At 64.9% G+C, this 113106-nt stretch carries 113 protein-coding genes and 1 pseudogene (2 of these 114 running past the window's edge); 52 read left to right on the forward strand and 62 right to left on the reverse strand.

The genetic code is table 11. The annotated features are described in order from the left end of the window. Positions 1-474: the 3' portion of a trimeric intracellular cation channel family protein gene (locus tag ACLFA2_RS00545; RefSeq protein WP_021198582.1), read on the forward strand. It extends 225 nt beyond the left edge of the window; only the last 474 of its 699 coding nucleotides appear in the window; its start codon lies beyond the left edge, outside the window; it ends in the stop codon at positions 472-474. A 19-nt stretch (positions 475-493) separates the two neighbouring features. Here ACLFA2_RS00545 and ACLFA2_RS00550 read toward each other — a convergent pair whose 3' ends face one another. Then, a complete protein-coding gene (locus ACLFA2_RS00550; RefSeq protein ID WP_347125700.1) occupies positions 494-1228 on the reverse strand; it encodes a TetR/AcrR family transcriptional regulator C-terminal domain-containing protein in 735 nt (244 codons plus the stop codon). Positions 1229-1295: 67 nt separating this feature from the next. Between ACLFA2_RS00550 and ACLFA2_RS00555 the strand changes: the two genes are divergently transcribed. Then, positions 1296-1676 (forward strand): VOC family protein, encoded by a 381-nt coding sequence (locus ACLFA2_RS00555; RefSeq protein WP_021198580.1) that lies wholly within the window; start codon positions 1296-1298, stop codon positions 1674-1676. 82 nt (positions 1677-1758) lie between these two features. On the opposite strand, the gene leuA is transcribed toward ACLFA2_RS00555, so the two are convergent. Further along, positions 1759-3513, reverse strand: coding sequence for a 2-isopropylmalate synthase (leuA, locus tag ACLFA2_RS00560; protein WP_029260222.1), 1755 nt, complete (start codon positions 3511-3513; stop codon positions 1759-1761). 193 nt (positions 3514-3706) lie between these two features. On the opposite strand from leuA, the gene ACLFA2_RS00565 reads away from it, so the two are divergent. Together ACLFA2_RS00565 and ACLFA2_RS00570 are read left to right on the forward strand one after the other, a co-directional pair. Next, positions 3707-4354 carry a hypothetical protein gene (locus tag ACLFA2_RS00565; protein ID WP_426621840.1) on the forward strand — a complete coding sequence of 216 codons (648 nt, stop codon included), beginning with the start codon at positions 3707-3709 and terminating at the stop codon, positions 4352-4354. Positions 4355-4410: 56 nt separating this feature from the next. After that, on the forward strand, positions 4411-4911 hold the full coding sequence (locus tag ACLFA2_RS00570) for a hypothetical protein (RefSeq protein WP_021198577.1): 501 nt from the start codon (positions 4411-4413) through the stop codon (positions 4909-4911). Between the two features lie 52 nt (positions 4912-4963). Here the strand turns inward: ACLFA2_RS00570 and ACLFA2_RS00575 are convergent, their stop codons facing one another. From ACLFA2_RS00575 to hrcA, 12 genes are all read right to left on the reverse strand, one after another. Beyond that, a complete protein-coding gene (locus ACLFA2_RS00575; protein ID WP_426621841.1) occupies positions 4964-5920 on the reverse strand; it encodes a quinone oxidoreductase family protein in 957 nt (318 codons plus the stop codon). Between the two features lie 15 nt (positions 5921-5935). Next, positions 5936-6409 (reverse strand): hypothetical protein, encoded by a 474-nt coding sequence (locus tag ACLFA2_RS00580; protein WP_426621842.1) that lies wholly within the window; start codon positions 6407-6409, stop codon positions 5936-5938. Then, the gene (locus ACLFA2_RS00585; protein WP_426621843.1) at positions 6406-7386 is read right to left on the reverse strand and encodes a hypothetical protein; all 981 of its coding nucleotides are present in this window, start codon (positions 7384-7386) and stop codon (positions 6406-6408) included. The genes ACLFA2_RS00580 and ACLFA2_RS00585 overlap by 4 nt, the downstream gene beginning before the upstream one ends. After that, the gene (locus ACLFA2_RS00590; protein ID WP_021198573.1) at positions 7379-7906 is read right to left on the reverse strand and encodes an RNA polymerase sigma factor; all 528 of its coding nucleotides are present in this window, start codon (positions 7904-7906) and stop codon (positions 7379-7381) included. The genes ACLFA2_RS00585 and ACLFA2_RS00590 overlap by 8 nt, the downstream gene beginning before the upstream one ends. 54 nt (positions 7907-7960) lie before the next feature. Next, positions 7961-8857: a GTPase Era gene (era, locus tag ACLFA2_RS00595; RefSeq protein WP_029260215.1), complete on the reverse strand. Its 897-nt coding sequence runs from the start codon at positions 8855-8857 to the stop codon at positions 7961-7963. Then, positions 8850-10145 (reverse strand): hemolysin family protein, encoded by a 1296-nt coding sequence (locus ACLFA2_RS00600; RefSeq protein WP_021198571.1) that lies wholly within the window; start codon positions 10143-10145, stop codon positions 8850-8852. Before ACLFA2_RS00600 ends, era begins: the two co-directional genes overlap by 8 nt. After that, positions 10142-10600, reverse strand: coding sequence for an rRNA maturation RNase YbeY (gene ybeY, locus ACLFA2_RS00605; protein ID WP_021198570.1), 459 nt, complete (start codon positions 10598-10600; stop codon positions 10142-10144). Before ybeY ends, ACLFA2_RS00600 begins: the two co-directional genes overlap by 4 nt. Beyond that, positions 10597-11622 (reverse strand): PhoH family protein, encoded by a 1026-nt coding sequence (locus ACLFA2_RS00610; protein ID WP_208323627.1) that lies wholly within the window; start codon positions 11620-11622, stop codon positions 10597-10599. Before ACLFA2_RS00610 ends, ybeY begins: the two co-directional genes overlap by 4 nt. A 79-nt stretch (positions 11623-11701) precedes the next feature. Beyond that, a complete protein-coding gene (locus ACLFA2_RS00615) occupies positions 11702-12052 on the reverse strand; it encodes a histidine triad nucleotide-binding protein (RefSeq protein ID WP_021198568.1) in 351 nt (116 codons plus the stop codon). A 67-nt stretch (positions 12053-12119) separates the two neighbouring features. After that, entirely contained in the window at positions 12120-12848 is a 729-nt protein-coding gene (locus ACLFA2_RS00620) for a 16S rRNA (uracil(1498)-N(3))-methyltransferase (protein WP_167253957.1), read from the reverse strand. A 2-nt stretch (positions 12849-12850) separates the two neighbouring features. Then, complete coding sequence (gene dnaJ / locus ACLFA2_RS00625; protein ID WP_029260212.1) at positions 12851-13966, reverse strand: molecular chaperone DnaJ; 1116 nt, start codon at positions 13964-13966, stop codon at positions 12851-12853. 37 nt (positions 13967-14003) lie between these two features. Beyond that, positions 14004-15035, reverse strand: coding sequence for a heat-inducible transcriptional repressor HrcA (hrcA, locus tag ACLFA2_RS00630; protein WP_029260211.1), 1032 nt, complete (start codon positions 15033-15035; stop codon positions 14004-14006). Positions 15036-15138: 103 nt separating this feature from the next. Here hrcA and ACLFA2_RS00635 point away from each other — a divergent pair, with 103 nt between their 5' ends. Continuing rightward, entirely contained in the window at positions 15139-16557 is a 1419-nt protein-coding gene (locus tag ACLFA2_RS00635) for a carboxylesterase/lipase family protein (RefSeq protein ID WP_040569600.1), read from the forward strand. 13 nt (positions 16558-16570) lie between these two features. Here the strand turns inward: ACLFA2_RS00635 and hemW are convergent, their stop codons facing one another. The 3 genes from hemW to lepA form a co-directional block, all read right to left on the reverse strand. After that, a complete protein-coding gene (gene hemW / locus ACLFA2_RS00640) occupies positions 16571-17788 on the reverse strand; it encodes a radical SAM family heme chaperone HemW (RefSeq protein ID WP_021198563.1) in 1218 nt (405 codons plus the stop codon). Beyond that, on the reverse strand, positions 17788-18441 hold the full coding sequence (locus ACLFA2_RS00645) for a DUF1990 family protein (protein WP_017830360.1): 654 nt from the start codon (positions 18439-18441) through the stop codon (positions 17788-17790). Before ACLFA2_RS00645 ends, hemW begins: the two co-directional genes overlap by 1 nt. An 84-nt stretch (positions 18442-18525) precedes the next feature. Next, positions 18526-20379, reverse strand: a complete 1854-nt coding sequence (lepA, locus tag ACLFA2_RS00650) for a translation elongation factor 4 (RefSeq protein ID WP_021198562.1) — start codon at positions 20377-20379, stop codon at positions 18526-18528. A 241-nt stretch (positions 20380-20620) separates the two neighbouring features. On the opposite strand from lepA, the gene ACLFA2_RS00655 reads away from it, so the two are divergent. The 5 genes from ACLFA2_RS00655 (at position 20621) to ACLFA2_RS00675 (ending at position 27119) form a co-directional block, all read left to right on the forward strand. Continuing rightward, positions 20621-21604, forward strand: a complete 984-nt coding sequence (locus ACLFA2_RS00655) for an ABC transporter permease (RefSeq protein WP_021198561.1) — start codon at positions 20621-20623, stop codon at positions 21602-21604. A 2-nt stretch (positions 21605-21606) separates the two neighbouring features. After that, positions 21607-22536: an ABC transporter permease gene (locus ACLFA2_RS00660; protein ID WP_031206745.1), complete on the forward strand. Its 930-nt coding sequence runs from the start codon at positions 21607-21609 to the stop codon at positions 22534-22536. Then, positions 22533-24461, forward strand: coding sequence for an ABC transporter ATP-binding protein (locus tag ACLFA2_RS00665; RefSeq protein WP_021198559.1), 1929 nt, complete (start codon positions 22533-22535; stop codon positions 24459-24461). The genes ACLFA2_RS00660 and ACLFA2_RS00665 overlap by 4 nt, the downstream gene beginning before the upstream one ends. 117 nt (positions 24462-24578) lie before the next feature. Next, complete coding sequence (locus tag ACLFA2_RS00670; protein WP_021198558.1) at positions 24579-26288, forward strand: ABC transporter family substrate-binding protein; 1710 nt, start codon at positions 24579-24581, stop codon at positions 26286-26288. A gap of 75 nt (positions 26289-26363) precedes the next feature. Further along, positions 26364-27119, forward strand: coding sequence for an alpha/beta fold hydrolase (locus ACLFA2_RS00675; protein ID WP_426621844.1), 756 nt, complete (start codon positions 26364-26366; stop codon positions 27117-27119). Here the strand turns inward: ACLFA2_RS00675 and ACLFA2_RS00680 are convergent. Continuing rightward, positions 27114-28352 (reverse strand): MFS transporter, encoded by a 1239-nt coding sequence (locus tag ACLFA2_RS00680; RefSeq protein WP_426621845.1) that lies wholly within the window; start codon positions 28350-28352, stop codon positions 27114-27116. The genes ACLFA2_RS00675 and ACLFA2_RS00680 overlap by 6 nt on opposite strands. Continuing rightward, positions 28349-29728, reverse strand: a complete 1380-nt coding sequence (locus ACLFA2_RS00685) for a glycoside hydrolase family 1 protein (protein ID WP_426621846.1) — start codon at positions 29726-29728, stop codon at positions 28349-28351. The genes ACLFA2_RS00680 and ACLFA2_RS00685 overlap by 4 nt, the downstream gene beginning before the upstream one ends. 222 nt (positions 29729-29950) lie before the next feature. Here ACLFA2_RS00685 and rpsT point away from each other — a divergent pair, with 222 nt between their 5' ends. Continuing rightward, positions 29951-30211, forward strand: coding sequence for a 30S ribosomal protein S20 (gene rpsT, locus ACLFA2_RS00690; protein WP_017830351.1), 261 nt, complete (start codon positions 29951-29953; stop codon positions 30209-30211). 101 nt (positions 30212-30312) lie between these two features. Here rpsT and holA read toward each other — a convergent pair whose 3' ends face one another. The 4 genes from holA to ACLFA2_RS00710 form a co-directional block, all read right to left on the reverse strand. Then, positions 30313-31350 (reverse strand): DNA polymerase III subunit delta, encoded by a 1038-nt coding sequence (gene holA, locus ACLFA2_RS00695; RefSeq protein ID WP_426621847.1) that lies wholly within the window; start codon positions 31348-31350, stop codon positions 30313-30315. Positions 31351-31411: 61 nt separating this feature from the next. Beyond that, the gene (locus tag ACLFA2_RS00700; RefSeq protein WP_426621848.1) at positions 31412-32995 is read right to left on the reverse strand and encodes a ComEC/Rec2 family competence protein; all 1584 of its coding nucleotides are present in this window, start codon (positions 32993-32995) and stop codon (positions 31412-31414) included. A gap of 116 nt (positions 32996-33111) precedes the next feature. Further along, positions 33112-35859, reverse strand: a complete 2748-nt coding sequence (locus ACLFA2_RS00705) for a TrlF family AAA-like ATPase (protein WP_366236764.1) — start codon at positions 35857-35859, stop codon at positions 33112-33114. Positions 35860-36198: 339 nt separating this feature from the next. Beyond that, positions 36199-37349 (reverse strand): IS3 family transposase gene (locus ACLFA2_RS00710; protein WP_426621584.1). Its coding sequence is split into 2 segments (ribosomal slippage): positions 36199-37079 and positions 37079-37349, totalling 1152 coding nucleotides; the frame shifts between segments, so codons are not numbered across the junction. A 262-nt stretch (positions 37350-37611) separates the two neighbouring features. On the opposite strand from ACLFA2_RS00710, the gene ACLFA2_RS00715 reads away from it, so the two are divergent. Beyond that, on the forward strand, positions 37612-39162 hold the full coding sequence (locus tag ACLFA2_RS00715; RefSeq protein ID WP_426621849.1) for a recombinase family protein: 1551 nt from the start codon (positions 37612-37614) through the stop codon (positions 39160-39162). 24 nt (positions 39163-39186) lie between these two features. Here ACLFA2_RS00715 and ACLFA2_RS00720 read toward each other — a convergent pair whose 3' ends face one another. Continuing rightward, a complete protein-coding gene (locus ACLFA2_RS00720; protein ID WP_426621850.1) occupies positions 39187-39747 on the reverse strand; it encodes a hypothetical protein in 561 nt (186 codons plus the stop codon). A 543-nt stretch (positions 39748-40290) separates the two neighbouring features. Here ACLFA2_RS00720 and ACLFA2_RS00725 point away from each other — a divergent pair. Together ACLFA2_RS00725 and ACLFA2_RS00730 are read left to right on the forward strand one after the other, a co-directional pair. Continuing rightward, a complete protein-coding gene (locus ACLFA2_RS00725) occupies positions 40291-42063 on the forward strand; it encodes a DNA primase family protein (protein ID WP_426621851.1) in 1773 nt (590 codons plus the stop codon). Between the two features lie 420 nt (positions 42064-42483). Further along, entirely contained in the window at positions 42484-43638 is a 1155-nt protein-coding gene (locus ACLFA2_RS00730) for a plasmid recombination protein (protein ID WP_426621852.1), read from the forward strand. A gap of 342 nt (positions 43639-43980) precedes the next feature. Here ACLFA2_RS00730 and ACLFA2_RS00735 read toward each other — a convergent pair whose 3' ends face one another. Beyond that, positions 43981-44433, reverse strand: coding sequence for a hypothetical protein (locus tag ACLFA2_RS00735; RefSeq protein WP_426621853.1), 453 nt, complete (start codon positions 44431-44433; stop codon positions 43981-43983). A gap of 382 nt (positions 44434-44815) precedes the next feature. Between ACLFA2_RS00735 and ACLFA2_RS00740 the strand changes: the two genes are divergently transcribed. Next, on the forward strand, positions 44816-45898 hold the full coding sequence (locus ACLFA2_RS00740) for a hypothetical protein (protein ID WP_426621854.1): 1083 nt from the start codon (positions 44816-44818) through the stop codon (positions 45896-45898). A gap of 607 nt (positions 45899-46505) precedes the next feature. Here ACLFA2_RS00740 and ACLFA2_RS00745 read toward each other — a convergent pair. Continuing rightward, positions 46506-46853, reverse strand: a complete 348-nt coding sequence (locus tag ACLFA2_RS00745) for a hypothetical protein (RefSeq protein WP_426621855.1) — start codon at positions 46851-46853, stop codon at positions 46506-46508. Between the two features lie 433 nt (positions 46854-47286). On the opposite strand from ACLFA2_RS00745, the gene ACLFA2_RS00750 reads away from it, so the two are divergent. The 3 genes from ACLFA2_RS00750 (at position 47287) to ACLFA2_RS00760 (ending at position 50208) form a co-directional block, all read left to right on the forward strand. Continuing rightward, the gene (locus tag ACLFA2_RS00750) at positions 47287-48432 is read left to right on the forward strand and encodes a tyrosine-type recombinase/integrase (protein ID WP_426621856.1); all 1146 of its coding nucleotides are present in this window, start codon (positions 47287-47289) and stop codon (positions 48430-48432) included. Between the two features lie 52 nt (positions 48433-48484). Next, positions 48485-48769 (forward strand): helix-turn-helix domain-containing protein, encoded by a 285-nt coding sequence (locus ACLFA2_RS00755; RefSeq protein WP_426621857.1) that lies wholly within the window; start codon positions 48485-48487, stop codon positions 48767-48769. Positions 48770-49176: 407 nt separating this feature from the next. After that, a complete protein-coding gene (locus ACLFA2_RS00760; protein WP_426621858.1) occupies positions 49177-50208 on the forward strand; it encodes a hypothetical protein in 1032 nt (343 codons plus the stop codon). A gap of 67 nt (positions 50209-50275) precedes the next feature. Here the strand turns inward: ACLFA2_RS00760 and ACLFA2_RS00765 are convergent, their stop codons facing one another. From ACLFA2_RS00765 to ACLFA2_RS00780, 4 genes are all read right to left on the reverse strand, one after another. Further along, positions 50276-50785: a DUF305 domain-containing protein gene (locus ACLFA2_RS00765; protein WP_426621859.1), complete on the reverse strand. Its 510-nt coding sequence runs from the start codon at positions 50783-50785 to the stop codon at positions 50276-50278. A 144-nt stretch (positions 50786-50929) separates the two neighbouring features. Beyond that, the gene (locus tag ACLFA2_RS00770) at positions 50930-51331 is read right to left on the reverse strand and encodes a four-helix bundle copper-binding protein (RefSeq protein ID WP_426621860.1); all 402 of its coding nucleotides are present in this window, start codon (positions 51329-51331) and stop codon (positions 50930-50932) included. Between the two features lie 118 nt (positions 51332-51449). After that, positions 51450-51647 (reverse strand): hypothetical protein, encoded by a 198-nt coding sequence (locus ACLFA2_RS00775; protein ID WP_426621861.1) that lies wholly within the window; start codon positions 51645-51647, stop codon positions 51450-51452. A gap of 191 nt (positions 51648-51838) precedes the next feature. Continuing rightward, the gene (locus ACLFA2_RS00780) at positions 51839-51964 is read right to left on the reverse strand and encodes a hypothetical protein (RefSeq protein WP_426621862.1); all 126 of its coding nucleotides are present in this window, start codon (positions 51962-51964) and stop codon (positions 51839-51841) included. A gap of 328 nt (positions 51965-52292) precedes the next feature. Here ACLFA2_RS00780 and ACLFA2_RS00785 point away from each other — a divergent pair, with 328 nt between their 5' ends. Together ACLFA2_RS00785 and ACLFA2_RS00790 are read left to right on the forward strand one after the other, a co-directional pair. After that, complete coding sequence (locus ACLFA2_RS00785) at positions 52293-52982, forward strand: DedA family protein (protein WP_363494965.1); 690 nt, start codon at positions 52293-52295, stop codon at positions 52980-52982. Beyond that, on the forward strand, positions 52966-53643 hold the full coding sequence (locus ACLFA2_RS00790; RefSeq protein ID WP_363494963.1) for a phosphatase PAP2 family protein: 678 nt from the start codon (positions 52966-52968) through the stop codon (positions 53641-53643). The genes ACLFA2_RS00785 and ACLFA2_RS00790 overlap by 17 nt, the downstream gene beginning before the upstream one ends. 115 nt (positions 53644-53758) lie before the next feature. Here ACLFA2_RS00790 and ACLFA2_RS00795 read toward each other — a convergent pair whose 3' ends face one another. The 3 genes from ACLFA2_RS00795 to ACLFA2_RS00805 all read right to left on the reverse strand — a co-directional run bounded on the left by ACLFA2_RS00795 (position 53759) and on the right by ACLFA2_RS00805 (position 56227). Continuing rightward, positions 53759-54478 (reverse strand): alkaline phosphatase family protein, encoded by a 720-nt coding sequence (locus ACLFA2_RS00795; RefSeq protein ID WP_426621863.1) that lies wholly within the window; start codon positions 54476-54478, stop codon positions 53759-53761. After that, positions 54475-55625 (reverse strand): IS3 family transposase gene (locus tag ACLFA2_RS00800; protein WP_426621584.1). Its coding sequence is split into 2 segments (ribosomal slippage): positions 54475-55355 and positions 55355-55625, totalling 1152 coding nucleotides; the frame shifts between segments, so codons are not numbered across the junction. Before ACLFA2_RS00800 ends, ACLFA2_RS00795 begins: the two co-directional genes overlap by 4 nt. A 62-nt stretch (positions 55626-55687) precedes the next feature. Next, entirely contained in the window at positions 55688-56227 is a 540-nt protein-coding gene (locus ACLFA2_RS00805; protein WP_426621864.1) for an alkaline phosphatase family protein, read from the reverse strand. A gap of 109 nt (positions 56228-56336) precedes the next feature. Between ACLFA2_RS00805 and ACLFA2_RS00810 the strand changes: the two genes are divergently transcribed. Beyond that, entirely contained in the window at positions 56337-56654 is a 318-nt protein-coding gene (locus tag ACLFA2_RS00810; protein WP_195692783.1) for a helix-turn-helix domain-containing protein, read from the forward strand. Next, entirely contained in the window at positions 56651-57601 is a 951-nt protein-coding gene (locus ACLFA2_RS00815; RefSeq protein ID WP_195692784.1) for an integrase core domain-containing protein, read from the forward strand. The genes ACLFA2_RS00810 and ACLFA2_RS00815 overlap by 4 nt, the downstream gene beginning before the upstream one ends. On the opposite strand, the gene ACLFA2_RS00820 is transcribed toward ACLFA2_RS00815, so the two are convergent. Further along, positions 57499-58119 (reverse strand): alkaline phosphatase family protein, encoded by a 621-nt coding sequence (locus ACLFA2_RS00820; protein ID WP_426621865.1) that lies wholly within the window; start codon positions 58117-58119, stop codon positions 57499-57501. The two genes, ACLFA2_RS00815 and ACLFA2_RS00820, sit on opposite strands and share 103 nt — an antisense overlap. A gap of 106 nt (positions 58120-58225) precedes the next feature. On the opposite strand from ACLFA2_RS00820, the gene ACLFA2_RS00825 reads away from it, so the two are divergent. The 10 genes and pseudogenes from ACLFA2_RS00825 (at position 58226) to ACLFA2_RS00870 (ending at position 68189) form a co-directional block, all read left to right on the forward strand. Next, positions 58226-58963 (forward strand): ABC transporter ATP-binding protein, encoded by a 738-nt coding sequence (locus ACLFA2_RS00825; protein ID WP_363498363.1) that lies wholly within the window; start codon positions 58226-58228, stop codon positions 58961-58963. Then, positions 58960-59859, forward strand: a complete 900-nt coding sequence (locus tag ACLFA2_RS00830) for an ABC transporter permease (protein ID WP_363498366.1) — start codon at positions 58960-58962, stop codon at positions 59857-59859. The genes ACLFA2_RS00825 and ACLFA2_RS00830 overlap by 4 nt, the downstream gene beginning before the upstream one ends. Further along, positions 59852-60823: an ABC transporter permease gene (locus tag ACLFA2_RS00835; RefSeq protein WP_363498369.1), complete on the forward strand. Its 972-nt coding sequence runs from the start codon at positions 59852-59854 to the stop codon at positions 60821-60823. Before ACLFA2_RS00830 ends, ACLFA2_RS00835 begins: the two co-directional genes overlap by 8 nt. Further along, entirely contained in the window at positions 60820-61395 is a 576-nt protein-coding gene (locus ACLFA2_RS00840; RefSeq protein ID WP_363498372.1) for a hypothetical protein, read from the forward strand. The genes ACLFA2_RS00835 and ACLFA2_RS00840 overlap by 4 nt, the downstream gene beginning before the upstream one ends. A 33-nt stretch (positions 61396-61428) precedes the next feature. Beyond that, a complete protein-coding gene (locus ACLFA2_RS00845) occupies positions 61429-62109 on the forward strand; it encodes a response regulator transcription factor (protein ID WP_363498375.1) in 681 nt (226 codons plus the stop codon). Then, positions 62106-63065: a sensor histidine kinase gene (locus ACLFA2_RS00850; protein ID WP_426621866.1), complete on the forward strand. Its 960-nt coding sequence runs from the start codon at positions 62106-62108 to the stop codon at positions 63063-63065. The genes ACLFA2_RS00845 and ACLFA2_RS00850 overlap by 4 nt, the downstream gene beginning before the upstream one ends. Positions 63066-63210: 145 nt before the next feature. Then, the gene (locus ACLFA2_RS00855; RefSeq protein ID WP_363498381.1) at positions 63211-63369 is read left to right on the forward strand and encodes a hypothetical protein; all 159 of its coding nucleotides are present in this window, start codon (positions 63211-63213) and stop codon (positions 63367-63369) included. A 61-nt stretch (positions 63370-63430) separates the two neighbouring features. After that, positions 63431-65944 carry a CDP-glycerol glycerophosphotransferase family protein gene (locus tag ACLFA2_RS00860; protein ID WP_426621867.1) on the forward strand — a complete coding sequence of 838 codons (2514 nt, stop codon included), beginning with the start codon at positions 63431-63433 and terminating at the stop codon, positions 65942-65944. A gap of 160 nt (positions 65945-66104) precedes the next feature. Next, the gene (locus ACLFA2_RS00865) at positions 66105-66614 is read left to right on the forward strand and encodes a PepSY domain-containing protein (protein ID WP_363498390.1); all 510 of its coding nucleotides are present in this window, start codon (positions 66105-66107) and stop codon (positions 66612-66614) included. Between the two features lie 395 nt (positions 66615-67009). Further along, positions 67010-68189, forward strand: a pseudogene (locus ACLFA2_RS00870) (IS3 family transposase). 235 nt (positions 68190-68424) lie between these two features. On the opposite strand, the gene ACLFA2_RS00875 reads toward ACLFA2_RS00870, so the two are convergent. From ACLFA2_RS00875 to ACLFA2_RS00890, 4 genes are all read right to left on the reverse strand, one after another. Continuing rightward, the gene (locus ACLFA2_RS00875; protein WP_363498399.1) at positions 68425-68616 is read right to left on the reverse strand and encodes a hypothetical protein; all 192 of its coding nucleotides are present in this window, start codon (positions 68614-68616) and stop codon (positions 68425-68427) included. A gap of 100 nt (positions 68617-68716) precedes the next feature. After that, positions 68717-69082 (reverse strand): hypothetical protein, encoded by a 366-nt coding sequence (locus tag ACLFA2_RS00880; RefSeq protein WP_426621868.1) that lies wholly within the window; start codon positions 69080-69082, stop codon positions 68717-68719. 57 nt (positions 69083-69139) lie between these two features. After that, entirely contained in the window at positions 69140-70420 is a 1281-nt protein-coding gene (locus ACLFA2_RS00885; RefSeq protein WP_363498405.1) for an MFS transporter, read from the reverse strand. Further along, positions 70420-70791, reverse strand: coding sequence for an ArsR/SmtB family transcription factor (locus ACLFA2_RS00890; protein ID WP_363498408.1), 372 nt, complete (start codon positions 70789-70791; stop codon positions 70420-70422). The genes ACLFA2_RS00885 and ACLFA2_RS00890 overlap by 1 nt, the downstream gene beginning before the upstream one ends. Before the next feature lie 161 nt (positions 70792-70952). Here ACLFA2_RS00890 and lgt (ACLFA2_RS00895) point away from each other — a divergent pair, with 161 nt between their 5' ends. From lgt (ACLFA2_RS00895) to ACLFA2_RS00915, 5 genes are all read left to right on the forward strand, one after another. After that, positions 70953-71855 carry a prolipoprotein diacylglyceryl transferase gene (gene lgt, locus ACLFA2_RS00895; protein ID WP_426621869.1) on the forward strand — a complete coding sequence of 301 codons (903 nt, stop codon included), beginning with the start codon at positions 70953-70955 and terminating at the stop codon, positions 71853-71855. Then, on the forward strand, positions 71852-72220 hold the full coding sequence (locus ACLFA2_RS00900) for a hypothetical protein (protein ID WP_426621870.1): 369 nt from the start codon (positions 71852-71854) through the stop codon (positions 72218-72220). Before lgt (ACLFA2_RS00895) ends, ACLFA2_RS00900 begins: the two co-directional genes overlap by 4 nt. Positions 72221-72259: 39 nt before the next feature. Beyond that, positions 72260-73387 (forward strand): tyrosine-type recombinase/integrase, encoded by a 1128-nt coding sequence (locus tag ACLFA2_RS00905; RefSeq protein ID WP_363447550.1) that lies wholly within the window; start codon positions 72260-72262, stop codon positions 73385-73387. A 98-nt stretch (positions 73388-73485) separates the two neighbouring features. Continuing rightward, on the forward strand, positions 73486-75288 hold the full coding sequence (locus ACLFA2_RS00910) for a tyrosine-type recombinase/integrase (RefSeq protein ID WP_426621871.1): 1803 nt from the start codon (positions 73486-73488) through the stop codon (positions 75286-75288). Positions 75289-75441: 153 nt separating this feature from the next. Continuing rightward, positions 75442-75660: a hypothetical protein gene (locus ACLFA2_RS00915; protein WP_146008274.1), complete on the forward strand. Its 219-nt coding sequence runs from the start codon at positions 75442-75444 to the stop codon at positions 75658-75660. A gap of 79 nt (positions 75661-75739) precedes the next feature. On the opposite strand, the gene ACLFA2_RS00920 is transcribed toward ACLFA2_RS00915, so the two are convergent. Further along, a complete protein-coding gene (locus ACLFA2_RS00920; protein WP_426621872.1) occupies positions 75740-76270 on the reverse strand; it encodes a hypothetical protein in 531 nt (176 codons plus the stop codon). A gap of 78 nt (positions 76271-76348) precedes the next feature. Between ACLFA2_RS00920 and ctaD the strand changes: the two genes are divergently transcribed. After that, entirely contained in the window at positions 76349-78070 is a 1722-nt protein-coding gene (gene ctaD / locus ACLFA2_RS00925; RefSeq protein ID WP_426621873.1) for a cytochrome c oxidase subunit I, read from the forward strand. Positions 78071-78134: 64 nt separating this feature from the next. Here the strand turns inward: ctaD and lgt (ACLFA2_RS00930) are convergent, their stop codons facing one another. Then, entirely contained in the window at positions 78135-79028 is an 894-nt protein-coding gene (gene lgt / locus ACLFA2_RS00930) for a prolipoprotein diacylglyceryl transferase (RefSeq protein WP_426621874.1), read from the reverse strand. 158 nt (positions 79029-79186) lie between these two features. Here lgt (ACLFA2_RS00930) and ACLFA2_RS00935 point away from each other — a divergent pair, with 158 nt between their 5' ends. Then, positions 79187-79462 carry a metal-sensitive transcriptional regulator gene (locus ACLFA2_RS00935; protein WP_426622453.1) on the forward strand — a complete coding sequence of 92 codons (276 nt, stop codon included), beginning with the start codon at positions 79187-79189 and terminating at the stop codon, positions 79460-79462. A gap of 192 nt (positions 79463-79654) precedes the next feature. Here ACLFA2_RS00935 and ACLFA2_RS00940 read toward each other — a convergent pair whose 3' ends face one another. Further along, positions 79655-79957: a metal-sensitive transcriptional regulator gene (locus ACLFA2_RS00940; RefSeq protein ID WP_426621875.1), complete on the reverse strand. Its 303-nt coding sequence runs from the start codon at positions 79955-79957 to the stop codon at positions 79655-79657. Continuing rightward, entirely contained in the window at positions 79954-80328 is a 375-nt protein-coding gene (gene trxA, locus ACLFA2_RS00945; RefSeq protein WP_426621876.1) for a thioredoxin, read from the reverse strand. Before trxA ends, ACLFA2_RS00940 begins: the two co-directional genes overlap by 4 nt. A gap of 218 nt (positions 80329-80546) precedes the next feature. Here trxA and ACLFA2_RS00950 point away from each other — a divergent pair, with 218 nt between their 5' ends. Next, positions 80547-81095 carry a DUF4395 family protein gene (locus ACLFA2_RS00950; protein ID WP_426621877.1) on the forward strand — a complete coding sequence of 183 codons (549 nt, stop codon included), beginning with the start codon at positions 80547-80549 and terminating at the stop codon, positions 81093-81095. A gap of 6 nt (positions 81096-81101) precedes the next feature. Here ACLFA2_RS00950 and ACLFA2_RS00955 read toward each other — a convergent pair whose 3' ends face one another. From ACLFA2_RS00955 to ACLFA2_RS00995, 9 genes are all read right to left on the reverse strand, one after another. Continuing rightward, entirely contained in the window at positions 81102-81854 is a 753-nt protein-coding gene (locus ACLFA2_RS00955; RefSeq protein ID WP_426621878.1) for a sulfite exporter TauE/SafE family protein, read from the reverse strand. A gap of 1 nt (position 81855) precedes the next feature. Continuing rightward, entirely contained in the window at positions 81856-82200 is a 345-nt protein-coding gene (locus ACLFA2_RS00960; protein ID WP_426621879.1) for a hypothetical protein, read from the reverse strand. Continuing rightward, positions 82197-82493: a rhodanese-like domain-containing protein gene (locus tag ACLFA2_RS00965; RefSeq protein WP_426621880.1), complete on the reverse strand. Its 297-nt coding sequence runs from the start codon at positions 82491-82493 to the stop codon at positions 82197-82199. The genes ACLFA2_RS00960 and ACLFA2_RS00965 overlap by 4 nt, the downstream gene beginning before the upstream one ends. A 30-nt stretch (positions 82494-82523) precedes the next feature. Next, positions 82524-83933 (reverse strand): MBL fold metallo-hydrolase, encoded by a 1410-nt coding sequence (locus ACLFA2_RS00970; RefSeq protein WP_426621881.1) that lies wholly within the window; start codon positions 83931-83933, stop codon positions 82524-82526. A 50-nt stretch (positions 83934-83983) separates the two neighbouring features. Then, positions 83984-84898, reverse strand: coding sequence for a hypothetical protein (locus ACLFA2_RS00975; RefSeq protein ID WP_426621882.1), 915 nt, complete (start codon positions 84896-84898; stop codon positions 83984-83986). A 590-nt stretch (positions 84899-85488) separates the two neighbouring features. Then, positions 85489-86130 (reverse strand): class I SAM-dependent methyltransferase, encoded by a 642-nt coding sequence (locus ACLFA2_RS00980; RefSeq protein WP_426621883.1) that lies wholly within the window; start codon positions 86128-86130, stop codon positions 85489-85491. A 58-nt stretch (positions 86131-86188) separates the two neighbouring features. Then, positions 86189-86545, reverse strand: coding sequence for a hypothetical protein (locus ACLFA2_RS00985; protein ID WP_426621884.1), 357 nt, complete (start codon positions 86543-86545; stop codon positions 86189-86191). Beyond that, positions 86542-87318, reverse strand: coding sequence for a cytochrome c biogenesis CcdA family protein (locus tag ACLFA2_RS00990; protein WP_426621885.1), 777 nt, complete (start codon positions 87316-87318; stop codon positions 86542-86544). Before ACLFA2_RS00990 ends, ACLFA2_RS00985 begins: the two co-directional genes overlap by 4 nt. A 79-nt stretch (positions 87319-87397) precedes the next feature. Continuing rightward, complete coding sequence (locus tag ACLFA2_RS00995; protein WP_426621886.1) at positions 87398-87883, reverse strand: DsbA family protein; 486 nt, start codon at positions 87881-87883, stop codon at positions 87398-87400. Between the two features lie 325 nt (positions 87884-88208). On the opposite strand from ACLFA2_RS00995, the gene ACLFA2_RS01000 reads away from it, so the two are divergent. From ACLFA2_RS01000 to ACLFA2_RS01010, 3 genes are read left to right on the forward strand one after another with little or no spacing between them, the layout of a single operon-like run. Beyond that, positions 88209-88775 (forward strand): hypothetical protein, encoded by a 567-nt coding sequence (locus ACLFA2_RS01000; protein WP_426621887.1) that lies wholly within the window; start codon positions 88209-88211, stop codon positions 88773-88775. Further along, positions 88772-89161, forward strand: coding sequence for a BlaI/MecI/CopY family transcriptional regulator (locus ACLFA2_RS01005; protein ID WP_426621888.1), 390 nt, complete (start codon positions 88772-88774; stop codon positions 89159-89161). The genes ACLFA2_RS01000 and ACLFA2_RS01005 overlap by 4 nt, the downstream gene beginning before the upstream one ends. Further along, complete coding sequence (locus tag ACLFA2_RS01010; RefSeq protein WP_426622454.1) at positions 89161-90135, forward strand: M56 family metallopeptidase; 975 nt, start codon at positions 89161-89163, stop codon at positions 90133-90135. The genes ACLFA2_RS01005 and ACLFA2_RS01010 overlap by 1 nt, the downstream gene beginning before the upstream one ends. A 276-nt stretch (positions 90136-90411) precedes the next feature. On the opposite strand, the gene ACLFA2_RS01015 is transcribed toward ACLFA2_RS01010, so the two are convergent. After that, entirely contained in the window at positions 90412-91215 is an 804-nt protein-coding gene (locus ACLFA2_RS01015; RefSeq protein ID WP_025104933.1) for a MerR family transcriptional regulator, read from the reverse strand. A gap of 282 nt (positions 91216-91497) precedes the next feature. Beyond that, positions 91498-92991: an ATP-binding protein gene (locus ACLFA2_RS01020; RefSeq protein WP_426621889.1), complete on the reverse strand. Its 1494-nt coding sequence runs from the start codon at positions 92989-92991 to the stop codon at positions 91498-91500. Between ACLFA2_RS01020 and ACLFA2_RS01025 the strand changes: the two genes are divergently transcribed. Together ACLFA2_RS01025 and ACLFA2_RS01030 are read left to right on the forward strand one after the other, a co-directional pair. Continuing rightward, positions 92990-93346 (forward strand): DUF2188 domain-containing protein, encoded by a 357-nt coding sequence (locus tag ACLFA2_RS01025; RefSeq protein ID WP_426621890.1) that lies wholly within the window; start codon positions 92990-92992, stop codon positions 93344-93346. The genes ACLFA2_RS01020 and ACLFA2_RS01025 overlap by 2 nt on opposite strands. 3 nt (positions 93347-93349) lie before the next feature. Next, a complete protein-coding gene (locus tag ACLFA2_RS01030; RefSeq protein ID WP_426621891.1) occupies positions 93350-94345 on the forward strand; it encodes an ATP-dependent DNA ligase in 996 nt (331 codons plus the stop codon). 146 nt (positions 94346-94491) lie between these two features. Here the strand turns inward: ACLFA2_RS01030 and ACLFA2_RS01035 are convergent, their stop codons facing one another. The 7 genes from ACLFA2_RS01035 to ACLFA2_RS01065 all read right to left on the reverse strand — a co-directional run bounded on the left by ACLFA2_RS01035 (position 94492) and on the right by ACLFA2_RS01065 (position 101158). Then, a complete protein-coding gene (locus tag ACLFA2_RS01035) occupies positions 94492-94683 on the reverse strand; it encodes a DUF192 domain-containing protein (protein WP_426621892.1) in 192 nt (63 codons plus the stop codon). A 45-nt stretch (positions 94684-94728) separates the two neighbouring features. After that, a protein-coding gene (locus ACLFA2_RS01040; RefSeq protein WP_426621893.1) for an IS3 family transposase occupies positions 94729-95981 on the reverse strand; the annotation gives its coding sequence in 2 pieces (ribosomal slippage) (positions 94729-95699 and positions 95699-95981; 1254 coding nt in all). Positions 95982-96144: 163 nt separating this feature from the next. Next, positions 96145-96477, reverse strand: a complete 333-nt coding sequence (locus ACLFA2_RS01045; protein ID WP_058631432.1) for a cupin domain-containing protein — start codon at positions 96475-96477, stop codon at positions 96145-96147. A 505-nt stretch (positions 96478-96982) separates the two neighbouring features. Then, positions 96983-97462, reverse strand: coding sequence for a cupin domain-containing protein (locus ACLFA2_RS01050; protein ID WP_025104937.1), 480 nt, complete (start codon positions 97460-97462; stop codon positions 96983-96985). Positions 97463-97504: 42 nt separating this feature from the next. Then, a complete protein-coding gene (locus ACLFA2_RS01055) occupies positions 97505-98056 on the reverse strand; it encodes a hypothetical protein (protein ID WP_156366483.1) in 552 nt (183 codons plus the stop codon). Between the two features lie 377 nt (positions 98057-98433). After that, positions 98434-99219, reverse strand: coding sequence for an acetoin reductase (locus ACLFA2_RS01060; RefSeq protein WP_025104939.1), 786 nt, complete (start codon positions 99217-99219; stop codon positions 98434-98436). A 157-nt stretch (positions 99220-99376) separates the two neighbouring features. Next, entirely contained in the window at positions 99377-101158 is a 1782-nt protein-coding gene (locus ACLFA2_RS01065) for a multicopper oxidase family protein (protein WP_025104940.1), read from the reverse strand. A gap of 137 nt (positions 101159-101295) precedes the next feature. On the opposite strand from ACLFA2_RS01065, the gene ACLFA2_RS01070 reads away from it, so the two are divergent. The 3 genes from ACLFA2_RS01070 (at position 101296) to ACLFA2_RS01080 (ending at position 104030) form a co-directional block, all read left to right on the forward strand. Continuing rightward, positions 101296-102630: an MFS transporter gene (locus tag ACLFA2_RS01070; RefSeq protein ID WP_426621894.1), complete on the forward strand. Its 1335-nt coding sequence runs from the start codon at positions 101296-101298 to the stop codon at positions 102628-102630. A gap of 10 nt (positions 102631-102640) precedes the next feature. Continuing rightward, entirely contained in the window at positions 102641-103258 is a 618-nt protein-coding gene (locus ACLFA2_RS01075; protein ID WP_193762657.1) for a nitroreductase family protein, read from the forward strand. A 190-nt stretch (positions 103259-103448) separates the two neighbouring features. Continuing rightward, positions 103449-104030, forward strand: a complete 582-nt coding sequence (locus tag ACLFA2_RS01080) for a recombinase family protein (RefSeq protein WP_036280117.1) — start codon at positions 103449-103451, stop codon at positions 104028-104030. 375 nt (positions 104031-104405) lie between these two features. Here ACLFA2_RS01080 and ACLFA2_RS01085 read toward each other — a convergent pair whose 3' ends face one another. Next, positions 104406-105008, reverse strand: coding sequence for a hypothetical protein (locus ACLFA2_RS01085; protein ID WP_029989822.1), 603 nt, complete (start codon positions 105006-105008; stop codon positions 104406-104408). Positions 105009-105987: 979 nt separating this feature from the next. On the opposite strand from ACLFA2_RS01085, the gene ACLFA2_RS01090 reads away from it, so the two are divergent. Both ACLFA2_RS01090 and ACLFA2_RS01095 read left to right on the forward strand, forming a co-directional pair. Further along, positions 105988-107253, forward strand: coding sequence for a DUF2510 domain-containing protein (locus ACLFA2_RS01090; RefSeq protein ID WP_162817580.1), 1266 nt, complete (start codon positions 105988-105990; stop codon positions 107251-107253). Between the two features lie 961 nt (positions 107254-108214). Beyond that, a complete protein-coding gene (locus ACLFA2_RS01095) occupies positions 108215-108640 on the forward strand; it encodes a hypothetical protein (RefSeq protein ID WP_426621895.1) in 426 nt (141 codons plus the stop codon). Between the two features lie 181 nt (positions 108641-108821). Here ACLFA2_RS01095 and ACLFA2_RS01100 read toward each other — a convergent pair whose 3' ends face one another. Further along, positions 108822-110750, reverse strand: a complete 1929-nt coding sequence (locus tag ACLFA2_RS01100; protein ID WP_426621896.1) for an Eco57I restriction-modification methylase domain-containing protein — start codon at positions 110748-110750, stop codon at positions 108822-108824. Positions 110751-110900: 150 nt separating this feature from the next. Between ACLFA2_RS01100 and ACLFA2_RS01105 the strand changes: the two genes are divergently transcribed. Together ACLFA2_RS01105 and ACLFA2_RS01110 are read left to right on the forward strand one after the other, a co-directional pair. Continuing rightward, positions 110901-111083 carry a helix-turn-helix domain-containing protein gene (locus ACLFA2_RS01105; protein WP_366236797.1) on the forward strand — a complete coding sequence of 61 codons (183 nt, stop codon included), beginning with the start codon at positions 110901-110903 and terminating at the stop codon, positions 111081-111083. 72 nt (positions 111084-111155) lie between these two features. Beyond that, positions 111156-113106: the 5' portion of a helicase-related protein gene (locus tag ACLFA2_RS01110; RefSeq protein ID WP_366236798.1), read on the forward strand. Its footprint extends 1631 nt past the window's final position; only the first 1951 of its 3582 coding nucleotides appear in the window; the start codon lies at positions 111156-111158; the stop codon falls past the right edge of the window.

Genomic DNA, 113106 nt, shown 5'->3' on the forward strand with positions numbered 1-113106 from the left:
ACCGCCGGCGGGGCGGCCCTGCTCGGCATGCTGCTCGCGGGCCTCTTCACCCGGCTGAACACCGTGATCGTGGTCCTCGATGCCGTGGTGATCGGCATGTTCGGCGCCTTCGGGACGAGCAAGGCCCTCGCATTCGGGATCCCCGAAGTCCCGGCGGTCTTCATCGGCGTCTGCGCCGCGGTCGGTGGCAGCGTGCTCCGCGACATGCTCATGGGGCTTCCGACCGCGATCATGCACGTCGGTTCGCTCTACGCGGTCGCCGCGGGGGCAGGATGCACCTTCATCGTGATCGCCGTCGCCCTCGGAATGCCGATCACTCTCGCGGCGGTCATCGGCATCGCCGTCACAGCCGTCATCCGGGTCCTCGCCGTCACGTTCGACGTCTCCCTGCCCGAGCAGCGGCGCATCTACCGCCGCAAGGTGGCCGCAGAGACCGGCGCGATCGCGATCGTCAAGCCCAGCGCCGACCTCTGAGGACCAGCACGACACGCTCTCAGCGCGGCGAGGAATCCGAGACGATGCCGGCGAGCCCGTCGATCACCCGTGCCACACCGAAGTCCCATGCGACGTCGGCGTCGTAGGGGCCGTCCATCGCTTCGCCGGCTGCTTGACCGACCGCCTGAGCAAGGGGGAAGTCCGCCCCGAGATATCCCGTCACGCGCGGCGCGGCCTCGGCCCAGAACGGTCCGAAGCGCTCCCGCGCTGCACTCCCGCGCATTCTCGCCGCCGTCGCCCTCACGAAGTCGAGGACGAAGGACAACGCCGCGTCACGCTCGACATCAGACAGTCCGGCGTCGTCGAATGCCCGCAACTCGCGGTCGTATTTCGCTATCGTTCCCGGACCCACGACGACTCGAGCATCATCGATGTCCAGCAACCATGCATGGGCGCGGAACAGGGCGAGATTCTCATCGGCCACGCGACGCACGCGGGCTCGCCACCCCGCTCTGTCCGTCGGCGACGTCACCATCCTCGCGTGCGCCTCGTCGACCATCAGGACGAGCAGCTCCGCCCGACTGTTGACGTGCGTGTAGACGGACATCGCCGTGAGGTCGAGCGACTGCGCCAGCGCACGGATCGTCATCGCCTCGGTCCCACCGGCGTCCGCGAGTTCGATCGCCCCGGACACCACGGCGTCGACGGATACGCGAGAACGCGGCCCGCGACGGCCGTCCGCTCGCTCGGACGCGTCCTTGCGCCAGAGCAGGTCCACGAGATTCTTGGCCATTTCGGAATATCCTCCCGCGTCGACGACTTAACTCTGTACGTTGTACGTAGTTTATGACAGGAGAACTGTGAACATCACTCAGACCGCCATCTCGCTCAACGTTCCCGACGTCGCCGCCTCGGCGTCCTTCGCCAAGACCCACTTCGGCTTCGAGGAGGCGATGTCCGCCGAGGGCTTCGTCTCCCTGCAGCACCCGGACTCTCCACCGAGCATCATCTTCCTCGAGACCGGGCTGAGCACGTTCCGCCCGCAGGAGATCGCCGGCTCCGCAGGGGAAGGCACCCTGGTCGTTTTCGTCGTCGACGACATCGACCGGGAATTCGCGCGCATCTCCGACGCCGGAGCGCGGGTCATCACTCCCCCGGAGACCGAGCCCTGGGGTGAGCGCTACTGCCAGTTCGCCGATCCGAACGGGCTCGTCTGGCAGCTGGTGCAATGGGTCGCATAGTCCCCTGACCAGAGGTGCACACACAGACGACGGCGGCCGGGGTCCTCGGGGGATTCCGGCCGCCGTCGTCGAGACGCGTCGATCAGACCGCCGCGAGCTCCTGCTGACGCGTGCGGATCGAACGGTTCACACCCGACACGATCGCCTTGAGGGACGCGGTCGAGATGTCGCCGTCGATGCCGACGCCCCACAGACGCTGATCGCCGACCTGCAGCTCGACGTAGGCTGCCGCCTGCGCGTCGCCACCGGCGCTGAGCGCATGCTCGACGTAGTCGTACACCGTGATGTCGAAGCCCTGCCCACGCAGCACCTCGACGAAAGCGGCGACAGGCCCGTTGCCGTTGCCGGTGACGGACACCTGCTGATCGTCGTCACGCAGGACCACGTCGAGGGCGACGTCGCCGGACATGTCGCTGCGGGTCTGCGTGGCGAGGAGCTCGAAGCGTCCCCACTTCGCCGCCGTGTCGACCGCCGGAAGGTACTCGTCGTTGAAGATCGACCAGATCTGCTCGCTCGTGACCTCTCCACCCTCGGCATCCGTCTTCGCCTGCACGACGCCCGAGAACTCGATCTGGAGCTTGCGGGGCAGATCGATCGCGTGGTCGGCCTTCAGCAGGTAGGCGACACCGCCCTTGCCGGACTGCGAATTCACGCGGATGACGGCCTCGTAGGAGCGACCGAGGTCCTTCGGGTCGACGGGCAGGTACGGTACGGCCCACTCGATGTCGTCGACCGTCACGCCCTCGGCCTCGGCACGCACGGCCATGGCTTCGAAGCCCTTCTTGATCGCGTCCTGATGCGATCCGCTGAAAGCGGTGAAGACGAGGTCGCCCGCCCACGGGCTGCGCTCCGGCACCGGCAGCTGGTTGCAGTACTCGACCGTGCGCTTGACCTGGTCGATGTCGCTGAAGTCGATCTGCGGGTCGATACCCTGCGTGAAGAGGTTGATGCCCAGCGCGACGATATCGACGTTGCCCGTGCGCTCGCCGTTGCCGAACAGGCATCCCTCGATGCGATCGGCGCCGGCCATGTAGCCGAGCTCAGCCGCTGCGATCGCGGTACCGCGGTCGTTGTGCGGGTGCAGCGACAGGATCACGTTCTCGCGGTGCGCGAGGTGACGGCTCATCCACTCGATCGAATCGGCGTAGACATTGGGCGAGGCCATCTCGACCGTGGCGGGCAGGTTGATGATCACCTTGCGGTCGGGAGTGGGCTCGAAGACCTCGATCACCTGGTTGCAGATGTCGACGGCGAACTCGAGCTCCGTGCCGGTGTAGCTCTCGGGCGAGTACTCGTAGTAGACCTTCGTGTCGGGGATGGTCTTCTCGAACTGCCGGCACAGGCGCGCCCCCTCGAGCGCGATGTCGATGATGCCCTGTTTGTCGGTGCGGAAGACGACCTCGCGCTGCAGCACGCTCGTCGAGTTGTACAGGTGAACGATGGCCTGCTTGGCGCCGGCGATCGACTCATAGGTGCGCGCGATGAGGTGCTCACGCGCCTGCGTCAGCACCTGGATGGTGACGTCGTCCGGGATCAGGTCCTCTTCGATGAGCTGACGGACGAAGTCGAAGTCGGTCTGGCTCGCCGAGGGGAAGCCGACCTCGATCTCCTTGTACCCCATGCTGACGAGCAGCTCGAACATCACGCGCTTGCGCTCGGGCGACATCGGGTCGATCAGGGCCTGGTTGCCGTCACGGAGGTCGACCGCGCACCAACGGGGCGCCTTGGTGATGCGGGCGTCGGGCCAGGTGCGGTCAGGCAGGTGGACGTTGATCTGCTCGTGGAACGGCCGGTACTTGTGGATCGGCATAGCGGACGGGCGCTGAGTGTTCTGCATGATGGGGCTTCTTCTCTTCGTCAAGATGAACGGGCCAACACAAGCGCCGCGACGAGGAAGGCCCTAGCTTTAGGACTCGTCGCGGCAGCTAAGAAGAAGCAGACCGCCGAAAGGCATGAGGTCATGCTAGCAGGGATGCGATCGCGGTACCGACGTGTCTGAGACGATCCGGATCTCACCGACACTCGTCGGTATGAGCACATCGCAGCGTCGCCTGTCCATCGCCGCCGCCTCAGGCGTCGGCCTCCTGTTCCTGAGCGCATGCACGACGGGCCCCGGCACCTCGCCGGCTCCGACAAGCACGACGGCGTCGTCCGAGCAGCGCATCGAGGACGCCCGGCCCGATCTCCCCGAAGGGCGCGTGATCGGGGTGGGTACGGTGCTGGACGTGGGTGGCGACGTGCAGCTGTGCATGGGAGCGATCATGGAGTCGTCTCCTCCGCAATGCGACGGCGTCCCCGTCGACGGCTGGTCCTGGGACGACGTGGAGGGTCGCGAGTCCAGTGGGGAGACGACGTGGGGTGCATACGCCGTGTATGCCACCTACGACGGCGAGCGACTCACGAACACCGATCCGCCAATCATGCTCGCACTCTTCGACCCGATCGCCCCGGAGGATCCCACGGACGGTGTCGACGGCACGACGCCGCCCGGAGAACTCAGCCGCATCCAGGACGACATCTCGGCCCGCCTCGACGATGAGGCGGTCACCCTCCGCACCGATCGCGGTTACGTGTGGCTCGATGTCGTCTGGGATGACGGGACGATCCAGGATGCCGCGGACGCGGAGTACGGAGACGGTGTCGTGATCGTGACGTCCACGCTCCGGGAGATCGACTGAGCGCCCGCCGTCGTGTGCGATCATTTCCACGTGCATAGACCTCCGGTCGCGATGCGATGAGAATCGAGTTGCTCATCGGCGGGTTCGCCATCCTCATCGGCATCCTCGCGTCGATCCTGTCCCGGCAGACCACCGAGCTCATCGTCGCGGGGAACTACGTGATCGGATCACATCGCGGATCCGTGGCGAATGCCACGCAACGACCATGGATGACACGACTGATCGGCATCGTTTTCGTGATCGTCGGAGCAGTCCTGGTGGTGTACGGCGTCGATGACGCGCCTGGTCCCCGCCCCGCTCCTGCTGAGCAGTGGGAGCTCATCCTGCCGCTCGTGTCCTCGGGTGTTCTGGGAGCCTTCGGGCTCGGCGTCCTCGCCTCACGACGCCGCCTCACCGTCCTTGCCGCCGAACGGTTGAAGGTGAATGGTGCTGAGATCTATGAGGGCGATCAAGCGGAGAGGAGCGCCCGCATGATCGTGTTGACGTTCGCTATCTGGATCTTCGTCGTCTCCGCATTGATTTCTGCGGCCGGGGTCATCTTCTACCTGCGGGCCTGAGCCGGAGGACGCTGAAGCAGCGGACACACATCGGACAGACAACGCCCCTGCACTAGGGGATCAGAGCGATCTTGCCGCCGGGATGGCCGGTGGCGAGAAGCCGATGCGCCGCCGGTGCGTCGGCCAGGGGGAAGGTGCGGGCCAGAGGGACCACGAGATCGCCGTTCTGCGCCAGCGCGACCAACTCTCCCCGCACCTCGTCGCGGAAGCGGGCGCTCTGAGGCATCGACCCGGCGATGAAGCGGATGCCGTCACCCTCCGCGCGACCCGCGGCGGCAATCGTGACGATCCGTCGACGGTCGGTGATGAGTTCGAGGGACGCGTCCACGGCTTCCCGCGTTCCCGCCGTGTCCAAAGCCGCAGCGATCGGAACATCCGCAAGGTCGCGGACTCGGCCGGAGAGCCCGGGGCCGTACTCCACAGGGACGCCCCCGAACCTTCGGACTTCGCCGAAGCGGGCTGAGCTCGCCGTTCCGATGACGCGGATGCCGCGGAGCCGCGCCTGCTGCAGCACGCTCACACCGACGGCGCCGGAAGCGCCGTGGAGAAGGATCGTCTCCCCTGGTGCCGCAGCGGTGACGGCGAGCATCTCTGCGGCCGTGGTGCCGACGAGCAGCAGATTCGCGGCCTCTGGGTGCGTGAGCGTCGACGGCTTGGCGAACACCTTCTCGGCGGGCACGATGATCTCGCTCGCGTAGCCACCGCGCACGCGGAAGGCGATGACCTCGTCGCCGATGTCGACGCCCCCCGAGCCGGTCCGGCTGTCCGCGCCGATGGCCGAGATCTCCCCCGAGACCTCATACCCGATCGGGACGGGCAGCTCGATGCCCGTGCGGGGAGCCGCGACATGCTTCGCGTCTGCGGGGTTCACCCCCGCGGCGCGGACACGGATCGTGACCTCGCCGGGTTCGGGAGTGCGCAGCTCATGCTCGACGAACGCCCAGGTCTCGGGCGGGCCCCACACCGGCGCGGTCCACTGCCACGCGCGGAACGGATCAGTCGAGGCCACGGTGCGCGATGCTTCTCAGAGGACGCAACGCAGGTTCGTGACGGTGCCCGATACGTTGGACCAGTTGCCCGCGTAGATGGTGGCGAGCACCGATGATCCGTTTCGCGCCTGCATGTAGCCGGAGGTCCGTGCATTCGCCGCTGACCTGGTCACGAAGCTCGCTGGCACGGCGTTGACGGTGCACGAACTGAAGCTCAGAATGCTCCCGCCGAGTGACGCGAGATTGAATGCGCAGGTCTTGCCGGTCGCGCAGCCGCCGACTGTGCGCGCGGAGATGCTGGACGCGCCGCGGATCTGCAGCTCCATGCCGAGGTCGGGCCACACCGCTCGCGTCGCATCGATGACGATGCCGCCCGGCACCTCTTCGAGCATCGCGGTGACGGCAGGATCGACCTCACGATCGCTCGGGTCTGCGGCCATCGCCGGAGTCGCTCCGAAGGCGACGAGCAGCCCGAGGACGATCGCCGCGAGAGCAGTCGAGCGCTTCATCGGAACACATCCTCCTCCACGTCCCACATCTGATACGAGATGATCGAGCCCGCAGCGAAGAGCTCGTCGGCGATCAGCACGGTGCGCTCCACTCCGACGATCCTTCCCGTGTCGCGGGACACCAGCACCACGTCGCTCACCGCCCCATCGGGCGACTGCACACGGATGCCGTCGACGGGTCGCCCCAGCCGATCCGTCGACGTTCCGAGCGCCTGACCGCCGCCGGCCTCCTCGAGGAGGAGCAGCAGCTCGCGGTGCTGCGCATTCGTCAACGTCCATTGGCCGAGGACGGAGGTGAATGCGGTCTCCACGTCGAATGCCGTCGGGTCGTCCGGCATGCCGAACGCACGGAGCATCGCCACCATGTCGTCGTGCGTCTCGCCGGGCACAGCGGTCCAGGGAGTGGTGAAGTCCCCCGGTGCCATCACCAGATCGTTGACCACTCTTCCGCTGCTGGTGACCTCTGCAGCATTGCTTGCCGCCGCGTCCGAGGGGTCGTACGGAACACCGTCGATGGTGGTCGCACGTCCGGACCCGTCCGGTTCCCACGTGAGCGTCGAAAGCTGGGGAACGACGGTCGTGGTCTTCGAATCGACCTCGACGTTGAACCCCCAGGAGGCGGTCCTGACCGATCGCACCGGCTCACCGGGACCGGGGCTCTCGGCGAGGCTCGCTTCGGCCCCGTCGACGACCTGAGCGACAGTGACCGAGCCGTCGAACTCGAGCGGTGACGGCATCCCGGCCACCGCCGCCCCCTGCGGGGAGAGCACGGCGAAGGCCAGAGCCGTCGAGGCTGCGACCGCGGTCAGACCGGAAGCCCAGCCGAGTGCACGCCGACGGCGACGCCTCGGTGCGGTGCTCGTGCGGAGGATGCGGTCGCGAGTCGCGAGGGCCCGCGCGTCGGGCGCAGCGTCACGTGGAGTCGGTGCGGGATCGGCATCGCTCAGCATCCGTTCGAGCACGGCGTTGTCAGTCATCACCCGTCGTCCGCCCCTCCAGGCCCAGCTCCGCACACAGGCGATCCTGCGCGCGTCCCAGCGTCTTCCGCACTCGCAACTCGGAAGCGCGCAACAACTCCGCGATCTCCCCCACCGTGAGTCCGTCCCAGTACGTGAGCATGATGATACGCCTCTGACCTGGAGTGAGGACAGCCAAAGCCCGCAGGACCGCGAGGCGACTGTGCTGATCCGGTCCGCCCTCTTCGCCGGAGAGCCCCAGATGCACAGCGTCGAGCGCACCGTAGGGCGTCGACGCCCGGCCGGAACGAGCCCGCAGCCGCCGATCCGTCGCCCGCAACAGCCAGACACGGCTCGGCGGTCGTGCAGGTCTGAGCTTGGTCCAGGCGAGCAGGAACACCTCGGAGACGATCTCGGTGACCTCGTCCTCCGCGCCGACGACGCCCTCGATGTGATGCCGCACTGCTGCCCAGTGCTCATCGAACACTCGGGTGAAGACCTCGTTGCGCAGCGGATTCGGGTCTTCGCTGCGACCACTCATGTCGCCGGGGTCGGCGGCCTGCCCGCCGCCATCGACGTGATACCGGATGTCATCTCAGAATCCGAGCCTGCCGAGCTGCTTCGGATCGCGCTGCCATTCCTTCGCGACCTTCACATGCAGCCCCAGGAAGACGCGCGTGCCGAGCAGCTCCTCGATGCCGACGCGCGCTCGTGCCCCCACCTCGCTGAGTCGCTTTCCCTTATGCCCGATGATGATCGCCTTCTGACTGTCGCGCTCGACCACGATCGAGGCGTGCACGTCGGTGAGGTCCGTGCCCTCACGGGGCGCGATGTCGTCGATGACGACGGCGATCGAGTGCGGGAGCTCGTCACGCACCCCCTCCAGGGCGGCCTCTCGGATCATCTCGGCGATCCGATCCTCCTGCGACTCGTCCGTCGTGATGCCCTCCGGATAGAGTGCCGGCCCCTTGGGCATCAGCGTCAGGATCTCGTCCGAGAGCACGTCGAGTTGCTCGCGCGTCAGGGCGGACAGCGGGATGACAGCGGCCCAGTCCTCACGCAGCGAATCGACCTCCAGGAGCCGCTCGGTGACCTCATCACGAGCGGCAGCGTCCATCTTCGTCACGATCGCGATCTTCTTCGCACGCGGGTAGCCATCGAGCGAGGCGGCGATCCGTCGATCCCCCGGACCGACCTTCTCGTTCGCGGGCACGCAGAAGCCGATGACGTCGACGTCGCCCAGCACCTGCTCGACGAGATCGTTCAGCCGCTCGCCGAGCAGCGTGCGCGGCTTGTGGATTCCAGGGGTGTCCACGATGACGAGCTGACCCTCGGGACGGTTCACGATGCCGCGGATCGCCCGACGCGTGGTCTGCGGCTTCTCGCTGGTGATGGCGATCTTCTCGCCGACGAGGGCGTTCGTCAGCGTCGACTTCCCGACGTTGGGGCGGCCGACGAATGTCACGAACCCGCTTCGAGTGTCGTCAGTCATCGTCTCGATCTCCTTCATCCTGCGAAGCGTCGGGTTCCCCCGCCGCACGTTCCACGAACACCGTCGCGATACCTCTGCCACGGCCGCGCGATGCGCCACCCGTGAGAACCAAACCTTCCACGGTGGCCGTTGCACCGGGCTGCGGAACCTGTCCCAGCGCTTTGCCGAGCAGCCCACCGATCGAGTCGACATCCTCGTCCTCGAGCTCGAGACCGAAGAGATCGCCGACGTCCTCGAGCGAGAGACGGGAGCTCACGCGGTATCGTCCGTGACCGAGATCGACGAACTCCGCCGACACCTGATCGTACTCGTCGGAGATCTCGCCGACGAGTTCCTCGATCAAGTCCTCCAGCGTCACCAAGCCCGAGATACCGCCGTGCTCGTCGATCACCAGACACACATGCACGGCGTCGCGCTTCATCTGCTGGAGGAGGGTCTCGGCGCGCATCGACTCGGGGACGAAGGTCGCCGGGCGCGCGATCGGCCGGATCGAGGCCGCGCGCCACGCGCTGTCGTCACGATAGGCGAACTGCACGAGGTCCTTGAGATAGAGCACGCCGACGACGTCGTCCGCATCGTCATCGACGACGGGCATGCGCGACACACCCCGGTTCAGGAACAGCGACATGGCCTCATCCGTCGTCGCCGTGGCATCGACGGTCACCATCTCGGTGCGGGGCACCATCACGGCGCGGACGAACTGATCGGTGAAGTCGAATACCGAGTGGATGAGATCGCGGTCGTCCTCCTCGATGAGGTCGTTCGACGCCGCCTCGTCGACCATGCTGAGCAGCTGGTCCTCACTGGTGAAGGAGCTGCGGCCGGTACCCGGCGTGACGCGGTTGCCGAGCACGACGAGTCCCTGGGCGAGGGGGCCCAGGAAGATACGGAGTCCACGCACGACCGAGGCCGTGCCGCGGATCATGCCCTCAGCGTGCTGGCGCCCGAACGAGCGCGGGCTCGCCCCCACGAGAACGAAGGTGATCGCGGTCATCAACAGGGCGGCGGCGAGCATCGCCCACCAGTTGTTCTCGATCAGGATGGTGAACGCCACCGTCACGAGCACGGCGGCCGTGACCTCTGCCAGCACGCGGATGAACGCCACGGCGTTCACGTGCGCATCGAGGTCCGCGGCGATGCGACCCAGAGCCTTGGCCCTGCGCCCTTCCGTCGCCATGTCGGCCAGACCCGCCCGTGACGTGACACCGTATGCCGCATCGATCGCGGACATGAGACCGCCGAAGGCCACCAGCAGCACGGCGGCGATCAGCAGGAGAGCCGCGGTCATCGCCGGCGTTCAGCTGCGGCGAAGCCCTGGATCAGTTCCTTCTGCAGCCCGAACATCTCACGCTCCTCGTCAGGTTCGGCATGATCGAATCCGAGAAGGTGAAGCAACCCGTGCGTGGTCAGCAGGATCAGCTCGTCCATCAGAGTGTGTCCTGCGGCCTGCGCCTGCGCTTCCGCGACCTGCGGGCAGAGGACGATGTCGCCGAGCAGACCGGGAGCGGTCGGGCGATCCTCGGTACCGGGGCGCAGCTCGTCCATCGGGAAGCTCAGCACGTCCGTGGGACCGGGCTCATCCATCCACTGCACGTGAAGAGCCTCCATGGCGCCCTCGTCGACGAGAACGATCGCCACCTCGGCGTCCGGGCTCACGTGGAGCTGTGCGAGGTTGAAGTCGGTCAGTCGCTGCAGCACGGTCTCATCGACGTCGATGGCCGACTCGTTGTTGATCTCGATCATGAGAGTCCTCGTTTCGGGGCGCGATCACGCGGTCCTGGTCGTTGCGCTCCTCGGCGCTCGGCACGATTGGCGAACTCGGCCGCCTGTTCGCGCTCGAACCGCTGCGCGGTGCGCTTCTCGTCGTACTCGCTGTACGCGTCGACGATGCGGCCGACCAACGAGTGGCGCACCACGTCATCGCTGGTGAGGCGGGAGAAATGGATGTCGTCGATTCCGTCGAGCACACGGGTGACCAGACGGAGACCGGATGCACCCTGCGGAAGATCGACCTGCGTGATGTCGCCGGTGACGACCATCCGCGTGCCGAAGCCGAGGCGCGTGAGGAACATCTTCATCTGCTCGGGAGTCGTGTTCTGCGCCTCATCGAGCACCACGAAGGAGTCGTTGAGGGTGCGGCCGCGCATGTAGGCGAGCGGGGCGACTTCGATCGTGCCCGTCGCCATCAGTCGCGGCACGATCTCGGGGTCCATCATCTCGTTCAGCGCGTCGTACAGCGGGCGCAGGTACGGATCGATCTTGTCCGTGAGGGTGCCGGGGAGGAACCCGAGCCGCTCCCCCGCCTCGACGGCGGGACGGGTGAGGATGATGCGGGTCACTTCCTTGCGCTGCAGGGCCTGCACCGCCTTCGCCATCGCGAGATAGGTCTTGCCCGTACCGGCGGGACCGATGCCGAACACGATCGTGTTCTCCTCGATCGCGTCGACGTACTCCTTCTGACCGAGGGTCTTCGGACGGATCACCTTGCCGCGGGTGGTCAGGATCGCCTCGCCCAGCACCTCGCTCGGACGCGGTCCGCCCTCCTGACGCAGCATGCGCGCGGAGCTCGACACATCGCTCGGGGCCAGGTCGTGCCCCGCCCTCGTCATGGCGAGGAGCTCGTCGACCAGCGCTTTCGCCTTCGCGACCGCATCGGTGCTGCCGCCGAGCGTGATCTCGTTGCCGCGCACGAGCACCTGGACGCCGGGGTGCTCCTTCTCGAGCATCCGCAGAAGCCGGTCCTGGGGCCCGAGCAGCTGCACCATCGCGACGCCGTCGGCGTAGATCTTCTCGACGGCCTCGGGAGGCTGACCTCCCCGGCTGCGCTCCGGGGGTTCGTGGTTCTCAGGCACCGACGCTCTTCTCGGTCAATCCGCCGCCCAGCACATGCGCGTGGACGTGGAACACGGTCTGCCCGGCGTTCGCGCCGGTGTTGAAGACGAGGCGGAAGTCGCCGTCTTCGGTGTGCTCCGCGGCGAGCTCCCCCGCGAAGGCGATCATGTCGGCCAGCAGAGTGGCATCCCCGGCAGCGAGCTCGGTCACGTCGCGGTACTCCGCGGTCTTCGGCACCACGAGCAGATGCACGGGCGCCTGCGGCGCGATGTCGCGCAGAGCGAAGAGGCGGTCGGTCTCGCCGATGATCTCGGCAGGGATCTCCCCGTTCAGAATGCGCGTGAAGATCGAGGGTTCCGTCATGCCGTCAAGTCTACTGACCACAGCACGCTCGCAGTCCGGTGCGCGTGGGCAGGCGGGCGAGTCGCGTTCACCATCGTCCGAGTGCGACCGACAGCACGGCGATCGCGGCAGGCCCTGCCGTCGAGGTGCGCAGCACGGTATCGCCCAGGAGCACGCGCTCGGCCCCCGCCTCCGTCAGGCGGTGGAGCTCCTCTTCGGAGATCCCGCCTTCCGGCCCAACGACGAGCACCAGGTCACGGCCGTCCGTCACGATCTCGGACAACCGCACGGGGGCCGTCGGGTCGAGGAGCAGAACACGCTGCGAGCTGACGCGCTCGGCGAGCTGCTTCGTCGAGACCGGCGCGACCACCTCCGGGACCCACGCGCGGTGCGCCTGCTTCGCGGCCTCGCGCACGATGCTCGCCCAGCGCTCCCTCCCCTTCACCGCCTTCGGACCTTCCCAGCGCGACACGCTGCGACTCGCCTGCCAGGGCACGATCTCGTCGACGCCGAGCTCGCACGCGGCCTGTACGGCGAGCTCATCGCGATCGCCCTTCGCGAGCGCCTGCACCAGGACGATCCGCGGACGGGGCGCGGGACGCTCGACGCGCTCTGCGATGCGCACGTCGACGCGAGCGGGCGACACCTCCTCGGCGACACCGGCCAACCACACTCCGGCACCGTCGCCGACCGTGACGGCCTCGCCGACGCGAAGCCGTCGTACGACGGCCGCGTGCTTGGCTTCGGCTCCGGTCAACGACACGATGTCGCCGACTCCGGCATCGGTCGACGAGTCGACGAGGAAATGCAGGGCCATGGTCAGTGGCTGCGGAAGCGGTCGCGGAGCTTCGAGAACAGTCCCTGTTGGAACTGCGCGAGCTGGGGCTCCGGCGACTTCGTCTTCTTGGCGAAGTCCTCGATCAGGGCCCGCTGCGCGGAGTCCAACCTGGTCGGGGTCAGCACCTGCACGCCGACCCGCAGATCGCCGCGCTGAGTCCCTCGGAGCGGCGTGATGCCGCGGCCCTTGATCGTGAGCACGTCGCCGGACTGCACACCGGCACGGATCTCGAGGTCCACCTCACCGTCCAGTCCCTGGATCTTCGTCTCCGTGCCGAGGATCGCATCCGTCATCGACACCTCGAGCGTGGCGAGCAGGTCGTCCCCCTCACGGCTGAACGCCGCGTGCGGGTTGACCGTCACCTCGACGTACAGGTCTCCGTTCGGTCCGCCCGCCTTGCCGACCTCGCCGGAACCGGGAAGCTGCAGACGGAGCCCCGTCTCGACGCCGGCCGGGATGTCGAGCGATACGGTACGGCGCGAACGCACGCGGCCCTGGCCACCGCACGTGCCGCAGGGGTAAGGGATCGTCGTGCCGTAGCCCTCGCACGTGCCGCAGGGCTGAGAGGTCACGACGTTGCCGAGCAGGCTGCGCACCTGACGCTGCACGTGACCGGAGCCACCGCAGATGTCGCAGGTGACCGGAGAGGTGCCCTCTTGGCAGCAGGATCCCTGACACGTCTCGCACAGCACCGCGGTGTCGACGTCGATGTCGCGGTGCGCACCGAACACCACATCGCCGAGGTCGAGGGTCACGCGGACGAGGGCGTCCTGGCCACGCTCGCGACGCGAACGCGGACGCGCGCCACGTCCGCCGCCCTGCGAGGCCCCGAAGAACGTCTCGAAGATGTCGCCGAAACCGCCGAAGCCGCCGAAGTTCCCTGCCGCACCGTCTCCGCCGCCCATGTCATAGCGCCGGCGGGAGTCGTCGTCGCTGAGCACGTCGTACGCATGCGTGACGAGCTTGAACTTCTCCGCCGCGTCCTCTCCCGGGTTCACATCCGGGTGCAGCTGCCGGGCGAGGCGCCGGTACGCCTTCTTGATCTCATCGGTGGAAGCGTCTCGGGACACCCCGAGAACCTCATAGTGGTCCGCCACAATCGCCTTTCTTGCGTGTGTCTCGGTGGCGACCGCGTCAGCGGCCGGCCTCGTCTTCATCGAGCATCCGCGACAGGTAGCGGGCCACGGCCCGCGCTGCGGCGAGGTTGCTCGGGTAGTCCATGCGCGTCGGTCCCATCACTCCGACGCGCGCCGTGCCGCTCGGGGCGGCGTAGTTGCTGGCGACGATCGACGCCTCGCCCAGGCCGAACGGGGCGTTCTCCGTGCCGATGCTCGCGGCGAGTCCGTGCTCGTCAGTCACCATCTCGCTCATCAGACGCAGGAGCGTCACCTGTTCCTCGATGGCTTCGAGGAGGGGGTGGATGCTGCCGCGGAAGTCCTGCTCCCGGCGCGCGAGGGTCGCCGCTCCCGCCATCACCAACCGCTCCTGGCGGAACCCTCCGAGTTCGTCGACGATCACCGCAGCAAGCGTGCGCAGCACGGCATCCTGGGGCTTCTCCTCGGCGACCAGCAACGCCTGCAGCCGATCGGATGCCTCCCCGATGCCCTGACCGGTGATCGACGCGGACAGCCGTGCGCGCAGCACAGCCATGTCAGCGTCGTCGATCGGCTCCGGGAGGACGGCCATACGCTGCGAGACCCCGCCGGCATCGGTCACGAGCACGATCAGAAGCCGGTTCGGCGCGAGCGCGACCAGCTCGACGTGCGTGACATGCGCGCGGGCGAACGAGGGGTACTGGGCGAGCGCGACCTGGCCGGTCAGCTGTGTCAGCACCCGCACCGTTCGCGCCATCAGGTCGTCGAGGTCGGCCGGCTCGCCGAGGAAGGACTCGATCGCCGAGCGCTGAGCCGACGAGAGCGGTCGCAGCTGGGCGAGGTGGTTCACGAAGACGCGATAGCCCTTGTCGGTGGGCACACGGCCGGACGAGGTGTGCGGAGCCGTGATGAGCTCTTCGTCCTCGAGCAGCGCCATGTCGTTGCGGATCGTCGCCGCCGAGACGCCGAACGAGTGCCGGTCGACGATGGAGCGGCTGCCGACGGGTTCGTGGGTCTCGACGTAGTCCTGCACGATCGCTCGGAGAACCTGGAGTCCTCGCTCTGTGACCATCGCCCTTCCCTTCCGCTGGCACTCGGACGTTCAGAGTGCCAATCCTACCCCGTGCAGCTCGGGATTCTCCGTACCGCGGACGCACGACCCTAGGATGACGCTCATGACCACCTCACCCCAGGCCACCCTGTCGAACGGCCTCGTCCGCGGCACCGAGGAGGCCGGGGTGGTCCGCTACCTCGGCATTCCCTATGCCCAGGCGCCGTTCGGGGAGAACCGCTTCCGCGCACCGCAACCCGTCCCGGCCTGGGAGGGCGTGCGAGAGGCGACGCAGTTCGGGCCGACACCACCCCAGGTCCCCTACGCCGGAGCGATCGGCGAGCTGCTGGGATCTGTGCGCATCGACGGCGACGACATCCTCACCGCGAACGTGTGGGCTCCCGCTGATGCCTCTGGCGCGCCCGTCCTGCTCTGGATCCACGGCGGCGCGCTCGAGCGAGGGACCGCCGCGCTGCCGCTGTACGACGGCACCGTGTTCGCCGCGGCAGGCCTCGTCTTCGTCTCGATCAACTACCGACTCGGTTCGGAGGGCTTCTCGGTGCTGGACGGCGCCCCGCGGAATCTCGGCCTGCGCGATGCCGCCGCCGCTTTGGAGTGGGTGCACCGAGAGGTCCAGGCGTTCGGCGGCGACTCGGCGCAGATCACCGCCATGGGCGAGTCGGCCGGTGGCGCGATCGTGGCCGGTCTCCTCGCGCGGGACACCTCCCGTGAACTGATCAGCCGCGCGATCATCGAGTCCGGCCCACTTCGCGCCCAGACCGCGCGGAAGGCAGGAAGAGTGACCGCGCAGATCGCGAAGCGACTCGGTGTGCGGGCCGACCGTGAGGCCTTCGCCGCGCTGACACCCGACCAGCTGCTGGACGCACGCACGGCGCAATCGGCGGGATCGTCACCCCTCGGCGGGGCACCGGGGTTCCAGTTCGCGATCGACGCCGAGAGCCTTCCCCGCTCGCCGCATGAGGTGCTCGGGGAGATCGACACCCCGCTCCTCATCGGCAGCAACACCGACGAGTATCGGCTCTGGTTCCCGCCGGAGGCGCTGGCCGCCATCGGCGGGATGAAGCTGCAGGCCGCACGGCTGCTGTCACGCATCCCCCGGCGCGCGGTGACCGCGTACCGATCCGCATTCCCCGACGCGATCACCGGGGAGATCTTCGGGCAGCTCGTCACGGACATGATGCTGCGTGCGCCCCTCAGCCGTGTGGCGGCGGCCCACCCGGACACGACCTACGTCTACGAGTTCGCCTGGCCGAGTCCGGTGCGTGACCTGCGGGCGGCCCACGCACTCGAGCTCGGGTTCGTGTTCGATCGGCTCGATGATGCCGAGGCCGAGCGACTGGCGGGTCCCGATGCTCCGCGCCGGCTCGCCGCCGAGATGAACGCCGCCTGGGTCGGGTTCGCGACCGCCGGAGACCCCGGGTGGCCCGCCTATGGGCCGGACCGCCGGACGCGTGTCTTCGATGCGGACAGCGCGACGGTGACGCAGCGGCGGACAGCGGGCATGGATCTGCTTCCCGGATGATTCCGAGAAGGAATCAGTCGGTCAGCTGGCGGACCACGGCATCCGCGAGAAGACGGCCCCGCAGTGTCAGTTGGATGCGCCCCTGCAGCGCTGCAACGGGGTCGACGAGCCCGTCGGCCATGAGCCCGGCGACCCTGCTCCGGTTCGCACTCGGCACGTCGTCGACGGCGATGCCCTCACGGATACGACTGAGCAGCAGGATGCGCTCGAGCGTGCGCGACTCCTCGTCCGGGCGCTCGGTGCCGGCTGCCGGAGACTCGGATGCCGAGAGACGCTGCGCGTACGCGGCCGGGTGCTTCACGTTCCACCACCGCAGGCCGGCGACGTGGCTGTGCGCACCAGGACCGAAGCCCCACCAGTCGCTCCCCCGCCAGTACGCGAGGTTGTGCCGCGACCGGCGATCAGGCGTGCGCGCCCAGTTGCTCACCTCGTACCAGTCGAAGCCACCGTCGGCCAGGCGCGCATCGGCGAGCTCGTACATGTCGGCCTGCAGGTCGTCGTCCGGCGTCGGCACCTCGCCGCGGCGGATCTGGCGGGCCAGCTTCGTACCGTCCTCGATGATGAGCGCGTACGCGGAGATGTGATCGGGTTCGAGCGCGAGGGCAGCATCGAGAGAGGCCTCCCAGTCGGAGAGCGACTCCCCCGGTGCGCCGTAGATCAGATCGACGCTCACGGCGAGACCTGCATCCTTCGCGGCGGCGACAGCGGTGCGCACGTTCTCGGGGCGATGGGTGCGATCGAGCGCGGCGAGCACGTGGGGAACGGCGGACTGCATCCCCACCGACATCCTCGTCACCCCGGCATCCGCGAGAATGCGGGCCACCTCAGGTGTCACGGTGTCGGGGTTCGCCTCCACCGTGACCTCCGCACCCTCGGCCAGGCCGAACGCGTCGGTCGCCGCGTCGAGCATGCGTGCGAGGTCACCCGCGGGAAGAAGGGTGGGCGTACCTCCACCGAAGAAGACCGTGTCCATCGGCCGCCGTGCCCCGGCGTCGTCCAGCACACGACGGGCGAGGGCGATCTCGGAGATCAACGTGGACGCGTAGTCCTCCTGCTTCGCCCCGCGCAGCTCGGTGGATGTGTACGTGTTGAAGTCGCAGTACCCGCAGCGCACCGTGCAGAACGGAATGTGCAGGTATGCCGAGAACGGAACGGCCGTGTCGATCGCGAGGTCGGACGGCAGGCGCCCGTCCGCTGGCGCGGGATCTCCGAGGGGAAGCGGTCCCGCCATCAGAGCGGGGTCGCGTAGAGCGGAGAGATCGCCCGGAGGTAGCGTGCGAAGAGCTCACGACGACGACGCTTCACGAGCGCGGGAATCGTGCGGTAGAGAAGACCGTTGGGCGCATCGAAGGCCCGGACGGTGAACCACACCTCGTCGTTGTCTTCACGCCAGTCCACGTCGAACGACTCCTCGCCGCTGACGACCGATCCGCCGACCGTGCCCAGGACGAACCCGACACGTCGGGTCTCCTCGGTGACGGAGATCACGCGCAGCTCGGAATCGGCGCGCATGCCGGCGACGCGTCCGCGAAGGTGCAGGGTCATCCCCGCCCCGACGAACGGCATCCCCTCGGCGTCGTACCGCGGCTCGACGTCTCGCTTGCTCGGAGCGATCGGGTTGCCTTCCGCGTCGAAGCTCACTCCGGCGTAGGCAGGTCCCGGCGCGGGTCGCACGTCCTCGACCGAGAGGCCGGCCGCACGCTGCGCCGTCCACGACAGAAGCGCTTCGCCAGCCGTCTGGAACCGTTCGACCCCACTGCCGATGCGCCAGGATTCCTCCGCCGGGATGCTGCGCTCCGGTGGGTACTGCATCAGGTCGGGCGCATGGGTCGCACCCACGGCCGCATAGTCCACCGTGTCGTCTCGGAAAGTCCCGCGCCGCATGACTTCCACCCTACTTCGCGTTACCTGAGCGAACACCCCCCACGCGCCGCGGGACGTCACATCCCAGGGCGCGATCAGACGTCGCTACTTCTTGTCCTTGCCTTCGACGTCGCCCGAGAGCGCGGCGATGAACGCCTCCTGAGGGACCTCGACGCGGCCGACCATCTTCATGCGCTTCTTGCCCTCCTTCTGCTTCTCGAGAAGCTTGCGCTTGCGGGTGATGTCACCGCCGTAGCACTTGGCGAGCACATCCTTGCGGATCGCACGGATGGTCTCGCGGGCGATGATGCGCGCACCGATCGCCGCCTGGATCGGCACCTCGAACTGCTGGCGAGGGATGAGCTTGCGCAGGCGCTCTGCCATCATCGTGCCGTAGGCGTAGGCCTTGTCGCGGTGCACGATCGAGCTGAAGGCGTCGACCTTCTCGCCCTGGAGAAGGATGTCGACCTTGACGAGGTCGGCCTCCTGCTGACCGGACGGTTCGTAGTCGAGCGACGCGTAGCCCTGGGTCTTCGACTTCAGCTGGTCGAAGAAGTCGAACACGATCTCGCCGAGGGGCATGTTGTAGCGCAGCTCGACGCGCTCCTCCGAGAAGTACTCCATGCCGAGCAGCGTTCCGCGGCGCGACTGGCACAGCTCCATCACGGTGCCGACGTAGTCCTTCGGCAGCAGGATCGCGGCCTTGACCATCGGCTCCGACACCGAGCCGATGCGCCCGTCCGGGTACTCGCTGGGGTTGGTGACGGTGACCGTCTCGCCGGTGTCGCTCGTGAGCACCTCGTAGATCACGCTGGGCGCTGTCGTGATGAGGTCGAGGTTGAACTCGCGGGCCAGACGCTCGGTGATGATCTCGAGGTGCAGCAGCCCGAGGAACCCGCAACGGAAGCCGAAGCCGAGCGCGACCGAGGTCTCCGGCTCGTAGACGAGCGAGGCGTCGGAGAGCTTCAGCTTGTCGAGCGCCTCGCGCAGCTCCGCATAGTCGCTGCCGTCGATCGGGTACAGGCCCGAGAAGACCATCGGCTTCGGGTCGGTGTAACCGGGAAGGGCCTCGGAGGCCGGCTTCCGGGACGTGGTGATCGTGTCACCGACCTTCGACTGACGCACGTCCTTCACACCGGTGATGAGATAGCCCACCTCTCCGACGCCGAGTCCCTTGGTCGGAGTCGGTTCTGGGCTCGACACGCCCACCTCGAGCGCCTCGTGGTTCGCGCCGGTCGACATCATCTGGATGCGCTCGCGCGGCGAGAGGCTGCCGTCCACCATGCGTACGTACGTGACCACTCCGCGGTAGGCGTCGTACACGGAGTCGAAGATCATCGCGCGGGCCGGAGCATCCGCGTCCCCGGTCGGGGCGGGGATCTCCTGCACCAGTCGGTCGAGCAGATCCTCGACGCCGACGCCGGTCTTGCCGGAGACGCGAAGGACATCCTCGGGCTTGCCGCCGATGAGCGAGGCCAGCTCCTTCGCGTACTTCTCCGGGTCGGCGGCCGGCAGATCGATCTTGTTCAGCACCGGGATGATGTGGAGGTCGTTCTCGAGCGCGAGGTAGAGGTTCGCGAGCGTCTGCGCCTCGATGCCCTGTGCCGCGTCGACGAGCAGGATCGCTCCCTCGCAGGCCGCGAGCGAACGCGAGACCTCGTACGTGAAGTCGACGTGGCCGGGCGTGTCGATCATGTTCAGCGCGACGGTCTGGCCATCGAGTTCCCACGGCATCCTGACCGCCTGGCTCTTGATGGTGATGCCGCGCTCACGCTCGATATCCATGCGGTCGAGGTACTGCGCGCGCATGTCGCGATCGGAGACGACTCCGGTGATCTGGAGCATGCGATCGGCGAGCGTCGACTTGCCGTGGTCGATGTGGGCGATGATACAGAAATTACGGATCTGCGCAGCCGGCGTCGCAGCAGGCTGAAGAGGGGTGAGAGCGCGTGGGGACATGTCCACTCGATTGTACGGTCAGGGGAGGCTAATCCCCGATTCGGCCATACCGGTGATAGTCTCCCGAAGTTGCCAGGGAAAATCCGTGACACCGGATCCCGCAAGCGATAAGACTCCGTCACATACCCCGTGATGGTCGTCGCATCGCAGAGTTCGGTGGATGGCGATTGTGTATCCAACTGACTCAGCGTTGCGTCGGCAGATCCCGAGCGCGTCTGTAGAAGAGAAAGACTGACCCCTTTTGATCAAGTACCTCCTGCGCCGAGCACTCGGCTGGCTGCTGATGATCGTGGTCGCCACGAATCTCACGTTCTTCCTGGCGTGGGGCTTCCTCGATCCGCGCAGCAATTACGTGGGACGGCGTCCCCCGCTCTCGCCTGAGCAGATCGACAACGTCCTCACCCCGCGCAACCTCAGCGACACCGTTCCCCTGATCGAGCGGTGGTGGAACTGGTTCAGCAGCATCCTGTTCCGCTGGGACTGGGGTGTGAGCCCGACCGGTCAGTCCGTCAACGAGCAGGTCTCCTACCGCATGTGGATCAGCGCGGAGCTCGTCCTCGGCGCCACGATCATCGCCGCAGTGCTCGGCATCTGGCTGGGCGTCTACACCGCTTCTCGTCAGTACAAGCTCGCCGACCGCATCGGTCAGGCGACCTCGATCATCACGATGAACGTGAACATCATCGTCGCGGGCCTCGCCGTCGTCCTTCTCGCGATCTCGCTCAACGAGTGGACCGGCGTCCGCATCTTCTACGTGACAGGCTCCTCGAGTCCCGGTGTCACCGGCTTCTTCCCCGTCCTGGTCGACACGCTGCAGCACCTGACGCTGCCCACGATCGCGCTCGTGATCGTCGGCTACGCCCAGTACCACTTCCTGCAGCGTTCGCTCCTGCTCGACAACATCAACGCCGACTACGTGCGCACGGCGCGCGCGAAGGGCTTGACCAAGTCTCAGGCGATCCGCAAGCACGCCCTGCGGACGTCGCTCATCCCTGTCGCGACGCAGGTCGCCTTCACGATCCCGACGATCTTCACCGGCGCGATCCTGACCGAGCGCATCTTCGCCTGGCAGGGCATGGGGCGGTACTTCCTCGACACCATCAACAACAACGACATCAACGGCGTCGTCGCCGTCGCCGCGTTCGGCGCCGTGCTGACGGCGATCGGCGCGGTGCTCGCCGACATCGTCGTCGTCGTTCTCGACCCGCGAGTGAGGGTGAGCTGAAAATGACCACCGATATGATCGATCCCCTGGTCGAGCCGCCGGCCGTGCCGCCGACCGCCGACCGCGCCTCGGGAAAGTCGCTGTCCAAGTGGACGCTCTACACCCGCCGGTTCATGCGCAACAAGCCGGCAGTGGGCGGCGTCGTCGTTCTCTTCGTGCTGATCCTCTTCTCGACGCTCGGACCGCTCCTGTCGCCGTACGCCGTCGACAGCATGGACTTCCTCGCCCTGAGCCAGCCGCCGTCCGCTGCGCACTGGTTCGGCACCAACGGGGCTGGCAACGACACCTACACGCAGACCGCCATCGGCCTGCAACGCTCCCTCATGATCGCGATCACCGTCTCGGTGGGCACGACGATCCTCTCGGCGCTCGTCGGGACCGCGGCCGCGTACTTCGGCGGCTGGTTCGAGCGCATCGCTCTCCTGGTGATCCACTTCATGATGGTGGTGCCGACCTTCCTCCTGCTGTCGATCATCTCGAACGACTCCGGCGGCGTGTGGTGGGTCATCGCGTTCGTGATGATTTTCGTCAGCTGGTTCTTCCCCGCGAGGATCATCTGGACCATGACCCTGTCGCTGCGTGAGCGCGAGTACGTCCAGGCCGCTCGGTACATGGGTGTCCGGGGACTGCGCATCGTGACGCGTCACCTCATTCCGAACATCGGCTCGCTGCTGGTGATCAACTTCACCCTCGGCATCGTCGCGGCGGTCACGACCGAGACCGGGTTGTCGTTCATCGGCTTCGGCGTGAAGATCCCCGATGTGTCGCTCGGCTCGTTGATCGGCGAGGGCAGCTCGTCCATCGTCAGCTCGCCGTGGCTGTTCTATTTCCCCGCACTGATCCTCACGCTGCTGACCGTATCGATGGCGCTCATCGCCGATGGACTGCGCGATGCCCTCGATCCCACTTCGGCTGCAGGAGGCCGCGCATGAGCCCCGTACTCTCCGTCCGCGACCTCCGGGTCAGCTTCGCGTCCGAGGCCGGCCGCGTCGACGCCGTCCGCGGCGTCTCCTTCGACCTCGAGGCGGGAAAGACCCTCGGCATCGTCGGCGAGTCCGGGTCGGGCAAGTCCGTCACCTCGCTCGCCGTCATGGGCCTCCTCGACGAGAACGCCAAGGTCACCGGCTCCATCGTGTTCGACGGCCAGGAACTTCTCGGCAAGACCGACACGCAGCTCTCTGCCATCCGCGGCAACGGGATCTCGATGGTCTTCCAGGACCCGCTCACGTCTCTGACGCCGGTGTACACGATCGGCGCTCAGCTGATCGAGGCGTTGACCGTGCACCGCAACCTCAGCATCAAGGAGGCGACCGCACGCTCGATCGACCTTCTCAAGCTGGTGGGCATCACCGAGCCCGAGAAGCGGATGAAGTCGTTCCCGCACGAGTTCTCGGGCGGCATGCGCCAGCGCGTCGTGATCGCGATCGCGATGGCGAACGATCCGAAGCTGATCATCGCGGACGAGCCCACCACGGCTCTCGACGTCACGATCCAGGCGCAGATCCTCGACCTCATCGAGAAGGCGCAGGCCGAGACGGGTGCCGCCGTCATGATGATCACCCACGACATGGGTGTCGTCGCCCGAACGGCCGACGACGTGATGGTCATGTATGCCGGCAAGCCCGTCGAGCAGGCGCCCGTGCGCGAGCTGTTCCACCAGACCCGGATGCCGTACTCGATCGGTCTCCTCGGCGCGATTCCCCGCGTGGACAAGGCCGAGAAGGAACCGCTCACCCCGATCAAGGGCAACCCGCCGCTGCTGATCAATCTTCCGGACGCGTGCCCGTTCGCGGACCGCTGCCCCATCGTCATGGACGCGTGCCGCACCCGCGAGCCGGAGCTTCTTCCCGTGCTGACCGGTGGCGGCGAAGAGCACCGTGCGGCCTGCATCCGTGCGAACGAGATCACCGACGGCGGCCTGCTCGGCGGTCTTCCCGTGTATCCGGTGCGCGAGGCACCGGAGAGCGCCCTGACGCGACTCCCCCGTGAAGAACGCCCCATCACCCTCGAGGTGAAGAACCTCACCAAGACCTTCCCTCTGCTCAAGGGCGCGTTCCTGAAGCGGAAGGTCGGCGAGGTGCACGCGATCAAGGGCATCAGCTTCGACGTGCGCGAGGGTGAGACCTTGGCCATCGTCGGTGAATCCGGCTCCGGCAAGACGACGACGCTGCTGCAGATCATGGACATGGTGAAGCAGACCGACGGCGACATCGTCATCGCGGGAACGAGCGTCAACGACATCCACAGCCACAAGGTGGAGCGGGCGCTGCGCCGCGACATCCAGATCGTGTTCCAGGACCCGATGGGAGCGCTCGATCCGCGTATGACGGTCGCGGACATCATCTCGGAGCCGCTCTCGGCGATCGGTACCCCGAAGGCCGAGGCGCACCGCCGTGTGAAGGAGCTGATGGACCTCGTCGGACTCAACCCGGCGCACAGCGATCGCTTCCCGCAGGCTTTCTCCGGAGGCCAGCGTCAGCGCATCGGCATCGCCAGGGCACTGTCGACCAACCCCAAGATCCTGGTGCTCGACGAGCCGGTCTCCGCGCTCGACGTGTCGATCCAGGCCGGTGTGATCAACCTGCTCGACGATCTCAAGGTCAAGCTCGGGCTGTCGTACCTCTTCGTGGCGCACGACCTCTCGGTCGTCCGGCACATCGCCGACCGGGTCGCGGTGATGTACCTCGGCGACTTCGTCGAGCACGGCGATGTCGACGATGTCTTCGACAACCCACAGCACCCTTACACGAAGGCGCTGCTGTCCGCGATCCCGGTCCCGGACCCCGACATCGAGCGCACGCGTGAGCGGATCGTGTTCGATCCCGCCACGGTGACAGCGCGGCCTGCGGCCTCATGAACAGATCACGGATCACCGTCCGATAACGGTTAGCCGATATTCACTCGCCGCCCGGACATTCGCGGATCCGGCGAACTATTCTCCCCTTATGACACGCCGCAAGGCGAAAGGAGCACCATGAAGCAGTACAAGCTGATGGGAGCGCTGGCACTCACCGGCGCTTTCGCACTCGCGCTCAGCGGGTGCGCTGCCGGTAACACCGGCAGTGGCGACAAGGGCGACGCCGGCGAGACGACCGACGTCGAGATGGCGAACTACAACCCGCAGCCTCGTGAGAACCTCAAGGAGGGCGGCACGGTCAACTTCGCGATCCGCGAGGTTCCGACGCAGCTGAACTCGTTCAACAGCGACGGCAGCGCCGACACCGCACGCATCGCCGCGTGGTACATGCCGCAGATCATCCTCATGAAGCCGGATGGCACGCAGTACAAGAACGACAACTACCTCTCCGAGTGGAAGAACGAGGTGAAGGACGGCAAGACGGTCCTGACCTTCACGTTCACCGATGAGGCGCACTGGAACGATGGCACCGACATGGACTGGACTGCCATCGACGCCACCTGGAAGGCCAACCGCTCGTACGACGAGGGCTTCAACCCGAACGCGACCGACGGCTACAAGGAGATCGAATCCGTCGAACAGGGCGACACGGCGAAGACCGCCATCGTCACGTTCAAGGGCGAGTTCGCCTGGCCGCAGATGCCGTTCAACGGCGGCGTCATCCACCCGGCTCTCGCTGACCCGACGACCTTCAACGAGGCCATGATCAGCAACCCGCACCCCGAGTGGGGCGCTGGCCCGTACACGGTCAACGAGTTCGACGCCAACAAGGGCTACATCTCGTTCAAGCCGAACCCCGAGTGGTGGGGCGACGCGCCGCTCCTCGACGAGGTCACCATGACCGGCATGGACGCCCAGGCCGGCGTCAACGCCTTCAAGAACGGCGAGGTCGACATGGTCGAGACGGGTTCCCAGGAGCTCATCGACCAGGTCAAGGACGTCGACGGCGCGAAGGTCTATCGCGCACAGCAGACCGCCAACACCATCCTGCAGGTCGACTCGACCAAGCCGCAGTTCGAGGACGTCAAGGTCCGTGAAGCGTTCTTCAAGGCCATCAACATCGACCAGCAGAAGCAGATCGCCTGGAACGGCCTCGGCTACCAGGAAGACCCGGCGGGCTCGCTGACGCTCTTCTCGTTCCAGCCCGGCTACGAGGACTCGATGAAGGCCGCAGGCTGGAAGTTCGATGTCGAGGGTGCCAAGAAGCTCCTCGACGAGGCCGGCTGGAAGGAAGGCTCCGACGGTATCCGCGAGAAGGACGGCGTCAAGCTCTCCGTCGTGTACCCGATCTGGAGCGACTCCGCCACGCAGAAGGCTCTCGCGCAGTCGCTGCAGGCCCAGGAGAAGGAGGTCGGCATCGACGTCAAGGTCGAGGTCCGCCCCGCCAGCCAGTTCTCCGACGACTACACGTCGAAGAACTGGGATGTCTCCGGACTCCGCTTCACCTCCTCCGACCCGTTCGGTGCCGCCTGGTTCTGCCAGCTGTACTGCTCGGACTCGGGTCTCAACCTGTCGGGTGTCGGTGACGCCGAACTCGACGCCGAGATCAAGGACAAGGTCGAGTCGCAGTCGGACCCCGAGGCGCAGACCGCTGCCGCGATGAAGCTCGAGCCGGAGATCTACAAGCGCTGGGGCCTCATCCCGCTGTACAACGGCCCGCAGATCTACACCGTCAAGGAAGGCCTGGCGAACCTCACGCCCGAGCCCTACGTCGGTCTGGACCTGTTCGGCATCCAGCCGGTCGAGAATGTCGGCTGGGAGAAGTAACACTCTCTGACACACATGGTGTCGAAGCGGGGTCGGTGGTTCATCCACCGGCCCCGCTTTCCTTATGCTGAACCCGTGAGCGTCCAGATCGTCTTCGTGCACGGTATCCGCACGTCCGCCACCATGTGGCGGTCCCAGGCGGCCTACCTCGAGGAGCGTGGCTACGCCTTCACCGCCGTCGACCTCCCGGGGCACGGTACGCGGATGCAGGAGGACTTCACCCTCCACGAGGCGCTGCACACCATAGATGAGGCGGTGCGCGCCGCGGCCGAGAAGGGCCCCGTCCTGCTGGTGGGGCATTCGATGGGCGGATTGCTCTGCCTCGCGTATGTCGGGGGCGCGGAGCAACCTCCCGTCGCGGGGCTGATCGCGGCGTCCTGCACCTCGATCCCCCACGGTGCCGGGCTCGCGGCCTACCGTCTCTTCACTCGAGCCGTCGATGCCCTTCCCGACCGCGGGATGTGGCTGACCGGCCGGATCCTCGAAGCCACCGTGCCTGTGGAGACCCGGTCCGACTTCGCCGCCGGCGGCTACGCGCTCGACACCCAGGACGCCGCGCTGCGCAGTCTGGCCGCGCTCGACATCGCCGCGGCGATCCCTCGCATCACGATTCCGCTCTGGTTCGTGAACGGGCAGTACGACCAGCTGCGGCTCAACGAGTCACTGTTCCGACGGCTCGCCCCGCATGCCGAGCTCATCATCGTGCCACGCACGACGCACCTCGTCACCGCGATGCGGCCGCAGATCTTCAACGCCGTGCTGCAGCTCGCCATCGCGACCGTGGAGCGTGACGCCGCGCGGGGAGTGGCGCCTGACCCCTCGAGTTCATGACGCCCTGGCCGGCTGCCGCGCGAACGCGGTGAGCAGCCCGCCGACGAGGGAGAGAACCGCCGCCGCGACGAACACGAGCCAGAAGCCGCCGACCAGCGCGACCAGTCCCGCCCCCAGAACCGGGCCGATGAGCTGCCCGAGCGCGGCTGTCACGTTCACGATCCCGAGATCCCTCGCATGGTCCTGCTCATCCGGGAGCAGGTCGGCGGCGAATGCGAGGCCCACCGTCGAGAACGCGCCATAGCCGAGGCCCATCAGCGCGGCGGCGACCATCGTCATCTCGAACGTCGGTACCAGCGCGATCGCCACCCCCGAGGCCGCCTGCACGACCGTCGCCGCCACCGTGAGCGTCCGGCGATTCCCTGTCCGGTCGGAGACGATCCCCGTGATCACCGAGGCGATGACGACGAACACCGTGTAGACGACGATCAGCAGCAGCAGGTTGTCCTGGGCGATGGCGCTGGGCTGACCGAGGCCGTGCAGCAGGAAGAACAGGAACAGCGCGGTCCCGAGTGCGTTGCCGACGTTCGTCACCAGGCGCCCGGACAGCATCCAGGCGAAGTCGCGATCGCGCAGCGAGTCCAGGTGGCGGCGTCCGATCCGTTTCGGCCGCATCGCCTCCGTGGTCGGTGGATCGGGCAGCAGCAGCGCCGCCGTCGTACCGACCACCGCGATGATCCCGGCGAGCAGGAGATAGCCTTCCCGGAGCTCGAGACCGAGCAGGACAACGAGGCCGACCCCGACCACGATGCCGACAGCCTGGCTGGACCCGACCGCGGCGGAGGCGGCCCCGCGCTGTGTCGTCGGCAGCTGGTCGGCGATCAGCGCGGTGAAGGCGGCGGACGACACCGCCACGCCGATCGACACCCCGACCCAACCGGCGCCCACGGCCCATGGCCCTTGCGCGTAGCCGGTGAGGACGAGGCAGACCGCGGTGAGCAGCACACCGCCCAGCGCCCACGGACGCCGACGGTGGCGGCCCGCAGCCGCGCGGTCCGAGAGCGCGCCGGCCGCCGGTCCCGCGATGATCCCGGCGAACCCGCCGATTCCGAGAACCAGTCCCGAGGAGACGACGCCCCGGATCCAGTCGTCCTGCGGGGTGTCGAGCTGCAGCGGCAGGAGCAGCTGCACCGGCGTGAGCTGCACGGTCCAGATCGCCAGCCACGCGAGCGTGAACAGCGACATCCAGCGCGCATCCGCGCGGACCGGGCGCGTTCCGGTCGCTTCGGTCATCTCGCCGCCTCCGTCGTGGCAGCGGTCGCATCCGTCCGCGCGCTCTCGATGATCCCGCGGTACCAGTCGTACGACGCCTTGGGGGTCCGTTCCCCCGTCTCGAAGTCGACGTGGACGAGTCCGAAGCGCTGAGTGTAGCCGTCAGCCCACTCCCAGTTGTCGAGCAGCGACCACACCGTGTACTCCTCCACCGGCACCCCCGCATCGATCGCCTCCCCTACCGCGGCGATGTGTCCCGCCAGATAGGCGATCCGATCGGCGTCATCAACGCGGAGGGCGCGCTCGGGTTCCGGGAACGAGGCACCGTTCTCGCCGATGATCACGGGCGGCATCTGCGGATGCCGGGTGTGCAGGTCGATCAGCAGATCGCGCAGCGCGCTCGGCATGATCGGCCATTCCGGACCGAACCCGGTGACCGGGACTCCCGGAGTGGGCACGATGTCGAACGGGATCGGGCTCTCCTGCTCGGCGGCGCTCACCGTGGTCGGGTTGTAGAAGTTGATGCCGTAGAAGTCGATCGAGCGGCCGATGGCCTCGAGGTCGCCGTCCTGCACAGGCATCGGGGGCAGGCCGAGTGATTCCAGGTCGGGGTATGTTCCGGCGAGGAGGGGTTCGCTGAAGATCCGGTTGTGGATCAGATCGTAGACCGCTGCGGCCTGGTGGTCTTCAGCGGTGTCGCCCAGCGGCAGGACCTGAGTGTGGTTGTTGACCAGTCCGACCGATGCGGCACCACGCTCCCGCAGAGCGGCTGCCGCGCGAGCATGGGCGAGCAGTTGATGGTGAGCGGTCGGCAGCGCGCCGAAGAGGAGCTGCTTCCCGGGCGCCAGCGCGCCGACCGCGTATCCCTGAAGCGTCATCATGGCGGGCTCGTTCAGGGTGTACCAGTGCTGCACCCGGTCGCCGAGACGATCAGCCACGATGGCCGCATAGTCGGCGAAGCGCTCCGCGGTATCGCGCTCGAGCCAGCCGCCGCCTGCTTCGATGAGACTCGGCATCTCCCAGTGGAACAGGGTGGGGAACGGGACGACCCCGGCATCGAGGAGGAGATCGACCAGGCGCGAGTAGTGATCGAGGGCCGACGCGTCACCGCGGCCGAGGCCGTCGGGCTGCACGCGAGCCCACGGGATCGAGAACCTGTAGCGGTCGAGACCCAGGCCCGCCGCAAGGGCGACATCATCCTCGGGGCGCCGGTAGCTGTCGCACGCGGGATCCGCCGTCGATCCGTCGACGATCGCTCCCGGTCTCTCGAGGAAGTCATCCCAGATGGAACGACCGGATATCCCGGTGGGGCGCGACCCCTCGATCTGGAACGCTGAGGTCGCGGCGGACCAGCGGAGCCCGGCAGGCGCAGACAGGCGAGGGAACGCGGGGGTCATGGGGCTCCTTGACATCAGTGTCGAGATAGTGATGATTCTGCACCCGGTACCATCGAATGCGCGACTGCGTCTCGCATTCTCCTCGTCGTTTCGCGTCAACAGCCCCTCTGCTGGTAGACTCGACTCTTGGCTTGCGTGTGGGTTCTTCCCTCACGACCGCTGTGCAGCAGCCCTCTTCTGCTGCCGGCATTCCGAACACTCCTGTACAGAAAGCGTCCACACGTGGCAAACATCAAGTCGCAGATCAAGCGCAACAAGACCAACGAGAAGGCGCGCGAGCGCAACAAGGCCGTGAAGAGCGAGCTCAAGACGGTCATCCGCACCACTCGCACGGCCGTCTCCGCCGGTGACAAGGCCGCCGCAGAGGCCGCCCTGAAGAAGGCTGCCGTCAAGCTCGACAAGGCCGTCAGCAAGGGTGTCCTGCACAAGAACCAGGCGTCGAACCGCAAGTCGGCTCTCGCCAAGCAGGTCGCTTCCCTCTGAGCTGAAGCTTCTGAGAAAGGCCCGTCCCGTTCGTCGGGGCGGGCCTTCTTGCTGCCTCGGAGCGTCTCCGCAGTCGGAGCCGACTGACCGCTCTCGCTCGACTACTCGCCGAACGGCTGACGAGTGGCGATCACGGTGACCATGCGCTCCAGCGCGAAGATCGGGTCGCGTGCCGCACCCTTGACCTCGCCATCGGCCCTGGCAGTGGCCTGGATCGCCATTCCGAGTGACCGCTCGTTCCAGCCGGTGAGATCGCGGCGTGCGCGGTCGACCTGCCAGTCCTTCATCCCCAGACGCTGAGCGAGCTGGCGGCTCGGCTCGCGGTTGCCGGCGACTCGTGCCATCGTGCGGAGCTTCATGGCGAAGGCCGCGACCATCGGAACCGGGTCGGCGCCCGACGAGAGAGCATGACGGAGGGCGATGAGTGCCTCGCCGTAGCGTCCGGCGATGGCCGTGTCGGCGACGACGAACGCCGACACCTCGACCCGACCGCCGTAGTACTTGGTGACGATGTCTTCGGAGATGTCGCCCTCGACGTCTCCGATGAGCTGCTGGCAGGCCGCGGCGAGCTCGGTGAGGTCGTCGGCGAAGGCCGAGACCAGGGCTCGAAGAGCCGGAGGCGCGATGCGCTTCTTCGCCGCGCGGAACTCGCCGGCGGCGAAGTCGACTCGGTCGCTGTCGCGCTTGATGGCAGGGCAGGCGATCTCGATACCGCCGCCGTTCCCGGCACGGACAGCGTCGAGCAGCTTCTTGCCTCGCACGCTGGCGCCCGTGTGGCGAAGGATGACGGTCGCGCCCTCCTGCGGGTTGTCGAGATACGACACCGCCTCCTGGATGAAGGCATCGGAGCACTTCTCCACGCCGGAGACGCGGACGAGACGTGGTTCCCCGAACAAGGACGGCGATGTGAGGGAGAGCAGCGTGCCGGGTGCGTAATCATCGGCCCGTACGTCACTCACTTCGAGCGCGGGGTCCTCGGCACGGAGGTAGTCGCGAACGCCGGCGATCGCGCGCTCGGCGCAGACCTCTTCCGGGCCCGACACGAGCACGATCGGAGCGGGGTGCGGCTCACGCCAGGAGACCTGCGGGATCTTGGTGGGCTTCGCGCCGCCGCGGGAAGGGGTTCGCGAAGCTGCCATGGATCCAGCCTACCGGCGGTCGCCGACATGGTTCCGCTCCTTCGAGGCTGATCCGAGCGGCTCATCCGGCAGGCTTCTCCGTCCAGACCTGCAGTTCGCCGTCGCGAAGACCGAGCAGAATGCGCCCCCGTTCGTCGGTGCGCAGCACATGTGCACCGGTCGCCGCCAGGAGATCGAGGGTCTCGGAACGTGGGTGCCCGTAGTCGTTGTCCGCTCCGACGCTGAACAGCGCCACCCGGGGCCGCATCGCCTCGTAGAGGCCGGGATCCTGGTCGGCGCTGCCGTGGTGCGCGACCTTGACCACGGCGTACGGCATCATCCTCGCCGTACGCTGCAGCATGCGCTGGGGCGCGGCCGAGAGGTCGCCGAGATAGATCGAGCGGGGCACCTCTCCCCCGTCGAACTCCATCACCACACTCGCATCGTTGCCGTCGGGAAAAGCAGCGGAATGGCGCAGCGGCCAGAGCACACGCCACGCGGCCTCGCCGAGCATGCCCTGCTGGCCTGCCGACGCCGCGTGGACGCGTGCGCCTCCATCGACGAGGTCATCGAGGAGGCGTCGATCGGCGTCCTCGGCGATCGGACCATGCATGACCACGTCGACACGACCGCGCACCGCCTCAGCCCCGCCGACGTGATCGAGGTCGAAATGGGTGAGGACGAGAAGGTCGATGCGCTCGACGCCGAGCGACCGCAGACATGAGGCCAGTGGCTGGGGCTCCGGCCCCGTGTCGATCAAAGCGACCTGGGTCGCCGAGCGCACGAGCACCGCGTCACCCTGCCCGACATCGCACGCCGCGACGGCCCAGGCGTCGGGGGTCGTCGCCGTGGCGAGGGGGCCGTCGAGAAGCGCACGAGAACCGGCGAGCGACAGCACCACGACGACGATCACCGCCGCACCGCGACGTCCCCAGGCAGCCGCCCGCTCCACACGTGAGCCCGGCTGATGCGTGGGGGCACGCATCAGCACGATGGCGATCGCCGCACTCACCACCGCCACCACCAGGGCACTGCCGAGGCCGGGCGGTACCAGGACCTGCGCGCCCGGCAGCTGGGCCGTGGTGGTCGCGGTCGTCGCGATCCACGCCGCGGGAAGCCACGCCGAGGCCGTCAGCAGGTCAGCGAGCACCGGCAACGGAGCGGCGAGGCAGGCGAGGAGCCCGATCACCGTCGCGACCGGGGCTGCGGGCCCCGCGATCAGGTTCGCGGCGATACCGACCAACGACTGCTGTTCCGCGAACAAGGCGATGATCGGGCCGCACGCGAGCTGCGCGGAGAGCGGGACCGCGACAGCGAGCGCGACGGGGCGCGGCATCCCCCGAGCCAAGCCGCGCGCCAGAGGTGGGGCGAGCAGGATCAACGCACCCGAGGCGACGACCGACAGCGCGAACCCCGGCGTCGCCGCGAGCCAGGGGTCCGCAACCAGAATGATTGTGGCGCACAGCGACAGCATCCCGGCCCCGGCGCTCGGCTTCCCCGACAGCACGGAGAGCATCCCCACCGCCGCCATCACCCCCGCCCGGATCACACTCGGCTCGGGAGTCACCAGAACCACGAACCCGGTCAGGCCCACGAGCGACAGGAGAACACGCAACCGGCGGCCGCCTCCGCACAGCGCCGTCAGCCAGAAGATCGCGCCGACCACGATCGCGCAGTTCGCTCCGGATACGGTTTGTGAAAGAGGTGGGTAGCTAACCGGATGACGCTACCCCTGTGCCGCCGAAGGATGATGGGCGACACAGGAGCAGCGCTATCAGCTACCTAGCTAGGCACGCCGACCAATCGCATGAAGCGCGTGCGGATTGCGTCCTCTCCGCCTTCGAGGATCTCGCGAACGCTGTCCTTGACGTCGGGGTGCTGCAATGTTCCAGAAGCTTCGATAGCGGGCAACGCCGCGTCGTGTTCGAGCACCAGGATGTTCTCGGCTCCGGAGGTCACAACCACATTAGCGTTATGTGTGGACACGATCAGTTGCCGGTTCTGTTTGATCTTCTTGAGGGTTTCCACAGCGAGGTACCTGATCAGCTTGTTCTCAAGGTCGTCCTCAGGCTGGTCGAGCAAGAGGGGCTCGTCCCCCATCTGAAGGATCACAGCCAGAAGGGCTGCAGTTTTTTGACCAGGCGATCCTCGATCGACGGCCACGAAGTCTGCCTGCCCGTTCGCCTGGTACATCACACGAATGAGGTCGTCGGGGAACCAAAGCATGATGTCGGTGACCAGATCGAAGCTGTCAGAAGTAGCTAGCCTGGAGTAAAACCGACCATCGATCCTCACTGCGCTGGCAATCTCCGATTCAATGCCGGCCTCAACGAGCTGAATCAACTTGCCCTTGAAGCCCGAAACGTCCTGCGGGAATCGCGAGTCTTGCGGCACCTTATCGCTCACTAACAACGGGATCCCATCCTGAGCGAACGCTCCTTCGAACGAATCAGGTGTCCGCAACAACGTGCGCAACTCATCACCGAGGCCTGCAACGCTTCCCTGTTCGAAGACCTCCAGCTTCGTGCGAGTTCCCTGCGTAGCGTTGAGACTCTTCGTATAGTCCCGCCTGCGGGTGAAAAGCTCAGCCCGCTTCGCACGGATACTCCGCATTACCTCGTCTATCACCCCTTCTTGCGCGCTGCGCCTAGCCTCCGCGTTCTCAAGCTGTTTGAGTTCGGCCGTCAGCTCTGCTTCGAGTTTTCGGTCGTGACTGGTCTGATCGGCGGACGCAGCGGATACACCACCCTGTTCGTTCATCCACGCACCCAGCCGCGCAGCCTCTTCGGTCCAGTACTTCGCTGTGCCTGTAGCTATCCAAGCCTGACGAGCGGAGCGGACAACTGCCGCGGCTTGATCGAGGAGTATGGCCGCGCTCTCGTAAGAAGCCACGTAGTCCAGATACTCGGTGCTTTCATCGGCGTCCATGGGCAGGGTGCGAAGCGAGGCGGCCTGCTGAGCGATGATCGCTTCGATCTCGCTGCTCATCAAGTCCGCCGAGTCGACAGTCCGCGTCTTCGTCTCGAGCTGAGACAGCGTCGCGTACTCGGGGCTAGCACGAAGATCTTCGAGGTGGCGTAGTCGCGCTTGCACCTCCTGGAGCTGTCCTTTCAGGCGGTCAGCCTTCTCCGACTCTGCAAGGAGCTGTCGGAGCGTGTTCCGCTCGGTCTTGAACTTGAGCCGGAGTTCCTCATATTGCTCCTCCCACTCGGCTTTTTGAATCTCCGGCATGTCGTCGACAAGCTGGAGGAAGCTTTGCGGCTTGGTCGCCATTTCATAGATCTGTTTCTGGCTGAAGACTCGCACAGGCGCACGATCGACTACTCGTCCCGATTGCTGCTCCCACGCCGATCCATCCCAAAGCGCGAGGCTTGAATGTGAAGGTGAAGCACCCTCCCACCTGATCCTCAGCAGCTGTCCGCCTCGTGCGTAGATCACCTCAATCTCAGTCTCGTCATTCCACCATCGCTCGCTCGCATCTGTCGTTGGCGCAAATCGAGCCAGATCAGCCGCGAGATTGGCTGGCAGCTCTTCTACCCGACCATGCGCCAGGCGAAGGAGCTCAACGAGCGTTGACTTCCCGACGCCACGACCGCCGATCAGGCAGTTCATCCATGGGCCGAACGTAAACTCACGATGCTCGCCCCTGTGCCTCACCATGATCGCTTTGATATGGTCGTGCTTCACATCATTCAGGTCGTGGTCACCTCGTCGAAAACGACGGATCGACTCTGACGGCTCGGCCAGCGCCAATCGAAGGCCCTCCATAGTGAGTGTCTCAGCTTTAACCATCGTCAGGTGAGTCCCCGGCGCTTTTGCTGCAGCCGGATCCGGAGCACCATCCGTGGTTAGGTGATGCGCGTCGGACCCGAGAAGAGGCACCCACCCACGTTTGCTTGCCTCGCCCACCTTGCCGTCATCAGCAACTTCAGCCGCGATGACATGACCGCTGGCGGCAAGAGTCTCTAGTTCGCGGGGATCCATATCGAGGACGCCAGCGCGCTGGTCGATGTGGGCCGGGATTAGCATGCCGCCCAAGTCGCGAACCACTTCAGCGGCCGCGTTCACAGTCATGTCGGCGACATCATCGCTTCGTCCTGGCGTTCCGTCGAACTTGCACCGCGCGAGCACCCGGATGACGATGGAGGCATCACACGTGTGCTCGAACACGGCAAGCGCATGAAACCCTCCAGCGAGAGTCAGCTCGACTCCTGGAAAAATCACAAGTGGCGGCAAACCGGGATCAGCGTCCTGGAGTTTTCTGAGCGCGGCTCGCGCCGCGTCAATCCCTTCATGCGAGTTGTGGTCAGTTACTACGATCCCGTCGACGCCAGCATCGATGTATGCACGGACCCAAGTCTCAAACGAAGGCCGCGGATTGGTCGTTGTCTCGCCCTCCAACCCACCGTAATCGAACGATGCCGGCGAGTGAGCATGGATATCCAAACTCCACCATCTCGCGCCAACATAGCCTGTTTGAGGCGCTGCGCCCTCAAGATATGCGGGGGGTTCACCCTCTGAGTTTTCCATGCTTCATCGTGGCATGAGGATCGGCCCCGGAACCGCCCGACGGGCACGAGTGGACGATGATGCACAAAACCAGTTCGAGCGTGCGGCGCTCGCGCTACAACCGGGTCAGACCGCATGGACATGGATTGGACAAAGGTCGGCTCTTCACGAGGGCACGAGTCAACCGAGGACTCTGGCATGCACGCCCGGTTTGATGGAGAAGCTCAGACCGCGCTCTCCCCCGCCTGGCCCAACAAATCTACGGTCGCGAACTATTGCTCGATATCCGGGCAGCTAACGGCGACGAGAACACCTTCGTAACGGGGCACGTCCGCAAGATCGCCCTGTGAGCCGCCCCCTTCATTCGGTCCGGACGTTCTGTGAGTCGTCGGTTTCCAATTGATGGGTGCACTGTCGAGCGTACTCGGCTGGGGGTAGGTAGCCGAGCGAGGAGTGCCGGCGGTGGTGGTTGTACTCGTCCTTCCAGTCGCCGATGATGACCTGCGCGTGCAGCAGCGAGTAGAAGCTGTTGATGTTGAGGCACTCGTCGCGGATCCGGCTGTTGAACGACTCGACGTACCCGTTGCGCCACGGCGAGCCCGGAGGGATGTAGGACAGGCCGGTGCGGGTGCCGGCCCAGTCGGCCATCGCCTCGCTGATGAACTCCGGCCCGTTGTCCGACCTGAGCACCGCCGGGGCGCCCCGGGCGGCGACGAGGTCCTCGAGGTGGGCGGTGAGTCGGTCGGCGGTAATCGAGCGCTCCACGAGGCCGCCGATGCACTCCCGGGTGTGTTCGTCGACGATCGAGCAGATCTTGATCGGTCGGCCGTGCTCGTCGGCGTCGAACTGAAAGTCCACCGCCCACACCACGTTCGGCGCGTCCGCCGTCGGCGCGTCGACGGTCGAGGACCCGACGCGCTTGCGTCGACGCCGCTGCGGGACCCGGAGCCCTTCGTCACGCCACAGGCGTTGGATCTTCTTGTGGTTCACCACCCACCCCTCGGCGCGGGCGTCGTGATACGCCCGCCGGTACCCGTAGCGGGGATGGTCCTTCGCCCAGGCGCGCAGCCACTCCCTGAACGCCCGATCCGGGTCCGCGACCGTGTCGCCCTTGAGCGGTCGCCGATACGCGGAGCGGCTCAGCCCGACCAGACGGCACGCCATCCGTTCGCTCACCCGCAGCTTGCGCTTGAGGTGATCGACGGCGGCGCGGCGCCTGTCCGGGCTTAGAAGTTTCCCTCAGCCAGCTCCTTGAGCGCGGCCTTCTCCAGCTCCGCTTCCGCGAGCAGACGCTTCAGGGTCGCATTCTGCTTCTCCAGCTCCTTCAGGCGCTTTGCGTCGTCGGCCTTGAGGCCGCCGTACTGGTTCCGCCACCGGTAGTACGTCTGCTCGGACACCACGAGCTCCCGGCACACCGCCGCGACGTCCTGACCGTCGGCGAGCATCCTGTCGGCCTGCCCGAGCTTACGGACGACCTGCTCCGGGGTGTGACGCTTCCTGCTGTTCGTCATGATCTGACCAGTCTCCCTGCCCGCGACCGCGGACAACAGGACGACTCTCATAACGACTGGACCTACGAAACGGGGTCAGCCCACCTGCTCTTCCCTGCGGGGTGTTCGCGACCCACGACCAGTGGAGAGGGACGGTGAATCATGATGCAAACGTAGCGACGACAAACGAAGCCGATCAGCGCCGGAGAACTCGATCGATCTGATCGCCGACCGTGAGCTGCGAGCGCATGTCGTGCGAGCGCCCAGCGGTAAGCTCGACGCGATGCCTCTCGACTCAGCCAAACGTGTGCGTGAGTATCTTCGCGTCTCGCTCGATCGTTCAGGCACCGGGAAGAGTCCTGATCAGCAGCACGATGAAATCGTCGCCGAGGCGGAGAGACGCGGATGGCACGTCCACCCCTCCCCTTACCGCGATGACAACCGAAGTGCCAGCCGTTACGCGCGACGGCAACGTGAGGGATTCGCTCAGCTGATCTCGGATCTCGAGGACAGCACCTTCGACGCCGACCTCCTGGCGATCTGGGAGTCGAGCCGTGGTTCTCGCCGGACCGGCGAGTGGATCGACCTCATCGACCTGTGCCGCGAACGCGGCGTGAGCATCTGGGTCCTGACCCACAATCGCGTCTACGACCCAGCGAACGCGCGAGACCGCCGCAGCCTCCGCGAAGACGCCTCAGACGCTGAGTACGAGTCAGACAAAACCAGCGAGCGGCTTCGACGCGACATGCGCGCGGCGGCAAAGCGTGGTCGTCCTCACGGAAAGAACGTCTACGGCTATCAGCGGGTCTATTCCGTGACGCCCAACGGAACCAAGGTGCTGGACAAGATCATCGAGCACCCGGATCAAGCGTGGGTCGTCAAGGAAGCGGCGGCGATGGTTCTTGCTGGGCGCTCGTACTACGACATCGCTGCCATGTTCAACGAGCGTCAGATCCCGCCGCGACGTCCCGCGCGCTCGGAGCACCGACAGTCTCTGGGGTGGACCGCTCCGGCTGTGAAGCAGATGTTGACTATGCCTGTGTACATGGGGCAGCGAGTGCACAATCCCAGAGAAGGGGAGGCTGCGACGTACGACGGCATCTGGCCCGCCTTGATCGACCCCGACGACTGGCAGCGGCTCCAGTCTGCGATGACATCACGCGGCTTCAAGTCGAACAACTGGCCAGCTACCCACCTGCTGTCCGGGATCGCTCTGTGTGGGATCTGCGGCGCTCGAATGCGGGCCGGAAAACAGAATGCCGGCTCACCAAAGCTCGACGAAGACGGCAACGCCCTCCCGCGGCCTCGCTACTACGCCTACAACTGCATCGGCACCCCGGGACGACCCGGCTTCCACGTCTCGATGCGCGAAGAGCATCTCGACCTGCTGGTTACCGAGCTAGTCCTCGCTCGCCTCGAACGCCCCGACTTCCTCGCCACCCTTGGCGGACAAGACGAGGAAGTTGACGCCGAGCGGAAGTCGATCGTCGACGAGATCCGAGGCCATGAGCAATGGCTCGAGCAAGTCGCAGCGGAGGCCGAGCGCCGTCGGGATCTACGTATGCTCACCGAGCAACGAGATCTCGTCGAACCGAAAATCGAAGCGGCCCAAAAGCGGCTTGAGTCACTTGCAGGAGCTGACCCCCTTATCGTCGAACTCGTTCGATCCCGGCAGGTTCGAGACACGTGGGCAGAGTGGACAGACAAGGGCGACATCGCTCGTCGACGTCACGTCATCCGCGAGCTGATCGTGCCTCGGGTGCATCGAGTGCCGGCAGAGGCAGTGGGCAAGCGTGGTTTGAATCCGGAGCGTGTGACTTTCGACTGGCGATGATTCGACCTAGGCGGCTGCATCCAGTTAGATCAGGTTCGCCGCTCGAGCTCGCGCAATCCAGTTACTTGCCGTCCGCGATGGAAACTCGAATGCCTCGGCGACCGCTTTGGCGGGTGGGTAACGGACGATGCTGGCGAGTGAGTAGATGGTCGCGACGTCCTTCAGGTCGACCGACCGAATCTTCTCAAGGCTATCCGGATCGCGAACGTCTCGAAGCTCCGGCGCAACGAAGTTGACCACCGCCGCCGTGAGGGCCGAGTGGTTGAGTTCGAAAGTGCGTGGAAGGATCCATCTGAGCACAGCTAACGGTGCGATTCCTCGAAGTAAGGTGCCGGTCACCTCGTCGGCGGCGGGCGCCTTCACAGAAAGGCCTCGTAAGAGGTAGTGGCCGCGGTCCGGGTCGAACGAGGCCTGCACCCGCAGCTCGAATCCCTGTTGTTGAGCTAGTCCTCCAGGGGCTGACTTGAGCGGTCCCTGCGCGTCCACCATTACGGGGATTGTCACCCCTGGCTGGGCGTGGACCGCCCCGGTCGTCTCCACCGTCCATCCGCGTTGCTCGATATCGGACTCTGGTGTGATCGGCATGAGACCTCCTGGCATAGCTTTGACATTACTCTGCCATGTATGTAATGTAATGGATACAACAGAAGAACGAACCGGCGGAGCCATCATCTAACTTCCATCGTGGCCGGAACACTCAGTCCCGTCGCGGCGGCCTCTTCGGGACACATACTGACAAGGAGTGTTCCGTGGGATCCACCGATTCAACGACACCAACGCACGAAACTCTACTGAGCGCCTTCACCGTAGCTCAGGCGGAGGACATCACTGGCCGATCAGGCTTCGTCCTCCGGGCGGACATTCGCCTAGGCGAGCTCACCGCATACAAGTTCGCCGGGCTCTGGCGAATCTTGCCCGAGGACCTAGCGGCATACCGCTCGAAGCTTGTTACCCCGTCGCGGAGCGCACGTTGAGCGCGGGCGTGATGGAGCGCGTCCAAGAAAAGACGATCGCGCACAACACCGAGAGCATCCGCGTTTGGGCTCGGGACCGAGCAGCAGCAGCTCCCCCGCTGTCGCAACAACAATCGCTGCGTCTTCGGGGCCTGTTCTCTGGAGGTCGCAGCAAGTGACCACCGACGAGATCCGCCCCAGCGCGGAAAACACTGAGGCGGAAGAGACACTTGGCGGCGTCGCTTTCGATTCTATCGAGGAACCGGAGCAGGATTCGAGCGGCGACTCAGGTCGTTCCGGACCTAAGCCCGCACGCGCATCGGTTGAGACTCTCACCGAACGAGCAGTCACGACCTACCTGGAATCGATTCAGCACCGTAGGTATGTCTCTCCGCAGGAACTGCGCGACAGTGCGCTGACCCGAATTAACGCAGAGATCGCGCTCGAGAACATGGGGCGGAAGCACTCATCTGCTCCGGCGCTTGCGCCCGTGCATCGGCTCGACGAGTTCTCAGTGATCCAGATCCTTCTCTCCCGGCATCGCCTTGTGACGGTCGACCTCACTGGCGGACACGGTGGTGAGAACAACGGAGTGCTGGCGATCTATGAGCACGATGGACCGCTCCGCGGCCTATACAACACGAGCGTGCCGAGACTGAAGAAGCTGGTCAGCGAACTCCGTCCGTCCTTCACCGACGCCGGAGTCGAATCGACCCTCCGGAAGTTGCGCACGCACGCCCCTATCGTGATGCGCACGCAGGAGCCTCGTCTGATTCCGGTAGCTAACGGCGTGTTCGATCACGCGACGCAGGAACTTCGAGAGTTCTCACCTGAGTGGGTCTTTCTGTCCAAGATCCAGCGTGACTACGACCCCACCGCGCAAAGTCCCCGTATCAAGCAGAGCGACGGAACGGAGTGGGAAGTCGAGGAGTGGTTCAACAGCCTGTCCGACGACGAGGGCATACCCGAGCTGCTGTGGCAGGTGGTGAGCGCGACTCTGCGCCCACACCATCCCTGGAACAAGTCCGTATTCCTCGTGGGCACTGACGGTAACGGCGGCAAGGGCACGCTGGTGAGCCTCCTCCGCAATCTTGTGGGCGAAGCCGCTTGCGCTTCCATCTCGTTGGCTCGATTCGGCGACAGGTTCGGACTGGGCGACCTGATCACTCGGAGTGTCAACCTCGTCGATGAGAATCCGGTGGGCGCCTTCGCGTCGAGGACCGACGACTGGAAGGCCTGCGTAACTGGCGACGTCTTCCAGGTCGAGTTCAAAGGTAAAGACGTGATTCACATGCGCTGGAACGGCATCGAGGTGCATTGCCTCAATGAAACAAGCCCGCGTGTCAAGGACAAATCAAAATCCGTGAAGCGCCGCATGCTTCTCGTGCCGATGACCAAGGACTTCAGCGGCTCGGAGAACGTCGACATCAAGTTGAAGTACCTGCGAGATCCCGAGGTGCTTGGTTACGTCCTGAAGCGCGCTCTTCAGATGACTCACACCGCCTTCGACGAGCCGATTGTGTCGAAGCAGGCACTCGACCGCTGGTTCACAACCAACAACAAGGTCGTCGGCTGGTGGGAGGAACACGAGGATCAGTTCGTATGGGACCTCCTGCCATGGAGCTTCCTCTACGACGCCTACAAGGGCTGGTATAGCCGCGTCGAACCGAGTGGCACTGTCGAAGGACTCAATCAGTTCACGGAGACGCTCCGCGAGCATCTGAAGTCGTCAACTGCTTGGTCCCCCACTAACACCTCGGTCCGACCCGGCACACGGATGTCGTCGCCCGAGCCCCTGATCGATGATCTCAGGCTTACCGACTGGATGAACACGAACTACTCGGGCAGCGACCCCAACCGTCGTTGCTTGCCAACGCTCAAGACGAACTACAAGGGCCTCCTGCGTACCCAGAGTGCGGGCACGACCCCAGACGAAGACGACGACTGAAGAGACCACCTCAGCATCTGAAGGTTCGGGTAGCGGCGCGGCCGATGCCACACCGCTACCCGAACCAGGAAAGGAAGACATGCAATCTGAACTCGCGCCAGCACCGCTCGAGACCGCACCCGGTGACTGGGCGGCATGTTCTACTCGAAGACATCGCTCGCGACGTGAGCCGCGCAGTACGGAGCCGACCTTCGTGGACCGCACCTGCTCGGGCAGAACAAATCATGGAGCCTCAGACGGCTCAGCCCCGGGGCGGAGCTCACTCGCACCCCGCCCCCTCGTGCGCTTGTCGGTGCGCGTGCGGCGCGATTTGATCTCAAGAAAAGGTGTAGCCCCATACACTTCGGCGTGCTCTCTGCTCCTCCGAAGTGACAGGGGCCCTGCGGGGCTTCGTGTCGGCCACCCAGAAAGGAGTGAAGCATGAGCTACACAATGACCTATGACGTCTCCCACAAAGTGGGGCGCGGAGGGCACGCCAAGGCCTTCTTCCGACACATCGCGAGAGACGTCGATCAAGCAGCCGGCTTCGACTTCCCCCAGGCGAACCCCAACATCGTGGCCGACCGCACCAAGCTGAACAGCACCTTTGTAAACGACGGAAACGGTGGCTACAGGCGTCCCCAGTCGGTTGAAGGCCGACCGCCGAGCGACGAATTCGATGACTATCTTCAGCAGCGTCTCAGCACGGTCCAGCGCGCGCTGCGGAGGGATGCCGTGCTCATCCGAGGTGTGGTGCTCCAGCTTGATCCGAAGTGGTTCGAGCAGTACAACCCCGACTGGCGCGAGGAGGGGTTGAATCGTCGAGCAGCCGAGTACACGCATGCTGCGATCCGCTGGGCGCGTGGCGAGTTCGGAGAGGAGAACATCATTGGCATGTCGATGCACCTAGATGAGGTGAATCCCGGGCTGCAGCTCATGATCACCCCCATCACGCCTGACGGAAGGCTTGCCCAGAAGGAATTCTTCAAGGGGCCGGAGGACCTCAAACGGCAACACCGGGAAGTACGGGACGCCGTGGCCGCTGCAGGCTACGACGTCGAGTATCGAGTTACCGAACGATCACGAGAGCACCTCAGCAGCAGCGAGTTCCAGGCCAAGGCGGACCGGCTACGTGATGCAGCGAGTGCCCTCGAGTTCGAGCTCGACGTGAGCCTGCAGAGAAACAAGCGCCTCGCCAAGCGCTCCACCGTGCTGGATGAGCGAGAGAAGGAGCTCGCCGAACGCGAGACGCAGGTCGCCGAGCGCCATCGGGAAGCTGCTGCCGCGCGAGCAAGAGCGGACGATGAAGCTGCGGCGGCGAGAACCTCATCATTGCGCGCACGCGAAGCGCACCTGAAGGCAGAACGCGCTCGCGAAGAAGCTGCGGCCGAGCGCGATCGCTTGGCATTAAACAATCAGCGTCTCGACAGCCTCCCGCCGTTCTTCGAGCGCTGGCTTGACAGGACAACCGTTGCAGGGAAGCCGATTCGCACGCGGTTCGAAGCAGATCGGATCAAGATGCGTAGCGAGATCAAAGCGAAGCTCGGGCCAGCTTCGACTCACGTCGAAAAGCCTCGAGACGCGCTCGAACTCTAGAGCTCGCACGGAGGAGGAGCAGCCGAGCGCGACTGCTCCTCCTCCGTCCGCGGCTACTTCTACGCTGGCCGAATGACCAGAGGCGAATTCCGATCGAAAGCTACTGCACACCTGATGCCTCGCCCCTCGGAAGACGCGATGCGCGCGTTGGAGGATGCGATCGCCCGCCTCAATGGGGACGGTAACTAGATCGCCCGGGCGCTGACCGAGTCGCTTCTTGCCGAACGCCCGATAGTCGACGAGCCGTCGCTATCCCCCGAGGAGATCGACTTCCTGATCACCTCCGGTGAGTTCACTCCCGAAGAATGCGACGACATCGAGCTACGAGTGCGTCGGGGCTCGTTACCCGCCATGGCCGCGAACACCCTCGTCGCGGGGCTGCACCGAAGCATGTCGGACGACGCCGTACGAGGCTTCTTGGATCTCAACAATCAGGAATTCGACGACCTGGTAACCGCGGGGAGACTCCACGCCGTCGATGTCGCGGGTCATCGCCGCTTCCCGTGATGGCAGTTCAGCCTGTCGTCTCCCGGCAAAGTCTTGCCGCACCTGACCGAGATCATCGCGCTCCTCGGGAAGAAGCACTGGATCTCGGTCTCTGGACTGATGTCTACGCCCCAGGACACGATGGTGATTGAGGGCAAGCACACACCGGTGGAGTGGTTCCGTGCTGGCGGCGGAGTTGATGCGCTTGAGGCGATCCTCGAAGCACAGCGGTGGCGATGACGATTGCTTGTTTAAGAATTCAGTGTCGCGTATCGCTGCTCGCAACTTCTCCGTTCGCAAGTAGGCCATGGGCTCTCCTTGGTCTCCAGCTGGCCTCGCAATGGCCTCACAGTGGACACCCGAATACAAGCTGGCCGCGGCGGTCTCTTCGCGGCTTCGAACAGGCCTTTCCTTGGCCACCTCGAGACCTGGAAGAGGCCACTCCGGCTCGTCTGGCCAACAGCTGCGCTGAGTAGTGGACACCGGAAGGCCTCGTGGAGACCATGCGGGGGCCACCAGGAGACCATCCAGATCTGTGTGTGACGAGCCGTGCAATCAGCCCACTACCGGAATCGCGTCCAGCCGACGAGCATGTCTGCGGTCGTCGCTAGATTCCGAGGATGAGTACAACTAGCAAGCCTCGCGTTCAAGCCCCGGACCCTGGCGATGATCTGGCATTCGGAGTCATGGCATGAGTGCCCGCCGGATAGCTGGCCCTGACTCGCTTTGGAGACTCACGACGAGCAGTCTCGAACCGCTCCATCCCGTTGAGTTCAGGTATGAAATGGATCTCGAAGATTTTGTCGCGGCCACACCAGGGCTGACCGGCGAGAAGGCTATGACGATCGGCCGACAAGTGAGAACGCCGGACGGTCACGTGCTCGACCTACTCAAGCTCAGGGCAACGGGCTCGACGATCACAACAGAGTGCAAGAGAGGCCGCGCGAAGGCTGATGCTATCGGACAGCTGGTGGCGTACGCGGCATGGGTTGACACCCTGGATCGCGCAGCGTTGGAGCGAATCTTCGAGGAATACACGCGGAACCGTACTCGGTCGCAGGGATCAGTGAGGCCCACTCTCGCCGAAGCGTTTGAGGAGCACTTCGGCATGCCCATGCCCATGACCTTGAATCAGACCCAGACGATGGAACTGGTCGCAGGGAGCGTCGACGTAGCCACGCTCAAGGCGGTGAGGCGACTTCGCGAGAACGACATCCCCATCAGCGTGCACGTGGTGAATAGCTATAGGAGTGCCGGCGAAACACTGGTGGCTGTCGCCGAATGGATGGACGTCGAGTCTCCTTCGGAGCGTCCGATCAGCGTGCGTGCCCAGCTTCAGGAGCTTCACATCGCAACTGTGTCAGCAGTTGAGAACAGCACGAGTCGTCTTCTCAGGCACATAGATCGCCAGAGGCCTCGGCACGCCGGTCACGACGGTCCGTTCTTCACAAAGGGTGCGCACGCCGACATACTGTGCTTTGCACTGCTGTTTATGCCTCGCTTCACCACGTCTTACGTTCCATACTCACTGCTCGAAGCCCTGTACGACGGGTGGGTCAACGAGCAAGCATCACTCGGCGTCGACCGGGTGAAGCCCGCGCACGGCTTTGCTCAGCAGCTGAAGCACGCCATCAAGATGGTCGGCGGTTGGCGTTGGGACAGGAAGTACTGGGACGAGGATCCTTCCCTGGAGAACGAACGGCTTCGCCTGCTCGCAGGCCGTTGGCCAATGCCGAAGCACGGCCAATACCTCAGCGGGTACGCGCGCAAGTAATGTAGGCGAGCTAGTTGCATGTAGCGGACGGTAGCGCAAGGTCGCTGACGCGCTACCGCTCAGCTACAGGAAATTTGTAACTTGAACTCGGCTTTTCGTGGAATGTAGCTTTGTAGCTCTGAAATGGGACTCTCCCCCAGCCGCGGTAGCGATCAGCAGCAGACTACCTCTCCCTCGTTGACGACGACCCCCGCAGCCAGCTACCCAGCTACAGCCCTCGGAAATCCCAGGTCATGGCTTGTTTCGCTCATCGACCACGACGCTACGTCTCCGCTACCGTGTGGCTACGGATATCTGGACGATGTTGTTCGGCCGCTTTCTCAAGACCAGACTGTGCAGAACAGCCGTGCCCTTCAAATTCGCCTCACACGCCACTCCGACAAGCCACCAGAGGAAGAGGATGGATCAGCAGCCTTTGAGTTCATCAGACGCCGCCCGTGCTCTTGCTCTTGTCAAGAAAGGACAACAGCTCGGAGGACACCAGCCCACCGCAGCGGATCTCGATCGTGCTCGGCGAATCCTCGTCGGCGAGCTATCTCCCGAGGACGCTCGAACAGAGATGCATGCTGCCCTTCAGGCCCTGGTTGAGGACGAACGCGCGAACTGATTATCCCGAGAAGGATTCATCCACCAGCGCCTGAGCGGCGCGGGCAACCTCGTTGAACCGACCCTCGCGGATCGCCGTTATCACGGTGTCATCGCCGCTGAGGAATGGGTTGCCGCCGATGAACCACAGCCTCGCTACCTGGTCACCTTCAGCGTCGCTGACGGTACGCCATACCGCATCGGCGCACTCGAGGCGACGCACCGCATCCGCGTCTGGACGTGCGCTGTCGTCGTCGCTCCATGCAAGCGCTGCTGTCGTATCGCGCGATCCAGCGAGCGTCGAGACGAGCGTCGGGCCGAGGACTGCGATGAGACGGCGGGCGAGATCGACTGGGTCCGGTGAGGTCACGAGCGCGATCCTACTTGTGCTCGACGACGTGGAGGTTTACGAAGAGCGCTCGGAACCGCCTCCGAACGGGGCGAGTGCAGTGCTTGGCGATTAACGCTGCACTCGGCGACACTTAGCGGTCCTCGCCACCTCGGGCGTAGGGTCGCTCACATGTGCGGCCGATTCGCGAACGACGCCAGAGTGAGTAGTATCGCCACCTGATGCAACAGCGACTGGATATTTCCGTGTTGAACGGCGCTTTCTACGCGGAGGCGGTGTTGTCCTGGGGTGCTGCATGCCGAACGCCGGGAGGGCGGCAAGCCTTCCAAAGCTCATGCCTGAGCCACTTTCCTGACGAGTAAGTCGCCTCTCCGGCCAAAATCGATCCGGGAGCATCCTGGAATCGCCTCAGTCATCTCTCCGCAAGTCTGATCGAACATTGACAGTTGCAACAATGATGCAGCTGATGCAACATAAGGGTGTGCGTTCTGGTTCAAGTGATGATCGGCGAGTTTCGCTGCGGTTGACAGGAAATGTCGTGGCCCTTGACGAGGGCAAGTACGTCTTCGAGTCGATGCTGGACGGTTGGGCCGATCAGCAGGCAAGCCGCGGTTTGCTTGCGGTGACTATTGAACGACGTCGGCGTTTCATCGAGCGCTTCACCGACTACTGCGCGACCTATCCGTGGCAGTGGCAGCCGCGGGACATTGAGGGTTTCACGAGTCGCGGACGGTCTGGATCGACGGTGTTGCTGAGGTCGACGCTTCGTAGCTATCAGACGAACGTCCGCCTGTTCTGCGACTTCCTCACTGACCCGCGCTACGGATGGCAGACGGAGTGCATCGCTCGTTTCGGGTCTGCTCCAGAGCAGATCTGCCACGACTGGAACTCGATCGCCCACCTGGTGGACTACGAAGGGCGTCCAGGACGGCGTGCTCTCACGTTCGACGAACTGGAGCAGTTCTTCGACGCCGCGGATGCTCGAGTCGGGGCCATCGTTCAGGCCAAGAGGAAGGGCGCGCTTGCTGCGCTCAGGAACACGCAGATGTTCAAGACCATCTACGCGTTTGGGCTGAGGCGTTCCGAGTGCATCGGGCTCGACGTCGCGGATCTGCGGTCGAACCCGGTGACGCCGCAGTTCGGCAGCTTCGGAGCTGTCTACGTCCGGAACGGGAAAGGTAGCCGAGGCACTGGCCCGAAGCGACGGACCGTTCTGACTCTGCCCGAGTTCGACTGGATCGTGGATGGCCTCGGTCATTGGACGGATCAGGCTCGACCGCGGATGACTGGCGATTGGGAGACGAACATCCTCTGGCCGACGGAGCGCAGGACGAGAATCAGCGGCCGTTATTTGAACGACCGTTTCGCCGAGCTGCGCGATGAAGCGGGGCTTCCGGAGGAGCTGACTCTGCATTCGCTGCGGCACACCTATGTGACGAACCTCATCGAGTGGGGCTACAGCGAGAGGTTCGTGCAGGATCAGGTGGGTCACACGTTTGCCTCGACGACGGCGATCTACACGTCCGTTGGGGACGACTATAAGAACCGGGTGCTCGCCGATGCGCTGAAGAGGAGAACGGAGAACCGCGATGACACATGAGTCCACGGGGCCCATCGACTGGCACCTGCGTGCCGTGATGGCTGAGGCCGGGATGTTCCAGACCACCGAGCTCCTCGCGCCGCTGCGTGAACAGGGCGTCGTGCTGTCCCGCGAACAGGTGTATCGACTCGTTACCAAAGCCCCGGAGCGATTGAACGTCGAAGTGTTGGCCGCGCTGTGCCGCATCTTCAGGTGCCAGCCCAATGATCTCATCACCGTGACGGCACAGCCGGCGGCGGCCAGGAAGACTGGTACCGGACGAGGGCATGACAACGCGATCGGGGATCTGCGTCCGGTGCGCGCACGACTTCATCGTCCCGCCGATCCCGGCCGATGACGACTGCGTCACCGTCGCGGACCTGCGACCGTTGCGGGCGTTCAGCCGTGGGGTTGTACTCCCTGCTCGGTATGCAGATCTGCAATGTCTGTTACAGCGCCCTCCGGCGAAACCCAGCTGAGTGCCCCTCGTGCGGGAAAACCCGGGTCCTTGCATTCATCACCGATGAAGGTGTGATTACTTGCGCGACCTGCGCCGGCCAATCGCCCCGATTCGCGTGCCGCACATGTGGTAGTGAGGAGTTCCTGACCGGAACTCAGTGCGGCCGCTGCAGGCTGCAGGCACGTCTGGACGAGCTCATCGGCACCGCGGCAGAGGCGCCGGCCGAGCTGACCAGGCTCCGCGAACACCTTGCAAAGGCTCCAATGGACCCGCGCTCGATTGTCCGCTGGCTACGACGACCGCATGTGACCGAGACGCTGAGGGGCATGGCAACGGGTGCACTACCTCTCGACCAGTCGGCGCTTGACCTTCTGCCACAACGCGCGTCGACGCGCTACTTCCGGCGTCTGCTCATCGAGGCCGGAACTCTGCCGCAGATCCACGTGTTTCAGCACGAGCTCACGCTGCACGTCGCCGCCCTGGCGGCGACGCTCGAGCGCCCCACTGGAAACAAGCTTCGACGCTTCTACAGGTGGGCGATACTGCCGAAACTGCATCGCCGATACCGAGACCACGATCGCGACCTGTCCTTGGAAGCCTTCCACGGGCAGCGCGGCCATCTCGCTGCGGTCGTCCGGTTTCTGGCCTGGTTGGATGCCAGGGATCTGACCGTCGGCGATCTGGATCAGCGCACGTTCGACCGTTACATCGCCCGCGTGAGAACACGGGAACCTGTGGAGCACTTCGTGCGCTGGGCGACCCGATTACGATTGGCTGGCGATCTCAGCACAAACGTCCGCGCTGCCCGGAACACGACGTCGAACATGACAGAAGAGGAGCTATGGCATGCCATCGACGTTCTCCTCGATGATGAGGGCGTCGAACTTGACGTGCGCGTCGCCGGCCTCTTCGTGCTGCTCTATGCCCAGATTCTCGGCCGCGCCGTCAGCATGACTCGCGATCAGATCGACGCCACCACGGAGCGCGTGACCGTGCGGTTCGGCGTCACCCCTGTCGTGCTCGACGACGCAGTCGGCAACCTCGTTCGCAGACAACTCTCCGCGCCACCCCGACGAGGCTATGCCGCAGGGGACTCAGACTGGCTGTTCGAGGGACTCTCACCCGGTCGGCACATGACCGCGGCCTACATCCGGCTGCGCCTGACGGAGATCGGGATCCGCACACGCGTCTCACGCGAAACACGGATGAACCTCCTGGCGATGAGGATGCCCGCGGCGGTGGTTGCCGACGTCATCGGAATCGGCAACCACACCGCAGACCGTCACAAGAACAAGGCCGGTGGGACCTGGTCGGACTACCCAGGCTTGCGCAATTGACCCTGTACGGCGCCTCGGCAACGTTTCGCAGCCGGCGACTCGGATTGGAAGGTGGCGAAAGACATCGTCATTCGTTCTGGGGACATTCACGATCGGCCGCCCGGTCAAAGTCAGGGACGGGACGATTCTGCGCGTCCTCGGGTGTCGCGGCGAGTCCGTTGCGTTCTATGTCATCGATTAGCCAGTCCATTTCGAGGATCTCTCGGCGTTGAGCTTCGCTGATCTCGACGGCGAGTTCGCAGACGCGGATGTCCTGAATCTGAGCTCGCTCCGATCTGGTGATCGCCACCGAGTGGTGGGGGATCATCGCGCGCATGTACGCGGTGTCGTCGACAGTGATCTGGGTTCGGTCGAGGGCCACACCGCCTCCGAGCAGCAGCAGACTGATGGTGACGACGGCGACGTTTGCCTTGGTGTTCTTGTACATGTTCAGCATCCAGGCGAGCATGACGAGGCCCATGGCGCCGCCCATGGTGAGGGCCATGAAGACGCGGCTTTCGCTGAAGCGGATGTGTCCCCATTCCCACACTCCGGCGAACATCGTCCAGTACATCACGACCATGCCGGTGAGGATCATCGCCGCGAATCGCAGGTACATCTTCAGCGAGCTGTGCTTCTTATCCTCCGCTTGTCGTTCGCTTCCTTCGTGTGCGTTCTGCGACATATGCTTCACCTGTTCGTCCGGATTGATTGCGCGTCGCGTTGTTAGCGAGCGCGGCTATCAGAGGGTTGCGAGGAGCGTGGCGCACGCCTCTTCGCATCGTCGGCAGGCCGCCGCGCACACGGCGCAGTGTTCGTGCATCGTGTGCTTCTCGCACTCATCGGCGCAGCTTGCGCATGCTGTGCGGCACGCTTCGAGGGCTGATCGGGTGAGGTTGGCGTCGTAGCCGGTGTGTCGGGACAGGATGCGCGCGGTGGTTTCGCAGAGGTCCGCGCAGTCCAGGTTTGTGCGGATGCACTTTGTGAGCTCTGCGACCATCTCTTCGCTCAGACACGCGTCGGCGCAGGCGGTGCACGATTGGGCGCATTCGAGGCAGGCCTCTATGCAGTCCACGAGCGCCTCCTGGTCTACCTGGCCGAGGTCCTTCGGATAGGTGCGGAGCATCGCTGCTGCGACAGTCATGATCGAGTCCTCTCGTCGTCTTCGACCCTCCAAAATATGACTGTGGTGTCGTCTCGGGGACCCCGTTGAATACCCCAGGAGGGTATGGTAGCTCCCGCTGTGGCCAGCGTGGCAACGCTCACGGTGCGGTGTCTCGTTGTTCCGTTCCGGTCGGCGGGTGAGGGGGCGTTCGCAGGATCAGTGCTACGGCAACGATGACGATGATCACGGCGACGTCGTAGCTGGCTACCGTGTAGGTCCACCAGGCAGCATCGGTCGACTGCGTGTCGCTCACCAGGTGTGCCAGTGCAAGGACCGGCCCCGTGACCAGGAGCATGTACCCGAGGCGAACGAGCCGTCGGTGCGTCCGCACAGGATCGAAAGGCGGGTGGGATCCGGCGCGGGTCATCGGAAGATCGCTCCAATCGCGAGGAAACTGGCAGTGGCGAGGAGGACGACGGCGATCGTCGCAGCGGTGATGAAGAACGTGAGATTCCGAAACGGGGTCTTGGGCTGGTCCATGAGTTGTTACTGGGCGGGGCTGAGGACGGTCGTGCCGTCGGTGGAGATCTCGACGATGCCGCGGTCGTCGACGAGGATGATGCGCTCGTCGACGACAGTGAGGGCCTGCACGGCGCCTCGCAGTGATTCCAATTTCTGCCAGCTACCGCTGTCGTCCTGTGCCCACAGGATGCCGTCGGTGCCAGCGCCAAGAAGTGTGGACTTTGGCTCTCCGCGGCGGCGTTCTGTGATTGGTCGGTGTCGCCGACTGGGGTCGGCTGGTCTGCATCTAGCCGGGGGTACCCAATGCCCCCGCCGACCCCGGGCCCTGCCACGGCGCCCGGGTGTCTGAGCGTTCTCTCAGACAGTGGCGCTTTGGTGACCCCGGATAGCCAGCGGAGCTTCATACGGTATACGGTGAAAGGGATACTCGTCGCGGCCCCTCGATCCCGTCGACGAGATCGTCAACGGAGGATGCTGCATGTACCTTGTTCCTCTGTCCGCTGCCCCCGACTCCGCCAGTCTCGGCGGCATTGTCGGGTTCGCCGCCGCCCTGATCGACCGGGTCGGGGAATGGGGGGTGGGGCTCTTTACGCTCATTGAGACGGTGTTCCCGCCGATCCCCAGCGAGATCGTCCTGCCGATGGCCGGTTATCTCACCCAGCAGGGGTCGATGAATGTCCTGCTTCTGGTGGTGACCAGCACCCTTGGCGCCTATGTGGGCGGCCTGATCCTTTACGGGCTCGGAGCATGGGTCGGCATGGAACGGTCCATCATCTGGCTGTCAAAGCTCCCGCTGGTGGACCGCGAAGACTTCGAACGCGCCGCCGGCTGGTTCTCCCGGCATGGCAGGGCCGCGGTCTTTTTCGGGCGCCTGATCCCGGGGGTACGGAGCATGATCTCTCTCCCGGCCGGCGCCGCCCGGATGCCGCTGCTCACCTTCTCGGTTTTTACACTCGCGGGCAGCGCGGTGTGGAACGCACTTCTTATCGGGTTGGGCGCCGCGCTCGGCACACAGTACGAGCTGATCGACCGCTACTCCACCTACCTCAACTACGTCGTCTACGCGGGGCTCGGCGGCGCCGTGCTGTGGCTGATCGTGCGCAGCGCACGTCGAGCACGACGCACGAGCGAGGAGCAGCAGGGGGCAACCGGTGAACCTGACTGCTGACCGGCATCTCGCCGCCCCCATGCCCGAGGGGGAGGGGACCGGGCCGCCGCGGCGGCTCGCGCTCTGGCTGGGGCTCGCTGGACTGGGCGCGGCGGTCCTTCTCGGGGTGTGGATCTCTGTCTCTGGGAACGGCCCGCTGCCGGTGGACACGTGGTGGCACGATCTCATGCGGGCGTGGCGGACCGATCTGGGCCTGATCCTCGCCCACTCGCTGGAGAGCATCGGTGGCGTCTTCCCGATGATCGTGACCGGCCTGGCCGTGGTAGTCGGATTCCTTGTCAGCAAACGGCCGTGGAGTGCCTTGACGGTGGTCCTGACACTGCTGGCCTCTCAGGCTGTGACGACGGTGCTGAAAGTCAGCTTGGCCCGCCCACGTCCAGCTGACTCGCTCACAGTGATCGGCCTCACGTCCTACCCTTCCGGGCACACGACTCTGGCAGCGACCCTGGTTATCATCGTCGCGCTCCTGCTGCGCCGGCAGTTGATCTGGCTTCTCGCGGCGGGGTGGGTGGTGGTGATGGCCTGGAGCCGCACCTTCCTCGAGGCCCACTGGCTCACCGACACCATCGGTGGTGCGCTCCTGGGCGCAGCGGTCGCGCTGCTGGTGTGGGGCGCCGTAGCAACTGTGCGGCTCAGGCCTTCGGTGGTTCTGTCGCGGTAGATCCGGGGCGGGGAGATCTCACCATGCCGGCAGCGGTCTCGGAGTCGGCGGTCCATGGGGCGCCGATTCGCCCTGGTCGCGTACGGATCTGCCCCAGCTCCGTGGGGGGAGACGGTCAGGCTGGGTCGGTTGTGCCGAACAGGCCCCCGCCTAGTTCGGTCAGCGCGTCGTAGGCATCCTCGTAGCTGTCCGGGACGGGAGCGCTGGGGTCACTGAATTTGGCGATCAGCAGGCCGAGGAGACCCTGGGCTGGGTTGCTCAGCTTCTTGGTTTTGTTGGCCTCCGCTTTGGGGTCGAGTTCCCCGTCGTTGTCGATGGGCACATCGGCGGGTGTTGTTTGTGGCCATTGGGCAGCAGACCGTGGGGTTGTCAGATTGATGGCATCGAACATGTTGGGCGCGTCGACATCGCGAGCTGTCAGAGGCGACAGTCCGTGCTGACGGGAGAGGGTCGACACGAGTGACGAGTGATGCTTGGGGTCGTTGAGGATGGTGTTCGGCGCCGTCCAGGCGGAGATCAGGACCGCAGGGACACGGCAGCCCAGCCGGTCGAACGCGAAGCCCATCTCACTTGTTTCTCCGGTACCTGGCGGCACGGCGGATGGCGGCGGAACGTGGTCGTAGGTGCCTCCGTGCTCATCGAAAGTGATCAGCATCGAGGTGTTGGTCGTGTTGGACCCGGTGGGGCTCGCGGCGCTACGGAGCGCGGTATACAGCTCGTGGAGCAGTTGCTCGCCGGCCCGAACGTCGGAGACGGCAGCGTTGGTGACGGTGGCGCCTTCGCCGTTGTCGCCGACGCGGAGATCCCCGTACGGGGGGTGAGCCGCCCCCTTCATTCGGTCCGGACGTTCTGTGAGTCGTCGGTTTCCAATTGATGGGTGCACTGTCGAGCGTACTCGGCTGGGGGTAGGTAGCCGAGCGAGGAGTGCCGGCGGTGGTGGTTGTACTCGTCCTTCCAGTCGCCGATGATGACCTGCGCGTGCAGCAGCGAGTAGAAGCTGTTGATGTTGAGGCACTCGTCGCGGATCCGGCTGTTGAACGACTCGACGTACCCGTTGCGCCACGGCGAGCCCGGAGGGATGTAGGACAGGCCGGTGCGGGTGCCGGCCCAGTCGGCCATCGCCTCGCTGATGAACTCCGGCCCGTTGTCCGACCTGAGCACCGCCGGGGCGCCCCGGGCGGCGACGAGGTCCTCGAGGTGGGCGGTGAGTCGGTCGGCGGTAATCGAGCGCTCCACGAGGCCGCCGATGCACTCCCGGGTGTGTTCGTCGACGATCGAGCAGATCTTGATCGGTCGGCCGTGCTCGTCGGCGTCGAACTGAAAGTCCACCGCCCACACCACGTTCGGCGCGTCCGCCGTCGGCGCGTCGACGGTCGAGGACCCGACGCGCTTGCGTCGACGCCGCTGCGGGACCCGGAGCCCTTCGTCACGCCACAGGCGTTGGATCTTCTTGTGGTTCACCACCCACCCCTCGGCGCGGGCGTCGTGATACGCCCGCCGGTACCCGTAGCGGGGATGGTCCTTCGCCCAGGCGCGCAGCCACTCCCTGAACGCCCGATCCGGGTCCGCGACCGTGTCGCCCTTGAGCGGTCGCCGATACGCGGAGCGGCTCAGCCCGACCAGACGGCACGCCATCCGTTCGCTCACCCGCAGCTTGCGCTTGAGGTGATCGACGGCGGCGCGGCGCCTGTCCGGGCTTAGAAGTTTCCCTCAGCCAGCTCCTTGAGCGCGGCCTTCTCCAGCTCCGCTTCCGCGAGCAGACGCTTCAGGGTCGCATTCTGCTTCTCCAGCTCCTTCAGGCGCTTTGCGTCGTCGGCCTTGAGGCCGCCGTACTGGTTCCGCCACCGGTAGTACGTCTGCTCGGACACCACGAGCTCCCGGCACACCGCCGCGACGTCCTGACCGTCGGCGAGCATCCTGTCGGCCTGCCCGAGCTTACGGACGACCTGCTCCGGGGTGTGACGCTTCCTGCTGTTCGTCATGATCTGACCAGTCTCCCTGCCCGCGACCGCGGACAACAGGACGACTCTCATAACGACTGGACCTACGAAACGGGGTCAGCCCAGGGGTGCATGTCGTTGTGGTTGAAGATCATGCGCGGTTCGATGAACGCGTAAGACGGAAGTGTCCCGTTTGCGACGTCGAGGTAGAACTGCTCCATCGTGCGGAAGTTGGTCTTCCAGTACTTCTGGGTGGCGTTGGCGTGGAGGACCCCGGTGAGGGAGACCAGTTGCGCGGCGTCGTAGTAGACCCGCCAGGACAGTCCCTCGTCTTGGAGCCGGTTGAAGATCGTGGGTGCTGATACGGCGCCGTCGAACCATTTACCGTAGTCGCCGCCGCCCCGGTTGGTGACGAACCCGTTGGACGTGCCGGCGTGGAAGAAGGACCGGTTGCAGAACGTTTGCGAGGGCACCGCCGCGTACCAGTGATCGAACACCGCGAAGTTCTTGGCGAGCGTGGAGAACACCGGCAGCATGTCGGGTGAGAATCCGCCCATCGCGACCGCGTACTCGTCCGGGGTGGGCGGCACACCTCCGGAGAGTCGCTGGAAGTTGGTGATGTAGTCCTGCACGAACCCCGCCATCGTCGGGGTAGCCCCCTTGGGCGGGGCGTTGTACGGGGTGTCGCGCGTCAGAATGTTTGGCAGGGGTAGTTAGTTGCTGATGCAACGCCCCAGCTGAGAGGTCTGAAGCATGAGTCGTCCCCCGACGATCCCGGTAGAGAAGAAGCTCCGCATCGTGTTGTCCGTGTTGCAAGGCGAGATCACGATCGCCGAAGCCGCCCGCCGCGAGAAGGTGTCCGAGCAAGCGATCGGGAACTGGAAGCGCCAGTTCCTCGAGGGCGGCAAGGCCGGCATCGAGGCGGGCAAGTCCAAACCCTCGACCCGGGAGCAGCAGCTCGAGGATGAGGTCGCGGAGTTGACGCAGGCCCTCGGTGAGGCGGCGGTCGAGATCCGGGTGTGGAAGAAGAGCGCGGAGGGCCGGCTGGGCCCTTCGAGGACCTCGAGGTGATCCGTTTGGAGGCGGGCATGCCGACGTCGAGGTTCTGCAAGCTGACGGGCGTGCCCGAGCGTTCGTATCGCCGCTGGCAGGCCAAAGCGAGAGCGGATCGCCCGCCGAAGGGTCCGTGGCCGCAGCCCGCGCGGGACGCGGCCAGGCCGCTCGCGACCAAGCACGCGCTGGCGCATCCGGCGTGGGGTCATCGGAAGATCTGGGCGATGACCCGCCACGACGGGCACCGGGTGTCGCAGGCGACCGTGCTGCGCCTGCTGCGCGATGACGGGCTGATCCTGCCGTCGGAGTATCAGAAGCAGCGCCGTGAGCTCGCGAGAGACCGTAAGGCGGCGTTCGCGAGGAACCCGACGGGCCCGAACCAGGTGTGGCAGCTGGACTTCAGCGAGTTCGAGACCACCCAGGGTGGGACGTGGCGGATCGCGGGGTGCCGGGATTGGTTCTCCAAGGTCGAGCACCCCTTCCATACCTCGCCCACGGCGAACCAGCATGACGCGATCGCCGCCGTCGAGCTCGCCCTGACCGACTACGAGCGCATGTTCGGGCACCCCCTCGTTGATCAGTGTCAGGTCGACCCGGAGACCGGCGAGCTGCTGCCGGTCGTGACCCTCGTGACTGACAATGGTGGCCCGTTCCGGTCGATGAACTTCGAGTTGTTCATCTTGCGTCACCCCGAGCTGCGGCACGTCCGCACTCGGGTGAAATCGCCCGGGCAGAACGGGTCACGCGAACGCGGGTTCGGGACGCTGAAGTACGAGCGGCTGTTCCTCGACGAGATCCCCGACGCGATGACGCTCGTCGAACGCGCTGAGGACTACCGGATCGAATACAACGAGATCCGTCCTCACGAGGCGATCGCCTGGAACCGGCCGATGGACGTGCACCTGGGCCTTGCCGACCCCACCATCCCCAACTTCGAAAGAGAAGAAATCCTGCCAAATACTTGACGCGGGACAGGGGCGCTCATCCGGTTCGCGGTCAGGTCCGCGTTGGAGGGCGGGTCTACGGTGCCGAACAGCTGCGTGTTGACGTGCGGGTACGCTTCGCCCGGGTCGGGGATCGGACTGGACATGATCCTGTCGGTCGGTCCGGTGTACACGTGGGCGGGTACGACCTCGTTGCCGCCGGGAACGGGGTTGCTGTAGGTGCCCTGATGCAGGCCGGCGAAGCGGGCACCGGCGGGCACCTCGTTTAGTGGGTAGAGCCAGCCGAGGATGTTGTCGAAGGACCGGTTCTCGAACATCACCACGATCAGGTGGTCGAAGGCCTGAGCCGGGCTTGCGGTCGGCGGAGGAAACGTGGGTACGGGGAGAGCGGTTAGCCGGTTGTACACCGCCACACCCCCCAGCCCGATGCCGGCAGCGCCGGCAGCGGCGACACCGAGGCAGCGGATGAAGGACCGTCGTGACGGTGTGGCGGACGCTGTCGCAGGCCGTTCGGGCTCAGATGGTGCGGGTGTGTCCATCCGCCGCCTCCTGTCCCGCCGCTGACCCTCAGGGTACGGGTGCCGGCGACGACGGCCCAATGCGCTCTCATCCTGGTCTCACAATCGCAGGCCTAACGTCACCGTCATGAGAGATTCAGCAATCACCCTGACCCGGCTCAGCCGCATGTTCGGGGACACACCTGCCGTCACCGATGTGAGTGTAGAGATCCCGGCCGGGGAGATTTTCGGGCTGCTCGGCCACAACGGCGCAGGCAAAACGACCACGGTCAACATGCTGACCACCTTGCTGCCCCCCACGTCGGGAGACGCCCGAGTCGCAGGCAAGAGCATCACCAGGGATGCGGCCGCCGTGCGTAGCCTGATCGGCTACCTGCCCGAGAACGTGCAGTTCTACGACAACCTCACGCTCATGGAGAACCTCCGCTTCTTCGGCCGGCTGTCCGGCATGAGGCGGCCGGACGCGCGGATCGCGGACGTCCTGAAGTTCCTAGATTTCACGGGGCACGAGCGTCAAAGGCTGGGCACGTTCAGCAAGGGCATGCGGCAACGGGTCGGGATCGCGCAGGCGATCCTGCACGCCCCGACCGTGCTGTTCCTGGATGAGCCCACCTCGGGGCTGGACCCGGAAGGTGTCCGCACCCTGCGGGAGACGATCGTGCGCCTCAACAGAGAGCTCGGGATGACGGTGTTCATGAACACCCACCTGCTGTCGGAGGTGTCCCGCACGTGCACCAGCATCGGCATCCTCAACCAAGGCCGCCTGGTGCACCACGACACCGTCACCGGCACCCTGGCGGCATACCCGCAGGAACAGTCGTTGGAGGAGATCTTCTTCCAGCTCGAGCGGGCCGGAACGCCATGAACATCGTCTGGACGAGCGCCCGGCATGAAGTGCTGAGCATCACCCGCGCTCGCGTGGCACAACTGCTGCTGGTGGTGTTCGTGGGCATGGTGTCGGTGTCTTCGGTGATCGGCTGGATCACCACCCGCACCGTCACCGCCGTCTACGAGGGCATCCTCGCCGCGGGCCTGACCGCCGCCGCAAATCCCTTCACCGACGTCGCCCCCCTGTATTACGCCCGTAACTCGGCGATCTACGTGGTGTTGATCGGATGCCTGATGGCCATCGTCCTCGGCGCACAGGCCACCCTCCGTGACCGCAAACAGGGCACCGCGACGCTGGTGCTCAGCCGCCCCCTCACCGTGCGCGCCCGTCTCCTCGGCCAGCTGGCTGGGATCGGGTTGGTGCTCGCGGTCGTGCTGCTGGTCAGCACGCTGATCAGCTGGATCTCGATCGCCGTGATCACCGGGAGCCCCCTGAGCGCGGATCTGACCGCCCGGCTGCTCGGATTCGCAGGAGTGTCGTGGTTGCTGCTGACGTTCTTCGCGATCATCGGGATGCTCTCCGGTCTATTTGCGCGGCGCGAGAGCACCGCCTTCCTGGTCCCGTTCGTGGTGTGGAGCGGCATCGCGTTCGTGCTCCCGCAACTGGGCACGGCAGCTCGCCCCGTCGCCCTGTTGAATCCTGTTCCGGCCGTCCCCGTCGCAGGGGACGCCTTCTCCGCACTGTCGTCGTTGACCAGCCCGCTGGCCATCACCGAGCAGTTCAAGACGACCGCGAGCGTGCTTCTCCAAAACGACCTGGTCACCGGCAGTGCTGGCGCCGGTGTCCTCGCAGTCACGGTCTTCCTGGTCGCCGGTGTGATCGCGATCGCCGTGATCCCAAGACGAAAGATTCGGAGTTCCCTCCATGACTGACATCGCCACGGTGGCGCGCAAAGAGATCCTCGAACTGCGCCGCGACCGCCTCTTCCTCATCCTGATCGGCTTCCTCGCCGTCGTCACCGTGATCTCCGTCGCGGTCGGCGCCGCGGACTTCCGCGCCCAACTCGACGCGTACAACATCTACGTCGCCGAGGTCACCGCCAGCGGCTCCGGTGTCACCCCCGCGGCCCCGCAGCTGTTCCCGTTGCAGCTGCTCCGCGGCGGGATCGAATACCTGGAGATCCTCGGTGCGCTGTTCGCGATCGTCCTCGGTTACGCCACGGTCGCCAAAGAGAAGCACCGCGGCACCCTGCCGCTGCTGCTCAGCCGCCCCATACAGCGTTTCGCCCTGGCCGGCGGCAAGATCGCTGCCCTCGCCGCCGTCTGGGGGGTTGTCGTTCTGGCCCTGGCCGTCGTATCGGCCATCGCGGTCACCACGATCGGCGGGGGAACTCTCGGGGGAACGGACCTGGTTCGACTCGCTCTGAGCTGCGGGTTCGCGTGGCTGTACCTGGTGTTCTGGTCGGCTATCGCGATCACCGTCACAGTGCTCACCCGGCAGCTCAGCGCCGGGCTGATCATCAGCCTGGTGATCTGGCTGGCGTTCGTGCTGGTTATCCCTCAGATCGGCGACACCATGGACCCCGACAACCAGGTCCCCGGCGGCCTGTTCGCCGCGTTGCAGATCCAGAAGCCCGACGAGCTCGCCGTCCTTGCCCAGTTCGCCGGGTTCGACGGGATCCGCAACGGCCTGGAAGTGTCCTCGGTCACCAAGCACTTCGAACGGATCTCGTTCGCGTTCTTGGGCATCAAAGACCAGTACAACCAGCAACCGCTGTCCCTGGTGTGGGTGGCGATGCTGCCCTACATCCTGACCCTCACGGCCGCGACCCTCGCCTCCGTGATCATCGCCGGCGCCGTCACCACCCGCCGCACACTGCAAAGGAAAGAATCATGAACAAGAAAACCCTCATCCCGCTCGTGGCCGGACTGGCGCTGACGGCCGGCATCCTCGCCGGGTGCCAAACCACCACCTCGACCACGCCGCCGGCCCCGGCGGGCTCGGTGAGCGCCGCGCCCGCGAGCGGGACAGTGCTGCCGGTCGCGTCGAATCCGATCAGCAACACCAGCACCGCTCCAGGTCTGAGCATCACCGCGGCGGCCGTGGAAGATCTTGTCGACCCGGCAACAGGCAAGGCGATGGATGACCGCCTGCAGATCACGCTGGCCAACAGTACGAGCAGTCCCTTGACGAACGTCGAGATCTACTATCAGATGACCGACGTCACCACCCAGCAGTCCGAGGGGTACTACACGGCGCTTGCCGGTGTGACCATCCCCGCGCAGGGCGAGACGACCGTGTACTTCGACAACGGCACCGAGCCGGGGCACTTCCCGGAGAACATGTTCAGCTTGTACCGCACCTCCACCAACCAGGTAGATTTCGCCATCCAGGCCAGCGCCGACGGTGTCCAGGTCGCGAACGCCACCGCATCGAAAGGGGCCGGAACCGGTGAACAGCCCGACTGACGAACACCCGCACCAGCGGCCGGGGGGTGTGCGGTGAGGATCCTCGTCGTCGAAGACGACCTCGCGATCGGCGACGTCATCCGCCGCACCCTCTCCGAAACCGGGTACTCGGTCACGGTTGCCGCCACTGCGCCGGCCGGGATCGAAGCTTTCGAGATCGACACGTACGACCTGGTCATCCTCGACCTGATGCTGCCCGGTCTCGCGGACGGCGGGATGGGCGTGTGCCGCCGCATCCGGGAGATCAACCGCGACACTCCGGTGTTGATGCTGACCGCACTGGACTCGATGCGCTCCAAGGTCGCCGGGCTCGACGCGGGTGCCGATGACTACCTCGTGAAACCGTTCCACCTGGTGGAGTTGCTGGCCCGCACACGGGCGCTGCTGCGCCGTTCACCCCGGGCGCAGCCACCCGTGCTCACCGCGCAGGGTGTCACCCTGATCCCGTCCACCCAGACCGCGACCCGGGCGGGGCGCACCATCGACCTCACCCCGAAGGAGTACGCCGTCCTGGAGTACCTGATGCGCAACGCGGGCACGATTATCAGCTCCACCGAACTGATCGACCACGCCTGGGACAGCAACTACGAGGGGTTCAGCAACGTCGTGCAGACCTACATCCGTTACCTCCGTCAGAAACTCACGCTCCCCGGTGAGCCCGACATCATCCAGACCCGCCGCGGCGCGGGCTACCTGATCGCCGCCGACGCGTGATCTTCCGCCGTGCGACGATCCGTCTGACCGTCGCCTACACCGTCATCCAACTGGCGATCTTCGCGATCTTCGCAATCGGCGTCTACACGTTCGTCACCGGAACCTTCGATTTCGACGCCGCGGAAAGTGACGGGGAAGGTGCCGTCAACGCCGCTGAGCAAGGATTCGCGCTGCTGCGGACCGTGCTGATCATCTTCTACGCGTGCCTGCTGATCGTGATTCCGCTGTCCAGCTGGCTGATGGCACGGTCCGCGTTGAAGCCGATCAGGGCGAGCTTCGAACGACAGCAGCAGTTCGTCGACGGGGCGTCGCATGAGATGCGCACCCCGCTCAGCATCATCCAAGGGGAACTCGAACTGGCGCTGACCCGTTCCCGCACGCCGGCCGAGTATCAGGCGGCGATCACCGTCGCCCTGGCCGCGACGGACGGAATCATCCGGTTGACCGATGACCTGTTGAAACTGTCCCGCACCAGCAAGGAGGAAATCTCGGACAGCTTCACCCTGATCGACCTGAACCAGCTCCTCCCGGACCTGGCAGACGCGGCCGCCGCGGCGGGCCGCCGCGCCGACATCCACGTCGCCCTGCACACCGTTGCTGAACCCCTCCGGGTGCGCGGATCAGCCGAACTCCTCTCCCGCGCGATTGGGAATGTCCTGGACAATGCGCTGAAGTTCAGTCGCCCCGGCGGCACGGTCGCCCTCAGCGCCAGCACCGAAGGTAGCGCCGCCGTGATCCGCGTGATGGACGATGGGGTCGGCATGACGCCGGCAGAGCTCGCGCACGCTTTCGACCGATTCTGGCGTGCCGAGACATCACGAACCACCCCCGGGCACGGATTGGGGCTGGCATTGACCCGGCAGATCATGCACGCGCACGACGGCACCATCACCCTCGCATCTCAGCCCGGCCAAGGCAGCACCATCACCCTCAGGCTGCCCACCGCTACGCGCTGACCGCACGGACGGGTTTGGCCACTCTCACGTTCATCTCACGGTGCCGTCCGTAGCCTGAAACCGGTTCAGGCGGACAGCCGATGTCGGCACGCTCGCCACCGCGCTCGTTCGTTGGCGCGAGACGCACAAATCGAGAGGAATCAGTATGGACTGGCGCGTTCTCCCGACAGGTGCGGTGGCCGCCTTCGTGATCGCCGCGACCTGGCGCGTCGTTGTCCTGCTGTCCGAGGTTGCCCAGCAGCAAGCCGACGCCGGTATGCTGGACGAGTCCGACGCCGCGTCAGAGCAGTGGGACCGCTGGTGAGTGGGAGCAGCGCGAAGCGAAGTGCCGTGGTGAGGGAACGCGCATCATGAGAGTGATACGGATGAAGCACCTTCCCTCTCGGGTGAGGCGTTTCGTGCACTCCCAAGTCCACGCCCACTGGCGAAACCAGCCGATTGAACCGGGGACAGTGCTCTACGAGTCCTTCTCCGGCAACGGCATGCTCTGCAACCCGGAAGCCATCTTCCGCGAGCTTTTGGCGACGCCCGATCTGGCCGGGCTCACACACATTTGGGTCCTGACGGACCTGCGCCAGTATGCCGCGACGGTCCGGGAGTTTGCGGGAGCGCGCAATGTGAGGTTCGTGCGCCACGGGTCTGCGTCCTATTACCGTGCCCTGGCCACGAGCGAATACCTGATCAACAACGCGACCTTCCCACCCCAATTCAGCAAGAGACCCGGCCAGATCTACCTCAACACGTGGCATGGCACCCCGTTGAAGCGCATGGGCTACGACATCGACCGCGGCGCCCTCGGTACAGCCAACATCATCAGGAACTTCGTTGCCGCTGACTATCTCGTGGCCGCCAACTCCTTCATGGCTGAACAGATGTATGAAACGGCGTACAAGCTCGACGGAATATTCCGCGGCCGGATCATCGAGGAAGGGTATCCGCGAATCGACCGTCAGATCCTCGATACCGACGGCGTTGCTGCTGGCCGAGCGCGACTCACGGCTGCCGGTATCCCGCTCGGTGATCGCACGATCGTGCTCTACGCCCCCACCTGGAAGGGCGCGTCCTTTGCGCGCCCCGAGGACAACATCGACCAGCTGCTCGATGACGTCGCCCGGATGACCGCACGGATCGACACCAGCAAGTACGTCGTGCTCCTCAAAACACACCAGGTCGTGGACGCCCTCGCCGCCGACCGACCCGGACTGTCCCGACTGCTCGTGCCCAACGACATCCCCACGAACGTTGTCTTGGGCCTCACCGGGGTGCTCGTCACGGACTATTCGAGCATCTTCTTTGACTTCCTGGCGACAGGACGCCCGATCCTCTTCTTCGCGCCAGATCTCGACGACTATTCAGGCACACGAGGTCTCTATTTTGAACCGAGCGAGTTGCCCGGTCCCGTGTGCCGGACTATCGACGAGCTGGTGGCAGAACTAGCCGGAATCCCCGCGACCGACCGCATCCCGGCTGAAGCGGCGGCACGTTATCGGGCCGGCCAGCAGCAGTTCTGCGGCCAGGAAGATGGCCGGGTGAGCGAGCGGATCATCGACATCGTCTTTCGCGGCAACAGTGTTGGCCACCACACCCGACGCGTACGTTCCCAGAGTCGCCCATCGCTTCTGATCTACCTGGGGGGGATGCGCTCGAACGGCATAACCACATCCGCCCTCAACCTGCTCAACAACATCGACCACTCCCGATTCGACGTATCTGCCTGCTTCAGCCAAGGCAAAACTCCCGCAGCGATCGAGAACCAACTGGCCATCAATCCCGCCGTGCGCCAGTTCCCACGCGTCGGCGGGCTAAACGGCTCTGCGATCCGTCAGCTGACCCGGCGTCTTCACTTTCGCCTGGGCAACACTCGTCGGCACCAGGTTGAGCCGCTTCAGAAAGCCCTGTGGGACGACGAGTGGACCCGCTGCTTCGGTGACAGCCGTTTCGACTATGTAGTCGACTTCAGCGGCTATGCCCCGTTCTGGGCGGTACTCCTGCTCCATGCCCCCGGATCGATGCGCTCAATCTGGCTCCACAACGACCTCGCCGCGGACGCGCACCGCGAAATCAGGGGAAAGAAGCCGATGTCGCGCAACCTCCATCAGGTATTCGACCTCTACGAGCAGTACGACCACCTCGTGTCCGTCTCACCCGCACTGAGCACAATCAACCGTCGCAAACTCGGCCAGCATGCCGGCCCGGCGAAGTTCGCCTTCGCGCTCAACACCGCAGACGCCCAGCGCCTCAAAACCTCGGCCGCTCAGGATCTGCGAGAGACGACCCGCGACTCGGAGACGGGGATCACCCCTGATTGGGTGGCGGACCTCCTCGCCGACGACAAAGTGGCCAACTTTGTCTCGGTGGGACGACTCTCCCCCGAGAAGAATCAGGCACGCCTCGTCCGCGCGTTCAGCATCGTCCACGACGCGACGCCGACGACGCGACTCGTGCTCGTGGGAGACGGTCCCCTCCGAGGGGAGTTGGAGTCCCTGATCGAAAAGCTCGGGTTGGAAGGGTGCGTCATTCTCGCCGGTGAACAGCCCAACCCGTTCCCCATCATTGCCGCATCAAACTGCTTCGTCCTGTCCAGTGACTACGAAGGGCAGCCCATGGTCCTCCTCGAGGCGCTGGTGCTCGGACTCCCGATCGTCACGGTCGAATTCGAGTCAGCGACCAACGCACTACCGCCTGGATTCGGAATGGTAGTGCCGCAGACCGACGAAGACCTCGCCAGAGGGCTCCATGCCTTCCTCGCCGGAGAGGTCCGGTCAGGCGCATTCGATCACGAGACCTACACCCGGCTGGCGCTCGAGCAGTTCTACACCGCGATCGGCGTGCCCGTCCCCACCCCGGTGCAGGACACACCGAGGACGACGGGTGACTGAATCACCTCCGCGATCTCCCAGGGCAATTCGGAGGCTCTCACGTTCATCTCACGACCACTTTCTTAGCCTGAATTCACGGTCAAGAACTCACTTGACCCGCAACGAAAGGCAGTCCGCAACCGCCGTTGTGGTGGTCAACGACACCGAGAAGGAGAACACCATGAAGACAACAGTCAAGCGGGCGATCGCCACCGGCACGCTCGTCACCGCACTGGCCCTGGGCGGCACCGGAGTGGCCGTCGCCACCACCGGTGGTGCGGCCACCCCGGCAGATTCGACCAGCAGCGAGCAGGACCCCAGCTACGTCGGAACCATCCCCGCGCCGAACGACGGCACGGCCGACGAAGCCGAGGGCGCCGAAGGCGCTGAGGGCACCGAGGGACCGGAGGGTGCGGAAGGTGCCGAGGGGGCGGATGACAGCGCTGCGGACGCCGCCGAGTCAACCGCGCTGGAGGGTCTCGCGACGGTGACGCCTGAGGAGGCGACCGCGGCCGCACTGAAGGCCGTCCCCGGGACCGCGGCGACCGCGCAGCTGGAGAACGAGAACGGCTTCGTTGTCTACGGCATCGAGGTCACCGCCGCCGACGGGACCGTCATCGACGTGAAGGTCGACGCCGGCGACGGATCGGTCCTCGCCCAGGATGCCGCAGACGCGGAGACCGCCGACTAGCCTCCCGGGTCGGCACGAGGGGGCAGATGCAGACGACCGCATCTGCCCCTTTCTGTGCCCAGATCCCAACGACCCTGGCCGCGCCCTGCCTACCTGTCTTTGCGCTCTGCGCGACGGGTAGACGGAGGGTTGCGCTCGGCACCCTCGCTGGGTGGCGGCGGGATTTCCGGGGTGGACTGTTCGGTCTTGGACTCCACCAGGGACAGAGCGAACAGTCCCGCGAGCAGGCCGAAGATGAGCGCTGCCGCAACGAGGTCTCCGAGCTGAAGCGGGAACAGATCAGCGTCGGTCGAAAGGACGAAGTACGTCTCAGCCAGCGCGAAGATGGGCGTGAGGAACGAACAGGTGACAACTGATCGTTAGTGCCGGGAGGCGCTGGCGGGGAGGATGTCATCATGCCTGGTCCTTATCCCAAAGAGTTCCGCGAAGACGTTGTCGCGGTCGCTCGTAGCCGCGAGAGCGGCGTCACCATTAAACAGATCGCCACCGATTTCGGTATCAGCGAAGCAACCCTGCAGAACTGGCTCCGCCAGGCCGATGTCGAAGACGGCAATCGACCTGGTCAGACCGCCGCGGACGCGGCAGAGGCTCGGGAGCTGAAGAAACGGATCCGGTTGCTGGAGCAGGAGAACGAGGTGCTCCGTCGCGCGGCGGCGTACCTATCGCAGGCGAACCTGCGTCTTGGCGGCTCCCCAAAATGACGTACCCGCTCGTTGCTGAGCTCGCCGAAGCGGGGATTCCCGTCACGGTGTCGTGTCGGGTTCTCAAGCTCGCAAGACAGCCCTATTACCGGTGGCGCAACGCCCCTGTCCGGGACGCGGACGTGCTCCGCGCGTATCGGATCAACGCGCTGCATGACGCGCATCACGACGACCCGACTTTCGGGTATCGATACCTTGCCGACGAAGCCCGTCGGGCGGGGTGGCGGATGAGTCTGCGGACGGCGTGGAAGCTGTGCTCGCAGGCCGGGATCCTCTCGTCCGCGCAGCGCCGGCGACGTGGGAAGGGCAAGAAGGCCGGCCCGCCGGTGTTCGACGATCACGTGCAGCGGGTGTTCCGTGCCGATGCCCCGAACCGGCTGTGGCTCACGGACATCACGGAGCATCGGACGAGCGAAGGAAAGCTGTACTGCTGCGCGATCAAGGATGTGTTCTCCAACCGCATCGTCGGCTACTCGATCAGCGACCGGATGACTGCGAAGCTCGCCATCGATGCCGTCCGCAACGCCGTCGCCCGTCGCGGTGAGGTCGCCGGGTGCATCCTGCACGCTGACCGGGGCAGCCAGTTCCGCAGCAGGGTGATGGCCCGCGAGCTGCGCCGTCATGACATGGTCGGATCGATGGGACGCGTCGGCGCAGCCGGAGACAACGCCGCCATGGAGAGTCGTTCTGGTCGCTGCTGCAGACGAACGTCCTCAACCAGCAGCGGTGGACGACCCGGCAGGAACTCCGGCTCGCGATTGTCGTGTGGATCGAGCGGAAGTATCACCGCCAGCGCGCCCAGGACACCCTCGGCGGCTTGACGCCCATCGAGTTCGAAGCCAAGCTAGCTGAGCCGCTCACACTGGCGGCCTAAACCGAAACTGTCACCTGTTCGTTCCTCACGCCCGATTGCTTGAAGATCACCTGCGCCACTGTGTGGCAGATGCCGCTCGTGCCGGCGGGGACATCGCCGAAGAGAAGGTGCGCGAAGCGTCTCAGGCGATCGCCCGCCTCGTGCGCTGAACCGCTCCAGAACGGGCAACGCCCAGACAGCACGAGAACTCGATCCCTTCCGCTGTTCTTATCGGTCTGGTGAGCCGTAGGACGGTTCAAGCCCTCGCGCGCCTGTACTCGAAAACACCGTCCCGGCCGTGCGCTTCAAGGAGGTCATAGAGCACGCCATCGTGATCGAGGATGGGCTTGGGTTGCCCGTCCGGCTGGAGCGGGCAGAGGACGGATTCGCCACGATCGGCCGCCGCTTCGTCGTCGTGCAGAACCGCGATATACGTTTCGATCGACATACCGCCACGCTACCTGTGGCCCTTCACTTTGTCCGCGCTCTTTGCCGTAGCGAGACCCCTACCGCAGCTGCGCGAGTTCAGAGTGTCGTGCTGCCCTGTCTCAGCCGAGTTCTTCGTCCAGTTCGCGACGATTCTGCCGAGTCGGGTGGAAGGTGTGGATGTCGACGAGAGCGGGGAGGCCGGTGAGACCGCCGGGGCCGGCCATCGTCTCGAGGATGTCGTCGGTGACCTCGGCGTCGTTTGCTTCTCCGACCCATACCGCTGACGCGCCAGCGCTTCTGCCGTCCGCATCCGGAATGATGACGATGACGTTGGAGTGTTCGCAGGCATCCAGACATCTGCTGACCGTGACCGCGACTTTCGTGCCGGCGGCGTTTCTGATCTCGCGCAACTGTGCGACGTGGTCAGTGCCGGGATGCTTACGCCTGCTGCCGCAGTCGCCGCCTCGGCACACCACCACGATCATCTGATCGTGGGATGTCACCTGCGCTCGTCGTTGCTTCTTCGCCATCTGAACACCGCCTCAGTCTCGCCTTCCAGTTGTGCCGGGCGTTCCGTTCTGCAGTGGCGACGCTTCAGCGAGATGCTCGGCGCGTTGCAGGTTCTTCGATCTGGCGAAAACAAGCGCGGAGGCGGCCGCCACGATGGCGATCAAGGCCAGGGCGAGCGCTGCACCGGAAAGGCTGGCAGCGCCGAGCCAGCCGGCGATCGGATACGTGATCAGGAAGCAGGCGTGGGAGAGCGCGAACTGAGCCGTGTAGACAAGGTTCCGATTCGCGGGTGTGGAGGCATCGGCGAGAAGCCGCGACGATGGCGTGTTCACCAGGGATGTGCCCATGCCCAGCAGCACCCAGGTGCCCAGTAGCGCGATCCAACCTGCCCCGGTCGTCCCAGAAACGACGGTGACGGCGACGGCGGCGAGCAGGCCGACGACGATGAGGATCGTTCCGATGATCATCGTGCGGATGACGCCGATCCTCTCGACCACCCAGGGGATGTTCAACGCGACCACGAGGGAACCGATGCCGTAACAGGCCAGTGCAAGCGCGAGGGCGGCGTCATCGAGATGGAAGACTCCGCGGGCGTACACCACGGAGTTCACGAGCACGATCGCGGTGCCGGCCGCGACGACGATGTTGGTGAGCATCAGGAACCGCAGCGTCGGAGTGCGCGCGAACACCTTCGCCCCCATAGGGAGCCGCTGCCAGAACGACATCACCGGCCCGTCATCTGACCGGACCGGCAGCCGGGAGAGCAACACGAGGCTCGCCGAGCACGCGAACCCGATCGCGGTGCCGACGAACAGGTTGTTGTAACTGACTACAGTCAGCAACGCTGCGGCGATCATGGGGCTCACCAGCGCCTCGAGGTCATATGCGAGCCGCGACAGTGACAGGGCACGCGTGTAGTCGTTCGGCTCGGGCAGAACCGAGGGAATCAGGGACTGAAACGCCGGGGTGAAAGTAGCAGACGCCGACTGCAGCACAAAGACCAGCACGTAGATCTGCCACGCTTCCGTGACAAACGGCAACATCAGCGCGATCACCAGCCGCACCAAGTCGGCCGTCACGAGCACCGCCTTCTTCGGCAACCGGTCAACGACCGCGGCGATCAGCGGCGCGACGCCGACATAGGCGACCATCTTGATCGTCAGCGCCGTGCCCAGCACGGATCCGGCCGCATCCCCGGCGATATCGAAAGCGAGCAGCCCCAAGGCAATCGTGAGAAGCCCCGTACCCAGCAGGGCGATCACCTGCGCGGAGAACAACTTCGCATAGGTGGTGTTGCGCAGAACGCGCAGCATCAGCGGAGGTTCTCCGGTGACGGGTGTTCGCCACGGTGGTGCGGGGGGTCGTTGCTCAACGAGTGCTGTGCCTGGAAGATCGCGTCCGCGACCAGCTGCCGGGCGTGCTCGTTCGCGAGCCGGTAGAAGACCTTCGTGCCCTCCTGCCTGGCCAGCACAATCCGCGCCAGGCGGAGCTTCGCGAGATGCTGCGAGACGGCGGCCGGGGACTTGTCGACGATGTCGGCGAGGTGGTTCACCGAAAGCTCCTCATCGCGAAGCGCGAGGATGATCCGCACCCGGGTGGCATCGGCAAGCATCGAGAACACCTCGGCGGCCAGCTCGACGTAACTGCTCTCAACCGACAACGAACACTTAGTATCTGCATGCATACGCGGATTATTGCATACTAGTCAGAGTCGAAGGGGGGACATATCGAGCCGGATCGCTGCACTCAGGGTCCGGACAGGACCGTGACGGAGCGATCAGTTGCTCACCGAAGAGAGGCGGGTGCGACCATGATGATGAGTAGAGGCATTCAGATCGATGCCAGATGAGGAACGACGATTTCGTGATGCTGTCGAGTATTCCTAGTCCGCCTCCTTCGTGGGCGCAGTTCGCTCTCGGTCCGCTGACGATTCACACCTACGCACTGTGCATCATCGCCGGAATCATCGCGGCAGTATTCATCACCCAGCGGCGCCTCGCGGCGCGAGGTGCCGAAAGCGGCGTCGTCATCGACATCGTCATCTGGGCCGTCCCCATCGGGATCATCGGAGCCCGGTTTTACCACGTGTTCACACACGTCGGCGACTACTTCTATCCCGGAGCTAACCTCGGGAACATCTTCGCCATCTGGGACGGGGGTAACGCCCTCTACGGTTCCCTGCTGGGCGGCGCGCTCGGCGCTTACATCGGATGCCGTCGCACCGGTATCCGTTTCTGGTCATTCGCCGACGCGCTCGCTCCCGCGATGCTCATAGCCCAATCGATGGGCCGAGTGGGCAACTACTTCAACCACGAGCTGTTCGGGATACCGACGACGCTGCCCTGGGGGCTCGAGATCCTCCCCACCGACACGATGTTCCCAGACGACCTCCCCGCGGGCACACTGTTCCACCCTCTCTTCCTGTACGAGATCATCTGGAACCTGATCGGCGTCGCGATCATCATTCTCCTCGAACGCAACTTTCGATTCCGGTGGGGACGAACGTTCGGCCTTTACCTCGTTTGGTACGGACTCGGGCGTAGCTGGCTCGAGGCCATCAGAATCGACCCGACCAGCGACGCCCTACTCGGGATTCCCGCGAACGTGTGGGCATCGTTCATTGTGGTCGCACTCGGAACCGCCCTGTTCATCATTCAGGGACGACGACACCCGGAAACAGAGCTCTCCGTATACCAGGAAGGACGCACCCCAACCGCAGCAAACGTGGGCTCTCCCGCGCGAACGTGATTTCGTGGACGCACCGTAGCCGCGGCGATGATTGGGTCGGCTTTCATACATGGTGTGGTCCGTGTAGTGAACATCAGGCGACGAAACGCCAGCGGATAGTTCCCCCCGGAATACTTCCTTCCGCCGACAAGACCGACGAGCTGATCCGGGAGTACGTCGCCGATGGCGGCAAGCCCGAGGACTGGTGGAAGTCGTGGGCCGGTGCCTACTCGGTCGCTCGCACGCAGGATGCGCCGATCGTGCGCGATCGCGGCGAGGGGCGGATCCTGGAGCTCGTGCGCTGGGACTGGCAGAAGCCGGCGAACCGTCCCAAGGGCGGACCGATCGTCAACGCGCGGATGGAGAAGGTGTGTATACCGAACTAAGCCTCTCTCCTATCGGTTCTCAATGCGATGCTCGACTAGATGAGCGAGAGAACCCGTGTCGGCGCCGTACTGGCCCTCGATGACCCTCCCTTCTGGGCTGTCATCGATGGTGATGGCGCGGTTATCGCCGCAGTCTCGGACTTCATGCTCGACTTCTGGGCACGTGGGAACGCTGAATCGAGCTGCCGGTCGTACGCGTACGGCCTGCTGAGGTGGTTTCGTCACCTCGCGCTCGAGCGCGCGGACTGGGAGCGCGCAGCACGCGAGACAGTGCGCGACTTCGTGCTCGCCTGTCGCCAACCCTCAGCGCTGAGCCCTCGGCCGCTTTCGCCTCGGACGCTGAATCACAACCTCGCCGTGATCTCGGCCTTCTATGACTATCAGCTTGCGCAACAGCGCGGTCCGATCATCAATCCCGTACCGGCGCGCCGTGCCGATAGCGGCAGAGGGCTGAACGCTCACCACAACCCTGAACTGGCGTTCCGACGCGACCGTCGGGCCGACTTTCGTCAGAAGGTCCCGAAGACAGCACCTCGATTGATCGTTGAGTCGCGCGTCGCCGAGATCCTTCAGACCATCCGCAATACGCGGGATCGAGCCCTCGTCGAGTTCTACCTCTCCAGCGCGGCTCGCCCCTCAGAGCTGCTCGGGATGAATCTCGAAGACGTTGACCCAGGATCCCAGCGCATCACGGTAGAGCGGAAGGGCACTCGCGCGAAGCAGGCTCTGCCAGCCTCGTCCAACGCGTTCCTGTGGCTGCGGCTGTACCAAGAGTCGCTGCCGCCCGATTTACTCGCGAAGGGCAACCCGGTGTGGTGGACGAATCGACGCCCGTATCGGCCGTTCGGGTATGACGCTGCCAGAGCGATGTTCAACAGGGTCGGCCTCGAGATAGATGCGAAGGTGCGCCTTCACGGCCTTCGGCACACTGCAGCCGTGCGGATGTCCAACGACCCCGCTCTGACACTTAGCGACATCCAACGCATTCTCGGCCACCTGCATCTGTCCACGACCCAGGAGTACCTCCAACAGCATGACGACGACATCATCGAGCGCGTCGCTCAGCACCTTCGGGCGCGGTCAGAGCCTAGGCCCGCGCCGGAGGCTCCGGCGTTGACGTACGACAGCTCCGATCTTGACGAACTTCTGGGGGACGCATCATGGTGAAAGACCTCATCGAGACGGAAGACCCGATCGAAGCAGCGCCTACAGCGCCGCAACTCCGTCGACATCGCCGGCCGTCCCGAGGACGAGCGCGCCCCGGCGTGTTCCTCAACGCCGCGATCCCTCACACGCCGTACGACGATGGCATCCGAAACGACTATCGCCCGATCGTTCAGATCTTCATCGATACGCTGATGACCTTCCCCGGCGAGACCTGGCAACGGCGCTGGGACGCAAGCGGGGTCGAGAACATGCCGAGCCTGACCTGGCACGACGCCTTCCCTGGCCTCAACGAAGTCGCTCGCGAACTTGCCACGAGCCCCGGCATAGCCGTGTCGATCTTCATTCGCCTCGACGCTCTTCGGCCGAGTGCAGAGTTCCTCAACCGAGTGGGTCGCATCCGTCTCGACGGCTTCTCGCCGTGGTCGCTCGAAGGCTTCCCCACCGATGCCGCACGAGACACACTGCGAGCCATGCTGATCCTCCAGGTGGCGACCGGCAAACACCTCAGAGAGATCACGGCCGACGACGTCGTGGCCTCCGCTGCCGTCGCCCGCAAGCCCATCCGCCGCGGGCTCGCAGACGCGCTCGAGATCCTTAAACGGCTCGGCATCGTTCCGCCCGACCTCCCGCCTCTTCGCCAGCTCGCGAAGTCGCCGAGGCCGGATGCAGCCGCGATGGTCGCGAGGAACAAGATCGAACCGCCCGCCGTCGCAGAGATGTTCACGCGCTACCTCAGGTCGCGAGCACCGGGCGTGGACTACCCAACTCTGCAGGCGATGTCGACTGAACTGCTCCGGAACTTCTGGATGGAGATTCGCTCGCGCAATCCCGAGCAAGCCGACCTACGTGTCGCGCCGGAGGTGGCTGACTGGTGGAAGACGGAATCGGTCGGACGCCTGAAGAACCGCTATCGCACCCTCTTCGCGGTGCGCGCCATGTACCTCGACATCGCCGCGTGGGCCACGCACGACGCCTACTGGGCGTCGTGGTCGACTGCGAGCATCGTCTCCCAGATCGACACCGCCGGCCACCAGAAACACAGAAGACGGGTGATCGCCGCCCACCATCAACGAGTCCGCAAGATCGCGCCTAGAGTCCCGAAGCTCCTCGCCGCCATCGACACAGACCTCGAGCATCAGGAGTCACTTCTGCGCGCGGCGACCACGACTCCTCTCGGAGAGCGATTCGAGTGGGCTGGGCGAGCGTACCTTCGTGAGACGGGTGCAGGCCCCGGTGTGTCGATGACCGCGGTCCCGATTCGAGACCTCGCGACAGGTGAGCGCACTTTCCAGGCACGGATCGCAGAACGAGCGTTCTGGTCCTGGGCCATCGTCCACGTCATGCACGAAACGGGCATGCGTCAGGAAGAAGTCGCGGAGCTCACAGCCACAGCATTATTCACCTATGAAGCGTCGACGGGTGAGAAGATGCTCTTGCTGCAGGTCGTCCCATCAAAATCGGATCGGGGACGCGTACTACTCGTCTCTCCCGAGCTCGCACATGTTCTCGCTCGTCTCCGCCAAAGAGCGCGCGGCGATGAACATCAGGTGCCCCTGGTGATCCGCTACGACTCACTCGAGCGAGATTTCTCTCCGCCACTGCCACTGCCGTTCCTCTTCCAGTGGAAAGACGGCGACGTTCGCCGCGTGTTCTCCCCTGCCGCTTTCAAGAACTTCGTCGCTTATGCCGTGCAAGTGGCCGGCCTCGACACCCCTGAGACTCGTCTGACTGCGCACGACTTCAGGCGTCTGTTCGCGACGGACGCTCTGAGATCGGGACTATCCGTGCACATCCTCGCCAAGGTGATGGGAAACCTGAATCTCTCCACGACCCAGGGATACGCGGCAGTTTTCGATGAAGACGTCGCTCGACACTTCCGCCAGTTCGTTGATCGTCGATGAGCGTCGAGACCAGTAGAGGACTACCGCGATCCGTCGGCGACCGAGCTCGAGGAGTTCCACGCACACTTCTCCAAACGCAAGGTCGAACTCGGGTCCTGCTCACGCGGCTACGGAACGCCCTGCATTCACGAGCACGCGTGTATCCGCTGCCCGATGCTACGACCGGACCCGGCACAACGCCAGCGTTTCGAATCCATCCTGGCCAACCTCCACGAACGGCTTGCCGAGGCGAAGAGGATGGGCTGGCTTGGAGAAGTGGACGGCATCGAGATCAGCATCCGAGCGGCCGAGGAGAAGCTGGGGCAGATGACCCAGATCGTTCGGCTGACCCTCGAACGACGTCGTCCGAACGGTGAAAACCCCACGCCTTGACCCCTCGCGGTTCACGGACAGTACTTCGGTCGCAAACGGTACACCACCCGTTTCGGTGCGTTTGGGTTTCGGCAGGGGGTTACGGCGCGTCGATCCTCGGCGTGTCGCACTTGCGGCAGGCAACTTCCATCGGGCCACCGAAATCGATCGTTTTCGGAAGGATGGCATTCTCGCCAAGACCGTCTACGCTCACCCGCCTGCCCGGGTGGACGTCCTGGACGCGCAGGTAGGCGCGATGCTGATGCATCACGCCGTTGACCTCATCGACGTCGCGATCATCACCATCCTCTGCGCCCAGTGGCACCAACGATCCGGCAGGAAGCTCAGACGCCGCCGAGGCGCAGCACCGCTCGCCACCTCGGCCTGATCGACGGCATTCCTCGGAGGTGGACGGGAATGTCAACCCCTCGATTCCAGATACGGGCAGGGGTATCCTTCGCAGTGTGTCCCATCGTTCGATTGACGGCCTTCTGCGCCCGCTGGTGATATTGCCGCCTTTAGCTGGCATGTTCTTCGCGGCAGTCACCTTGATGACCACTCGCGCCTGGGGGTTCTCGGTCGCCTCCGGCGTGGTGGTGTTCTTCGGCAGCTTCGTGGTGCTGGCCATCATGTACTTGTTTGTCGACGTTGCCGACTCGGACGAGAGTCGAATGGGCGTGGGCCCCTTTCAGGATTCGGAGCAGAGCAGATGACCACAACGAACATCCCACCGGTGGGCGCACGTCCGAATGAGCTCCCCGCTCGCCAGGCAGCTCTGATGAGCCATTCCCGTGTGGAGCAGAAGGGCAACGTCTTTGTGCGGTGGATCACGTCCACTGATCACAAGACGATCGGGTACATGTATCTGATCGCCTCGATGATGTTCTTCCTCCTCGGTGGCGTGATGGCCCTCGTCATCCGTGCTGAGCTGTTCGCTCCGGGGATGCAGATCATTCCGACGAAGGAGCAGTACAACCAGCTGTTCACGGTGCACGGCACCGTGATGTTGCTTCTGTTCGCGACACCTCTGTTCGCCGGCTTCGCCAACGCGCTCCTTCCTCTGCAGATCGGCGCCCCGGATGTGGCGTTCCCCCGACTCAACGCATTCGCGTTCTGGCTCTTCCTCTTCGGCGGAACCATGGTCATCGCAGGATTTCTCACCCCGCAGGGAGCGGCCTCATTCGGCTGGTTCGCCTATCAGCCACTCGCTGGCGCCAGCTTCTCGCCCGGCGTGGGAGGTAACCTCTGGATGTTGGGGCTGGTGCTGAGTGGCTTTGGAACCATCCTCGGCGCCGTGAACTTCATCACGACGATCATCACGATGCGCGCTCCCGGCATGACGATGTGGCGCATGCCGATCTTCACGTGGAACACGCTCATCACGAGCCTCCTCATCCTGGTCGCGTTCCCGGTGATCGCTGCTGCCCTCTCCGCCGCAGCGGCCGATCGAGTCCTCGGCGCGCATATCTTCGACCCGGCCAACGGCGGTGTCCTGCTCTGGCAGCATCTGTTCTGGTTCTTCGGTCACCCTGAGGTGTACATCATTGCGTTGCCGTTCTTCGGTGTCGTGTCGGAGATCTTCCCGGTGTTCAGCCGCAAGCCGATCTTCGGTTACAAGACCCTCGTCTACGCCACCATCGCCATCGCCGCGCTCTCCGTGGCAGTGTGGGCGCACCACATGTATGTAACCGGATCCGTGCTGCTGCCATTCTTCGCACTCATGTCGATGCTCATCGCGGTACCGACAGGAGTGAAGATCTTCAACTGGATCGGCACGATGTGGCGAGGTTCCGTCACCTTCGAGACGCCAATGGTCTTCGCCCTCGGTTTCTTGGTCTCTTTTGTCTTCGGTGGTCTGACGGGTGTCATCCTGGCGGCCCCGCCGCTCGATTTCCACGTCTCTGACACCTACTTTGTGGTCGCGCACTTCCACTATGTGGTGTTCGGCACCGTGGTGTTCGCGATGTTCGCCGGCTTCTACTTCTGGTGGCCAAAGTGGACCGGGCGCATGCTCAACGAGCGTCTCGGATACGTGCACTTCTGGCTGCTGTTCATCGGCTTCCACATGACCTTCCTCATCCAGCACTGGCTGGGTGTCGACGGTATGGTGCGTCGCTACGCGGACTACTCCGCGGCCGACGGATGGACCTGGCAGAACCAGGTCTCCACCATTGGCGCGATGATCCTTGGCGCGTCCATGATCCCGTTCTTCCTGAACGTCTGGATCACGGCACGTAGGGCGCCGAAGGTCACGGTGAACGACCCGTGGGGTTACGGGTCATCGCTAGAGTGGGCCACGTCCTGCCCGCCGCCGCGTCACAACTTCACCTCGATCCCACGCATCCGCAGCGAGCGGCCCGCGTTCGACCTGAACCACCCCGAGGCAGCGGAGTTCGCCACCACGGCACCTGGTGAACAACAGCGCCAGTAAGCCACGCTCGCGGCGCCGCCGAGCTGCTGCTAATCCTTCGGAGCGACCCAGAACCGCTGATCAGTTAACCTCGCGTTCCTCCACGCTCGCGTCGCTGACTGGCCGGTTCGTCGGAGTCAGTTTCTCGCTCAGATCGGTAGATGCTCGTCTCGGGCTCGCGATGACGGATCGTCTGGATCACGAACAGCGCCACACCAAGAGCGATGGCGACGAACGACGCACAGACGTTGGCGGGAATACCCCAGAAGCCGTCGCTGGTTGGGTCGATGCGGATGGCTTCCAACCAGCTGCGGCCGAGACCATACCAGACGAGATAGAGCGCGAACGTGCGACCCCATCGGAGGGCGATTCTGCGCTCGAGGAGCAGGATGATCGCGACACCGGCGAGATTCCAGAGGATCTCGTACAGGAACAACGGGTGAAAAAGTGTCCCTTCGGCGAGGCCTTCGGGGAACTTCGCGTTCGAAGACTCGATCTCAAGTCCCCAAGGTAGCGTCGTCGGGAGGCCGAAGAGTTCGTGGTTGAAGTAGTTGCCGATACGGCCGATCGCTTGAGCGATAAGCAGTCCGGGGGCCAGTGCGTCGGCGAAAGACCAGAGGCGGATCCCGGCTCGTCGGCAGCCGATCCACGCGCCGAGCCCGCCGCCGATCAGTGACCCGTAGAGGGCGTTGCCACCATCCCAGATCGCGAAGATGTCCGCGAGATTCGCACCGGGATAGAAGTAGTCGCCCACGTGAGTGAAGACATGGTAGAACCGGGCGCCGATAATCCCGAGCGGCACGGCCCACAACGCGATATCAATAACCACGCCCGGTTCCGCGCCTCGAGCTGCCAGTCGCCGCTGAGTGAGGACCACCGCCACGATCATCCCCGTAATGATGCACAGGGCATAGGTGTGAATGGTGAGGGGGCCGACGGCGAACTGCGCCCAGTTCGGATCAGGGCTGGGGATACTCATGCGCACACCGCGCAACTATAGTCCCAGAAAGTCCGCATACCCACCTGGGTATGCGGACTCGTGGGATACTGAAAGGGCGTCGTCCATCAGGGACGTGAGAAGCAAGGGGCGCCCGAATGATCGAGACCATGGAAGCCAGCGTTTCCGAGGACACCGTCATGTCCGAGGAAGCCGGGGTAGCTCGAGCTGCGCAGCAGCGGAAGATCGTCAACCGTCTGCGTCGTGCTCAAGGTCAGCTCGCTGCGGTGATCACCGCGGTAGAGTCCGGTGGTGAATGCCGCGATGTCGTCATTCAGCTCGCCGCAGTCTCAAAGGCACTGGATCGTGCTGGGTATGCGATCGTTGCATCAGCGATGCGCAATTGTGTTGCTGACCCGGCGAGCGAGTCGCTGACACCGGACGAGCTGGAGAAGCTGTTCCTCACGCTCGCGTGAATGACCGCACCTACCGGTTGAACAGTCGCGCAAAGAACCCCGTGGATGGTTCGTTGGCGTGCCCGTCGCAGCGCTGCGACCGAGGGATGCCGCGCATCACCTGATCGACGTGCTGACCGCACCCCTTCCACGTTGCCTTGCCGCACTTCTTGCAGGTCACTTGGTAGCACATGGGGTCTCCTTCAGTCGTTGCTACGAGAGCATCAGGAAGAGTCTCTCGATCTCTTCCGTGGTCATATCGGTCGGTTTCTTATCCGCATCGTCGACGGAGAGGCACTCTTTCAAAGCATCGGCGACGATCACGAAGCCCGCGCGGTTCAAGGCGCTCGTCACCGCGGCCAGCTGGATGACGACGTCCCGACACCCGGCGCCGGTTTCGACCGCCGCGATCACCGCGTCCAGTTGCCCGCGCGCGCGTCGCAAGCGGTGCACCACGCGCCGCTGAGCATCAGAGTCCGGCACACCTGCGGGGAGTGGGTTTGCGAGGGTCGTCATTCCGCTACACCCGCGGATGCCTCGTTGAGCTGCCGACGCACGTCATCCATGTCCAGCCCGCGGGCCGCGGTGATGACCTGGTCGAGTTGAGCCTCATTGAGTGCGCCAGGCTGCGAGAAGACGATTATTCCGCTGCGGAACACCATCAGGGTGGGAATCGAGCGGATATTGAACGCGGCTGCGAGCTCCTGCTCGGCTTCGGTATCCACTTTGCCGAACGTGATATCAGGGTGTGCGACGGATGCGGATTCGAATACGGGCGCAAAGGCGCGGCACGGACCGCACCAGGAGGCCCAGAAGTCGAGCACTACGATATCGGTGCCCTCGATCATTTCCCGCAGCGCAGCGCCGGTCACTGTTGTGGTGCTCATTCGATCACGCTGCCGCGTCGACGTGACCGGGGCACCGCTGCTCGACGGGAACCCCATAGAGCGCTTCTTCCACATGCTGCCCACAGCCCTCCCAGGTGGCCTTGCCGCACACGTCGCACGTCACTTTCGCGCACATCTCTGTCTCCTTCATTCGGGATCATCGACAATCGTACTATACCCCCCAGGGTATTATTGTTCTCGTGACTTCCTCGTCTGAGATGCCTGAACGCCCCACGATCGGACAGTGGGTGACCGGAGTGGATGTGCCGGTGGTGAATGAGCGTGCCGTGCGGGCCTCGGCCGGCATCCTGTTCCTCGGTGGCTTCGCCGCGTGGATGTGGGCGTTGGCGACCGGGGACTTGCAGCCGATGCGGGCCTTCGGCATGGTCTTTGCGATGGAGATGCTGATCCGGCTCGTCATCGGAACGGCGTACACCCCGACTCTGCTGCTGGGCACTCTGCTCACTCGTGCGCAACGTCCGGAATGGGTTGAGGCTCGCTCCAAGGTGCTGGCGTGGAGTCTCGGATTGGGAATGGCCTTGGTGGGATGCGTCAGTCTCGGCTGGCTCGGGCTCCCTGCGGTGGTTGCTCAGGCGATCTGCGGCGGATGCCTGCTTCTTCTGTATCTGGAAACGGCGTTCGGGTTCTGCGCGGGATGCGCTCTGGCGCGGCGCTTCTCGAGCCGCAAGCCCGAGCTGTGCGCCGGGGACACGTGCACCTACACGCCCCCACCGCGGGGCTCGAAGCATTCAGTGCTGACAGACTGACGACATTCAGGTCAGAGGGATGATGGTCGCCGCGAGGGTGACAACCGCGATGACGAGCACGAGCACGGCGAAGCCGATCTGCAATCCCTTGCCTGGGAGCTTGGCCGCCAGACGTGCACCCAAGAGCGATGCGATCATCGCGGGGATGGTAAAGGCCACGGTGAGGGGAATGTCGATGCCGCCGATGCTTGCGTGCGCAGCGGCACCGGCCAGCGAGTTCGCAACCGTCACGACGAGCGAGGTGCCGATCGCGAGCTTCATCGGGAGGCGCAGGAGGAGGGTGAGCGCGGGAACGATCACGAACCCGCCGCCGACGCCCAGCAGGCCCGTGAGCATGCCCACGCCGAGCCCGATCAGAACGGCATGGATGAGCCAGCGAGGGTGCCGCTCTCCACGGGATGCGTTGTCGGGGATCGGTCGGAGCATCCGCACGCCCGCGACGAGCATGAGCGCACCGAATCCGATCAAGAGCAGCGGTTGCGGGAGCAGGGCGTTCACGGCGGTACCCACGAGGGCTGCCGGAACGCCGGCCGCGCTCACGGCCGCCGCGACCGGCCAATCAACGCCGCCTCGAAGGCGCGGCACTACGGCGGTGGAGGCGGAGGCGATCGCCATGACGAGAGATGCGGTCATGGCGTCCGCGACCGGGACGCCGACCAGGCCGACGAGCGCGGGCACGGAGATGATTCCGCCGCCGGCGCCGACCAGTCCCATGACGGCACCCACGATGATGCCGAGGGTGATGACGAGGAAGATCACTTCAGGCGCGTACGTAGGCGGCGCCCGCCCATTGCTGCTCCGCAAGGTGGATGACGGCCGATGGCACGACGGTGACGCCCTCCGTCAGCTGGTCCTGCTCGATACTTTCGCGTTCCATGCTGTTGCCGCATGCGGCGACGTCGATCACGCCTCGGAGCGTGTCGATGAGGTCCTCGTCGAAGCCTGAGCCGTTGACAAGTCCTGCAACGGCCGGCCCCTGCACAACCACGCGGATGCGGGCACCGGGAAGTCCGTGGCTCGCGTTGCGCGCAACCCGCAGTGCGCCGGTGATGACCGCGGGATCAGAGCCGAAGGCGTGGATCAGAAGCACGCTTTGCTCACTCACGACTGCACCGGCCGGCCCGACTCGATCCAGGCAGACGTTCCCCCCGTGACGTTCACTGCCCGGATGCCTGCCGACGCCAGTGCCTCACACGCTCTGGCGCTTCGACGCCCGGATTGGCAGATCACATAGACGGCACCCGTCGTGTCGATCTCGGCACTGCGATCTCTCACATCGCCAAGAGGAACATTGCGGGCACCCGGCACATGGCCGTCCCCGAACTCATTCGTTTCGCGCACATCGATGATGACCGCGGAAGGGATGGCAGCAAGCTCGTCTACAGAGATCTCGTTCATGTCCACGCTTCTTTCACAACTAATCGAGGATCAGGATGCTGCGGGTGTCTCCACCGGCTGGCCGGCGCGCACCCATCCGAGGTAACTGCCTTCGAGCTCGACGACCGGGATTCCCGCTCGACGTAGCGCCTGGCTGGCAACGATATTGCGGGCACCGCTCTGACAATAGGTGATGATCGTCCGATCCGCGGGAAGCGCATCGCTGTCCCACAGCACCCGCCCGGCGCCGATCCGGGTCGCCCCGGGGACATGCCCGTCGGCGTACTCGCTTGCCTGTCGGACATCGAGAACGAACGCGTTCTCGAGGATTGCCACCGACTCCGGCGAGACTGTGTCTGATGGCACCGTCGGGAGATCGCCGAGTGCGGTGATGAACCCCGCGTAGGAGTCGATGCCGACCCGGATGAGGTGATCGCGAACATCGATGGCCTGAGCCCCGTCGTGGACGAGGAGCAGCAGCGGGCGCTTCTCGCGTTCGGGATCCACCGCCCACGCGCCCCATGCCGCCGTCTTACCCACAGCCGGGATCGCCAAGGCGCCCGGAACCGAGCCCGCCCTCACGGCGTCAGGGGTGCGGGTGTCGACGAAGACGACCTCATCGGCGTCGACGGCAGCCGCAGCGCGGTTCGCGTCGATTTCGACCAGGTCGGGGAGCGGGCCGAGGACCGAGGGGCCATCCCGATTCTCCCGCTTCATCCTCGCAAAGTATGCGTGCGCATCAGGCTGCCCGTCCAGAAGCTCTGCGACGAATCCGTCTCTGTCGCCGGCGGCAAGATACGGCGCCCACCAGGCGTGAAGCCGTTCATAGCCCACGGTCGTCGACGAAATGGCGCCGAGCGCCTTCCCGCACGCACTTCCCGCGCCGTGCGCGGGGTGAACCTGCACGTGATCAGGAAGCGCGAGGAAGACCGTGCGCAGGCTGTCGAACAGATCCAGCGCACCCTGGAATCGGGTGTCCACCCCGCCGGCGGCTTCGTCGAGAAGATCGGGTCGCCCGAGATCGCCGACGAAGACGAAGTCACCGGACAGGACGTATCCCGGTTCGTCAGCGAACGCGCCATCGGTGACGAGGAAGACAAGGTGTTCAGGGGTGTGTCCGGGCGTATGCCGTGCCTGCACCCGGATGTTTCCCACTGTGATGATGTCACCGTCATGCAGGCGGTTTGCGGGGAAGCCATACTCCCAGTCGACCCCGCCCTCGCCGGAGACGAAGATATCAGCGCCGGTGGCGTGCGCCAGTTCGCGCGTGCCGGAGAGGTAGTCCGCGTGAATGTGGGTTTCCGTCACGGCTGTGATGCGCAGCCCGTGCTTCTTCACCGCATCGAGATAGATCCCGACATCCCGTCGCGGATCGACCACGACGGCGTCCCCCGTGGCCTGGCACCCGATCAGGTAGCTGGCCTGAGCGAGATCCTCATCATAGAAGCGTTCCAACAGCATGACATTCCCTTCGAAAACCTCATCACAGCATACCCCCAGGGGTATGCGTGTCAAGGTGGTGGTGTGAGTGTGAACTCTGTCGCCTGCGTCGTCGCCATGAGCGTTGTGCCCGAGCGCAGCACGAGTGTGGGCGCGGGGCCGGGGTCATCGACGAATGTGGCGGTATCGACGTCCCATTTCAAATATCCGCTCGAGGCGGTGAACCAGACGCTGTCCGTGGTGGCCGACACGGGCTGACTGGCTGACGGAACCTCGTGCTGCCAGAGTCCGCCGAGGGTCGGCGAGACGGCGATCACGGTCCGTCCGTTTGATGTGTCCGTGGTGAAGAAGACGGTGTCACCAGTCGGCGTGGAGAGGCTCCTCGTAGCAGGTGCGCCCGGAAGAGCCGTAAGGAGCGTGCCGTCGTCGAACCGGTGGACCGTGAACTGGGCACCGTCGACTGTCGGCCACTCCAGGACGAGCATCTCACCCGCAGATCTCGTCGGGTCTGCCGCAACGCGCGCCGGACCGCTTGCCCCGGGTGGCGCTTCGGGCTCGGATTGCCACAGCAGCGGCGCCCCGTCAGCTGCCGCATCTCGGACGGCGACCCCGGTCGGCGTGTTCGAGGCCAGAAGTCCGCCGTGCGCGTATGCCGGCCGTTCGGTGTCGGGCAGGTCAAGCGTCTTGCCGGTGCGTGGTGAGAGTGCCGTCCCCGATGCGGGTTCGTCGGTCAGAGCGCCGCCCAGCATCTCGATTGTGATCAGGCCGAGGTCGGACATCCCGCCGTTCACGCTCACCGGCCCCCACGCCACGGCCCCGTCGTCGCGAAACGCAGTCGCCGTGGTCGCTGTGGCGATGACACCGCTGTGCAGGGCTGCGTCGGAATCGAGGATGACGAGCAGGTCTTCCCCATCGACTCGCGTGACAGCGAACCCCGTGCCGGCGGGATTCGTGCGTGCTTCCCATTGCTGTTCTCCGTCTGTCACGATGAAGGTGAGTTCCGCTGACTGTGCGCTCGGATAGCGGACGGCCACAAAACCATCGCCGAATCGGGTGGGGGACCGATCGAAAGAGACAGTGTCGCTCGCTGCCGTGACCTCCCCCGCAGAAGCTCCCAGCGGCTCGCTCGTGCATCCCGTCAACACCAGTACGGCGGCGACTGCTGCGCAGGTCCAAGTCGGGCGGCGGTTCATCACTGATCCCTGTCATGTCGACCGCGCGGTGATCCCTGCCGCAGATTCTCAACAGAAGTCTCCACCCTGCGGTTCGTGATGTGCGCTATTCTCGGCCGTATACCCACGGGGGTATGGAATCGGAGGCGTGTCATGCCTGTTATCGCTTTTCTTGGATCGACCGCTGGCCGCTGGGTGCGGGGCATCCTCGGCGTTGCTCTGGGCGCGGTCGGTGTGATCGCGGGCCAGTGGTGGCTGCTCCTGCTTGCCCCAGGTCTGCTTTTCCTCGCGTCAGCTGTGTTTGATTTCTGCCTGCTCGGACCGGTGGCGAAACTGCCGATGCGGGGACCTGCATTCCGCGCGGCATGTGCTCGACCTCATAACGCGTAGACGATTCCTCTTGATCAGCTCGGGCGGCGCGCCAGGACAACACTGTCGACAAGCGTCGCGCGGCGCCCACCCGGACCGATCGCCTCGCGCGCGTTGAGTTCGCAGCGGTCGACGTGCCAACCGTCGGGAAGCTCCATGGTCGCGAGATCGCTTTCCGGGGTCGGGAAGCTCGCGGAGGAGGCGGATTCGGCATCAGCCCAGGGGGGCGGCGCTGCGTGAGCCACGACGAGAAGCGAGCCGCCGGGCGCCACGAAGTCCTTGCTACGTCGCACGATGTCCGACCTTGGGATCTCCACCGGCCAGGAGTGAAGAAACGCCGATGTGACGAAGTCGAACGTCTGCGTGGTCGTCCACTCGCTCAAGTCGGCTGCAACAAATCTGACAGCGTTGGCTTCCAGTCCGACACTCGCCGCGGCGGTGCGAGCTCTGTCCACAGCAGTATCAGAGAGGTCTACGCCCACCGTCCGCCACCCGCGGGATGCCAACCACACGGCATCGCCGCCTTCGCCACAGCCGAGATCGAGTGCCGATCCGGAATCCAGGGACTCAGCGACCTCTCGGACGACCGTATTGACACGCCCTGACCACACGGCCTCCGAACTCGCGTATCGGGCCTCCCAGAACCTGTGTGCGTCGGAAGACTCTGCGTCCGTCATGGTTGGCTCGCTTTCTGTGATCGTGTGATGTCGCGGGGGTGTGGTGGAGGCCACGGTGTCATGTGATCCCGAGAAGGACCGGTGTGAACAGTGCCGCGATCCACACCGCGAGGACAATGAGCGCTATGAACAGCGCCCTCTGCACCCCCTTTCGGTGAGCACTGTCGCCCCACAGGTGGGATAGGGTTTCCTGCCGCATCGCTCGATTTGCTTCGCGGCGAATCACTGGGTCGTTCATGTCGAGGTGGCCTGACCGCGCGTGCGCGGCGATCGCCTCCGATCCTGCGTCGTCGTGAGGGTCGTTCGTCTCGGAGAGTTTTCGAGCCATCGTCTCCTCCTTCGTCTCCGACGGGCCGTGCGACCAGGGTAGCTCGATATACCCCATGGGGTACATCGAGCTCATACTCTCGGTCATTCCGGACCCCTTGTTGGGGCGGGGAGATGCTTACGGCGACGGCTCCACAGGGCGAGGATGAGGGCAGCGACGATGAGGATGAGAATGATGTCAACAAGCGGATTCGCCAACACGCTCGCATTCGCCTGCAACCAGGCTTGAGCCTCCACGGGAACGAGTTCAGGTGCACCCACCAGGCCGTTTGTCACCCAGAAGAGGATGCCGACGCCGGTGACGAGCAGGCCGGTGATCACTGACGTCGTGTGCCACTGGCGACCGAGAAAGGTGAAGGTGCGGCCGCGAAGCACCCGTCTCCCCCGGGCGCCCAGCTTCTGCCACAGTGCGGCGATCAGTAGCAGCGGAACGACCATCCCCGCGCCGTAGACAGCGAGGAGCGCTCCGGCTGCCACGGCGTTGCCGCGGGTTGCCGCCAGGGTCAGGACGGCACCCAGAATCGGGCCGGCGCAGAAGCCGGCGATGCCGCTGGCTGCGCCGAGGATCGCGGTCTTCGCGATGCCCGATTTGGAAGCGGCGCGGGCGTGGAGATCTGCACCTGCCGGGAGGAGGCGGGCAGGGTCGAATCCGAAGCCCAGAGTCTGTGCGATCCCCAGAACAACAAGCACCACAGATGACACGAGAACGACCACCTGGCGATGCGAGACGAAGAGCGCTCCGAGGGCCCCGGCTCCGACCCCCAGCGGAACGAGAACGACGAGCAGGCCTCCGTAGAAGATTGCACCGTGGAGCGCGAGTCGAGAACCGGTGCCGATCGTCGACGCAAAGAAGGCGGGCATCAGCAACGCCGCACACGGGCTCAGGAGCGCAAGCACTCCTCCGACGAACGCGGCAACGAATCCGATCTCCACAACGACCTCAGCGCGCCGATTCCAGTGCGGCTTGGAACGCGTCTTCAAAGACCTCGGTCGGCTGTGCACCGATGATCGGCTTGCCACCCAGTACGAACATCGGCGTCGACGTCGCGCCCAACTCGAGTCCGAAATTCTGATTCTTCGCAATCACCTCCGCTGTCGCAGGAGCATTCAGATCTGTCGAGAACTTCTCCACGTCCAAGCCCACGTCGTCTGCGAGAGCGATGAGCGCCTCTTCGCTGAGGTTGGCCTCTGCGCGGTGGTGTCCGTCTGCGAAGAGAGCGTGGTGATACTCCCAAAACGATCCCTGCAGGGCGGCTGCATAGGAAGCTCGTGCAGCACGCTCGGAGGCAGGGCCGAATACGTTGACGTCCCTCACTTCGATCCGCAGGTCGCCGTTCTCCGCGTGCTCCATCATCGCCGGCAATGTGTTCTCGCTCCACAGCGCACAGAACGGGCACTGGTAGTCGGAGAACATCACGAGGACCACGGGGGCATCGGCAGGACCGGCTGCGAGGAGATCGCTCTCGTCACGGCTCTCCGCCGCAGAAAGGTCAGGCCCCGCCGGGTTCTCCACCACGGTGGGGCCACTCGATTCATCGGAACCGCGCTCAGAAGGAGTGACAAGCGAGAGCACGAGCGCGATGAGGATGCCCACGAGGGCAAGAACCCCCACTGGCACCACCCAGGCTGGCCATGGCCGGGGCGTCGGTGCGTTCGTCATAAGTGGACCTCCTGGTCGCAGGGTACGTGCTAGTCGACTATCCAACATAGTCGACTATGCAAGATAGTCGACCTCGTGTGATGATGGTTCCATGCAGCGCGTCGTTCCTGATTTCTTCCGGGCGCAGCGGGAGAGCCTGACACTCGCCGCGCAGGCGCTTCGAAGGTGGGGGCCGCGGCAGGTCCTGGCCGCGGCAGTCACTGCGGTACCCGTCGTTCTCGTGATCGGGTTCGTCACCGTTCTGATTCCCAACGATGTGTTCGCTCGCGATATCCCGCCAGTGTGGTGGAACTGGCCGGTCCTGCTTCTCACGGCGGCCATGTCAGGAATGCTCGTTGGCACCTACGTGAAGGGTGACTCATCACTCGATCCAGCGGATCCCGCTCCAGCAGAGGCCGAAGCTGATCGCAGTGATCGACGGAGCGGACGACTCGGTGTAGCCGGCGGATTACTGACGTGGTTCGCGGTGGGATGCCCGGTCTGCAACAAGCTGGCGCTTCTCGCACTGGGGTATTCGGGAGCTATCGCATGGTTTGCGCCCTTCCAACCTGTCCTTGCCGCCGTGGCGCTGGTCGCGACGGGGATAGCGCTTGTCGCGCGGCTGCGCGGTCAGGTGGCATGCCCGGTATCGCGACGTCGGGCACGGGTGGTGGCATGAACAGTTCGGGAGATGGACCTCGCGAGGTGTTTCGGCTCGGTGCGCTCGAGTCGCAGGTGATGAATGTGCTCTGGGAGCACGGCCCCGCGACCGTCCGAGAGGTCATCGATGGGCTCCCCACTGACCCCGCATACACCACGATCGCGACCGTGCTGGGGAACCTTGATCGGAAGGGTCTCCTAGTCATCACAAGACAGGGCCGATCGACCCGATATGCCGCCGGCATAAGTCGGCAAGAGCATGCAGCAGGCCTCATCGACCAGGTACTGGCCGGCACGCATGACCGCGTGTCGTCGATACTGCAATTCGTCGATTCCATGCCGGCGAATGAGATCGACCTCCTCCGTGAGTACCTGGATCACCGGAACGAGGCTGGACGGCCGTGATGCCGCTGACCGTCGCCATTCTTCTCCTCGTGGGAGGAGCGGCTTTCGCCGTGTTCGGCCCGTGGCTGTTGCGTCGAGCTGCACCGGCGCTGGTTCGAATCCCTCGTGTAGCGATCGGACTGATTGTCGGCGGGATGCTCGTCTGGATAGGATCCGTGCTGGCCATCGGCCCAGTGCTCGCCTGGGCCGGGTCCGGACCCGTGGTGCTCTCCGGGCAGGCGGCTGACGTCTGTCAGCGTTGCTTGGCGGCGGCGAATCCCTTCTTCGACTCAGCGACGAGCTCGTTTGTTCCGACAATTCTCTTCCTCGTCGTACCAGCGGCCGTCGCGCTGACCTTGGGTGTAGCGACGAGCGCACGAATGCTACGGAATGCGCACAAAGCGCGGGTCACCGCCGAAACGGTTCGGTCAGGATCGGTTCGTACCCGTCTCCATGGTCACGAAGTCTCCGTCATCGACAGCGAGAGAGTCCTCGCGCTCACATTCGCCTTGCGTGATGGTGGCATCGTCCTCTCCTCGGGCGCCATCCGCTCGCTCGACCGCGATGAACTCGTCGCCGTGCTGGAACATGAAGATGCTCACCTGCGGCAGCGTCACCATCTGATCTCGTCGCTGGTCGACGGGATCGCTGCCTATCTGCGATGGGTGCCTCTCGTCGCAGCGGTCGCCGAAGCAATCCCTCACTATCTAGAGATCGCGGCCGACAACCACGCGCGACAAGCCGTCGGAACCCCCGCTCTCGTCGGGGCTTTGCTCAAAATGGCGAAGCGACCTCTTGATACATCGCCCCGCTCTCACCCCGCCGCGCTACATGCCGCCGGTCCTGAACGGATCAGACAGCTCGTGCGGCCAGGTGCTGGCCTGTCGGGCGCAGTCCCTCTGTTCGCGATTGCGATGTACCTTTTGGCCTTGGGCATCGTCTCCGTTGCTATTCAGATTCCATACGCTTCCGCTGCGATTACGGGTTGCTCCTGATCGAGCAACTAGGGCGATCTTTGACTCTGCACAGGGCGATCACCTCAACAGTTACACGCGCGCCACGGATGTCCCCCTAGAAACGCACTTCGGTCGCCGAGGCTGTCAGCAGCTACAGCCAGAAACGTCCGCCGAATCCGCGTTCCGGTCGACCTTTGCGGTACGGCTAACGTGCTCCGCTTCGCGCACTTGCCGCAAACGATCGTTTTCGGCGAGCGAACATGACCGCCCTGATGAGAGCAGCCAGAGGGAATGCAGGTTCGACATAGACGGTCTTCAGCTGCGACGAGCAGGCTGCTGCAACTCCGTCACCCAATCGGATTGGTTTTCCGAGATCGCCCGGACATAGAGTTCCCGACACGGCCCTGCGTGAACAAGCCCTCTAGCAAATATCTCAGCGTGGATCGCTTGCCAGCTTTCGGCGATGTGATCCATGGAACCGAGATGGATGCCACACACGGCCGCATCAGCAGCGGGCAGGTCGACAACTTCGAAGCCATCGCGGACGGGCCCGTTGTAGGCGTAGCCGGCGATGACCTGCAGACCGGCTTCAATCGTCTCGTACTGTGCGATCGGCGTCGTCAGAGACCCGCACTCATCGCCGATGATCTCGGAAACGGCATCGAACGCGGGACCCACCACGCTTGCGACCTCAGGTTGATCTGCGACGACTACCCGGCGGGCGGCCAGGCGGACAGCGGGCAGCGACTTCTCAACGATCTCTATCTGGGACATGTGGTTCTCCTTCTCGATAAGTTGGAGCCGCCGTTCCACGTCAACGAGTCGGTCAGCAGCGATGCGGTGTTCCTGCTCGACCTCAGCGCGTCGGATACGCAGCAGAGCGGCGATGCGATTCGCGTCGACTCCGCGCTCAAGAATCGACGAGATGTCGTCGAGACCGAAGCCCAGTTGCCGCAGTGCAACGATCCGATGCAGGCGCTCAAGTTGCGAGGGATCGTAGGAACGGTAGCCGCTGCACTCGTCGACGTGAGCTGGTACGAGCAGACCAGCGGTGTCCCAATGCCGCAGCATCCGGTGGGTCACCTGGCCGACCTGCGCGAAGGCTCCTATGGATAACATGTCTCAGTTCTCTCGCCTTCCACAGTGTCAGAGTCAAGTGTCGTCCTGGATTCCGCGTCATGTCCGCCCTCTAGATACACGAGACGTCACATCGACGCCACCTGGTGCGTAACGCCAGCCGAACCGCGACGGGCGTCGCGTAGCCCATACGACACGAGGCACCCCGTCGCGCGGGCCCGCCGGAACCCCCTGCTGATTGCGGCGACCGTTTGTGGCAGCCGTCACGCCCCCTACATCCAGGCCGGCCGTAAACGATCGTTTACGGCAGGAGTCAGCGAGGGGTCATGCGGTCGCTGCGTCCGGTTCGTCGCCCTCGGCATCTGCGGCTGTGTTCTCTTCAAGCTCCCACGCCTCGGGCTGGTCGTCCTCGGTCATTTCCTCGCGTGCCGTCACAATCTCCTCACGCAGACTCGACCACCTCACTACCAAGGTCGACTTCACCACTTCTTCCCATGCGCTAGCGGTAAGACGGTACTTCGAGGTTGTCGCGGCGGCTGTGTCCGTTGCGTCCGAGGTGTAACCGAAATACGACCTTGCATATGCGTGCTGCAGAGGCTCATCAAAGCGATAGACCCCGAACGACGTCTTGCGAATGAGCGAGCCCCGCTCTTCCTCCTGGAGCTGCCGGAGGTAACTAGTCGCATTCCCCGACGGGTACTTCGGATGATCGCGGCGGATGACCGCCAGGATTTCGCCGACAGTGCCGCCGCTTTCGGGGAGCTGCGTCAGAGCGCGAAGGATGATCTCCGTGTTGTCGTAAGTGCGCTTGCGGTGGACCTTCAGCGCCTTCTTGAACCGGCTTTTGAGGGCGCTCGAGCGGGTTCGCGCATACTGTTGCGTGGCAGCCTCGAAGTCCTTGGCGGTAAAGGTGACCGTATCGGAGGCGGGCTGGGTGACCTTGCGCCGGAGGCAACACGCCAGTGCCAGCGCGTGGGCGATGCTCGCCGTGCCCACTGCTGTATCGAGAAGCTGGGTACGGATACGCGAGAAGTCGAGGTTGAGCAAGTTCTGGCCGACGTCCAGGATCTTGCCGATTTCGCCGTGATCGAGTGGGGGAACCTCGATGTCGATGATCCGTTTGCTGATGTTGATTGAGTCTTGAACCAGCTCGTCGACCGATTCGGAGACCCCGAGAACGATCACGCGCGTGGAAGGGTACTTAGCGCCGTCGTCGGAGAATACTTTCAGGGCATGTGCGATTCGTGCGCGCTCGGACTCTGTGACCTTGTGGAAGTCCTCGATGACCCATGAGTACCCTCGCGCGCCAAGCTCGGCGACCAAACGCTGAGGGCTGAGCTGTGGCCTGGCGATCGGCTGACGTGTTAGTCCCGTGCCCTTGTTCAACTCCGCCTCGGCAGTCACCTTGGAGCCGATCAGCTCACTCCCGATAGTGCCTGCCACGGCTAGAGTCGCATCGGTATGCTCGGTGCTTTCTGTGACATAGAAGGCACCCGTTCCGGAGAACGCGGCGGCGAGAATGTCCTCGTAGGTCGAGTCCGGGGTGCAGGCGGTCTTCACGGCCGTCTGGCCCTCGGTAGCTAGAGCCTTATTGATGAGGGAGGACTTGCCGGCCCCAGACTCTCCCCACACGATGACCTGAGTGCCCGGAACCCGGAGCCCCATGCTGACGAGGTCCTGCATCTCCGTCTCGCGTCCGACAAAGCCGCGGCCGGCTGGCACCGACGGCGTGAACACGTCGGTCACCGAAACTGATGCCTCGGGTTCGACGATCGGCGGCTGCGCTGGTGTCTGCTTCTTCTGTCGACGAAGTGCCATGCCCACACTTTACGTCGCACCCGATTTGCGTCGCGCCGATCCGGGTAAGACCCGGCGGGGTTCCCGCAAGGGCTGTCCCTTCACCGCGCGCCGGGCCGACAATGAAGCTCCAGACGAAAGGAGCAACATGCCTACCGGAGACGTTGAGACCTTCCACGAGGACGGCGCCTGGCACAACCGCGTGACCGGCGACAGCTCGACCACAGGCGGCCCGCACCGAACGAAAGAAGATGCGGTGACCGCTGGACGTGACCTCGCGAAGGAACGCCAGGTGGAGCACATCATCAAGAACGAGAACGGACAAATTGCCGAGCGCAACAGCTACGGCAACGACCCCCGAGACGTGAAGGGCTAAGCCATGCCCCTGCCGGTCGGGCTGCGGCCGCCGCTAGGCGTGGCGTTGGCCCGGCCGGCTGGAACGGTCCCGGCCGAGGATGCGCTACCGGGCGGCGCGCGGTATGAGCCGAAGTGGGATGGATTTCGGCTGCTGCTCGTCGTCGACGACGAGGACGTAACTCTGTGGTCCAGGCAGGGCAAGAACCTCACCCGCGCATTCCCAGAACTGGTCGCCGCGGCCGCGCAGCTGCCCAGCGGCGTCATCCTCGATGGCGAGGCCGTGGTGTGGTCGGACGACCGCCTGGACTTCGACGCCCTGTTGCGCCGTACCAACGGCAGTAGCAGCACCGTCGCGAAGCTCTCCCGTGCACAGCCGGCGTCGTATGTAGCCTTCGACATCCTCGCGATCGCGGATCGCGACGCACGCGCCCTACGTCTGGACGATCGGCGCGCGCTGCTCGAAGAGCTGGCGCGGGAATGGTCGCCGCCGCTGAACCTCTCCCCCGTCACCGCGGATGCGGCGGAAGCCGCCCAGTGGTTCGACACTCTCGTGGCGTCAGGGGTTGAAGGGCTCGTGGTCAAGGGCGGCGCGCAGCCCTACGTCGGCGGTGATCGAACGTGGGTGAAGGTGAAACACCGTGACACGCTCGACGTCATCTGTGCCGCCGTGATCGGTGCGCGGGAGCGGCCCGAAGAACTCGTGATCGGTCTGCCGATAGACGGGGAGCTGCGGATAGTTGGACGTTCGACGACCCTCGCGACGAGCACCGCGCGGGAACTGGGTCGGTTGCTGCGGGAGCCTGCGGAGCCTCACCCGTGGCCGCAGGAGGTGAAGCCGGGGGCCCTTAGCCGGTTCAATCGGTCAGGAAGGGAGCCGGTACGGCTGACGCTCGTCCAACCGTTTGTCGTCGAGATAGCAGCAGACGTGGCTATGACGGGCCGGTCCTTCCGCCATGTCGTGCGCTTCCTGCGCGCTAGGCCGGACGTCCCTGTTGCCGAGGTCGAGGCTTCTCGCTGATTGAGGCGTCACCAAGTTTCAGGAGTCTGGCCCGACATCGGCAGTGCGGATCGTCGATCCGCTCTTCGCCTTTGCGCTTCGATGGTGGAACATCTAGCCCCTCGACCGGTGGGCCCGCCCCGACCGCTGGGCTGAGCACTGCCGCCTTAATCGGGCACGGACCCCACGTCGACGACTGAGCCGGGAGCGGCGCTGCCGAATGTGCCGGCCGGAGCTTCGAGGATCGCGTCTACGGGCCCCGGGGAGGCTTCGTGGGGACATGGCGCGCTCGAGCACGGTTGCAGCGTAGCGATCCCCGCCACGCGCCCGTCGCGGATCCACACGACGTCGAGCGGCACGCGGGTTGAGTCGCCCCGGCGTGTCCGGAGGGCTGGTTTCTGGTGTCAGCCCGCTCGTTCGAGGGGTTCGGTCAGAGCGTAGCTGAACTGCTCGGCCTCGAGCGGGGTGAGGTCGTCGATCGAGCCGTGGATTCGGTCGGTGTTGAACCACTGCACCCAGCCGGCGGTCGCGACCTCGACCTGATCGACGTCGCGCCACGGGCCTTCGTGGTGGATGAGTTCGGACTTGTAGAGCCCGATCTGGGACTCCGCGAGGGCGTTATCGTACGCATCACCGACGGACCCGACGGACGGGGCGATGCCCTCGTCGATGAGCCGGTCGGTGAACGAAATCGATGTGTAGACCGACCCGGCATCGGTGTGATGCGTGAGTCCGGCGAAGCCGGTGGCGCCTTCGCGCCGCCGAGTCCAGAGCGCCATCTCGAGGCAGTCCAGCACCAACGGGGTCGTCATGCTCGTCGCGGCCCGCCAGCCGAGGATGCGACGGGAGTGCGCGTCGAACACGAACGCGACGTACACCCACCCCGACCACGTCCACACGTAGGTGAAGTCGGCCACCCAGAGCTGATTCGTGCGGAACCGGGCGAAGTGCCGGTCGACGAGGTCGGCCGGCCTGCTTTCCCTCGGATCCGCGTCGACCGGGTTCTTGCGCCGCCCACGGACGACACCAGCGATCCCGAGCTCCCGCATGAGCCGCTCGACCGTGCAGCGGGCGATGTCATGCCCCTCACGTCGCAACCGCAACCAGAGCTTTCGAGCGCCGAGCAGCCGCCGTTGCTTGCGCCACGTGGCCAGGATGATCGGCTTCCACCGCTCGTCCGACACCTCCCGCGCCGGCGGCTCCCGGCTCCGGGTGTCGTAGTAGCTCGATGGGGCGACCTTGCAACCGTGCTGGGTGAGCACGGCACAGATCGACTCGACACCCCACCGGAGCCCACCATCGGTGCGATCCTTGTGCTCGTCGATGAAGGCGACTATCGCAGGTGTGGCCGGTCGAGTTCGGCCGCGAAGAAAGCCGAGGCCGCCTTCAATATCTCGTTCGCACGCCGCAACTCAGCGTTCTCGCGCTTCAGCTTCTTGATCTCTGCCTGCGCGTCGCTCGCGACACCGGGCCGCTGCCCGCCATCGACCTGGACCCGGCGAATCCAGGTGCGGATCGTTTCGGGCGATCCGATCCCCAGCATGCCCGCGACCGCGGTGATCGCCGCGTACTCGCTCGGATACTCGGACCGCACCTCGGCGACCATACGGACAGCGCGCTCACGAAGCTCGCGCGGGTATTTGCTGGGACGTGCCATGAGACAGATCCTTCCAAGGAATTCTGCCTCCGGACACACCGGGGCGACTCACTGCTCTCGCAGCGCGTTGTTGGTGGAATCGTGTATCAGCTCATCATGGATGAGCGCGAGAGGATCAAGTGCACCGTACTGCGGAGTTCCCACGATCCGTACGCAACCTGCTTCAGTGCTTCTTAACGACGGTCAGGAGGATGACTGAGTCCTCGATGGCGTCGAGTGAGTGGAGCCCGTCCGGGATGATGAGGAGGTCACCGGGAGATCCGTTCCACGACAGGTCTCCGAATCTGAGCAGGACGCGGCCCTCGAGGACTTGCAGGGTTGCCTCTCCGGAGCTTTCGTGCTCAGCCAGGCTTTCGCCGGCCTTGAGAGCAATAAGCGTTTGTCGGAGTTGATGCTCGTGTCCTCCGAAGACGGTCTTCGCGCTTCTACCACTGGACGCTTCCTTCGCCTGAGAGAGTTCGTGTCGCGCGAGGGCGATGAGTGAGGTCTTTTGCATAGCATTTCCGATGTTCGAATGTCATCGTGCGTGGGGTTGCTCGGCCTTACGGGAACCAAGCTGGCCGACACAGCTTGGCTCAAGCTCGTACCTATTATCTGTCCCCGTTCGGCTTACTCTCCGAGCCTGCCACTCGTTCAGCACGCTGGTCACCGAAAACGATCGTTTTCGGCGGGCGTCCTCTTAGCTCGGTGAAATTTCTGCCAGCGGCTTCTGGGCACCCGCTTTCTCCGCCGCCAGATGCATCGTTCGCATGCGTGTGGAGTTTGACGCTTTGTGGCGGCGTTCTGTGATCGCACGGTGTCGCAGACAGGGCACAGTGTTGGCCTGCCCGAGGAACCATGCGGCCTTGCCGACACTCTGACACGAGGCCCAGTCGAGGGCCTCGACATCCGTGATCGTCAGACCTACCAGCGTGAGGGGCGGGAGCGTGGCGCGCTGCCCGGGGTGGACCAAGACGATCCTCGTCCGCAACATCCTTACGGAGCGGTGACACAAGTAGACGTCAGTTGGCGTGCTCGTCCGGCGCGCTGTCCTCGGGCTGGACGGTCCATGCGGGAGGCTCGTCCTTACCGGTCGCTTCGTCTTGTTCTGCCTTGTCGCTGGTTCTCTGGGTGATGCCAGGTGCGTGGTGCACCGGGGCATAAATCGCGTAGAGGCGCAGCGGTTCGTCGCCAGTGTTGATCACGTCATGCCAGGTGCCGGCGGGGACCTGGACAGACCACCCATCCGAGACGTTTTGCTCGAAGTCGAGCCGGTCCTTGGCCGGGCCCATGACGGCCCTGCCCTGTCCGGCATCGAGGCGCAGGAACTGATCGGTGTTCTGGTGGACCTCCAGGCCGATGGACTCCCCGACCGGGATAGACATCAGCGTGACCTGCAAATACTTCCCGGTCCACGCCACGCTGCGGTAGTTCTCGTTCCGCCGGGTGGCCTCTTCGATGTCGAACGCGTTCGGGCGGGGCCCGATGTCGTTGATGGTCATTGTGTTCTCCTTTCGTGCTCGGACTTCGAGTCCAAGTCGACATCATCTTTCGGGGGGAGTCAAGGGTGGGTGGGTTTCGGCGAACCTCGTGGAGGCGAGGAGAGCGAGTACGACGCCGGCCCCAGCGACGACGAGGACGCCGCTTAGTCCGGCTGCAGTGGCGCCCATGGTGGCGACCAGGGCACCGGCGAGCCCGGTGCCGATGGCGATGCCGGCCTGGTTGCCGAGCTCCATCTGCGATGAGGCGCGCCCGACCGTGCCAGCGGCATCATCGAGGACGGCGATGGAGTTGATCGTGAAACCGAGACCGGCGCCGAGCCCGGCGATGATCCAGCCCACGGCGGCGACGGGGACGGGGACGGTGGTGAGGATCACGGCACCGATCACCGTCAAACCCGCGATGACGAGAATCGCTCCGAGGCGCGCGATGCCCCCCTTGGTCATGCCCCACTTCAGGAGCCGGGCGGGGGCATAGGCGCCGGCGGTCCACCCGATGATGCCTGCGGTCAGGACGATCCCGGCGAGTGTAGCGCTGATCCCTCGCACGCTGGTAAGGGCGAGCGGAATGAACAGGTCTGCGGTGAAGAACGCCATGGACAAGGCGGCTGCGAACACCACATTCGCCGGGAGCCCTCGACGCGCGGTGAGCGTCCCGGCAGGCAGAACCCGCCGGACGTGCGTGCGCGCCCTGACCTCGAGCTCGCGGAGGTTGCGGCTGACGCGTTCGATACGTAATTCAGTACAGGCGTATCGAGGTGGCTGCACCACTGGGCGCCGATTTGTGGGCGCGAAAAAGCCCCCCGACGCAGGTCGCGTCGAGGGGCAGGTGAGTACGATCCGGTCGTGACTTCGTCTGATCTTCACGAGGCCTTTCCGACTGCTCGGTCTGCGGGCTGAGCTGCCGATACCGGAGGGCGCCCGGGAGGGTCACACGCCGACGCGCGGCGGGTGGTGAGACGGTCAGTGATGACTCAGTTGTAAAGCATGCCGCCGTCGACGAGAAGCACCTGGCCGGTGACGTAGTCCGAGTCGGGGCCGGCGAAGAACGACACGACCTTCGCGACGTCCTCGGGGGTCTCGATGCGGCCGAGCGCGATGCCCTCCACGTTTTCCTTGAGGTTCTGGCCGAGTGGCTTGCCGTTGATCTTGCTGAGCTCGGCGTCGATGAGTTCCCACATGCCGGTGCCGACGATGCCGGGCGCGTAAGCGTTCACCGTGATGCCCTTCGGAGCGAGCTCCTGCGCGGCCGCCTGGGTGAAGCCGCGAACGGCGAACTTCGAGGCCGAATACGCGCTGAGGATGGGGAACCCCTGGATCGACGCGATGGATGCCGCGGAGATGATCTTTCCACCGTGACCGAGCTGTTCGAACTTCGCTGCGGCCGCCTGGATGCCCCAGACCACGCTGTCGACGTTGATCCGGAAGATCTGATCGAGCTCTTCGGCGGTGATCTCGAGTACGGGCTTGATCTGGGCGATGCCGGCGTTGTTGACGATCACATCGAACCCGCCGAGCTGTTCGGCGGCTGCGTCGACAGCGGCAACGACCTGGTCGCGCTTCGACACGTCCGCAGCGACGAAGACCGCTTTTCGGCCCAGCTGCTCGATCTCGGCGACGACCGAATCACCCTTCTCGCGCTGCGGCTCGATGTCCGCGACGGCGATGTCAAAACCGTCGGCGGCGAGACGAAGCGCGATGCCGCGCCCGATCCCCTGCCCGGCTCCGGTGACCAATGCGACCTTATCCTGAATAGCCATTCTCGTACTCCTTCTCAAACGCGAACGGGCGCCCAGCAGATTCGATGTTCGCGGGCCTGGCGCGTCGTACAGTGCAGGGCCAGCAGAAGTGGCTGCCCGTCTCCCACTTCAACATGGCGAATCGATTGTATTCCCTGGCGCTCCTGACGTGCCAGGGTCACGCCATGAACGGCATGAGTTCGGGAGGCATGGTCACAAAGGGCCGCATCATATCGCGATCCTCGTGCTCGAGGATGTGGCAGTGGTACATGTAGCGGCCGCTGTAGGCGTGGAACCGGACGGCGATCTCGACGATTTCGTGGGGGTTGACGCGGACTGTGTCTTTGAGCCCGCGCTCGTTGGCGTCGATGACGTGGTCGAGCTCGTCGTCGGGGTCGCGACCGAGAGTGATCCGCGCGCTGAGGTCGAGATCGCCGATGCCGTCGTCGGGGATCTCCCAGCCGATGGGCCGGCGCGCGAGGACCTGGAAGGGATCGAGGTGGATGTGGATGGGGTGCGTGTCATCGGTGAGGTTGATGAGCTGCCAGATCTCGTACTGGCCGAGCATCGGGAAGAACGTGGCGGTGTCCTCGAAGTGGGCGGCAACCGCGCGGTAGCGCGTCGTGTGGTCGCCGTCGGTGAGGGTGATCAGCGGACCGGTCGTCTCGTCCTCGTCGTCGACAACGGCGAGCTCACGCATGGTCAGCATGTTGGGTACGTCCTCGAACTCGCGCTCGACAAGCGCGATGGCACGCCGCGGCGCCGCGTCCAGCTCCTCGGGTTTTGGCAGGGCGAAGTCGGTCGCCAGTTCGCGGGGCACCGGACGGTGCGCGACCGGGCCCGGGACGACACGGAAACGCATGACCTGGGGGTACGGCAGCAGCGCGTCGAGATCCGCGGCATCGGCGGCATCAGCGGCGGGAAAGGGCGCGCCATCGAACGGAGCGCCGGCGGTGTTGTAGAGCGTGAGCTCGGTGCCCGGTTGAAGGTCCGAGAAGTCGACGAGCAGGTCGGCGCGCTCGGCTGAGGCGAGGACCAGCCCGTCGGGTGGCAGCGCGACGGGCTCGCGGAGTAGGCCCGAGTCGGTGCCGATCTGAGTGATGCGATCGAATTCGGGCACGCCGTCTCGCAGCAGCACGAGCCGGAAGGTGCGGGCGTTGGAGCCGTTGAGCACGCGGAAGCGGTACGTGGCGGGCTGGACGTCGAGGATAGGCCAGACTTTGCCGTTGACGACCGTGAACGGCGCGAAGGCCTCCATCACCCCAGGGTCGGTCTTGTGCACCAGCTGGCCGGTCAGCCGACCGCCCTCGTCGAGTCCGAAGTTACGGTCCTGCAGCAGCAGCGGCACCTCGTACGGTGGTCCCTCGGGCAGCCCGAGGTCACGTTCGCGCTGGTCGCGGATGATCCACAGTCCCGCCAGCCCGGCGTATACGTCGAACCGAGTGACGCCCATCACGTGGTCGTGGTACCAGAGCAGCGTCGCGCGTTGGTCCATCGGGTAGTCAAATACGGCGAGCTGGCCGGGTGCGAAGAGGTTCTCGGTCCAGCCGTCGTACACGGCCGGTGTCAGGCCACCGTGCAGGTGCACGACCGAGTGTCCCGTCAGCGCCGCGGCGTGCGGGTCCGGCGTGCCGCCGCTCAGACCGGGACTGCACTGCACAGGCACACCGTCGGCGTCGACCTCGTCGCCGGCCATCGTTACGATGACGGGCAGCCCGCCGTCAAGCTCGTTGCGCCACTCGACGCGGACCGGGTGGCCGCGCTCAGCCTCGATCGTCGGGCCTGGGAGCGTGCCGTCGTAGCCCCACACACGCGACCGGGGCAGATCGCGATGGAAGCTGTGTGAGCCGGTACGGATCCGCACCGTCAGACGGCCGTTGTGATCGCGCGCGAGCAGGCGCTCGGGCAACGGCAGAACGTCGACGAACGGCGTCAGAGGCATGCGGTGCGCGGCGGCCATGCGCTACACGCTACCAGCCCGCCCGACGTGTCGTGGGACTATGCGCACACGGGCATAACGGATGGAGTTCCGCGCGCAGACGCGAGCGTCGAACAGAGGTCTCGCGGATGTCGCGGGCGCGGTCTAGATTCCCGGGTATGAGCGCTGGGGAGCGGATCTACTCGGCGGTGTTGCACCGGGACAAGCGGGCCGAGCAGGAGCTCGATCCTGAGGTGCGACGCAATCTCGCGCCCAATGGACTTCGACTGGTGGCCGCCAACGCGCTCCAGTCCTCGGGCGATCAGATCGTCAACGCCTCGACCGTGCTGCCGTGGCTGTTCAACGCCCTCGGCGTTCCCGTGGCGCTGACGGGCCTACTGGTGCCGATCCGCGAGTCGCTCTCGATGCTCCCGCAGGCGTTCCTCACGCCACTCATCGTCCGTGTGCGGTTCCGCAAGTGGGTGTTCATCTCCGGCGCTCTGGTGCAAGCCGCTTCGGCGGGAGTGATCGCCGGAACCGCCGCGCTCGGGCAGGGCCTGGTCGCCGGGGTCGTGATCCTGGTCGGGCTGGCGGCGTTCGCGCTGGGGCGGTGCCTGTGCTCGATCGCCTCCAAGGACGTCCAAGGGAGGACCATACCCAAGGGCGAACGCGGGCAGATCAACGGGCTGGCGACCACGGCGTCCGGAGTGGTGGCCATCACCCTGGGCCTGGGCATCCGGATTCTCGGCGGCGAGGACTTGGCGGCCGAACAGCTCGCGTGGCTGCTGGCGGCAGGTGCCGCACTCTGGGTGCTGGTGGCGGCAGTGTACGTCGGCATTCGCGAACCATCCGAAGAACCTGTCGGCGCCGGCCGCGTCGAGAAAGATGTTGGCCCCGGGCCGAACTGGTTCGCAGAGACCATCGCACTCTTGCGCGGCGACCGCGACTTCCGCCGCTTCGTCGGGGTGCGCAGTCTCCTGCTCGTCTCCTCACTCGCCCCGCCGTTCGTGGTGGCCCTGTCCATCGCCTCCGGAGCGGGCGGACTGTCGGGGCTCGGCGGGTTCATCCTGGCCTCCGGGGTCGCCGCCCTGATCGGCGGCAGGATCTGCGGCCGATGGGCCGACCGCTCCAGCAGGAACGTGATGACGTTCGGCGCTGCCGCGGCATCCGCGATCATCGTGGCGCTCGTGGTGCTCGTCGCGCTCCCCGTCTTCGCAGGAGCATCGCTGGCAGGCAATCTGGTCTTCGTCGCCGCCTACTTCCTGCTGACGCTGACACACACGGGCGTGCGCGTCGGTCGCAAGACCTATGTGATCGACATGGCCGAGGGCGACCAGCGCACCACCTACGTGGCGGTGTCGAACACCGCCATGGGGTTCGTCCTGCTCATCGTCGGCGCGATCAGCGCGCTGCTGGCGACCCTCGCCCTGCAGTGGGCGCTGCTGTTCCTGGCGGCGATGGGCGCGGTGGGGGTGGTCGCCTCTCGACGACTACCGGATGTCTCCAGGCGCTGACAATGGATACATGGTCCACTTCTCTGATCCCCTGCTCGAAGCCATGGCGACTCGGCGCTCACTGGGCAAAGTGGGACCGGAGACGCCGACCGATGCGGAGCTCATGCACCTGCTCGCCGCAGCGACCCCGGTAGCCGACCACAAGTCCCTTCGCCCGTGGCGGCTCATCACACTCCGTGGCGAGGACCGCACCCGACTCGGCGAGGCACTGGACGCCGCCGGCAGCGTCGACCGCGAACCTGGGGAGCGCAACCCCAAGCCCTTCCGCGCGGAGCTGCTCATCGCCCTGGTCGCCAGCCCTCGAGAACACCCCGACGTGCCCGAATGGGAACAGCACGCCACCGCCGCCGGCGTCGGCCACCTGCTCCAACTGGCCCTCTGGCAGGCCGGCTGGGGCGTCAAATGGCGCACGGGACACCTGGCCAACTCGCCCGAAGTACGGGCCGCGCACGGGCTGGCCGATCACGAACTGCTGATGGGCTGGCTGTACGTCGGCAGCATCGACGACGCCCTGCGGGACCGCCTGACGAGCTCGTCGCGCCCGATCCTCGACCCCGGGCCTCACTTCGGGCAGATGCCGCAGAGCCGTGACCGGGGTATCCGTGCGCGACGCATGAGAACTCCCTGAGCCAGAACCTACAGGATCGCGACTGCACGATGACAGTGAACCGGCGGCCCGCTGAGGGGTCGTCCACCGGTACAGGTGCGGACCATCCGGGTGAACGACCAGAACCCAGCAACTACCTAAGCCTTCGATTCCCGTAAGACTGTCCCGCAAAAATGCCCGGTGAAGGTGCCCTAAACGCTACAGTCGCCGCATGCTTGTCGGATACGCCCGCGTCTCAACCTCTGGGCAGGACCTCGCCGCGCAGCGGGACGGCCTCCACTCGCTCGGCGTCGATCCCGAGAACGTGCACGTCGACCACGGCATGACCGGAACGAACCGTGAACGCCCGGGGCTCCGCGAAGCGCTTGCCGCGGTCCGCAAAGGTGACGTCCTGGTCGTCACCAAGCTCGATCGCCTCGCAAGATCACTCCCCGACGCTCGTGATATCGCCGACGAGCTGACGCGCAAGGGCGTGACGTTGAACCTCGGAGGTTCCGTCTACGACCCAACCGATCCCGTTGGGCGACTGCTGTTCAACGTCCTCGGGATGGTCGCGGAGTTCGAAGCCGACCTCATCCGTGCCCGCACGCGCGAGGGGATGGCGATCGCTAAGGCCGCGGGCAAGCTCCGCGGAAAGAAGCCCAAGCTCTCCGTCTCACAGGAGAAGCACCTGGTCGCGCTGCACCGTGCCGGCACGCACACCACGAGCGAAATCGCCGAGCTCTTCGGTGTCGCCCGCTCAACCGTGTACCGAGCGATCCAGCGCGGCGGAGCGAACCCACCCGCCGCCTGACGACACCGAGCGAAGCGAGAAGGACGACACCGAGCGAAGCTGCTCACATCGCTGGGCCCGAGCACGTCGCGGACAAAGGTGTCGGTGCTTCCCCGGGCTACCTCACCGCCGCACTGCACGCAGCCACCAACGTGACCCCATCGTGACGAGTGTGTCGCTGTGCGATCTGAACATCGCACAGCGACACACTCGACGAGATCGTAGTCTCAGGCGGGGAGCTTAGAGGCCAGGACGTCCAACTTCTCGATCGTGGGTTCGCTGAACAGTTTGCCGGCCAGAATCGCGGGTCACCCCCCCGCGATTGGGAGACACGCCCTAGCCACCTAAGCCACGCCTCCGGTTCGAGTGCGAGCCTCCCGGACGGCTGCGTGAGTTTCAGTCGTCAGACTCGGGGCCGTCGTACGTCCAGTTCGCCGTACCGTCCCACTCACCCTCCACAGCTCCGAGGAGCAACGACCGCCAAGTGGTGCGGCCCGCCAAATAGCCGCGGGCTGCGCGGAGACGCCACGTTTCGGCCGAGAGTGTGAGCACGACCCCGATGGCCTCGTCCAGAGTCACGACCGATACCCCGGCCACACCGGCCTTCGAGACCAGGCGCAACAAATAGCGGTCACCCTCCTGCTTGATGCGTTCGGCGTCGGGAAGCAGCTCATCGTCGATGTCCGCGACGAGCAGATCGTGCATGAAGCGGTTGCGCTCGTCGTACGCCGCTGATGCGCTATCGATCGCCGCCCCGATCGCGGCATGAATTCTTCGATCCGCGACGGGTGCACAGGCTGACATCGTGCGGCACTGCCCGGCAAGGTTCGCCCAATTCTGGGGAGCAGCAAGGAGCGCCTCTCGCGTATCGAGCCCGCGAAGCTGCGCGTGCAGGCCCCTCAGGGCTGCATCAAGTTCAATCGACCCCTCGGCAATGCGACCTCTCACCACAGTCCATTGATCAGAGTGATCGAGGCTTTCGAGCTGGCTGAGTTCCATGCCATCAGCATCCCAGGTATGCCGCCGGTCGAGTCAGACGTACCGGAATAGCGGTTCCAATGCCCTCGCATTGTTCGTGGCGAGCTGCATTGCGAAACTGAGCTGATTGACTCTCTCCGATCGAAACAGCGTCTGAAACGGCACTGGTCGGAGCGCGAACTGCAGCCCCTCGATGGCCGCTGCGGGTGCCATCCAAATGAGTCCACCCGCAACGAGATTGCCGGCCCTCATCATCGATCCCGTGTCCTCGGATGGCACAATGCGAGTGCCCTCTCCCGCGGGCTTTCCTTCTCGAACACGACTGAGCCACTCGTTCGCTCGTTGAACGGTGGCGTGCACCGCTACGGGATCCGTAGGAATCTCACGTGACCCTGCCGACGACCTTTCGGGGATCGCGCGGGTATCCATCACGCTCATGGAGGTGCCTTCCAAGAGCATCTCAATTCGCTCGAGCGATCCTCGCGGACAGACCTCAGCGAGAAAACTGACTAGCGAGTGGATGGTGCCCGGCATCGAACCGACGCCGCTCCCAAGCATGAGATGGCCGTCACGGCTCTTAAACCGTCGAGCGAAGTGTCGCTTCCAGTCGGACGCAGTCTGCATCGTCTAGTTCTATCGCATCACATCACGCCTCCCGTCATCGTCTGTCCGTGCTACGAAGGTACAGCGCGCCCGAAACTGTCACATCAGGCATAGCGCATCGATTGCCCTGTCCGACGCGTCATGACTCGAGGACTACTCAAGCTCCTCCGCGGCTGCCCTGGTCATGCGCGTGTATCCGCCTCGGTTGGACAGTGCCCATCTGCCGTCCATCCGCTACCTCGCGCCACTGGGTCTCTATCTGTCTGCTGTTCCAGATCGGTCGACGACCCTCTCTCACACGACAATCCGGGTGGCCATCTTGAGCGCAGGCGACCGCTGAAGTAGTAAGTTCTCGCTGTGGGATGCCGTCACTGGGGCGGTCTCGAAGGGGAGCATCGTGGGTGGAGCTGCAGCGGGCTGGTATGCGAATGGGCCGGCGTGGGAAACGTACTGGGACGGCACGCAGTGGCTTGATCAGCACCGACAGGTCGCATCTCCAGACAAGATCGACACAGGTCCCATCCACCAGCCGCCGACGACGACAACGGCAACGGCAACTACGCAGTCGATGGAGGCGCTCGTAGAACCGCAACCTCAACCAGAGGCCGAACTCTTCCCGTTCGCCGCATCCGGCGTAATCATCGATATTCGACCCGAGGGTATACACCTCGAGGGGACCACATGGCTTGGCCGCGGGCTCGTCGGCGATAAGCCGCGGGTTGTGCCGTGGGATGACATCTCGACGCTCGAAGTCATGACCACCGGAATCCGCATCCGCGAGGGTCGCAAAGCGATGCTAATCGGTGTGCCCTCCAAGTTGACTGCCCAATCCCCCCTCGTTGTAGAACGCCTCGCGCGGGAGTTCGAGACAGCCACCGGCCGGACCCTCTCGACAGGCAAAGTGACGCGCGCCGAAAAGACGGCAGCCGTAGAGGACGTATTCCGAAGGGCACTGTCTCGCAAGGTAGAAGCGATCGGAACAGTCATTGAGAGCGGCGATCACTCCGCAGAAGTCGCGATGTCGCATGCGCTATTGGTGTGGTCCAAAGCCCAGAAGATCAAGGGTGGCGTCGAGTTGGCGACTAGTGAGCTCGACAAACTGCGCCGATCGCTGGGAGCACACGTCCCCACAGTGGTCGGGATCGTCGTCTCCGCGAACTTCTTCCCGAATCTGACGGTGTTCGATGACCGCGTTCATCGGGGTGCGGAGGCGCGCCCGATCGACGCGTTCACGCAGGCGCAGGTGTTCCTCGACGGGCAGGTCCAGGTCACGTCGCGCCCATCGATGACAGCAGGTCTCCTCGGGTCGGTGCTCCCGGGCACCGCCCTCCTTCCCGCGTTGGCGTTCGGGAAGAAGGAGAAGACGGACACTCGACAAGCCGAGTTCCACGTCGGCTCGCGCGATTGGACTTTCTCAATGAGCATCCCGGTCCAGAGCGTTGGATCTGCTCGATCGATCGCTCAGCGGATCAATGCGATCGCGGACGGGATGGAGCGAGACGCTCGCTCGTCGCAGATCTCTTCGTCGCCCACGGTGACGCCATCGATGAGCGACGATGCCGACCTCACCAGTCAGATTGAGCGCATTGTGGCCCTAGAACGTTCAGGCGCAATCACGGCAGAACAGGCGACGGCGATGAAGGCACGAATAATCGGTCTATAGAGCGGCGTCCTCCGCCCTGGAAAGGCCCTGCGCCGCGACAGCGCCGCCCCGCGCCATCACTCCAAGAGAGGGCTTCTGTGCCCTCGATGGCTCGGCCCTCGTCTCACTTCAAGGTCTTGCCCCATAGGCCCCGATAACTTCAGTTATCCGGACTATCCCGGGGTTAGTCCTTTCGAGGTGAGCAGCGCTCCAGACTCTCCCGGGGGCGCGTGCGCGGCGGAACTCTTAGGGCGAGGGGCCCCTGAAGTGGCGGCGAGGCCACTCGGCGATCAGGACAGGTCGACAACTCAGCGAAAGAGCCATTGGACCTTAGCAACCGGTTGGTGGAACGCCTCCAACGCTGCGCAGAGTAAAAGTCAGAAGGCACGGGTCCTGCGAACGGCTTTAGTTGCGCCCTTCCGGCCGGGCCCCACCTCAGCGCCAGTAAGGCGGAGCGCGGAGACCCTCCGGCACCGAGAAGGGCTTTCGTCGGACTTATAGATGAAAGGCTTCCAACCTTGGAACTTTCCCTCATTGCGCGGAGGCCATCCGGCGCCGAAACATCGCTCTGTCGATCAGGAGACAGTCGATTGCGTAACGCGAGCACCACTAGCTCAGCGACTGCGGAACCATGCGAGAAGCTTTTTCCTTCTATGACGAACCTCCGCGCGGGACCATAGGTCATGTCGAACGCAAACCGGGCGAATTCACTCGTTGTTTCGCTCCTCGCTGAGTTCTCAAACGCTCTCTCGCCCAGCTAGTAACTATGCTTCGCCGGAAAAGGCTCCTCTCGCTAGAGTGATCTCGAGTCGACCGAGGTTCCGCGTCGAGCGTTGAGGCTGGGAGAGAACATGGGGACAATCAGTCGTGCAATCGCGAGAGGTGTTTCAGCTTCGGCGGCGTTGTCGACGGCGGAGCGCAGTCCGTGCGATCAGCAATCGACGCCGCAGACGCCCGTGCGAGTTTCGCTGAGAGGGTGACGATGGGATTCCTTGAAAAGCTGCTCATCGGTGGCGCGGTGGCGGTGGTCGGGACACTCGCAGTCAAAGGCAGCCGCGAGCTCGCTACCGCGGCCAAAGAGGAGCAACGCCGCAGAGACTCACCCCCACGGTTCATCGCTTGGCTGACGCAGGAAGACTTCTCAGCCATGGTCGACTACGTGTCATCACGGAGCCCCCGCGTCATCCGCGCAACGGTGAGTGGCCTGGTGGTCGAGATCACCGTGCGCTCCAACAGCGGCCTGACCACGTGGTCTGCGCAGCTGGACTTCAACGACTACGGAAATCCGTCGGGGAGGTACTGGATTCGCACCGAGAACGACCAATCGCCCGTTCCGAAATGGTTCGCGGAGGCGCTACGCGAACAAATGGTTCAGCGGTTGCATCAAGGGCACGTGCAGTTCAACTGATCTCCGGCAGCAGGCCGCAGCAGATGACGGAGGACCAGGGCCTGGACGCCGTTCGTCTGCAAGCAAGGCAGGCGGGGTCCCCCTGATTGACGATGGCTCATCTGCGGCAGATGTCGAAGCCTTCGCAGGAGTTCCTGAGGAACCACCGATCGCCTCCGGCGGCTTCGTCATGCGGCGCGAGCTACGCATCCTCGTCGTCGAAAAAATCTGCGACTTCGGCGTCCCCGAGCAGAATCGCCGAGCCCGACGGGTTGACGCCGAGCATATCGATGACGATTTCGTCGACGGCTGCGGTCGTGCCATCCGCTGCCAGGGCGTCCCGCACGAGGCGACGTGCGTCCTTGAAGTCCGACACATCCGCGAAGTCGATGGTCATCGCAGTCTCGGTCGCGGCGATGCCCAGGTCAGACAGAGCCACGTGCGCTTCGTTGTCCGCATCGAAGGCCGGAATCGGGAGTCGCCACGGGAGCGTATCGATGTCTCGCGTGCCGAACAGGCCCCGCGACTGCCGTTTCGCGACCGCGACTGCGACCGCATCCGAGTTTAGGATGGCCGCGAGATACTGCCCCTCGGCCTCCGAGTCAACGTTCAACCAGTAGAGCTTGTGTTCGATGACGTAGTCGGTGTTCGCGGTGTATGCCGCGGCTATGCGATTGCCGGAAGCAGTGTAGAGAACCCGATGAGGTGGTGCAGGTAACTGACGCGCGAGACCACTCTGGAAGTTGAGACGGTCCGTGAGATTCATCTTCGTCTTGGCCGACTTGTTCGCGTTGAACAGGCCATCGACCATCGCCCAGCGGGCGCTGAGCAGCGGGTAACGAAACATCTGGGCAGGCTGAAGTACGCCACTATCAGTGATAGGGAGCACCGCCTTGTGCGGCCAAACGACCCGATATGGCACCATGCTCGATCCGAGCAGCACCTCTCGAACGAAGGACTCCTCCACAGGTGTCTCGACCGAATCGAGCAGTTTCCATGGCGTCTTCTCCTGCGTGCTGCGCGCCGATGTCACCGTAGTGGTTCCTGCGGGACGTCCGAGCATGCCGGCGGGTACCTCATTGACAAAGGTCAGCACGCGAGGCACGACCGTCGCGCCTTGGACCGGCCTCGATGCGTATGGCGACAGATAGGCGTCTTCGGCGGACAGCTGGATAACCGTGTCGTCTTCACGCACAAGGTGGCCAATGCGACCACGGAAGGCGATGACCTCCCCCGGCAGCGCGACAGCTTCGTCCGATCGAGTGCCGAAGATGACCGCCGATGGCACCGGAAAGAGGCCTGGACGCACGTCCGCCAAATCCCATGGCGTCTCGAACGCAACGTTGATGTGTAGCGGATCGGCGTCTAGCCAGTCGCCCTTGCGGAACAGCTCATACTGCAAGCGCGACAGCACCGCGTAGGGCGTCACAAACCCGAAGCTGCCGCCGGGCTTGAGGAAGACCTCGACCGAACGGGCGATGAACAGTGCCGCGAGGTCTTGGTTGGTTGCCACCGCCCCACCGGTCCACAGCTTTCGCGACTCGAGCATCGCCTTGAACTGCGACTGCATCGTGCGCGTCATATAGCGGTAGGCCACCCATGGCGGGTTTCCGACAAGCACGTCCACCGGGTTCCGCGCGAGCCACAGCGGCCGGATCTGATTGCGGACGACGTAACCCCAAATGTGGTTGCGACCGGCGGCGTTAAGTTCACAGAGTGTCGTGGATGAAGCCTTGACCACGTCGGCCTGCGAGTCTTTCACCCCGCGTGCCTTCAATACGTGCACGATGGCGGGGATCGGCTTCGTCGAATCCGTGTACTGCGATGCGAGATCGGCGAGATCGGCGATGAGCATATCGAGCTCGGTGGGGTCGGAGCCGAGCGGGAAGGTCAGCGACTCAGCGAACCCGCCCAGCTGTTCGTCCTCCGCCTCACTTCCAGCGAGGTCTTCTGCGTCTACTTCCATCGTGAAGACGTCGCTGCTGAGCGCACCGGCCCCGCGACCCCACTGCACCGAGTCTCCAAGGAACACTGGAATACTGAGCGTGCCTCGGTCTTGCAAACGTTCCGGTCCGATGGCGAGCAGATACGTCACCCGGGCTAGCACCACCGATACCGGGTGGATATCCATGCCGAACACCGTCTCCTGCAACAATGTCAGCGCATCACGGTTCGCGAACCCAGCCGCATCCGCCGCATCCAGAAATCGTCGCCATGCATTGACCCGCTAGTCTCGAACATATCCGGAAAGATCCGGTTCAACTTGCCTCGAGGAGTCCGCGTGTCTGAACCATGGCTCTCTGCCGACGACATCGCAGATTACCTGGGTGTGACCAAGGACACGATCTACGCCTGGATCGCCGACAAGGGGATGCCAGCCCACAAGGTCGGTCGCCTCTGGAAGTTCCAGACGAGCGAAGTCGACGACTGGGTGCGCCGCGGAGACGCCGCATCAGCCGAATAGTCGCACTCGTGGCGGCAATGTCGGAGGCCAGACGTACCCTGATCGACTGCCCAAAATAAGAGGAGGAGCGAAGTGGATGAAGCGACGATCACGCCAGCTGCATTGAATGCCGGCCAGCGCGTCCGCGGGCTCGTTCCGGGTGGAACCGTCACACTGATCGCGGTCGACGCCATCGACGACTCCCTCTTCGAGATCTTCTATCGGGAAGACTCCGGTCGCAGTGGCGCGCGGACAATGACTGACGCTGATATCGCTCGACTCGAACTCGCAAGTGATGTCGATTCCGCACCACCCTTCGATGCCGACCCTGATGACTTCCGTCTCGCGGCCGAGGCGCTCCGCATCAAGTACGCGGCACTCTACGACCCGATGGCCGCAGTCAACAGCTCCGACGTCGACCCGTTGCCACATCAGATCCGCGCAGTGTACGAGGAGCTGCTGCCCCGCATCCCACTCCGGTTTCTGCTCGCGGACGACCCCGGCGCAGGCAAGACCATCATGGCCGGGCTCTACCTCAAAGAGCTCATCCTCCGCTCCGATTGCGATCGCGCCATCATCATCGCCCCGGGCGGTCTTGTCGAGCAATGGCGCGAAGAACTCTCTCAGAAGTTCGACCTGCGCTTTGAAGTCTTCAATCGACAGATGGTCGACGACGCCGAAGGCAAGAATGTCTTTGACCTGCACAACTATCTGATCGTCCGTATGGACCAGGTTTCACGTAGCGAGGACCTGCTGGAGCAGCTCTCCGACGTGACCTGGGATGTCGCCATCGTCGATGAGGCGCACCGAATGTCGGCTCACTACTGGGCAGGGGAAGTCACCGAGACGAAGCGCTTCCGGCTCGGGCGCCTCATGTCTGAGACCGCCCACAATTTCCTCCTCATGACCGCAACTCCGCACGCGGGCAAGGAAGACGACTTCCAGCTGTTCATGTCACTGCTCGACCGAGACCGCTTCGAAGGCCAGTTCCGTCAGGGTGTGCACCGCACCGACACCAATGGCCTCATGCGCCGCATGGTGAAGGAAGACCTCCTCACATTCGAGGGCAAGCCGCTGTTTCCGGAGCGTCGCGCGTACACCGTCGAGTACGAGCTGAGCCCCGCCGAACGTGATCTCTACGAGGACGTCACGACCTACGTCCGCACCGAAATGGGGCGCGCCGAACGAATCGCCGCCGACGGAGACAAGAAACGCGGCAACAACGTGGGCTTCGCGCTCACCGTGCTGCAGCGCCGACTCGCCTCCAGCCCCGAAGCGATCTTGCGCTCACTGCAGCGGCGCCAACAACGACTCGACGACAAGCTGCGCGAAATGCAGCGCACCACTGACACCGCCCGCAGCAGCGCCAGCATCTCTGCGCACATTGACCGATGGACCACCGGCCAGACGCAGCTGGACTTCACGGAAGCAGCACTCCCGAGTCTTTCAGTCGATGACTTCGAGGATTTCGATGAAGAGACCACCGAAGACGAGCGTGCACGGTTCGAGGAGCAGGTTGACACCGTGGTGGACCTCGCGACGGCAGCGCAGACGATTCCCGAACTTCAAGCCGAGATTCAGACTCTCGAGGGCTTGATTCGTTCGGCGCTGCGCGTGCGCCAGCAAGATGTCGACAAGAAGTGGGTAGAGCTGCGCACGATCCTCGACGAGCAGCTGCTGACGAACACCGCGTCCGGCGAGGCGCGGAAGATCATCATCTTCACCGAGCACCGAGATACGCTCGACTACCTCCAGACGAAGATCTCCGCACTTCTTGGGCGTGCGAACTCGGTCATCACGATCCACGGTGGAACGCGACGCGAAGACCGCAAGACGGCTCGCGAGCAGTTCACGCACGACCCCGATACGGTCGTCATGCTCGCTACGGATGCCGCCGGCGAAGGTCTCAACCTCCAGCGCGCACACCTGATGGTGAACTACGACCTGCCGTGGAACCCAAACCGCATCGAACAGCGCTTCGGCCGCGTCCACCGTATCGGCCAGCGCGAAGTCTGCCACCTGTGGAACATGGTCGCGAAAGACA

Source organism: Microbacterium sp. As-52 (assembly GCF_049949185.1).
Taxonomy (GTDB): Bacteria; Actinomycetota; Actinomycetes; order Actinomycetales; family Microbacteriaceae; genus Microbacterium; species Microbacterium maritypicum_A.

Bases quoted from the DNA above. Each gene is read 5' to 3' on its own strand.
- ACLFA2_RS00820 (WP_426621865.1), bottom strand. From the start codon at position 58,119: ATGGACACACCCGCACCATCTGAGCCCGAACGGCCTGCGACAGCGTCC.
- ACLFA2_RS01050 (WP_025104937.1), bottom strand. From the start codon at position 97,462: ATGACCATCAACGACATCGGGCCCCGCCCGAACGCGTTCGACATCGAA.
- ACLFA2_RS00735 (WP_426621853.1), bottom strand. From the start codon at position 44,433: ATGGCCTACTTGCGAACGGAGAAGTTGCGAGCAGCGATACGCGACACT.
- lepA (WP_021198562.1), bottom strand. From the start codon at position 20,379: ATGTCCCCACGCGCTCTCACCCCTCTTCAGCCTGCTGCGACGCCGGCT.
- ACLFA2_RS00810 (WP_195692783.1), top strand. From the start codon at position 56,337: ATGAGTCGTCCCCCGACGATCCCGGTAGAGAAGAAGCTCCGCATCGTG.
- ACLFA2_RS00770 (WP_426621860.1), bottom strand. From the start codon at position 51,331: ATGACTGTCGCAGCAGCGATGCTCCGCACCTATCCGAAGGACCTCGGC.
- ACLFA2_RS00635 (WP_040569600.1), top strand. From the start codon at position 15,139: ATGACCACCTCACCCCAGGCCACCCTGTCGAACGGCCTCGTCCGCGGC.
- ACLFA2_RS00890 (WP_363498408.1), bottom strand. From the start codon at position 70,791: ATGCATGCAGATACTAAGTGTTCGTTGTCGGTTGAGAGCAGTTACGTC.
- ACLFA2_RS00855 (WP_363498381.1), top strand. From the start codon at position 63,211: ATGGACTGGCGCGTTCTCCCGACAGGTGCGGTGGCCGCCTTCGTGATC.
- ACLFA2_RS00610 (WP_208323627.1), bottom strand. From the start codon at position 11,622: ATGGTGCAGCTGCTCGGGCCCCAGGACCGGCTTCTGCGGATGCTCGAG.
- ACLFA2_RS00645 (WP_017830360.1), bottom strand. From the start codon at position 18,441: ATGCGGCGCGGGACTTTCCGAGACGACACGGTGGACTATGCGGCCGTG.
- lgt (WP_426621869.1), top strand. From the start codon at position 70,953: ATGAGGAACGACGATTTCGTGATGCTGTCGAGTATTCCTAGTCCGCCT.
- ACLFA2_RS00920 (WP_426621872.1), bottom strand. From the start codon at position 76,270: ATGATGGCCAGCACCACGAAGCTGCCGAAGAACACCACCACGCCGGAG.
- trxA (WP_426621876.1), bottom strand. From the start codon at position 80,328: ATGAGCACCACAACAGTGACCGGCGCTGCGCTGCGGGAAATGATCGAG.
- ACLFA2_RS01025 (WP_426621890.1), top strand. From the start codon at position 92,990: ATGCCCACACTTTACGTCGCACCCGATTTGCGTCGCGCCGATCCGGGT.
- ACLFA2_RS00940 (WP_426621875.1), bottom strand. From the start codon at position 79,957: ATGACGACCCTCGCAAACCCACTCCCCGCAGGTGTGCCGGACTCTGAT.
- ACLFA2_RS01070 (WP_426621894.1), top strand. From the start codon at position 101,296: ATGAGCGCTGGGGAGCGGATCTACTCGGCGGTGTTGCACCGGGACAAG.
- ACLFA2_RS01030 (WP_426621891.1), top strand. From the start codon at position 93,350: ATGCCCCTGCCGGTCGGGCTGCGGCCGCCGCTAGGCGTGGCGTTGGCC.
- ACLFA2_RS00860 (WP_426621867.1), top strand. From the start codon at position 63,431: ATGAAGCACCTTCCCTCTCGGGTGAGGCGTTTCGTGCACTCCCAAGTC.
- ACLFA2_RS00840 (WP_363498372.1), top strand. From the start codon at position 60,820: ATGAACAAGAAAACCCTCATCCCGCTCGTGGCCGGACTGGCGCTGACG.
- hrcA (WP_029260211.1), bottom strand. From the start codon at position 15,035: ATGGTCACAGAGCGAGGACTCCAGGTTCTCCGAGCGATCGTGCAGGAC.
- ACLFA2_RS00720 (WP_426621850.1), bottom strand. From the start codon at position 39,747: ATGCCGATCACACCAGAGTCCGATATCGAGCAACGCGGATGGACGGTG.
- ACLFA2_RS00600 (WP_021198571.1), bottom strand. From the start codon at position 10,145: ATGACCGCGGCTCTCCTGCTGATCGCCGCCGTGCTGCTGGTGGCCTTC.
- ACLFA2_RS00680 (WP_426621845.1), bottom strand. From the start codon at position 28,352: ATGACCGAAGCGACCGGAACGCGCCCGGTCCGCGCGGATGCGCGCTGG.
- ACLFA2_RS00670 (WP_021198558.1), top strand. From the start codon at position 24,579: ATGAAGCAGTACAAGCTGATGGGAGCGCTGGCACTCACCGGCGCTTTC.
- ACLFA2_RS01000 (WP_426621887.1), top strand. From the start codon at position 88,209: ATGCAGCGCGTCGTTCCTGATTTCTTCCGGGCGCAGCGGGAGAGCCTG.
- ACLFA2_RS00565 (WP_426621840.1), top strand. From the start codon at position 3,707: ATGAGCACATCGCAGCGTCGCCTGTCCATCGCCGCCGCCTCAGGCGTC.
- ACLFA2_RS01095 (WP_426621895.1), top strand. From the start codon at position 108,215: ATGGGATTCCTTGAAAAGCTGCTCATCGGTGGCGCGGTGGCGGTGGTC.
- ACLFA2_RS01020 (WP_426621889.1), bottom strand. From the start codon at position 92,991: ATGGCACTTCGTCGACAGAAGAAGCAGACACCAGCGCAGCCGCCGATC.
- ACLFA2_RS00765 (WP_426621859.1), bottom strand. From the start codon at position 50,785: ATGATCCTCACCGGCATGGTCGTGATGTACTGGACGATGTTCGCCGGA.
- ACLFA2_RS01015 (WP_025104933.1), bottom strand. From the start codon at position 91,215: ATGTTATCCATAGGAGCCTTCGCGCAGGTCGGCCAGGTGACCCACCGG.
- ACLFA2_RS00885 (WP_363498405.1), bottom strand. From the start codon at position 70,420: ATGCTGCGCGTTCTGCGCAACACCACCTATGCGAAGTTGTTCTCCGCG.
- hemW (WP_021198563.1), bottom strand. From the start codon at position 17,788: ATGGCGGGACCGCTTCCCCTCGGAGATCCCGCGCCAGCGGACGGGCGC.
- ACLFA2_RS00590 (WP_021198573.1), bottom strand. From the start codon at position 7,906: ATGAGTGGTCGCAGCGAAGACCCGAATCCGCTGCGCAACGAGGTCTTC.
- ACLFA2_RS01075 (WP_193762657.1), top strand. From the start codon at position 102,641: ATGGTCCACTTCTCTGATCCCCTGCTCGAAGCCATGGCGACTCGGCGC.
- ACLFA2_RS00585 (WP_426621843.1), bottom strand. From the start codon at position 7,386: ATGACTGACAACGCCGTGCTCGAACGGATGCTGAGCGATGCCGATCCC.
- ACLFA2_RS00880 (WP_426621868.1), bottom strand. From the start codon at position 69,082: ATGATCGTGGTGGTGTGCCGAGGCGGCGACTGCGGCAGCAGGCGTAAG.
- ACLFA2_RS01065 (WP_025104940.1), bottom strand. From the start codon at position 101,158: ATGGCCGCCGCGCACCGCATGCCTCTGACGCCGTTCGTCGACGTTCTG.
- ACLFA2_RS00775 (WP_426621861.1), bottom strand. From the start codon at position 51,647: ATGCTCCTGGTCACGGGGCCGGTCCTTGCACTGGCACACCTGGTGAGC.
- ACLFA2_RS01100 (WP_426621896.1), bottom strand. From the start codon at position 110,750: ATGGATATCCACCCGGTATCGGTGGTGCTAGCCCGGGTGACGTATCTG.
- ACLFA2_RS01010 (WP_426622454.1), top strand. From the start codon at position 89,161: ATGCCGCTGACCGTCGCCATTCTTCTCCTCGTGGGAGGAGCGGCTTTC.
- ACLFA2_RS01080 (WP_036280117.1), top strand. From the start codon at position 103,449: ATGCTTGTCGGATACGCCCGCGTCTCAACCTCTGGGCAGGACCTCGCC.
- ACLFA2_RS00620 (WP_167253957.1), bottom strand. From the start codon at position 12,848: ATGGCCCTGCATTTCCTCGTCGACTCGTCGACCGATGCCGGAGTCGGC.
- ACLFA2_RS00740 (WP_426621854.1), top strand. From the start codon at position 44,816: ATGAGTGCCCGCCGGATAGCTGGCCCTGACTCGCTTTGGAGACTCACG.
- ACLFA2_RS00730 (WP_426621852.1), top strand. From the start codon at position 42,484: ATGAGCTACACAATGACCTATGACGTCTCCCACAAAGTGGGGCGCGGA.
- ACLFA2_RS00550 (WP_347125700.1), bottom strand. From the start codon at position 1,228: ATGGCCAAGAATCTCGTGGACCTGCTCTGGCGCAAGGACGCGTCCGAG.
- ACLFA2_RS00825 (WP_363498363.1), top strand. From the start codon at position 58,226: ATGAGAGATTCAGCAATCACCCTGACCCGGCTCAGCCGCATGTTCGGG.
- ACLFA2_RS00905 (WP_363447550.1), top strand. From the start codon at position 72,260: ATGAGCGAGAGAACCCGTGTCGGCGCCGTACTGGCCCTCGATGACCCT.
- ctaD (WP_426621873.1), top strand. From the start codon at position 76,349: ATGACCACAACGAACATCCCACCGGTGGGCGCACGTCCGAATGAGCTC.
- ACLFA2_RS00950 (WP_426621877.1), top strand. From the start codon at position 80,547: ATGCCTGAACGCCCCACGATCGGACAGTGGGTGACCGGAGTGGATGTG.
- ACLFA2_RS00970 (WP_426621881.1), bottom strand. From the start codon at position 83,933: ATGCTGTTGGAACGCTTCTATGATGAGGATCTCGCTCAGGCCAGCTAC.
- ACLFA2_RS00750 (WP_426621856.1), top strand. From the start codon at position 47,287: ATGATGCAGCTGATGCAACATAAGGGTGTGCGTTCTGGTTCAAGTGAT.
- ACLFA2_RS00715 (WP_426621849.1), top strand. From the start codon at position 37,612: ATGCCTCTCGACTCAGCCAAACGTGTGCGTGAGTATCTTCGCGTCTCG.
- ACLFA2_RS00660 (WP_031206745.1), top strand. From the start codon at position 21,607: ATGACCACCGATATGATCGATCCCCTGGTCGAGCCGCCGGCCGTGCCG.
- era (WP_029260215.1), bottom strand. From the start codon at position 8,857: ATGACTGACGACACTCGAAGCGGGTTCGTGACATTCGTCGGCCGCCCC.
- ACLFA2_RS00685 (WP_426621846.1), bottom strand. From the start codon at position 29,728: ATGACCCCCGCGTTCCCTCGCCTGTCTGCGCCTGCCGGGCTCCGCTGG.
- ACLFA2_RS00965 (WP_426621880.1), bottom strand. From the start codon at position 82,493: ATGAACGAGATCTCTGTAGACGAGCTTGCTGCCATCCCTTCCGCGGTC.
- ACLFA2_RS01045 (WP_058631432.1), bottom strand. From the start codon at position 96,477: ATGCAAAAGACCTCACTCATCGCCCTCGCGCGACACGAACTCTCTCAG.
- ACLFA2_RS00705 (WP_366236764.1), bottom strand. From the start codon at position 35,859: ATGGAAAACTCAGAGGGTGAACCCCCCGCATATCTTGAGGGCGCAGCG.
- ACLFA2_RS00615 (WP_021198568.1), bottom strand. From the start codon at position 12,052: ATGACGGAACCCTCGATCTTCACGCGCATTCTGAACGGGGAGATCCCT.
- ybeY (WP_021198570.1), bottom strand. From the start codon at position 10,600: ATGATCGAGATCAACAACGAGTCGGCCATCGACGTCGATGAGACCGTG.
- ACLFA2_RS00665 (WP_021198559.1), top strand. From the start codon at position 22,533: ATGAGCCCCGTACTCTCCGTCCGCGACCTCCGGGTCAGCTTCGCGTCC.
- ACLFA2_RS00805 (WP_426621864.1), bottom strand. From the start codon at position 56,227: ATGGCGGGGTTCGTGCAGGACTACATCACCAACTTCCAGCGACTCTCC.
- ACLFA2_RS00915 (WP_146008274.1), top strand. From the start codon at position 75,442: ATGCTACGACCGGACCCGGCACAACGCCAGCGTTTCGAATCCATCCTG.
- ACLFA2_RS00875 (WP_363498399.1), bottom strand. From the start codon at position 68,616: ATGTCGATCGAAACGTATATCGCGGTTCTGCACGACGACGAAGCGGCG.
- ACLFA2_RS00865 (WP_363498390.1), top strand. From the start codon at position 66,105: ATGAAGACAACAGTCAAGCGGGCGATCGCCACCGGCACGCTCGTCACC.
- ACLFA2_RS00795 (WP_426621863.1), bottom strand. From the start codon at position 54,478: ATGAAGGGGGCGGCTCACCCCCCGTACGGGGATCTCCGCGTCGGCGAC.
- ACLFA2_RS00985 (WP_426621884.1), bottom strand. From the start codon at position 86,545: ATGACCGAGAGTATGAGCTCGATGTACCCCATGGGGTATATCGAGCTA.
- ACLFA2_RS00570 (WP_021198577.1), top strand. From the start codon at position 4,411: ATGAGAATCGAGTTGCTCATCGGCGGGTTCGCCATCCTCATCGGCATC.
- ACLFA2_RS00785 (WP_363494965.1), top strand. From the start codon at position 52,293: ATGTACCTTGTTCCTCTGTCCGCTGCCCCCGACTCCGCCAGTCTCGGC.
- ACLFA2_RS01060 (WP_025104939.1), bottom strand. From the start codon at position 99,219: ATGGCTATTCAGGATAAGGTCGCATTGGTCACCGGAGCCGGGCAGGGG.
- ACLFA2_RS01005 (WP_426621888.1), top strand. From the start codon at position 88,772: ATGAACAGTTCGGGAGATGGACCTCGCGAGGTGTTTCGGCTCGGTGCG.
- ACLFA2_RS00580 (WP_426621842.1), bottom strand. From the start codon at position 6,409: ATGAAGCGCTCGACTGCTCTCGCGGCGATCGTCCTCGGGCTGCTCGTC.
- ACLFA2_RS00830 (WP_363498366.1), top strand. From the start codon at position 58,960: ATGAACATCGTCTGGACGAGCGCCCGGCATGAAGTGCTGAGCATCACC.
- ACLFA2_RS00835 (WP_363498369.1), top strand. From the start codon at position 59,852: ATGACTGACATCGCCACGGTGGCGCGCAAAGAGATCCTCGAACTGCGC.
- ACLFA2_RS01055 (WP_156366483.1), bottom strand. From the start codon at position 98,056: ATGGCGTTCTTCACCGCAGACCTGTTCATTCCGCTCGCCCTTACCAGC.
- ACLFA2_RS00980 (WP_426621883.1), bottom strand. From the start codon at position 86,130: ATGACGGACGCAGAGTCTTCCGACGCACACAGGTTCTGGGAGGCCCGA.
- ACLFA2_RS00755 (WP_426621857.1), top strand. From the start codon at position 48,485: ATGTTCCAGACCACCGAGCTCCTCGCGCCGCTGCGTGAACAGGGCGTC.
- ACLFA2_RS00990 (WP_426621885.1), bottom strand. From the start codon at position 87,318: ATGCCCGCCTTCTTTGCGTCGACGATCGGCACCGGTTCTCGACTCGCG.
- holA (WP_426621847.1), bottom strand. From the start codon at position 31,350: ATGGCAGCTTCGCGAACCCCTTCCCGCGGCGGCGCGAAGCCCACCAAG.
- leuA (WP_029260222.1), bottom strand. From the start codon at position 3,513: ATGCAGAACACTCAGCGCCCGTCCGCTATGCCGATCCACAAGTACCGG.
- ACLFA2_RS00935 (WP_426622453.1), top strand. From the start codon at position 79,187: ATGTCCGAGGAAGCCGGGGTAGCTCGAGCTGCGCAGCAGCGGAAGATC.
- lgt (WP_426621874.1), bottom strand. From the start codon at position 79,028: ATGAGTATCCCCAGCCCTGATCCGAACTGGGCGCAGTTCGCCGTCGGC.
- ACLFA2_RS01085 (WP_029989822.1), bottom strand. From the start codon at position 105,008: ATGGAACTCAGCCAGCTCGAAAGCCTCGATCACTCTGATCAATGGACT.